Below are 115,343 nucleotides of genomic sequence, written 5' to 3' on the forward strand. Positions count from 1 at the left end.
ATCATCCGTATGCTCAACAGCGCTTTAAGCAAGCCAATGATAATTTAACCAAATTGTCAGAAATTCTTCAAAACGGAAATATTAAAGAATTTATCAACTTAGTAGAAAGTGAAGCTTTAACCTTGCATGCTATGATGCTTACAAGTAATCCATATTTTATATTAATGAAGCCAAACACTTTAGAAGTTATTAATAAAATTTGGGAATACAGAGAACAAAATGACAGTAATATTTGTTTTACATTAGACGCTGGTGCCAATGTACATGTTTTATATCCAAACATCGAAAAAACTGATATTGAAAACTTTATTAAAAACACATTAGCCAATTACTGCCAAAAAAATCAGTATATTTGTGATAATGTGGGCTTTGGAGCAAAGGCTCTTTAACTTAAATTCTCTGCCGTATGAAAACTTCAGCATTAATAATTACTGTATTTATTTGTTTTTTTTCTGCAGCAATAAATGCACAAGAAACAATTTGGTTTGATACCAATTGGCAAGAAACTACTAAAGAAAACCATGAATATTACCGACCTGCACCAAAAAAAATTAAAAATGGCTTTTGGTTAGTTGATTACCACAAAAATGGTAAAGTTCAAATGGAAGGTTTTAGCACTAAAAAAACTCCAAATCAAGAAGTTTTTGATGGTTTAGTGATGTATTATCATGCAAGCGGAAACATTTTTCACAAAGCCAACTATGTAAACGGAAAACTTGATGGTGTTCGTAAGGTATTTTACGAAACAGGAGAACTTAAAGAACAAGGAAAATATACCGACGGGCAAAGAAATGGCGTTTGGAAAACTTTTTATAAAAACGGAAAAATAGAAACCAAAGGAAAATATCGTAATAACGAAAAAGTAGGCGTTTGGAAAACTTTTTACAAAAACGTATACTAGTTTGTAAACTAGCGCTTTTACTTGTACTTTTGCTAAGTAATTAAATCAACTATGAAAGGACCTTTATTTTATGCTAAAATATTACTTTTTGGAGAATACGGAATTATAAAAGACTCCAAAGGTCTTGCTATTCCCTTTAATTCTTACAAAGGTGTTTTAAAATCAGCAACAAATTTAACCGGTGAAGCCGAAAAGTCAAACCATAATTTAACACGTTTTTACAATTACTTAAACGATTTAAACTCTGATTTAGTTTCTTTTGATTTAATTTCTTTTAAAAATGATATTGACAACGGTATGTACTTTGACTCGTCTATTCCGCAAGGATATGGAGTAGGAAGTTCAGGAGCTTTAGTTGCTTCTATTTACGACAAATACGCAACAAACAAAATTACCGTTTTAGAAAACTTAACCCGTGATAAATTATTAGTTTTAAAACAGATTTTTTCTTTCATGGAATCTTTTTTTCACGGTAAAAGTTCTGGATTAGACCCTTTAAACTCTTATCTAAGCTTACCAATCTTAATCAATTCAAAAGAACATATAGAACCAGCAGGTATTCCATCTCAAAAAGAAGGAAAAGGCGCAGTCTTTTTATTAGATTCTGAACAAATTGGAGAAACCGAACCAATGGTAAACATCTTTATGAATAAGATGAAAAATGAAGGGTTTCGTAAAATGATAAGCGAAGAATTTTCTTTACACACCGATGCTTGTATCGATAATTTTTTACACGGCGATATAAAATCATTATTTGGTAATGTAAAAAAATTATCAAAAGTTGTTTTAACCAACTTCAAACCAATGATTCCGAGTGCTTTTCACAAGATTTGGGAAAAAGGAATCCAAACAAATGAATACTACTTAAAACTTTGTGGCTCTGGAGGTGGAGGTTATATTTTAGGTTTTACTGAAGATTATGAAAAAGCCAAAACAAGTTTAAAAGATTATAAATTAGAACTAGTGTATAGATTTTAAAATGCAATTTAATGAGTAGTGCATTAAAATTAAATACATTAATTAAAAAGATATTTAGCCTCTTATCAGTTATTAGAGGATATAATATATTAGTATTAATAGCAGCCCAATATTTGGCTGCTATTTTTATTTTTTCTGAACAAAAATCGGTAAAACCTGTGCTTTTTGATTGGCATTTACTATACTTAGTAATTGCTACAGTTACCACGGTTGCTGCCGGATATATTATTAACAACTTTTATGATGAAAAGTCAGATAAAATAAACCGGCCTATAAAAACTGGAGTTGATGCTTACATTAAACAAGAAACAAAATTATCACTTTACTTCTTATTAAACTTTATTGGATTTGGTTTTGGCTGGCTAGTTTCTTTAAGAGCTGCTTTTTTCTTTGCCATCTATATTTTTGGTATATGGTTTTACTCTCATAAACTTAAAAAACACCCTCTTATAGGGTTAATTAGTGCTACAATCTTAACAATACTACCTTTTTTTGTAGTTTTTGTACATTATAAAAATTTCTCTGAAGTAATTTTTGTACACGCTATTTTTCTTTTTTTAATTATAATGATTCGTGAATTAATAAAAAAGCTAGAAAACATAAAAGGGGCAATCATAAATAATTATAGTACTTTCCCTGTAAAATACGGTGAAGAAATCACTAAAAAATTAATCATTTTATTAATGATTTTTACGCTGATTCCTGTCGGAATATTATTCAATTACCCAGCAATTGAGTATATGAAATATTATTTTTATTTAACTGCTATTGTATTATTCTTTATTGGTTTTTACACTTGGAAAGCAACAAAAACAAATCAATACCGCCTATTACATAACGTTTTAAAGATATTATTATTAATAGGAGTTTTTAGTTTGCTTTTTATTGATAAATCATTAATTTTAGACAAAGTCGTACATGTTTTAGATTAACACTCAAATATTTACTGTACATTTGCACCCTTTTTAAAACAAAATTATGAACTCAAAAAAATCGTCGAGAGGACGACAAGCTGACAGAAACAGCAATCCTCAAGAAAAAAAATCTTTTAAAACTGATAGAAGCAACAATTCTTCTGATAAAAAAAGATTTGTAACTAGCGCTTCTGACAACAGAAAACAGTTTAAAAAAGATTTTAAAAAATCACAAGCTAGTAAAACAACTCAAAAAAACACTGAAGATACTGGTATTCGTTTAAATAAATATATCTCAAATTCAGGAATTTGTTCTCGTAGAGAAGCAGATACTTATATTGAACACGGTAGTGTTTCTGTTAACGGAAAATTAATGACTCAAATGGGTTACAAAGTACAACCTACTGATGAAGTTCGTTTTGACGGAACCTTAATTTCAATAGAACAAAAACGTTATATTTTATTAAACAAACCTAAAAATTACATTACAACCATGGAGGATGACCGTGGACGTAAAACTGTAATGGAAATTATTGCTAACGCGACTAAAGAACGTATTTATCCTGTTGGAAGATTAGATAGAAATACCACTGGATTATTACTATTTACAAACGATGGTGAATTAGCTAAAAAATTAACACACCCAAAGCATAACGTACGTAAACTATACCATGCCTCATTAGATAAAAAATTAACCTTAGCTGATTTAGACAAATTACGAGGGGAAGTAATTATTGAAGGACGAAAAGTTTTTATTGATGCCGTTTCTTATGTAGAAGGCGAACGTAAAACCGAAGTTGGTATTGAAATACACTCTGGAAGAAATAGAATTGTACGTAAAATATTTGAAAACTTTGGATATACAGTTACAAAACTAGATCGTGTGGTTTTTGCTGGTATGACAAAAAAGAATTTACCTCGCGGTAGATGGCGTGAATTAACCAGTCAAGAAGTAAACACTTTACAAATGTTATAAAAAAAATCCCGAGTTTAAAACTCGGGATTTTTAATTTACTTATTTTTCTTTTTTATGATCTTCCTTTATTTCTTCACTCCTATACTTACAACAGGGGTGCAAATTATCATAAGCCTCTTTAGTTGCTTTTATTGCTTTAGTATCATGACCTACATTTGCTACATTCTGCTGAATGGTTTTAATGGTTGTTTTACGCTCATCAATAATTAACTTTAGCTCATGCGTTTTCACATTCCATTGCGCATACTTAACACCCTTACCATTTAAAGCAGCTTTTTCAATACGTCCTTTACACATCATACAAACACCGTCTACATCAATAGATACTTTGGCGTTTTTTTTCTTTTTTTGTGCTGATAAAGATACACTCATCAACAAAACTACTAGTACTAATACTGTTTTTTTCATCTTAATCTATTTTAAATCTTAAACCTGTATAAAAATTACTTCCAAATACTGGAGCATATATAATAGTGGTATCAAAGTTTGCACCAAAAGGATTGTCGCTTCCAAGTATCGGATTTTTTTGTTTATAATTTGTTATATTTTCTGCGCCGGCATATATCTCAAACTTTTTAGAAAACACTTTTGTTATTTGAGTGTTTAGTAAATTATAACTTTTTGAATATACTGGTAATTGGTATTCAACTGAGTTAAGTTGTGTATTAGGTAATCGCTGTTTACCAACCCAATTATAAGTTATATCAAATTTCCAATGCGCATCATTTTCATTTTTTTCAGTTTCGTACGATATATTTGCAAAAAAGCGATGTTTAGCTTGTAAAGCCTTATCTATGTTTCCTGTTTTATAATCCGTATTAACATCATAATACTTATAAGAAAAACGCGTATTAAAATATGGTATTATATTTTGATTTACCTCTACTTGAAAACTATTGGCAACACTATTTCCTTTTAAATTATAAAATGATATTTCTTGCGGATTTTCCCAGTCTACAACCACCTGATTTTCGAAATCTGTTCTGTAAAAGTCAAAAGTTATATCACCTTTCTTTCCAAACAACTTATAACCTTGCAAAAATGAAACTCCATAATTCCAAGCTGTTTCAGGATCTAATCCATATATATTACCCCCAGCTTTATCAATATTAATTTGCCTTGATGATGCAAAAAATTGTTGATTTTCTGCAAAAATATTCGCACTACGTTTTCCTCTTCCTATTGATGCTCTAAACACCCCTTTTTCCCAAGGCACATATCTAATATGTAAACGAGGTGTAATAAATGTTCCTAATAAATTATGTGTATCAACTCTTAAACCTGCTGTTACACTTATATTATCAGAATTATCATAGGCATATTCAAAAAATGCTCCTACTGAATTCTCTTTGCGATCGTAATTATTAATTGTATTAATTTTTACAAATTCATCATATTTATCGTAAGTAAAGCTAAGCCCTGTTTTAAATTTATTTCTGGTATCACCAATAATTGAATTAAAAGTAAAACTACTAAAAAAACTTTGATGCTTAATATTATAATCCCTTAAGCCAAAGTATGATTCTTGCTTATGATCACTATAAGCTGCTTGTAAACCCATACTTTGAAAAGGCAAATCAGGAAAAACATAACCTATTTTTGCTGAGGCATCAAATCGAGATGTATTTATTTCACTACCCCAAACAGTAGTTGACCCTTTATCTATATCTGGATTAAAATTAATTTGCCCTACTTGTTTTTGATCATCTAAATATCTAAAATTGATAAAACTTACCCAACCTTTTTCAGCATCAACATATTGCCAACGGTTCATTATATTTATTTGTTCCGCAAGCGGATTATCTAAAAAACCATCATTGTTTTTATCAAATTTTTCTCCTCTATAATTTCCATGAACATACAAACCTGTTTGCCATTTCTTGCTTATTTTTTTATTCAAATGAGTATTCAGCTCTAACCTACCTCCTGCTGAGCCATATACATTTGCAAAAAAACGATGATTTGTATACGGTTTTACCAACTCTGCATTTATTTGACCCGAAATACTTTCGTACCCATTTACAACACTACCTGCCCCTTTGGTTATCTGAATACTTTCTACCCAAGTACCAGGAGTAAATGAAAGCCCAAATACCTGAGAAGCTCCTCGTATAGATGGAATATTTTCTTGCGTAATTAACAAGTAAGGACTAGTTAAGCCTAACATTTGTATTTGCTTAGTACCTGTTAAAGCATCAGAAAAATTAACATCTATTGATGGATTTGTTTCAAAACTTTCAGCTAAATTACAACAGGCTGCTTTTAAAAGTTCTTCACTATTAATCATCATTACATTTTGTGCCTCTAAGTACGATTTTTGAGTGGCGCTTTTTTTAGCTTTTATGGTTACTTCTTTTAAAGTATTACTTTCTTTTAAAAAATGATGTATTGGTTTTAAATTATTTATTGTAATAGTATCTGTTTTAAAACCAACAAAACTAACTATTAGTTTTTTATATTCTGATTTATAAGGTATGGTAAACCATCCTTTTTCGTTTGTAGTTGTTCCTATGTTTGTGTTTAACCAGTAAACACTTGCTCCATAGATCCCTAAATTGTCTTTAGATCCGTTTTTGTCCATAACCATCCCTTTAAATTTTTCTTGAGAAAAGGATATAGTAGACATCAGTATAAACATACCGATTATATGTATTTTCATTATTTTTATATCATATTAAGTTTTACAATTCTTGTTATTTAATAGAATTGTAAAATCAAATGATAAATACTTCGTGAAGAACCTGAATATCAAAAACTAAATTAGGCGGAGAATAATATTGGTTAGTTAAAGATTGTTTATCTAAAGTTTGAAACAATAATTTAAATGAAGTACAAAAAGCTAAAATGAATTTAGCTTGATTGAAACTTATTTTTTCTGAAGAAGATTTCTGAATATCATCTTGTCCAATAATTTGATGAACCTCATCTTTACAACATTTTTTTTTCTTAGTTATAGTTGCACAATCGTCTTTTTGACCTTTATTACAAGAGTTTGCTTCACCTACATAAGAAATATCTACCAAAAAATCACCACAAAAATGCTTTTCTATCGTAAAAGAGAACGTAGAAAACAACACTAATAGCGCCAGTAATACGGTTGATATTTTAGTAAATACTTGTTTCATCGACTACAAAGATACAAAAAAATAAAAAATTGTTTTTTAAAACAATTGTTAAATCTATTTTTGCAAGTTCTTAATTCAATTTACGATTAAGTATATAAAACTCATTAACAATGAACTTACTAGAATTAAAAAAAAACATAAATAAAATATCAGAAAGTAATATTACTAAAGAAAATAAATTGCAACAAATTTGTGATTACTTAGCAGCTGAAATTTCATATTACGACTGGGTAGGGTTTTATTTTAAAAACGGAGATAAAGATGAATTAAAATTAGCGCAATTTAATGGAGAGCCTACAGATCACACAATTATTCCTTTCGGAAAAGGTATTTGTGGTCAAGTTGCTGTTAGTAATGAAAACTTTGTAGTACAAAATGTGCAAGAACAAGATAATTATATTTCTTGTGGATGGAAGGTTAAATCGGAAATTGTAATTCCTATTTTTATTAATAAAGAAAATGTTGGGCAAATAGACATTGACTCTCATACAGTTAATCCATTTACGGAAAATGATGAAGAATTATTAGAACATGTTTGTAAAAAAGTCGCTCTTTTTATATAATTACCCTATAAACACTTGACTATTAAGATTATTATATATATTTTCGTATTCTTAAATAACCCCACATAATCCCCTAAATTATGAGTACTAAAGAATATCCTTCTTACGCTGCATTAGGCAACACTAATGCTCGTACAAAATCTCAACAATCATTATTAGAAAAATTTACTTTATGGTTTCGCGATTTTTTAGAAAACGCTGAATAATATTTTTCTTTTTTAATGTAAAAAACACCATCAAATTTTTAAAAATTTTGATGGTGTTTTTATTTAGCAATAACCTAAAATAACTATTGTGTAAACTTTACTGTTTTAGTAGCTTTGCTAGCTTAACAACACAACAATAATGAGCAGTACAAAAACTATTAAATCAGCACTAATATCCGTATTTCACAAAGATGGATTGGAGCCAATTGTAAAAAAATTAAACGAATTAGGTGTTACAATATACTCAACTGGAGGTACTGAAACATTTATTAAAGAATTAGGTATCGATGTAGTTCCGGTAGAAGATGTAACTTCTTACCCATCAATTTTAGGAGGACGTGTAAAAACATTACACCCTAAAGTATTTGGAGGTATTTTAAACCGTCAAGATCATGATGGCGATGTTGCTGAAATGAAAGAATATAACATTCCGCAACTAGATTTAGTAATAGTAGATTTATACCCTTTTGAAAAAACAGTCGCATCTGGTGCTCCTGAACAAGATATTATTGAAAAAATTGATATTGGAGGAATTTCATTAATTCGAGCTGCGGCAAAAAACTTTAAAGACACTGTACTGGTTTCTTCTATGGATCAATATGCAGATTTCCTAACGCTTATTAGCAAAAATAACGGAACTACATCAATAAACGATAGAAAAAAATTAGCTGCAAAAGCTTTTAATATTTCTTCTCATTACGACACCGCTATTTTTAACTATTTTAATGAAGACGAAGTTGTTTATAAAGCAAGTGAATCGATTTCTAAAACCTTAAGATATGGGGAAAACCCACATCAAAAAGGATATTTCTTTGGAGATTTAGAAGCAATGTTTGATAAGCTACACGGAAAAGAATTAAGTTATAATAATCTTTTAGACGTAGATGCTGCTGTAAACTTGATGAATGAATTTACAGGAGAAGCACCAACATTTGCAATTTTAAAACACAATAACGCATGTGGTTTTGCGCAAAGAGAAACCATTTACCAAGCCTATACAGATGCTTTAGCTGGTGACCCTGTTTCTGCTTTTGGTGGTATTTTAATTTCAAACACAAAGATAGATAAAGCTACTGCTGAAGAAATTCATAAATTATTTTGTGAAGTTGTAATCGCCCCTTCATATGACGATGATGCTTTAAGCGTTTTAAAAGGTAAGAAAAATAGGGTTTTATTAATTCAAAAAGAAATTGAATTACCAAAACAAACTGTAAGAACTGCTTTAAATGGTGTTTTAATTCAAGATAAAGATTTTATTACAGATAAATTAAGTGATTTATCGTACCCTACAAATACTAAACCATCAGAAAGTGAGTTAAATGATTTGTTATTTGCCTCTAAATTATGTAAAAACACAAAATCGAATACAATTATTTTAGTAAAAAACAAACAATTATTAGCTGGTGGAACTGGGCAAACAAGTAGAGTTGACGCTTTAAAACAAGCCATTGAAAAAGCCAATAGTTTTAATTTTGATTTAAAAGGAGCGGTGATGGCTAGTGATGCATTTTTCCCTTTTCCTGATTGTGTAGAAATTGCAAATAACGCAGGTATACAAAGCGTAATTCAACCTGGTGGATCAATTAAAGATCAACTAAGTATAGATTACTGTAATAACAACAATGTTTCAATGGTTTTTACAGGAACCAGACATTTTAAACATTAATTAAAATCAATGTAAAATACCCACAGATTTTTATTAGATTTGTGAGAATACATTAAAAACAAGTAAAACAACGTACTTTATATGGGATTTTTCGATTTTATGACGGAAGATATTGCAGTCGATTTAGGTACTGCCAATACACTTATAATCCACAATGGTAAAGTTGTCATCGACAATCCCTCTATTGTAGCACGTAACAGATTGACTGGCAAAATTATTGCTACCGGCCATGAAGCTAACAGAATGCAAGGAAAAACGCATGAAAACATTAAAACTATCCGCCCGTTAAAAGATGGTGTTATTGCTGATTTCCAAGCATCTGAAGAGATGATTAAAGAGTTTGTTAAGCAAATTCCGGCCATAAAAAAGAAACTTTTCCCTCCTTCATTACGAATGGTTATCTGTATTCCTTCTGGCATTACTGAAGTAGAAAAACGAGCAGTTATCGACTCTGGTCGCCATATGAATGCGAAAGAGATTTATTTAATTTATGAACCTATGGCAGCCGCAATTGGTGTTGGTGTTGATATTATGGAACCTAAGGGTAACATGATTATTGATATAGGTGGTGGTACTACTGAAATTGCAGTAATTGCATTAGCTGGTATTGTTTGTGACCAATCAGTAAAAGTTGCTGGTGATTTATTTACAAGCGATATTATGTACTATATGCGCACCCAACATAACTTGTATGTTGGTGATACAACTGCCGAAAAAATAAAAATACAAATAGGTTCTGCTACGGAAGATCTAGAAAATCCTCCAGAAGATATGATGGTACAAGGGCGAGATTTACTAAGCGGTAAACCTAAACAAGTACAAGTATCGTATCGAGAAATTGCAAAAGCTCTAGACAAATCTATTTTACGTATTGAAGATGCAGTAATGGAAACCTTATCTAAAACACCACCAGAATTAGCTGCTGATATTTACAACACAGGTATCTATTTAGCTGGAGGTGGCTCTATGCTTAGAGGGCTAGACAAACGTTTGTCTAGAAAAACAGATTTACCTGTATATGTAGCCGAAGATCCTTTACGAGCAGTTGTAAGAGGTACCGGAATTGCATTAAAAAACCTTGAAAAATACAACTCTGTATTAATCAAATAAATTTTGAATGATTATTTATGCAACAGCTTATTTATTTCTTTCAGAGGTATAAAACCTTTTTGTTTTTTGTCTTTTTAGAAATTATTGCTGTTGCATTAATCTTTAATAACCACAGCTTTCATCGAAGTAAATTTATCAGCTCAACAAATTTCATAACAGGCAGTATTTATAAAAAATCAGCTAACCTTTCTGAATACATTAATTTAAAAAGTTATAACGAAAAACTAACTGAAGAAAACACCGAGCTAAAAAACAAAATAGCTTTACTTCATTCTCTTATTGACACCATAAACACACATAAAAACACAACTAATTCTCATCAAGAATTCTTATATATTAGTGGCAAAATAATAAACAACACTTACAATAACAACAATAATTTTATCACAATAAATAGAGGTGGTAGTCATGGAGTTTCTACTGAAATGGCAGTTATTAATAGTAATGGAATTATTGGAATTACCGATAATGTTGACAACAAGTTTTCTAGAATTCAATCTATCTTAAATGCTAAAAGTAGTATTAACGCAAGTTTTAAAGACAATAATTACTACGGTACTCTTAAGTGGAATGGAAAAAATCACAATATTGTTCAACTAACAGATATACCACGTCAAGCTATTTTTAAAATAGGAGACACTGTTGTTACAGGTGGTAAATCGACTATTTTCCCCGAAGGAATACCTATTGGGTTTGTTAGTAAAATACCTGAAGAGCTTTCTGCTTCAAATACTATCGACATTAAGCTATTTAATGATATGACCAACTTAAAACATATTTATATAATAACAAACCTTAATAAGGAAGAAATTAAAAGAGTAGAAGATAAGAATGAATAGAACAATTTACATCATATTTTTATTTGTATTTTTACTTTTACTACAAGTTATTGTACTAAATAATATTCTGTTTTTAGGTTATATAAACCCCTACCTATATATTGTTTTTGTTTTTTTATACCCTTTAAACACAAATAGATTTCCCTTTCTGAGCCTTTCTTTTATACTTGGTTTATGTGTAGATGCCTTTTCAGATTCAGGCGGAATACATGCATTTTCAATTTTATTTATCGCCTACATAAGACTCTTTTTTATAAAAACTATCTTTAAAAAAAATGAAGCTGATTATTTATTGTTTAACTTAAAACTAGAAACATTTGATAAAGTTTTTAATTACACTGTAATTTTAACACTAGTTCATCACTTCATATTGTTTAGTTTCATTAATTTTAGCTTTTACTCATTCTCAAAAGTACTTTTAACCACATTATACTCTAGTATATTCACATTGGTATTGTACTTTTTGGGAAGTTTTATTTTTAGAAAAAAACCAATCTAAAGCAAATTATTGCTTTTAAATTAGCAAAAAACAAATGAAACGAAGTTTCTTACTTGTATTTTTAATTAGCCTTGTTGCTATAATTTATATTGCTCGATTATTTCAACTACAAATTATTCGTGGGGCCAACTTAAACCCTATACAAAGTTCAGCTATTAAAATTGAATACGACTATCCTGAGCGTGGACATATTTACGATAGAAATGGGGAATTATTAGTAGCAAATCAACTATCGTATGATGTAATGGTAATTCCTAAAGATGTTAAATCATTAGATACTTTAGAGTTTTGCTCTCTTTTAAAAATAACCAAAGAAGATTTTAAAAAACGTTTTAAAAAAGCAGAAAAATTTGCCCGGTGGCTACCTTCAAAGTTCTTAAAACAATTAGCCAAAGAAGATTTTGCTTACTTACAAGAAAAATTGCCAAAATACAATGGTTTTTACATTCAAAAACGTATCATTAGAGACTATCCTATTAAAGCAGGTGCGAATATTTTAGGGTTCATCGCCGAAGTAAATGAAAAGAAAGCACGAACAAGTAATTACTACGAACAAGGTGAATTAATAGGTAAGTTAGGAGTTGAAAAACAATATGAAAAAATTCTTAGAGGAATAAAAGGAAAAAAACGTTTTAAAAGAAACAACCTAAATAAAATTACCGGCTCATATAAAAACGGTAAATATGATACCCTTGCCGTAACAGGTAAAGATTTAACGCTTACTATTGATAGTGAACTTCAAAAATATGGTGAATTATTAATGAAAGGAAAAAGAGGAGGAATTGTTGCTATTGAACCAAAAACTGGTGAAATTTTAGCTCTTGTAACTGCACCATCTTATGACCCAAATTTATTGGTTGGTCGTAAACGATCTCCTAATTCAGTCAAATTATTTAACGACACCATTAATATGCCAACATTTGATCGTGGCTTGCAAGCTATGTACCCTCCTGGCTCCCCTTTTAAAATTTTAAATGGCTTGATAGGTTTACAAGAAGAAGTTATAGATGAACAATTTGGTGTTTATTGCCATCATGGTTACAAATATGGAGCGCGTAAGAATGAATTCATGGGGTGTCATTGCGGTATTACAGGAAGACCTGTTCGTTTAAAAACAGCCATAGCAAAATCTTGTAATAGTTATTTTGCAACCACCTATAAAAAAATTATTGATAAAACTGACGACCCTAAAATTGGTATGAAAAACTGGAACAAACATGTTGAAAGTTTTGGACTTGGTAATTATTTAGGGTATGATTTACCTGCAGGAAGAAAAGGAATGGTACCTGATGCTGAATTTTATAATAAATGGTACAGAAACAGATGGAGATCTAGTTATACTATTTCAAATTCTATAGGGCAAGGAGAAATATTAACCACCCCAATGCAATTAGCTAATATGACAGCAGCCATTGCCAATAGAGGTTACTTTTACACCCCGCATATTGTAAAAAAAATAGATAACAAAACAATTGTTGACTCAACATATTCAACAAAAAGAAACACAACCATAAATCCTAAACACTTTCCAATAGCAATTGAAGCTATGCATGAAGTATTTACATACGGAACTGCCAAATGGCACCAGATAGAAGGAATTGATATTTGCGGAAAAACAGGAACTGCTGAAAATAAAATTAAAATCATTGATGGAGAAAAAGTACAAGCTCAAGATCATTCGATACTAATTGCTTTTGCTCCTAAAGATAATCCGAAAATAGCTATGGCCGTTTATATCGAAAATGGTGGTTATGGATCTACAATAGCAACACCTATAACAAGTCTTATGATTGAAAAATATATTAAAGGAACAATTACTAAAAAGTATGTTGAAGAACGTATGATAAATCTAAGTCTTCAAAAAGAATATGATAAATTAATTAAAAAGAAAGATACTCTTGCGCCAGGAAAGAAATAACATTTTTGAAGGCATCGATTGGTTACTTGTTTTATTATACATACTACTTGTAGGCTTTGGATGGATGAATATTTATGCTTCTTCATCAACAGATGAAACTAGGGCTGTTTTTGATTTTTCAACTAAATACGGGAAGCAACTAATATTTATTGCCTTAACCATTCCTCTTATTATTTTAATTCTTTTTTTTAACTCAAAATTTTACGAGCAATTTGCCAGTGTTTTATATATTATTTCTCTTGTTTTATTAGCCGGTGTATTAGTTTTTGGCCGCAAAATTAATGGAGCAACATCATGGTATAACTTTGGAGGCATTAGCCTTCAGCCTTCGGAATTTGCTAAAGTATTTACCGCTTTAGCATTAGCTAAATTAATGAGTGATCGGCAATACAACTTAAAGCTAATAAAAAACCAAATAAAAACATTTGTCGTAATGTTTTTACCCGCCTTTTTTATAGCTTTACAACCAGACATGGGTTCTGTTTTAATTTATTTTGCTTTCTTTTTTGTTTTAAATAGAGAGGGTTTAAGTCTAGGTTATCTTTTATTTGGGGCTAGTTCAATAATTTTATTTATACTAACCATATATTTTGGTGCAAAATGGATACTTATTAGCTGTTTATTTATTATAACACTTACAAGTATATATGGGCTGTACAAAAACAAACGTTTTCTTCGTTTTAATGCCTTAAAAATAATTGCTTTATATCTTTTTACAAGTATTTTTATTTTTGGAATTGGTTATACTTATGATAACATACTAGAACCACATCAAAAAGACCGATTTGATATCTTATTAGGAAAAACAACCGATCTTAAAAACAAAGGCTATAATACTTATCAGTCAGAATTAACAATTAGTTCAGGTGGTTTATTAGGAAAAGGGTTTTTACAAGGTGATAGAACGCAAGGGAAATTTGTACCCGAACAAGAGACAGACTACATTTACAGTACTGTTGGTGAAGAATGGGGTTTTTTAGGAAGCGCTACTGTAATTATCTTATTCACCCTACTGCTATACCGAATTATTTACTTATCTGAAAAGCAAACTAATAAATTTAGCAGGATATATGGCTACGGAATTGCCTCTATTATATTTTTTCATTTGGTGGTAAACGTCGGAATGGTAATTGGATTACTACCAACAATCGGAATCCCCTTACCTTTTTTCAGCTATGGTGGCTCTTCTTTATGGGGATTTACTGTACTCTTATTTATCTTCATTAGATTGGATGCTCATAAAAAATATGATTGGTAAAAAACCAGTGTTTTTTCTAAAACAACAAAGCTATATAAAGTAAACCCAACTGCTTTGTTTGTTTTACAACATCATAAAAAAGCAGAGCTAAACAACTTTCTATCTCTTCTCTAGACTTTTTTAAAGCTTTAATTTATTTGTTAAAATTTTGCACAAAAAAAAACGCTTCGATAAATATCAAAGCGTTTTTTTTTAACATATAATTTCTTATAAAGAAGCTACGTGTTTAGCTAATTTAGATTTTAAGTTAGCAGCCTTATTCTTATGAATAATATTGTTTTTTGCTAATTTATCCAACATTGAAACAACTGTAGAAAACATTCCTTCTGCTTCTTTTTTATCTTCAGTAGCTTTCAATCTTCTAACAGCATTACGAGTTGTTTTATGCTGATATTTATTTCTTAAACGCTTTGCGTCGTTACTTCTAATTCTTTTTATTGCTGACTTGTGATTTGCCATTATATAAATTCTTAATTGTTTATAAAAACTTTGTAGTCCGTACGGGAATCGAACCCGTGTTACCAGGATGAAAACCTGGCGTCCTAACCCCTAGACGAACGGACCAAAACAATCATTCTGATTGCGGGTGCAAATATACAATAATTTTTGATATTTGCAATAATTTTATTCTTTAATTAGTAGTTTTTTCAAACGTTTAAATTCTTTCAAACACTAATTACAACTTTGTAGTCCGTACGGGAATCGAACCCGTGTTACCAGGATGAAAACCTGGCGTCCTAACCCCTAGACGAACGGACCATAACAATCATTTTTCCTGATTGCGGGTGCAAATATATAAACACTTTTTTAATTGAACAAAGGTTTTTTTATTTTTTTACCTATTTTTTTTTACACACTATAAAAACTTTAAAAAAAAGCCACTATAATGCTTACTTGAAATCAACTATAAATGAATATTTCTCATTAAAAAACAACTACACACACACTTTAACCACTTAACTAAAAACCTCTTACTTAAGAAAAAAGTGAAATTATTTAATATTTAACTCTTTTTTACTACTACAAATTACAAACCCTGCAAAAGCAGGGTTTGTATAATAGTATTAATAAGCTTTTGCAAAGAGTACTTTTTTAGAAGAAGGTTTTCCTGTAAAAATACACTTTCCTTCCTCCTCTATAGCATCGTTAGGAATACACCTTATAGTTGCTTTGGTTAACTCTTTAATTTTATCTTCAGTTTCTATTGTTCCGTCCCAATGTGCGGAAACAAAACCTCCTTTATTTTCAATTACCTCTTTAAATTCGTCAAAAGTTGTAACTTCTGTAGTGTGCTCAGCTCTGTAATTTAAAGCTCTCTTAAATAAGTTATCTTGAATTTCTTCTAACAAATTAGCTGCAAAACTTACCACTTCGTCAATAGCTATGGTTTGTTTTTCAAAAGTATCACGACGAGCAACCTCAACTGTACCGTTTTCTAAATCACGTTTTCCTATTGCCATTCTTACTGGCACACCTTTTAGTTCATATTCTGCAAACTTAGCTCCTGGTCTAAATGTATCTCTATCATCAAATTTAACCGAAACACCTTTTTTACGTAACTCTTTAACAATTACATCAACCTTTTCAGAAATCGCATTTAATTGCTCTTCTCCTTTATATATAGGAACAATTACAACTTGAATTGGCGCTAATTTCGGAGGCAACACCAATCCTGCGTCATCTGAATGTGTCATTATTAAACCACCTATTAAACGTGTTGACACTCCCCATGAGGTAGCCCAAACATGTTCTTTTTTCCCTTCTTTAGAGGTGTATTTTACATCAAATGCTTTTGCAAAGTTTTGCCCTAAAAAGTGAGAAGTTCCTGCTTGCAGTGCTTTTCCGTCTTGCATTAATGCTTCAATAGTTAAAGTATCATCCGCTCCTGCAAATCGTTCGCTTTCAGATTTTGCTCCTTTTACTACGGGCATTGCCATAAAATTCTCAGCAAAAGTTGCATAAACTTCTTGCATTTGTTTTGCTTCTGAAATAGCTTCTGCTTTTGTTGCATGTGCGGTATGCCCTTCTTGCCATAAAAATTCAGCAGTTCTTAAAAATAAACGAGTACGCATTTCCCAACGAACAACGTTTGCCCATTGATTTATTAATAAAGGTAAATCACGATACGATTGTATCCATCCTTTATAGGTATTCCATATAATAGCTTCTGAAGTTGGCCTCACCACTAACTCTTCCTCTAACTTTGCTTCAGGATCTACGCGCAGTTTACCTTCATTATCAGGATCATTTTGTAAACGATAATGTGTTACAACTGCACATTCTTTAGCAAATCCTTCTGCATTTTTTTCTTCTGCTTCAAACAAACTTTTAGGTACAAATAACGGAAAATACGCATTTTGATGCCCAGTTTCCTTAAACATTCTATCTAATTCTGCTTGCATTTTTTCCCAAATAGCAAATCCGTAAGGTTTAATAACCATACATCCTCTTACCGCTGAGTTCTCAGCCAAATCAGCTTTTACAACTAATTCGTTGTACCATTTTGAGTAATCTTCGTCTCTTTTTGTTAAATGTTTGCTCATATTCAAAAGTTTGGCATAAATATTGTTATTTTTTATGCGTAAATTGTCTATGCAAAACTACATTAAAAAGGGTACAAGCCCAACAAAGAAATAATATTTTGCATTTCCATTTTCGAATTAGTTTTTTATAACCTAAAAATTTAAGCGATGAAGCTACATTACTCTAATACAAAGCTGTCTTTTTATATACTATCATTATTTATGGTAGCAACACTTGTTTCATGCGGAACAGTACAAACAGTTGCTGGTAGTGGTGATGGAATTTATGACGATGATAATTATGAAAGGCGAGAACAACCACAACGTAAAGTTGTTATTGCTGATGAAAATGAATATGATGACTATCAAGAAAACTACTTTACAAAAGAGGTTGAACGTTTAGGACTAATTAATGGTACCGATATTTTTACTGATATCGACAGTTATGCTTCTGAAAATAATGAATACGACACCGAAGAAGATTTTATTGAAGAAGAAACAACCTCAGGAACTATTAGCTATAACAATAATCAACCTTGGGGATACAACGATAATACCAATGACGTTGTTATTAATATAAATACTGCGCCTCAATGGGGCTATTATGATGACTGGAATTTTTATTATGGATATAGCTACCACAGACCTTGGTGGAGGTCTCGTTATAATAATTATTACTGGGGACACCATAATTACTGGAATCCTTACAACAGGTATTATTACAATACTGGATTTTATATAGGAATGGGTGGTTTTTACAACTCATATTATCACAGACCATATTACCGAAACAATTATAATCGCTACTACAGGCCTTATAGAGGTAGTAATTATTATAGAGGTTCCCGAACCGCTTATAGAAATAATCGTACTTCATCAAGAAGAACATATAGTAACAATAATAGAAAAGCTTCTTCATCAAGAAGATCTTCAGATTCATACAGACGAGGAAACAACAGTAGTGTTCGTTCCTCTAGAAGTACACGATCATCAAGAACTACAAGAGGAACCCGATCTACAAGTAACACGAATAACAGGTACACAAGAGGATACAACCCTAACGGAAACAGGAGTACAAGAAGTAGTGGAAATACTAATAGAAGTAACCGTAGCAGCACTACAAAAAACTACCGAACTCCTAAAAGTTCATCCTCAAAATCATCTAAAAGAAGTAATCGTTCAAAAAGCTATTCAACACCCAGCAGGAGTTCTCGTAGCCATTCAGCTTCATCAAGAAACAGTAACAGCAACAGAAGTTCTTCAAGCAGCCGAAGCTCAAGAAGTAGAAGTTCAAGAAGCAGTAGACGATAACCCAAGTAAACTTTCGAATAAGTTTTTAAATTAATTAACAAAAAAATGAAACAACTTTTAACTTTCGCGATATTATTCGCTAGTACATATACAGCCTTTTCTCAATCTCTAAACTACACAGATTTAGGTATTTTATTTTCTCAAAATGAAAACTACGGAACCGCGCGTTTTGAAGCAATGGGAGGTGCGTTTGGAGCCTTAGGTGGTGATGTATCTGCTACACTTATCAATCCTGCGGGTGGAGTTGTTTCAAAAAACAACCTATTTTCTATTACTATTGGTAACCGTAATACAGACCAAAATGTTAACTATTATGGTGATAATTTTAAAAACCAAGATGACTTTTTTAATCTAACACAGGCAGGAGCAATACTTTCATTTGATTCAGATTTTAGCTCAGATTGGAATCGTTTTGCGGTAAGTATTAATTATAGTATTAAAAAAGATTTTAACGGAGCATACTCCTTAAGTAATGGAGATTACCTAAAGTATTACGAACATGAAAATGACACAGGCACAAACAAAACACAGTTTTTAAACTCTATTAATCATGAATTTAACAACTCTTTTGAAGGAGAAACAGCTACTTATAACTTAGGATTTTCAGCTGTGCATCAAAACAGACTTTATGTAGGTGGTTCTTTAAATTTTCATGACATTAATTTTACACAAACTACACATTTAAAGGAAACAAATGAAGATAATAACGGAAACGCTTTAAACTCATATAACTTAACCAATACTCAAATGCAAGGAAATGGGTTTTCACTTAGTTTAGGTTTCATTTATAAACTTAACAATAACTTCCGTCTCGGACTAACTTACGAAACACCTACTTGGTACGAAGAGGTTATTGAGCAATACTATGACCGATTAACAATGAATGAAATTAGCAATTTAAACCTTGGTTCTTTTTATGATATTATTGATGATGGCCCTAACAGTTTTCGTTTTAAAACACCAGGTAGAATAACCGCAAGTGGTGCTTTTATCTTCGGAAAAAAAGGTTTATTGAGTGTAGATTACACTTACAAAGATTTTAAAAATATTAAATACAGAGAAAGTGACCCTACACTGGTAGAAGCTAATCAAAGTTTTTCGAACACCTTAAGAAGCACACATGCTTTAAATATTGGTACAGAATGGCGTTTTGACAGAATGAGTGTTAGAGGAGGATATCACTATGAGAAAAATCCTAACTTACCAAATGCTTTTGGAGGAAACACAAATAAAGATAACTTAAGAGGTTTTACACTAGGATTAGGATATAATTTAGGAAACACCAAATTTGATTTATCATATCGAAAATCTGAAAGTATGGATTTTTATACCTTAAATAACCCTGGCGATATTAAGATAGATAATAATACCTCTAGAGTTTCTGCAACAATTACATTCAATTTATAATCGTAACAGAAACAAACGTTATAAAAAAATCCTGCATTTGCGGGATTTTTTATGTACACATATCTCACTTTTTTACCGTAATTTTGCAGTTCATTTTACAACCTATGAGTACAATTAAAATAACCCTACAAGAAACCAATAACGAAACCATTCTTAAATTTGTGAGTAACACTATTTTAATAAATGGAGGTAGTTATGAATTTAATAATATAGACGAGGCTAAAAACTCACCTTTAGCACAACAACTTTTTTACCTTCCTTTTGTAAAAAAAATATTAATTACAGCAAATTTTGTTGCAATTCAACGTTACGACATTGTGCAATGGGAAGATGTTGAAGAAGAAGTTAGAGCGCAAATAGAAAACTATTTACAAGAAGGTAATACTCTTGTAAAAGAAGAAACTGTTAAAAAAGATGCTGTTGAAGTATATGCTGAAGTTACACCAAATCCGGCAGTAATGAAATTTGGTACAAACAAAGCACTTACACAAACCGATGTTGAGTTTAAAAACATTGAGGAAGCAAGCAAATCATCTCCTTTAGCAAAAGAATTATTCAGTTTTTCATTTGTAAAAGAAATTTTCATTTCTGAAAACTATGTATCGATTACCAAATATGACATGATAGAATGGAATGAAGTACACCAAGAAGTACGCACATTTATTAGAAACTATATTCAAGAAGGTAAAACGATTATACAGGAATTACCAAAACAACAAACAAAACAAAATGTTGAAATTCCGAAAGAAGATTTAACAGACACAGAAGCTAAAATAGTTGACATTTTAGATGAATACATTAAACCAGCCGTAGCTTCGGATGGAGGAAACATCGCTTTTCAATCATACGATCAAGAAACTAAAAGAGTTAGCGTAATATTACAAGGAGCTTGTAGTGGCTGTCCTTCATCAACGGTAACTTTAAAAAATGGTATTGAAACGATGTTAAAAGATATGTTACCAAATCAAATTAATGAAGTAGTTGCTATTAACGGATAATTTTAAAATTACATGTCAAAAACTATCAAGCCATACAAGGATTCTGAATTAGGTAAAAAAGAACAAGTAGCCAAAATGTTCGATAATATTTCTGAAGATTACGACGGATTAAACCGTGTTATCTCATTAGGAATTGATGTTAGTTGGCGAAAAAAAGTAGTGAAATTAGTTGGCGAAAATAACCCGCAACAAATTTTAGACATCGCTACCGGAACTGGTGATTTAGCTTTAATGATGGCTAAATTAAATCCTCAAAAAATTGTTGGATTAGACATTTCAGCTGGAATGCTAGAGGTAGGAAAACAAAAAATTTCAAAAGTAAATTTATCTGATAAAATTGAAATGATTGTTGGTGATAGTGAAAATATTCCTTTTAATGACAATACCTTTGATGCAATTACTGTTTCTTTTGGGGTTCGTAATTTTGAAAACCTAGACAAAGGATTAACAGAAATATTACGCGTTTTAAAACCCGGAGGTAAATTTGTGGTATTAGAAACTTCAAACCCTACAAAATTTCCTTTTAAACAAGGGTATAAATTTTACACTAATTTTATCTTACCGATTATTGGTAAAATATTTTCAAAAGACAAAGTTGCATACTCTTATTTATCAGAAAGTGCAAATTCTTTTCCTTTTGGTGAAGCCTTTAACAATATTTTACAAAAAAATGGGTTTAAGAGTGCAACGAATTTACCTGTAACTTTTGGAGTTGCATCAATTTACACCGCATTAAAATAATATGTTAAAAAAACTGTTACTTTTCGGATTTTTCGGATTTTTCACAATCAGCTTTCAAGCACAAAGAGAAAAAATATTAAACCTACCAAGTTTTGATAAACCAATATTTCATTACGGATTTTATTTAGGCTTAAATAATAACGGTTATAAAATAGCATACAAACCAAGTGCTTTTAATGATGCCGAAATAGATGTATCGTCATCAATAGGTTTCAATGTTGGTTTAATTGCTGATTTAAAACTACACGAGAATCTTAATTTACGTTTTGAACCTGGATTAATATCTAACACTAAAACTTTAACGTTTAAACATATTGCTGGTGCTGATAATGTAAAAACAAGAGAAGTAGGTGCCACATACTTACACCTACCTTTTATCTTAAAATTAAGCACTAATAGAATGAACAACTTAAGACCTTATGTATTAGGAGGAATATCATACGATTATAATTTTTCTAGTAATGAAGGCAACAGTAATGATAATTTTGCAGGTCAGTTTAGAACCACTTCTAGTAACTTTATGTACGAGGTTGGTATTGGTGTTGATTTTTACTTGAGTTATTTTAAGTTCTCACCTTCTATTAGAGGCATCTTTGCAATTAATAATGAAACAGTATATGACAATAAGTCTTCAAGTCAATGGACAGATCCTATTGACTTTTTAGGTACAAGAGGTGTTTTTCTTCACTTATCTTTCGAATAATAAAAAAAGCTACTTAAAACAGTAGCTTTTTTTATTATTCTATAACTACAACTGCACGTTTACAACTAAAAATAACTTCCGTTTCCGAAAGTCATTTATAATAATCTAAATAAAACAGAGTCCTCCAAATCTACCCTTCTTTAGTTAGAGAAACATTTTATTAGTATAAATCACGAATTGTAGTAAAAAAAATGACCATCTTTCGATGGTCATAAAGTAAAGAATACGTCTTTACTTATAAGATAGAAGTCCCCCGAAATCTATCATTTTTATAATTCTTTTTATCAATTACTGACAAATATAAAATAAAAAGTTTAAACTCTTTAATTTTCAATAACTATTTTACTGTCTACCACGTCTTTAATTGGCAACACTATCTTTCCATCAGCAGTGGTAATTACCATACAAATATTATCTACTGCTGTAACAACGCCTTTAATATCTCCTATAGTAACTTTTTTACCAATACTTACATTTTTTCTTGAATAGTATCCATAAAGCAATCTTGCTACAACTTCTTTTGCTCCTAAACCAAAGGCTAATGTGAAGGCTAAGAGCACAGATCCTATCAATAACGTTAAATTACTTTTTATTACTGATGTATCAACTCCTGCTTGATCTAACGCTGTTATTGACAAAAAAACTACAATTAAATAAAAAGCGATATTACCTACTAAATTTCCTCCAGAAATTTCCATAGACTTAAATAATGTTTGAATAGCTTTCTTTACCATGGTGCCTAAATAAGCTCCAGCTACAAAAATTCCTAATGCAGTTAATAATTTAGGTAAATAAGCAAAAAAACTTCTTATTCCTTCAGAAACAACTACAAGTCCAAATATATTTGAACCTGCCATTACAAATGTTAAAATTAAAAACCATTTCAAAACAGCTAATATTGCTGTTGTTAAAACAATATTTATTGTTGAGTTACCAAAAATTTCTGTTTTACTTAGCTTTTTAGACCATTCATCAATCTTTGTTTTACTTAAAGCTTTTTTAACTATAAATAAAAAAAACTTTATAATTAACCAAGCTAAAATTACAAAACCAATAAATCCAAAAACTGTTGGCAGTGAATCTATTATATCTTGAAAAATATTTTTAAAAGGTTTTAAAATATCTATTTGTAGTGCATTCATAATTACTATGATTGGTATTAATTTTATTAGTTATTCTGTCTCTTTCGATTTTTCTTTAATCGCACCACCACCTAATAAATCAGCAATTGTATTTGGGTATTTTACCACAAATAAATCAGCCATATCTATCGATAGCTTTATCATTGCCACATCGCCAAGCACTTTGCCTTTTAGTGCCTCGGGCAACTCTTCATTATGTAATATTTTCTTAAATGGATTTTCCATAATTATTACAGTGCGTTATATGCCTTTATAACTTTTTCTTTTGCTCTTTTTAAACGCATTTTTACTGCGCTATCTCCTAACTCTAGTGCTGCTGATATTTCTTTAATACTCATATCATCTTGATATTTCATTAATAAAATCATCTTTTCAGAAACAGCTATTTTTTCAAGAGCTTTTGCTAGTTTATCAGCCTTAAGTTCAAACAATGCAGCATCATTTATCTCATCCTCATTACTATCTTCTTTTATCTCATCGGTTACAACAGTTACTTTTTCTTTTTTCTTCTCTTTATTTCTTTGCACGTAATTTACGCAGAAATTATAGGTAAAAGAATACAACCAGGTAGAAAACTTAGACTTTCCTTTAAAAGTTCTTAATTTTACGAATAAACGAATAAACACATCATGCGTTAAATCTTGTGCTTCTTCTTTATTTTTAGAAAAACCATAACATTTATTATAAACAACACCCGCATACCGATCATACAAAACAGCAAATAAATGAGTATCATTTTTTTCTACTATTTTACTAACCAGTTCTTCGTCGCTTAGTTTTGTATTGTCAGGGCTTTTCAATAGCTAAGTTTGGTTTGTAATTAAATTTGACACTTATTTTCATTAATTGTCACTTATTTTTATGCACGAAAGTACAAAATTAACATTTCTTTAACGAGATAAAAATAAAAGTAAAAAAATTATCTTTTTTTTGTAACAAAAAAACAACATCATACGTATAAGTTAATGTAGACCGATTGATAAATTAAAATATTACTTAATTCGATGAGACAACTTAAAATTACCAAGCAGGTTACTAACAGAGAAACTGCTTCTTTAGACAAATATTTACAAGAAATAGGAAAAGTAGATTTAATTACTGCCGATGAAGAAGTAGAATTAGCACAAAGAATTAAAGCTGGTGACCAAAGAGCCTTAGAAAAATTAACTAAAGCCAATTTACGTTTCGTTGTCTCGGTAGCAAAGCAATATCAAAACCAAGGATTAACATTACCAGATTTAATTAACGAAGGTAATTTAGGTTTAATTAAAGCAGCAAAACGTTTTGATGAAACTCGTGGATTTAAATTTATCTCATACGCTGTATGGTGGATTCGTCAATCTATCTTACAAGCATTGGCAGAGCAATCACGTATTGTACGTTTACCTTTAAATAAGATTGGTTCTATCAACAAAATAAATAAAATGTATGCTTTCTTAGAGCAAGAAAATGAAAGACCTCCAAGTCCTGAAGAAATTGCTAAGAAATTAGACATGACTGTAAATGACGTAAAAGAGTCAATGAAAAACTCTGGTCGTCACGTATCAATGGATGCGCCTTTAATTGAAGGTGAAGATTCTAACTTATACGATGTATTAAACTCAGGAGAATCTCCAAATCCAGATAAAACATTATTACACGAATCTTTACGTATCGAAATTAACCGTGCACTAGAAACTTTAACACCTCGTGAAGCGGATGTTGTAAAATTATACTTCGGTTTAGGAGAGCACCAACCAATGACTTTAGAAGAAATCGGTGAAACGTTCGATTTAACTCGAGAGCGTGTACGTCAAATTAAAGAAAAAGCAATCAGAAGATTAAAGCACACTTCTAGATCTAAAATATTAATGACTTACTTAGGCTAGAAGTCGCAGACCCCTTTTGTCATCTTACTGATGTTACAAAACACACATATATAAACTCTCGAATTAATTTTTCGAGAGTTTTTTTATTTGAAGCCTTTTCCTGCTTTCACTACTCGCTTTTTTTTCATCCTTCAAAAAAGAGCTCACACAAACCGTTCTATCAGGGCTAAGCATATTTATGTATTTTATTACTTTACCATAGTTTCTTGCAAAGACGAATTAAGTATCTTTGCACAAATAACAACACAACAACAAACTAATGAGTAATTTAATTGCACCATCAATTTTAGCAGCAGATTTTGCTAACTTACAACAAGACATTGAAATGGTAAACAATAGTGATGCCGATTGGTTTCATATTGATATTATGGACGGTGTTTTTGTACCCAACATATCTTTTGGAATGCCTGTTTTAAAAGCAATTTCAAAACACGCCAACAAAACAATCGATGTACATTTAATGATTGTTGATCCTGACAGATATATTAAAACCTTTGCCGACTTAGGCGCAGACATTTTAACGGTACATTACGAAGCTTGTACACATTTACACAGAACAATACAAGCAATAAAAGCTGCAGGCATGAAAGCTGGAGTTGCCTTAAATCCGCATACACCAATTGCTGTTTTAGAAGATGTAATTGCTGATTTAGATTTGGTGTGTATCATGAGTGTAAACCCAGGTTTTGGTGGGCAATCATTCATTGAAAACACCTACAAAAAAGTAAGTCAATTAAAACATTTAATAGAATTTTCAAATTCTGATTGTCAAATAGAAATTGACGGTGGTGTTACCGACCAAAATGCCAATCAACTTATTGAAGCTGGTGCTGATGTACTTGTTGCCGGTAGTTATGTATTTAAAAGTGATAATCCAACAGAAACAATTAAAAATTTAAAAGAATTGGTTAATTAAAAATAAAGAAAAGAGGAGGTTTAAAAAACCTCCTCTTTTTAGTTTAAAATTGTTCTAATAAATAATTAATTAAATCGGTTGTAGTAACAATACCTACCAACTCATTATTATCAACAACAGGTAATGCATGAAATTCTTTTTTAGATAAAATTTCAGCAACCTCTTTTATTGTTGATGATGAATTTACTGTCACTAATGTTTTTGCCATTACCTGATCAATAGTAAACATATTATAAACCACTGTATCTACATCTTTTTCATCTTCATCAGCAGCATCCGCAAAACTAATTCTTAATAAGTCAGTATAACTTAACATTCCCTTTATTTCAGAACCACTTACAACAGGAATATGCCTTATCTTTTCTTTCTTAAATAACTTTTCTGCAAGCATTAAATCATCACTACTACTTAATGTTATTACGTTCTTACTCATAATTGCTGACACTGGTGTTCTTTTTTTCATCTTATTTTCAATTTATTGTTAATTACTACAACAAATTTCAGAAATAAAATCAATCAAAAATCTGATAAAAATCAGCAATATCTATTTTTGATTTTCGTAAATTATGCTTTCTAAATACTTATAAAATTGATTACTAAACTACAACAACATTATGGCTATTTATTTGAAGAAAATCTACTTCAAGAAATAGCAAACGTATCCATCTATAAAAAGTTTAAAGAAGATGATATTATTATTGATGTCAATAGTTACATGGTAGCTATACCACTAATAATTAGCGGAGCTATTAAAATTTTACGAGAAGACAAAGATGGCGATGAATTAGTGTTATATTATATCGAAAAAGGAGATACTTGCGCCATGACACTATCATGCTGTATGGGAGAAACTAAAAGTAAAATTAAAGCAGTTGCTGAAACAGATGTTACACTTTTAATGATTCCTAAAAACAAAATGTCTGAGTGGTTAAGTAAGTATAAAAGTTGGCAAGAATACATTTTAGCCAGCTACCATTCTAGACTTAACGAATTTATAGATGCTGTAGATTCTATTGCCTTTTTAAACATGAATGATCGTTTGTTAAAGTATTTAAAAGACAAAGCCATGGTTATAGGTAATGATGTTTTAAATGTTACTCATTTACAAATTGCAAATGACTTACACACTTCTAGAGTTGTTATTTCAAGGTTACTAAAGGCACTAGAAAAACAATCAAAAATTGAACTACGTAGAAATCAAATAAAAATATTAGAACTATAACTTAAATATTATTAATTATAAAAAAAGCAATAGATTGTACTTTCTATTGCTTTTTTTTGTGCTTAATTTTGTGACCGCGAAGGGATTCGAACCCCCAACCCTCAGAGCCGAAATCTGATATTCTATCCAGTTGAACTACGCAGCCATTATAATTTACATCAAATTCTTTTTAACTAGGGTAGAGATCGTTTTACCATCAGCTTGCCCTGCTAATTGTTTTGAAACAATTCCCATTACTTTACCCATATCTTTCATTCCTTCAGCACCAACTTTTACTATAACCTCGTTTACTACTTTTTCAATTTCAACTTCAGATAATGATTCTGGTAAAAATTGCTCTAGTACAGTTGCTTCTGCTAATTCTGGAGCTGCTAAATCCTCTCTTCCTTGTTCAGAAAAAACAGCAGCACTATCCTTACGTTGTTTTACTTGTTTTTGAATAATTTTTAGTTCTTCAGCTTCAGATATCTCACCTGCCCCAGTTTCAGTATTCGCTAACATAAAGGCCGATTTCAATGCTCTTAATGCAGTTAAAGCTACGGTATCTTTCGATTTCATAGCTTCTTTCATTTTATTCATTACTTCTTTTTGCAAACTCATAATAGTTTTTTAGGTTTAAAAAATTCCCGATTTACGGGAATTTAAAATATTTTATTTTATTCCATTAATCTACATTATCATGTAAAAACGAATTATTTGAACGCAAAAAATCGTTATTATCAGTATTTAACGCGGTATCTGACTTACTAATATTTGCTCCTGCATTAATATCAACCCCCTGTCTTTTATAAGCTGGTTGACGCTCAATTTCATCGATATTTTTATTTACCTGATCGCTAAACTTATGATTAAACCCTTTCATATTTTCACGTCTTTCTTGCGCTCTTTTTCTTAACTCAGAAATAGTAATATCTAACGGTGAAACTTCTTCACTTGTTGTTTCAATATTATTAATTTCTTCTTGAGTTTTAGTTTTTACCTCAAATTGCAACTCTTCTTCAATTTGTTCTTTTACAATTGGTGTAGAGCTTTTACCAATAGTTGGCTGTACATTAAAATCATCTAAAACATATCGCTTTTCTATTTGGTGTGCTTGTGGTTTTATTTCTTCGGCAATAACATTAATATTTTTTATGACATTTGTTATTGGAGGTTCAGGCTTTACTTCTTCATAAGAATTTACCGGTAAGTCAAATAATAAATCTTGTTGAAGCGGTTGTTGTTTCTCCTCTTTTTTAACATTATTCTGCTTAACAGCATTTGTGATAATAAAATCATCTTCAGAAATTGTTTCAATAGCAATTTCATCATATGTTACATCAATATTTTTTATTGCTGCGGTTGTTGGAGTTAAATTAAAGTTTGATTTTATAACTTCTTCCTCCTCCTCTAAAACATGAACAATTTTTGATGGTGTTTTTGTTGTAAGTGGTTGGTTTATTGCTGGTGCAGCCTGCACTTTTTGCTCACCAAAATCATAGGTTGCTTTTTGCTCATCTTCTAAGGTATGAACAATTTTTTTAACTTCTGTATTAATTATTGTTCCTTGCTGATCGGCCGTAAAACCTGTAGCTACAATAGTTACAACGATTCCATCTTCTAAAGCTTCATCTTCACCAACCCCCATGATAATATTTGCATCATAACCTGCTTCATCTTGAATATAGTCATTGATCTCTCCTATTTCATCTAAAGTAACTTCATTTGTACCAGAAACTATTAATAACAATACATTTTTAGCGCCAGTAATTTTATTATCATTTAACAATGGAGAATCTAATGCTTTTATAATTGCATTTTTAGCGCGATTATCTCCAGTTTCTTTAGCTGACCCCATAATAGCAGTTCCACTATTAGAAAGTACAGTTTTTGCATCGTGTAAATCGATGTTTTGTTTATAATGATGCGTTATTACTTCTGCAATACCTTTAGCTGCGGTAGCTAAAACTTCATCTGCCTTAGAAAAACCTGCTTTGAAACCTAAATTTCCGTAAACCTCTCTAAGTTTATTATTATTAATAATAATAAGTGAATCTACATTTTTACGTAATTCATCTATTCCTTTTTGAGCTTGTTGAGAGCGTCTTTTTCCTTCAAATTGAAATGGCATTGTAACGATACCTACCGTTAAAATATCCATGTCTTTTGCTATTTTGGCAATAATAGGTGCCGCACCAGTACCTGTACCACCCCCCATACCTGCGGTAATAAATACCATTTTAGTATGCGTGCTTAGCATTTGTTGAATTTCTTGAATACTTTCGGCTGCTGCTTGCGCACCAACATCCGGATTTGCACCAGCTCCTAACCCCGATGTTAAATGGGCTCCTAACTGAATTTTATTGGGAATGGGGCTACTCTCTAACGCTTGCGCATCGGTATTACAAATTACGAAATCGACCCCATGAATTTGTTTATTATACATGTGGTCTACCGCATTACTTCCTCCCCCACCAACTCCAATCACTTTAATAGCATTTGATTGTGTTTTTGGCATGTCGAATGAAATGTTATTGAATTCTGTGCTCATAATAACTTTTCTTTTTTAATTTTTTATTCACTTTACTCTCCTTTCTCAGGGGACAAAAAAGGATTAATTTTATTTAATATTCTTTATTCTGCGTTGTCTAAAAATTCTTTAAACTTTTCAGTAAACTTATCAAAGAAAGATTTCGATTTAACTTTTCTTTCCTTTATATTTTCTTCAATTTTTGGCGCATTAGCTTCTTCTTCATCGGCTATTTTTTCCTCAATTTCTTGTTGCTGCTCCAAAACATCATCTTCTATTTCACATACATCTTTTTCTAAACCTTCCATTAATAAACCAACAGCGGTTGCGTATGAAGGACTTGATAAAACATCATCTGAATCACCTGCTAAATGCTCATTAGGGTAACCTATACGCACATCCATACCTGTAATATATTCTACTAACTGACGTAAATGTTTTAATTCAGAGCCACCTCCGGTTAATACAATTCCGGCAATTAGTTTTCCTTTTTGAGTTTCATGTCCGTAATTTTTTATTTCTAAATATACATGCTCTATAATTTCTTGTACTCTAGCATGAATTATTTTTGATAAATTTTTAAGCGTAATTTCTTTAGGCTCTCTTCCTCTTAAACCAGGTATTGAAACTATTTCTGTTTCTTTATTTTCTCCTGGCCATGCTGATCCAAATTTCACCTTTAATAATTCGGCCTGTTTTTCAATTATTGAACAACCTTCTTTTATATCGTCAGTAATTACATTTCCGCCAAAGGGAATTACGGCTGTATGACGAATAATACCATCTTTAAAAATTGCTAAATCAGTAGTACCTCCACCAATATCAATCAAAGCAACTCCTGCTTCTTTTTCTTCTTGACTTAAAACTGCTGATGATGATGCTAATGGTTCTAATGTGATGTGTGATAAATTTAAGCCTGCACTTTTTACGCACCTACCAATATTTCTGATAGAAGAAACTTGCCCAACAACTACATGAAAATTAGCCTCTAATCGACCGCCGTACATTCCGATAGGTTCTTTAATATCTGACTGACTATCTACTTTAAAATCTTGCGGTAATACATGAATAATTTCCTCCCCTGGTAACATTACCAATTTGTGTACCTGCCCTACTAAACTTTCAATATCACTTTCATCAATTACTTCGTCTGACTTTGTACGAGTTATATAATCACTATGGTGTAAGCTTCTTATATGTTGCCCAGCAATACCTACAACAACACTCTCTATTGTTAACCCAGAAACACTTTGAGCTTCATCAACTGCTTGCTGTATCGACTGGATTGTTTGTGTAATATTACTTACCACTCCTCGTTTTACACCTAAACTTTTAGCTTTACCAATACCCAAAACTTCTAATTTGCCGTACTCATTTTTACGACCAATCATGGCAACAATTTTGGTAGTACCAATATCTAAACCAACTGAAATTTTATTATTCTCCATCTTGCTTTTGTTTTGTGCACACAACTTGGTTGTGGTATTTTACATTTATTGTCTTATAATTTTTAATTGTTTTATCAATCAATGCTTTGTTGTAAAAAGCTATTAACTTTTTAAATTTTACATTTACGTTTTTAAGTTTTCCGAAAATTATTTTATAATCTCCACTTCGAACCGTAAACATATATTCGTTTAAAGCATTTTTTTGGATTGCAATAATTTCTTTTTTTAAAAAATCATACGTTCCAATTATTTTTATTAGCCCTATTAATGCTGTTACATCACTGTTGTCATTTATACCAGAAACCAAAGGTACTCTTGCTGAAAAATTTTCTGACAATGGCATCTTAACACCGTACTTATCAACATAATAAGAATCTCCTTTATTAACAACACGAGCTATTGGGCTACGTTGTTTTATTAGTGTTTTTAAGACGCCATTAATTGTTAAAAAAACAGCTGCTTTTTCAACATAAGGGCTTGCAGAAACATTCGCTTCTAAAAGGTGTAAATCTACCACTCTTTTTGGTTGGTTTTTAACAAATTTTTTATTTTGTATTAACAATTTATCAACCATACTGTGTGTCAAAAAGTTATTATCACCTGCAGCAAACTCTACCACTGTTTTTTTCACTTTTTTCACCTCGTTTTTACCCTTTGTAAACCCGTATAGAAAGCCTAAAAACACCAACAGTAAGAGAAAAGATAAATATGTTGTTATTGTTTTCATATTTAATTTGCGTATTTTTTTTCCAGTTTGCTTTTTACTTCATCAACCAACAAACCAATATCGCCCGCACCTAACATTGTAATAATTTTTGCATCCGATTTTAGCACTTCTTCACCCAACTTATCTTTAACCACCAACTTTTTATTATTAATCGTTAATTTATTTAATAACCAAGAAGAAGTAACTCCTGTAATAGGTAACTCTCTTGCCGGGTAAATATCTAACAACAGTACTTCATCGAATTTAGAAAGTGCTACTGCAAAATCATTTATAAAATCTTTTGTTCTACTATACAAGTGTGGTTGAAAAACCGCTAACACCTTTTCATTCGGATACATTTCACGCACTGAATGCTCTACTGCGTTTATTTCTGTTGGATGATGCGCATAATCATCAATTAACACAATGTCTTCTCTTTTTATCTTATACGAAAACCTGCGCTGAACCCCTTTAAATGTTTTTAATTGCTCTTTTATTTTTATCAATGACAATCCATAAACATTTGCCATAGCTATTGCTGCCAAAGCATTCATCATATTGTGTTTCCCTGGCAAATGAAATTCAATATTTTTTATTACTGATGTTGGTGTTTGTACATCAAAAACATATTTACCTGTGCCTACTCTTACATTAAAAGCCTTATAATCTGCTGATTCATTTACCGCATACGTCAATCCTTTTAAAGGCAAACCTTTAGCAATAATTAAAGTATCAGAAACTTTATTTGCAAAATCTCTGAATGATTGCTGTAACATTTCATTTTCACCATAAATATCTAAATGATCTGCATCCATTGATGTAACACAGGCAATATTTGGCGATAATTTTAAAAACGATCTATCAAACTCATCTGCTTCAACCACTGATATTTTGTCCTCTCCTAAAATTAGGTTAGAATTATAATTTTCTGCAAATCCTCCTAAGAAAGAAGTTGCTTTTTCTGGTTGCATTATATGTCCTAAAATTGAAGACGTTGTTGTTTTACCATGTGTACCTGCAACGGCTAAACAAAAGGTGTTTTTAGTGATTTCTCCTAAAATCTCCGCTCTTTTTAAAACTTCAAATCCGTTATTTTTAAAGTAATTTAACTCTTGATGTTCTTTCGGAACTGCTGGTGTGTAAACAACCAACGTACTTTCCTTATCTAAACAAGGTAATGCTATATTTTTAACAGCATCATCGAAATGAATTTTAACCCCAATACGCTCTAATTTTTGAGTAATCGGACTCGGTGTTTTGTCATAACCAAACACTTGTTTTCCATTTACTGAAAAATAACGGGCTATAGCGCTCATTCCTATTCCTCCAATACCTATAAAATAAACGTTATGTATCGCTTTTAAATTCACTAAATAATTAATTTTTCTACCTCGTTAACTATATCAATCGTTGCATTAGGCAATGCTAATGCTTTAATATTTTTACTTAAACTCTGTTGCTTTTCTTGGTCATTTAACAACGCTTCTAGTATCGATGAAAAAGTAGTTAATTTACTTTCTTTTATCAAGATTGCACCACCTTTATCTGCAATTGACTTTGCATTTTTTGTTTGATGATCCTCAGCAACGTTAGGCGACGGAATAAAAATAGTTGGTTTACCTACTATACATAGTTCAGAAACCGAACTTGCACCAGCTCTTGAAATTATAAAATCTGCTGAAGCATATGCTAAATCCATACTATTTAAAAATTGATGCACTTGCACATTTTCTAATTCATTATATTTTTTATAATCTTCAAAATACAACTTACCGCACTGCCATATCAACTGAACATTTTGCTCTTTAAAAAATGTTAAATTTGACTCTATTAATTGATTTATTTTTCTTGCCCCTAAACTTCCTCCTAAAACTAAAATTGTTTTCTTAGCTGTATCTAAACCAAAAGCCTTTTGCCCTTCTTCAACTTTCGTATCAATACTAAGTAAATCTTGTCTAACAGGGTTTCCCGTTTTTATAATTTTCTCATTCGAAAAAAACCTTTCTAAACCATCATAAGCAACACATACTTTTATTGCTTTTTTACTCAACAATTTATTTGTTATTCCTGGAAATGAATTTTGCTCTTGCACCAAAGTCGGAACTCCCTTACTTCCCGCAACCATTAATGTTGGACCACTTGCAAAACCACCTGTACCGATTGCTACATCAGGTTTAAATTTTCTAATAATTTTGTACGCTTTCCATAAACTACTTAATAATTTTATTGGAAAAAGTAAATTTTCAACAGTTAATTTTCGTTGAATTCCTGAAATCCATAATCCTTTAATTGCATATCCCGCTTGCGGAACTTTTTCCATTTCCATTTTATCTTCTGCACCTACAAACAAAATATTAGCCGCTGGATAACGAGATTTTATTTCGTTTGCAATTGCTATTGCTGGATAGATATGCCCTCCAGTTCCACCACCGCTTATTATAACATTAATCGATTGTTTCATGTAAAATATCTAAAGGATTATCATCTAAAATTGTTTCTTCTGTTTCATTTTTTGACGCACTCACACTTAATATCATTCCCAGCGCAAAACATGTCATCCAAATAGAAGTACCTCCACTACTGATTAACGGCAATGTTTGTCCCGTTACCGGTAATATATTTACAGCTACCGCCATGTTAATCATCGCTTGAAAAACAATTGGTATTCCTACCCCCAACACCATTAATGTACCGAAAATAGTAGTTGCTTTTTTTGCTGTAATTAAAATTCTGAAAAGCAACATAAAATAAATAAACACTACAATTACTGCACCTACTAACCCATATTCTTCAATAATAATTGCATATATAAAATCGGAAGAGGATTGTGGTAAAAAGTTCTTTTGCACACTTTTACCTGGCCCTTTACCTACTAATCCGCCAGTAGCAATTGCTATTTTAGCTTTTTCTACTTGATAATTTTCTTTTCCATCAGATTTTGAAAACCCTTCAATCCTACTTTGCCATGTACTTACACGATTGGGCATTGCATCAGGAAATGCTTTTGCTACCAGAATAAAAAACAACAAAGAAAAAAGCCCCATTGCTAAAATATACCCTATATATTTTAATGGATACCCCCCAATAAAGGTTAATAATAAAATCATTGAAAAAATAATAGCGGTCGTTGAAAAGTTTGCTGGCAAGACTAAAACCAATACAAAAGCTATTGGCAACCATAGTTGATACAAACTTTCTTTAAAAGTTATTATTTTTTCTTTGTTTTGCGCCAGATACCTTGATACATATACCATTAACACTAATCCTGCCAAAGTAGAGGTTTGAAAACCAATACCTACAAACGGTATATGAATCCACCTACTTGCATTGGCACCACCAATAGTGGTTCCTTGCGACAATGTGAATATCAACAATAACACAACAACAGGTAACATTAAAGCAGAGCCTCCACTAAAATAGCGGTACGGAATTTTATGCACACCATAAATTACTGCAAAACCAGTAATTAGCAATACAATATGCTTTACCAAATGCCCAAATGTAGAACCGTTACCAACCACATAAACTAGGTTGGTACTTGCACTATATATTGGCATAAATGAGAAAATTGCTAACACTGCTGCAATTGCCCAAATAGCTCTATCTCCTTTAATATGTTGAAAGATGGTTTTCATCATCAATCAGAATGGTTTTATAAATTTTTAATAGCTTCTTTAAACTTCCTACCTCTATCTTCATAACTTTCAAATAGATCAAAACTAGCGCATGCTGGCGACAACAAAACAACATCTCCTTTAGCTGCTATTTTATTAGCCACCTTAACAGCTTCTTCAGCTCCTGCAGTTTCAACCAAAACATCTACTACATTACCAAATGTGGCTATAATTTTTTGGTTATCCAACCCTAAACAAACGATTGCTTTTACTTTTTCTCTTACCAATGGTAAAAGATCTGTATAATCATTTCCTTTATCAACACCTCCTACAATCCACACTGTTGGTACATCCATACACTCTAAAGCATAAAATACTGCATTAATATTTGTAGCCTTACTATCATTTATATATTGCACTCCGTTAACTCTTTGTACGTTTTCTAAACGATGCTCAACACCTTCAAAATCTAACAAACTTTCTGCAATTGTTTCTTTTCTTGCCTGTAACAGCGTTGCTGCCATTGATGCTGCCATTGCATTTTTAGTGTTATGTTTTCCTTTTAATCCTAATTCAGAAACATTCATTAATACCTCTTCTCTTGTTAATTTCATTATTATTTTATCTTGTCTTAAAAAAACTCCGTATGCTAATTCTCTTTCAATTGAAAACGGAACTTTTTGTGCGTTAGTTTTATTTTTACTCAACCAGCCTTGTATTGCTTCATCATCTGCATCGTATATTAAAAAATCATTTACTGTTTGATTTTTAGTTATTCGAAATTTTGAAGCTATATACTTGTCATAATTATAATCATATCGATCTAAATGATCTGGCGATATATTGGTTATAATTGCTATATGTGGTTTAAAATCTATAATTCCATCTAATTGAAAACTACTTAATTCTAATACATATTCTTCATAATTTTGCTCAGCAATCAATTGCGCAAAACTATCTCCTATATTTCCACCAACACCAACATTAAAACCTGCTTTTTTAAGCACGTGACCTGTTAGCATTGTTGTGGTTGTTTTTCCGTTTGAACCTGTAATTCCGATTATATTTGCCTTGGTAAATGCCACCGCAAACTCGATTTCAGAAATTACCTGTATCTTTTGTAACCGTAATTTTTGAATTAGGTTTACCGTATCTGGAATACCTGGGCTCTTCATCACCACATCAGCATTAAAAATTTTATTTTCGGTATGCTGATTTTCTTCAAAATCAATTGCATGCTGTAAAAGAACTTTTTTATATCTTTTTGCAATACTTCCTTTGTCAGACACAAAAACATCAAAACCCTTTTGTTTTGCTAAAATTGCAGTACCCACTCCGCTTTCTCCACCACCAAGAACCACTAACCTTTTCATTTTATCGTAATTTCAAGGTTACAATTGTTAATACGGCTAATAAGATTCCAACAATCCAAAAACGGGTAACTATTTTACTTTCATGATAATTTAGTTTCTGATAATGATGATGTAAAGGAGCCATTTTAAAAATTCTTTTTCCTTCGCCAAAGCGTTTTTTTGTGTATTTAAAATAGAACACTTGAAGGATTACTGATAAATTTTCAATTACAAAAACCCCTGCTAAAATTGGCAACAGTAATTCTTTACGAATAGCAATTGCAATAACTGCAATAATTCCACCAATAGTTAAACTACCCGTATCTCCCATAAAAACCTGAGCAGGGAATGTATTGTACCACAAAAACCCTATTAAAGCTCCCGCAAAAGCGAAAATAAACACTGTCATTTCACCAGAATTAGGGATGTACATTACATCCAAATAATCTGCGAAAATGATATTTCCTGATACCCAAGCAAATATTGCTAGTGCGATAACCATAATTGCAGAGGTACCTGCCGCTAAACCATCAATACCATCTGTTAAATTTGCCCCATTTGATATTCCGGTAACAATAAAAACAACAACGAATATGAAAATAATCCATCCATATTTTTCATAACCATCACCTAAAAAGCTAAATGCTTTGGCATAATCTAATTCGTTATTTTTTAAAAAAGGTACTGTCGTTTTAGTTGATTTGTGAGCTTCGCCAAACACTTTTACTTTTCCGTTTACTTGTGTTATTTGTTGCGTTGCTGGCAACTGTTCTTTAATTGTTACATCTGGATGAAAATACAACATAGACCCTACGATTACTCCTAACCCAACTTGCCCTAAAACTTTAAATTTACCTTTTAAACCTGCTTTATCTTTTTTAAAGACTTTTATATAATCATCAGTAAACCCTATTAATCCCATCCATACTGTAGTAATTAATAAAATAACGATATAAATGTTTTCTAATTTCGCCAACAAAAGTACCGGTACCAGGGTTGCTAATATTATAATTACACCTCCCATTGTAGGAGTTCCTGCTTTTTGTACTTGCCCTATTAAACCTAAATCTCTTACCGTTTCGCCAATTTGTTGTTTCCTTAAAAAGTTAATAATCTTTTTTCCGAATATGGTTGAAATCAATAATGAAAGAATAAATGCAATTGCTGCTCTAAATGTAATAAACTGAAACACACTTGCTCCTGTAAGATTAAATTCACTTTCTAAATATTGAAATATATAATACAGCATTTTATGAGTTTTTTAATTGTTTGAAACAGTTTACCACTTCTTCTAAATCATCAAAATGATGTTTTACACCATTTATTTCTTGATAATTTTCATGTCCTTTTCCCGCTATCAAGATAATATCTCCTGTTATCGCCATTTTACAGGCTGTTTTTATAGCCTGCTTTCTATTTAAAATAGCTATTGTTTTTTTATAATTTTCGGCCGACACACCAACTTCCATCTCATCAATAATTAACTGCGCATCTTCAGTTCTTGGATTATCTGAAGTGAAAATTGCCTGATTACTTAATTGCGCAGCAATCATTGCCATTCTTGGACGTTTTGTTTTATCTCTATCGCCACCACACCCTACAACGGTAATTACATTTTCATTACCTGTACGAATATCATTTATGGTTTGCAGCACGTTTTTAAGTGCATCAGGAGTATGAGCGTAATCTACAACTGCAGTTACACCATCTTCTGAAACAGTATATTGAAAACGACCATCCACACTCTCTAACTCACTTATAAGTCGTAAGGTTTCTAATTTTTCTAAGCCTAATAAATTTGCTACACCGTAAATAGCTAACAAATTAGACGCATTAAATTCACCTATCAATTTTGTCCAAACCTCAACGCCATTTATTGTTAACAAACTTCCTGAAAAACGTTTTTCTAAAACTTTTGCTTTATAGTCACCTACTGTTTTTAACGCAAATGTTTGCTTATTAGCTTTGGTATTCTGCAACATTATTTGTCCGTTTTTATCATCTAAATTCACCAACGCAAAAGCTGATTTTGGCAACGAATCAAAAAACGATTTTTTTACATCTCTATATTCTGCAAACGACTTATGATAATCTAAATGATCGTGTGATAGATTTGTAAAAACTCCGCCAACAAAGTGCAACCCTTCGGTACGCTTTTGATGGATTCCATGAGAACTAACCTCCATAAAACAATACTCAATACCTGCATCAACCATTAATGATAAATACTTATTGATTGCTAAAGAATTTGGAGTCGTATGTGTTGCTGCATGAACATTATCACCAACCATTATCTTAACGGTTGACAACAAACCAACTTTGTATCCTGCTTTTTTAAATAATTGATACAAAAGAGTTGTAATTGTTGTTTTTCCGTTTGTTCCGGTAACACCTACTAACTGTAATTTTGTTGCTGGATTTTCATAATAATTAGCCGCCATAACTGCTAACGCCTCATTAGAATCCTTTACTTGAACATAAGTAATTCCTACTTTTTTATTTTCAGGAATATTTTCACAAACAACTACAGTAGCTCCTAAACTCAATGCTTTTTCTATAAACTGATGCCCATCAACCGTAACTCCTTTTTGCGCGACAAACAAGTCGTTACTCTGAACCAACCTGCTATCAAACTGAATATTACAAATATCCACATCAGTGTTTCCGTAAATTGCGTTTACAGCTACCTTATATAATATGTTTTTTAAATTTTTCAATTATGCCATTTTTAAATAAACTACTGTCCCTTTCTTCATCTTCATCCCTTTATCTACTGACTGCTCAATTACTTTTCCCATTCCAGAAAATCGAACTTTTAACCCCATGTTTTCTAACAAAGCCACGGCATCCATACCACTCATACCAACTACTCTAGGCATAATTGTTTTATATTTTCTTAACTTACTATAATAATCTTGATAACTCTTATCAATACTCTTTGAAGTTATTTTATCTGACACCAACTGATTATTTACCGGAGTTGTTGTGTAAATTTTCTGAGCAATATCTTTAAATATTGGCGCTGCTGCAATTGCACCGTAATACCCTTTTTCTTTCTTAGGACTATGCACAACCACAATGCATGAATATTTAGGATTATCCGCAGGAAAAAAACCTGCAAAAGAGGCTACATATTTTTTATTTGAATAATGACCATACACCGTTTTACCATTTTTATCCTTATGCTTAGGGATCCATTTTTTGGCAGTTCCTGTTTTTCCAGCCATTGAAAAATTTGAAGAATACACATTTTTTGCAGTTCCATTTTGCACTGTATTCTCCATCACTTTTCGCACTTTATTTATAGTTGTTTGAGATGCTATTTTATCCTTTAACACCACCGTTCCGAAACGCTCTTCAACTTTTCCACCAACCCTTAACTCTTTAACAAAATAAGGTTTCACTAATTTTCCATTATTAGCAACCGCATTGTAAAAAGCTAGTGTTTGCAACGGAGTTAAATGAATACCATACCCCCACGCCATCCATTCTAATGAAATTGGACTCCAACTTTTTTCTGAAGGATTTGGAATATACGGTTTCCCTTCTCCTTTTATTTTTACCCCTGTTAACTCATCCAACCCAAATGATTTAATTCGTTTAATAAATTTCTTTGGATTTTTATCATAGTGCTTTTGAATTGTTTTTACAATTCCAACATTTGACGAAACTTCAAAAACTCGTGCTAAAGATATTTTACCATGACCACCTACCTTACTATCCTCTATCTTTCTATTGTTTATAAATATTTTCCCTTTTTCACAATCAACAACATCAGACGTGTCCGCAACTTTATCTTCTAAAGCAGCCATTAAACTTGCCAACTTAAAAGTAGACCCTGGTTCGTGACTTTCCCAGACCGCATAATTCCTTTTTTCGTAATATTTCCCTTTTGATGTTCTTCCTAAATTAGCAATCGCTTTCACCTCACCTGTTTCAACCTCCATCACAACTGCACAACCATGATCAGCCTCTAAATACTCTAATCTACTCAACAAAGCATGATGCGTAATATCCTGAATATTTACATCAATAGTTGTTATAACATCGCTACCATCAATTGGCTCTTTTTCATTCACATCATTAATTGGTCGCCACTGCCCTTTTGCAATTTTTTGTTTTAATCGCCAACCGTTTTCACCCTCCATATACTCAGCAAATGCACCTTCAATACCTGCACCTCCTTTTTTATTATCATACCCAATAGTTCTTGCAGCTATCTTACCTATAGGATGCACTCGAACGGTACTTTGCTCTGCTATAAACCCACCTCGATATATCCCTTCTTTAAAAATCGGAAACTCGCGCATTTTCATACAATCGTTATACCCTACATTACGAGCAATTAACAAATAACGATTTTTTTGTTTTTTTGCTTGCCTTATCTTTTTTTGATAATAATTTGCTGATTTCCCTAACATATTAGACAACGCTTCAGAAAGCGCTCTAATATTTTTTTCAAAAACTTCTGACTGAACCACCATTACATCCATACGAATGGTGTATTTAGACATTGAAGTAGCTAACAAATTACCATCTGCAGCGTACACATTACCTCGATTAGCAAAAATCGTGTCATTTTTTACCGTTTTTTCCTGAGATAACTTTCGATACTTATCACCGTCAACATACTGAAGATTAAAAACCCTAAAAATAATAACCACAAAGAAAAGCGTCATTAAAACCACAACTACATAGAGCTTGCTTAATATACTTTTCTTTATTACCATTTTTATCTATTCTTTTTTAATTGTTATTTTTATTTTTTGAGGTGGTTTTTCAGCAGGAAACAAACCTTTTACTTTTACTTTTTTTCTAATAGTACTTTCCAACCTCATTTTTGTTAACGTAGTACTCGTATCAAAATCCTCTGCCCGCAAAGCTCTTTTTTGACTATTTAGAGCTGCTATTTTCACAACCTTTGCATCTAACCTATGCGAACTCGAAATCATAATTAGCAACAATACAACCACGAAAATTAATATCCGCCAATTATTAAAAGAGCTATCATCTGTTAAAAACCGCCCCTTTAAAATATCGTAAATTCCTTTTTTAACCTTCGACATTATTTTAATGTTGCTATTCGCAATTTTGCACTCCGCGCCCTATTATTCGTTTTAACTTCTTCTTGCGTAGGGATAATCATTTTTCCTATTTTTTTTAACGGAACACTGATATTTCCATAAAAATCCTTTTCTGGCTCACCACTAAACAAGCCTGTTCTAATAAAACGTTTCACCAATCGATCTTCTAAAGAATGATACGAAATAACACTTAACCTACCCTCACCACTCAACAAACCAGGCATTTGCTCTAAAAACTCCTTTAACACCTCCAACTCCTGATTCACCTCAATTCTTACTGCTTGAAATATTTGCGCTAATATTTTGTGCTCTTTTGCCTGCGGAAGAAACTGCCTTAACACCTCTTTCAACTGAAAACTCGTCTCTATCTGCTCAACCTCTCTAGCTTCGACTATTTTTTTTGACAACGCTCGTGCATTTCGCAATTCCCCATACAAAAACAATACATCCGCTAATTTTTCTTCACTATATTTATTGATAATTTTTTTTGCCGACAAATCAGACTTCTGATCCATTCGCATATCTAAATCAGCATCAAAACGAGTAGAAAACCCTCTTTCAGCCTCATCAAACTGATGCGAAGACACTCCTAAATCAGCCAAAACCCCATCTACCTTTCTCACACCATAAAAACGCAAAAACCTTGTAATGAATCGAAAATTCTCACCAATCAACACAAAGCGATCATCGTCTATTTTATTTTGTTGCGCATCAGGATCCTGATCAAAAGCAAATAACCTTCCTTTCTCACCCAACCTACTCAATATCTCTCTCGAATGACCACCGCCACCAAAAGTTACATCAACATACACACCATCTTCTTTAATATTGAGCGCATCTACACTTTCTTTTAACAAAACAGGACTATGATAACTCATCTATATCTGTATTACCCATCACCTCTTCTGCCAAATCAGCAAAATCAACAACAGTATCATCAATTACTTTTTCATACTTCTCTTTATCCCAAATTTCAATAATCGCCCCCACAGATGAAAACACCACGTGCTTTTCAATACCCGCAAACTGACACAAATCTTTTGGAATTAAAACCCTACCTGACGCATCTACATCAACCATTTTTACACCCGCAGTAAACCGCCTAATAAAATCATTATTCTTTTTTACAAACCGATTTAACTTATTAACCTTAGCCATCATCAAGTTCCACTCCTGCATCGGATACAACTCTAAACACGGATGAAAAACAGAACGCTTAACAACAAAACCATCTTGCAATACTGACGACAACTGCTTCTTAAAGACAGATGACATCATCACCCTCCCTTTAGCATCTGCCTTACACTCGTATGTTCCAATTAAATTTATCACGTTAAACACTCGTAGTTTGCATCAAAAATAAAAAATATTTACCACATTTTACCACATTTTACCACATTGTTGATAAGTTTTAAAATTATAGCTAAAAAACTGATAACAAGTATATTTAACAACGACAACAGTGCACGAATAATAAAAATGACCATTTAACAAAAAAAGGCTACATTTGTCGTTACGTCAAATCCCATACATTAATGACTAATTTTTTAAAGAAAGAAGGCAATTTTACATATGCAGAGGCAGGAGAAGGAAGAGCATTAATCGTGTTACACGGTTTAATGGGTGCTCTTAGTAATTTTGATGAAACTTTTAAACATTTCTCAAAAAAAGGTTACCACGTTTTAATTCCTGAACTACCTTTATACACACTCCCTTTACTAAAAACAAATGTTAAAAATTTAGCAAGTTTTTTACATGATTTTATTGCATACAAAGAACTAAAAGACGTAGTTCTTTTAGGAAATTCTTTAGGTGGACATATCGCATTATATTACACAAAACACTACCCCGAAGATGTAGGCGCTTTGGTTTTAACAGGAAGCTCAGGGTTGTATGAAAAATCAATGGGCGATAGTTACCCTAAAAGAGGTAATTACGAATACATTGAAACAAAAGCACAAGAGGTGTTTTACGACCCTAAAATTGCAACAAAAGAACTTGTCGATGATATTTACAGCATTGTAAATGACAGAGTTAAAGCATTAAAAACCTTATCAATTGCAAAAAGTGCTATACGCCACAACATGGCTAACGACCTACCAAATATGCACCAACCAACATGTCTTATTTGGGGAAAACAAGATGGTGTAACACCTCCTGAGGTAGCTGATGATTTTCACAAACTATTACCCGACTCTGACTTATTTTGGATCGATAAATGTGGACATGCCGCTATGATGGAAACACCCGAAGAATTTAATACAATTTTAGAAAACTGGTTTTCTAAACGAAATATATAACAGCACAAATAGCTTAATATCTTATTTATGAAAATAAAATCTGCTGATTTTGTGATGAGTAACAGTAATGTTACGAAAGCACCTAAAGACAGGATCCCTGAATATGCTTTTATAGGTCGCTCTAATGTAGGTAAATCTTCGCTAATCAATATGCTGATGGCACGTAAAGATTTAGCAAAGATTTCTGGAAAACCCGGTAAAACACAACTTATTAATCACTTTAAAATAAATGAAGAGTGGTTTTTGGTAGATTTACCTGGATATGGTTACGCACAAGTTTCAAAAAAGAAAAGAACCATTTTTCAGTTTTTTATCGAGAATTATTTCAAAGAACGCGAACAATTGGTATGTACTTTTGTTTTGATTGACTCTCGTCATGATCCTCAAAAAATAGACCTAGAATTTATGCAGTTTTTAGGCGAAAATCAAATTCCTTTTTGTATTGTTTTTACCAAAGCAGACAAGCTAGGAAGCTCTAAATTAAATAAACAAATTACTTCTTACAAAAAGAAATTATTACAACATTGGGAAACACTTCCAATGTCATTTATCACCTCTTCCTCTAATGGATTAGGACGTGATGAATTTTTAAATTTTATTGATGGAGTAAATCAAGATGTAGCTAAAGATTTTGAATAATTTTTCGATATAACTCGAAAATATTTTACAGTATGTATTCTACCAAAAAAAACTTACAAGTTTTACATGAAGACAACCATATAATTGTTGTTAACAAAAGAGCAGGTGATATTGTTCAAGGTGATAAAACTGGAGACAAACCACTCTCTGATGTTGTTAAAGAATACATTAAAGAAAAATACAATAAACCTGGAGCTGTTTATTTAGGCACTGTTCACCGCTTAGACAGACCAACTTCGGGCATAGTAATTTACGCACGTACTTCAAAAGCCTTAGAGCGCTTAAACAAAATGCTTCGTGAAAAAACAATTAAAAAAACATATTGGGCTGTTGTAAAAAACCCACCAAAAAAAACTTCAGATACTTTAATTAATTTCTTAAAAAAGAATCCGAAAAACAATAAATCAACCGCCTACTCAAAAGAAATTGATGGCAGCAAAAAAGCCATTCTCCATTATCAAGTTCTTAAAAAACTAGACAATTATTCTTTATTAGAAATCGACTTAGAAACCGGGCGCCATCACCAAATTCGAGTGCAATTATCAAACATTGGAGCAACTATAAAAGGGGATTTAAAATATGGTGCAAAAAGAAGCAACAAAGATGGCAGTATTCACTTACATGCTCGTAAAATAGAATTTACCCATCCTGTGAGCAAAGAATTGATAAAAATAAATGCTCCGACTCCAAAAGAATCCATTTGGGACGCTTGTTTATAACATTACAACTACGTTAAAAAATTCAGTTAATTTTGTATCTTTAGGGAAATTTAAAGCATGAATATTCCTGAACTATTACAAGCTCAAAAAAACTTTTTCGCCAACCAACAAACCAAAGATATTTCTTTTAGAAAAAACGCTTTAAAAAAACTTCAAAAAGAACTTATAAAAAGAGAAAACGATATCATAAAGGCATTGCATAATGATTTTAAAAAATCAGAATATGAAGCCGTAATGACAGAAACCTCAATTGTACTAGCCGAATTAAAAATGGTTATAAAAAACATACACGCTTGGGCTAAACCTAAACGTGTTTTACCATCTCTTTTAAACTTTCCATCCACAGCCAAAATACACAAAGAACCCTACGGAAACACTTTAATTATTGCTCCTTGGAACTATCCGTATCAATTGGCATTTGCGCCACTTATAGGAGCCATAGCTGCTGGAAATACAGCAACACTAAAACCCTCTGAATTAACACCACATACCAGTAAAATAACTAGAGAAATTGTAGCAACTGTTTTTGACAAAAACCACGTTTCAGTAATAGAAGGAGGTGTTTCAGTTTCTCAAGAATTATTAGCACAACGCTGGGATTATATTTTTTTTACAGGAAGTGTACCTGTAGGTAAAATTGTTGCCAAAGCTGCTGCTGAACATTTAACCCCAGTTACTTTAGAATTAGGTGGAAAAAGCCCTTGCATTATTGATGAAACAGCCAATATAAAACTCACTGCTAAACGATTAGTTTGGGGAAAATTTATCAATGGTGGACAAACCTGTATCGCTCCAGATTATTTATTAATTCATAAATCAGTAAAAGAAAAATTCATCACCTATTTTAAAGATGAAATTAAAAATGCATACGGTGAAAACCCTAAAAAATCAGAAGATTATCCACGTATTGTTAATACAAAAAATTTTGACAGACTCGCTTTAATGCTTGAAAATGAAAATTGTATTATTGGCGGACAAACTGATAGAACAGAAGATTACATTGCGCCAACTTTAATTGATGAACCTAGTTTAGATAGCCAAGTAATGAAAGGGGAAATTTTTGGCCCAATTTTACCGATAATTTCTTACGAAAACGAAGCCGATTTTGATGCTGTAATCCAGAAATACGACAAACCTTTAGCACTGTATGTTTTTACTACTCGAAATCATTTTGCAAAAAAAATGATTACTAAATACTCTTTTGGAGGCGGAACAATTAATGACACCACTGTTCATTTTGCAAATCACAGACTACCATTTGGTGGAGTTGGTGAAAGCGGTATTGGAAGTTATCATGGAAAACAAACTTTTGATGTGTTTTCTCACAAAAAAGGAGTAGTTACAAGGGGTAATTGGCTTGACATCCCTACAAGATACGCTCCGTATACAGGAAAATTAAAACAGTTAAAAATTTTAATGAAAATTTCTTAAAACATATCTATCAGATTTAACAATTAGCACAAAAATATTTCAATGAGCAAAAAAACTGTATCAGAAGCAATAAATTACCGTAGATCCGTAAGGGTTTATGATGCTGAAAAACCTATTAAAGCATCTATCGTAAAAAAATGTTTACAACAAGCAAGTTTAGCTCCTACTAGCAGTAATATGCAATTATGGGAGTTTCAACACATTACCGACAAAGAAATCATTAATAAAATTGCACCACTTTGTTTTAATCAAAACGCAGCAAAAACCGCACAACAACTAGTTGTTTTTGTTACTAGAAAAGATTTATGGCGAAAAAGAGCAAAAGCAAATTTATCAAATATCGATACTAATTTTGGCAAGGGTAATCCGAAAAACAAACAAAGTAGTAGAGAAAAATTTGCTCGTAATTATTATGAAAAGATTATACCTTTTGCTTATTTTGACCTTTTCAAAATCGTTGGTTTTTTTAAATATTTATTAATTTTAATTACAGGAATATTTAAACCTATTTACAGGGAAGTTCGTAACAGCGACATGCGAATTGTAGCTCATAAAACCTGCGGACTTGCAGCGCAAACTTTTATGCTGTCGATGGCTGCCGAAGGGTATGATACTTGCCCTATGGAAGGCTCTGACACTTGGCGTGTAAAACGCTTATTAAACATACCGAGAAATGCAGAAATAAACATGATTGTTAGTTGCGGAATTAGAAAACCAGAAGGTGTTTATGGCGAGCGTTTTAGAGTTCCTTTTGATGAAATTTATAAAGAAGTGTAAAAGCATGACACGTAAAAAAACTACGTTTATTTTTACTGGAATTACAATCATCTTAATTAGCATTCTTATACTTTCTTTTAATCTACTGACAAAATTTAATCATTTAAATCAGAATAAAACTGAAGAAATTATAGAAAAGCATCAAGAATGGATGCAACAAATAATTACGAGTACAGATACTATTTCTATTTTATCAAAACAACAAATAGATTCTATAAACAACATTAATGCAAAACAAGATAGTTTACTTAAAAAAGAGCAACTTAACAGCTTACCTAAAACTAAATAATAACATTTTACAAATCTTAATAACTTAAATCCTCAAATTAAATGATAATTTGAGGATTTTTAAAATTATTTTTTAGGTAAAAACACTAATTTGTTTTTACTTACTTTATTAATATCTTCCTCTTTTAACTTCATTTTCACAAACTTCCCATCTACATACTTTTGCGCCTGATCTTTATAATGTTCACTAAAAACATTACCCGATTGCCCTGTTGGTAAAATAGCAATACTATTTTCTAAATCAGAAAAATCTATAATTCTACGAGTTGACGGACCTGCAGTAATTTTGTAAACACCCGTACTATCAATATTATAAATTTGATTGTTAATCACTTGATCTCCACCACGAGTTCTAAAAGGCCCTACATTAAAAAGACTTCGTAAAACACCACCCGCTTTCCCTATCGGATGCTCATATTCAACAGAAGCAACGCGGTTCCACTTCCAATCTTCTACATTTTCACCTAATTGATATTTTAACGAAGAAAATGCCTTTTTAAACGATTTGGTAATAATATCTTCTTTTGTTTCAATTTTTTCAGATGTTGTTACGTCATCCCACCAAACAGATTTTTCTCTTTTTGCTTGAACAGGTAAAACCTTTTCTATTAACGGTGTATTTTCAAGTTGAGCATATCCTTTACCCATTTCATCTTTAAAAGTATTTTTTTGAAACTCATAAATAACTCGATTATAAATTACAGGACCAACCTCGTCTTTTCCATAAAATCCACTCCAGTTTTTAAGAATTGTTACGGCTTTTTTATCACTTACAGAAAAAGTAGAAAAATCTAAGGATTTTAGTAAATCCTTCACCACTCTAGGTGCTGTTGGCGATGTTACATCATAAATCATTGTAGCAACATCTTCTTTTGTCCAATCATTTTTTGGAGTTAATAAATCTACAATTCTTTTGGCTCTATCTTCTGATAAATAATATCCCGGATATAAAACACCCGCAATAGAATCTGGCTGATTATTTGCGGAATACACATAATTCAAACTAGGGTTAATAGCTTGTGGGTTATCTTCAAAATCAAGCCATTCTTTAATTTCATCCTTACCAGAAGCCCCGTTTAAAATTAGCTTTGTATTTAAGTCATCTCGGTATTTGTACAGTTTTCCTGAAGCAAACCAAGCAATATTATTTTTTGCATCACCATACATTATGTTTAAACCTGGGGCATGTAACTTACTTGCTCCATTTTTAAAATCTGACAGTGATTTTGCGTGCGACATTTGATAAGAAACATCTAATAACTGATTGTTCAACTTGGTGTAAATCCATTGCATAGCAATAGGTCGTTCATCATCAATAAAATCAATCAACCCATTCATTACAGGACCATGTTTACTAACTTTTATTTGATAAGTAGTATCCGCTGCATTTTTTATCTTAATTGTTTTATCAATTAATTTATATTTTTGATACCCTGCTGGTGTTTTATACTCAAGCGGATTGTTTGGGTTGTTTTGTTCGTAATAAAAATCAACATCATCGTTTTCAAACATTGTTAATCCGTAAGCATATTCTTTATTATGTCCTAACAACGGAAACGGAGTTAACGCTAAATTAAATCCGTAAATTTCGTAATTTGGTGTTTTTATGTGTGATTGATACCAAACGGAAGGTTGCGAAAACCCAATATGCGGATCGTTTGCAAAAATTACTTTTCCGTTTTTTGTTTTTTCTGGACCTAACACCCAAGAATTACTCCCTATAAAAGGTGAAATTGGTAATTTATCTAACAACGTGTTCATTGCCTGTGCAAAATTTGCTTTTACCTCAGGGTTTTTCTCATTTTTAATTAAGGTCAGATTTTCAAAGTTAGCACCATTTAACTCGTTAAAATAAGCATCGCCTAGTTTTTCTTTTACTTCGGTTAACATCGGATCCGTTTTATGCGCCACAGCAAAACTAAATGCCATATATCCAAACACATTATATACATCTTTTATCGTATATTTTTCTTTATCAAGCCCAACCAAATAAAATTCTAGCGGCGTAGCTCCTTCATCAATAAATTGATTAATTCCACTTAAATATGCCTGTGTTAGTTTATATGCTTCCGTATTTTTATCTAAATTTTGAATCGTTTTCTCAGCAGCCTCCTCAATACCTAACCCAGAGAAAAATTTATCTGTACGCACCAAATCCTTACCGAAAACCTCCGCTAATCTTCCTGCTGAAATTCTACGAATCAATTCCATTTGCCACAACCTATCTTGCGCATGTACATACCCCAAAGCTATATATGCATCTTGCTGATTTTTTGCTTTTATGTGCGGCACACCTACATCATCATACTGCACAGTAACTTTATCTGAAATATTAGCTAACTGCAATTCACCACTATAAGTAGGATGTAATGTTTTAATAAAAATCCAGCCACTTATTATTAGCAATGCAACAATAATAAAAGTTATTTTAAGTATTTTTTTTAGCAATTTCATTTAAGTTTGATTTTTTTCAAAGATAGCCGAAATATAATTTAAATTTCTCCTATAGCCACCAGAAAGTAAAACGATTAACTTCTAATAAAATATTCTTTTGACAAACAAAACATTAATCGTAATATTGCAATATAATAATAAAACAACTAGAAATGTCAATAACACCACCAACATTATTTAAACCGATAAAAAAGTTTATTAACGAATTAGACACGCTAACGATTACCAATGACCGAAAAGCTGTTTTACAACCGTTAACTGATTATATTCAGTCTAAAATAGATAATAATCAAAAAATACGATTAAACTTTATTTGCACGCATAACTCTCGCAGAAGTCACTTATCGCAAGTTTGGGCACAAGTAATGGCTAATTATTTTAGTATTAAAAACGTTGTTTGTTATTCGGGCGGAACAGAAGCTACTGCCTTGTTTCCGTTGGTAGCCGAAACACTTAAAAACTCAGGATTTGAAATTAACACGCTTTCAAAAAACAACAATCCTGTTTATAGTATTAAATACAGCGAAAACGAACACCCTATTATTGGTTTTTCTAAAAAATTAGATAGTGATTTTAATCCAAAATCAGCGTTTGCTGCTATCATGACCTGCTCACAAGCAGATGGTGGCTGCCCTTTTATTGCTGGTGCCGAAAAACGAATTCCAATAACTTTTGAAGATCCGAAAGCATTTGACAACACCCCACTTCAAGCAGAGAAATACCTAGAAAGAAGTATCCAAATTGCTACAGAAATGCAGTATGTTTTTTCGCAGATAAAATTATAAAATCACAAAATTTTCATTTTTGTATTTTTAATAAAAATTCGCTTTTAAAAAGCTATAAGTATCATTTTTTGTTACCTAGCTATATAGTATCTTTACAGTCATGTTTTTATTAAAACATAATCGTACAACATTTGTTGGTAAATTGTAGTTTCTTACCACAATACTATATATCTAAACCAATAAATAAGAATAACTTAATCGTTAAAATATAATTTTAGAGATGAAAAAAATTCAGATGGTAGACCTACAAGGTCAATATGCAAAAATAAAACCTCAAGTAAATAAAGCTTTCGAAAACGTTTTAGATACAGCTTATTATATTGGTGGACCAGAAGTTAAAGGTTTTGGAAGCGATTTAGAAAACTATTTAGATGTAAAACATGTAATTCCGTGTGCAAACGGGACAGATGCTTTACAGATAGCTATGATGGGGCTAGGTTTGGAGCAAGGTGACGAAGTAATCACTGTCGATTTTACGTTTGCTGCCACTGTTGAAGTTATTGCGCTATTAAAATTAACCCCTGTTTTGGTTGATGTTGAGCCAGACACATTTAATATTGATATTGAAGCTTTAAAAAAGGCGATTACTCCAAAAACAAAAGCCATTGTTCCTGTACATTTATTTGGTCAATGTGCCAATATGGAAGCCGTAATGGAAATTGCTAAAGAACATAACCTTTTTGTTATTGAAGATAATGCACAAGCAATTGGTGCTGATTACACTTTTTCTGATGGAACAAAAAAGAAGTCAGGAACTATTGGAAACGTAGGAACAACCTCTTTTTTCCCTTCTAAAAACTTAGGATGCTATGGTGATGGTGGCGCTATTTTTACCAATGATGATGATTTAGCACATACTATTAGAGGAATTGTAAACCACGGAATGTATAAACGTTACTACCATGATGTAGTTGGAGTAAACTCTCGTTTAGATAGTTTACAAGCTGCTGTTTTACAAATAAAATTACCTTTATTAGATGGTTTTTGTGATGCTCGTAGAAAAGCTGCGATGTATTATACCGAAGCTTTTGCTACTAATTCAAATATTATTACACCAGCAATTAGTGTTTTTTCAACCCATGTTTTTCATCAATATACGCTAAAAATCACCAATGGAAAACGAGATGCATTACATCAACACTTATTAGATAATAACATTCCGAACGCTATTTATTATCCAGTGCCATTACATGCCCAAAAAGCATATCAAGATGAGCGTTATAATGAAGCCGATTTTAAAGTTACTAATCAATTAATTGATGAAGTAATTTCGTTACCAATGCATACCGAATTAGACGAAGAACAATTGGCTTTTATCACCAAAACTATTTTAGATTTTGTTTAAAATAAACCAACGATGCTTCAAAAAATAAAAACACTTAAAATAATTCACTTGGCTTTAGTTGGCGGAGTAACATTAGCTTACTTCTTAATAGGAGATTTTGAAAATATTTTAAATTTACAAATTGACAACGCTTCTCTTATTTACTCTTTTATCCCGGCGCTTGCTTATGTGCTGAGTAATTTTGTTTTTAGAAATGCTTTAAACAAAATAACCAAAGATTCAACTAATGATGAAAAGTTTGCCATATATCAAACGGCGTCAATTATTAAGTGGGCAATACTAGAAGGAGCTTGTTTTTTGATTCTTTTGTTAAAACCTGATTTTATTCTATTTGGAGTAATTCTTTTATTTTACCTGATTCTTTTAGCACCTAAAGAAGATAAAATTTTTCAACTTTTAAAAATTAAAAATTCCAACCTTTAAAAATTATGAAAAAGATACTAGTTACTGGCGGACTTGGTTTTATAGGCTCGCATACTGTAGTTGAACTACAAAACAAAGGTTTTGAAGTTATTATTATTGATGACCTATCCAACTCAAAAATTGATGTTTTAGATAAAATTACAGCTATCACAGGAATTAAACCAGCTTTTCATCAAATTGATTTACGTAATAAACAAGATGTTAAAAACTTTTTTGATGCAAACATTATTGATGGAATCATTCATTTTGCAGCCTTTAAAGCTGTGGGAGAAAGCGTTGATAATCCGTTAGATTATTACGAAAACAATATTGGTAGTTTAGTCTATTTATTACAAGAAATAAGAAACCGAAAATTAAATAATTTTATCTTTAGCTCATCATGCACAGTATATGGGCAAGCAGATGAATTACCAATTACAGAAAATGCTCCAACAAAACCAGCAGAGTCTCCTTATGGAAACACCAAACAAATTGGTGAAGAAATTATAAAAGAAAGTTGTAATGCTCATAATTTTAACGCAATAGCATTACGTTATTTTAACCCTGTAGGAGCACACGATAGTATTAAAATTGGCGAACTACCATTGGGAGTTCCGCAAAATTTAATTCCGTTTGTAACCCAAACAGCAGCAGGAATTAGAAAGGAGTTATCTGTTTTTGGTGATGATTATCCAACACCAGATGGAACCGCGATTAGAGATTATATTCATGTAGTAGATTTAGCCAAAGCACATATTGCTGCTTTAAGCAGATTATTAAACAAGAAAAACAATGCAAATTTTGAGTTTTTTAATGTTGGTACAGGTACAGGAAGTTCTGTTTTAGAGGTAATTAAATCTTTTGAAAAAGTAACAGGCAAAAAATTAAATTATAAAATTGTTGGTAGACGCGCAGGAGATATAACATCTGCTTATGCTGATACTACTATTGCCAACAAAGAATTAAACTGGAAAACAGAAAAAACCTTAGACGAAGCTTTGTTATCATCATGGCAATGGCAAGAAAATCAACACTAAAATTATTTTATGATAAAAATCCCGCTAAAATGTTTAGCGGGATTTTTTATACTTTTCAACAACTGTAAATTAAGCCTCAATACTAGCTCCGCTAGCTGCAACACTTCGATCTATTTTACGCATTAGACCTTGTAACACTTTACCAGGACCTACCTCTACAAATTCAGTTCCTCCATCTGCAATCATTGCTTGTACACATTGCGTCCATTTTACAGGAGCTGTTAATTGTGCAATTAAATTTTCTTTAATTTCTGCTGGATTCGTAACCGCCTTTGCTACTACGTTTTGATATACCGGACAAGTTGGCTCACTAAAAGTAGTTTCCTCTATTGCTTTAGCTAATTCTTCACGAGCTGGCTCCATCATTGGCGAATGAAAAGCTCCTCCAACTGGTAAAACTAAAGCTCTTCTTGCTCCTTTTTCAGTTAAAACCTCACAAGCCTTTTCTATCGCTTCAACTTCTCCTGAAATCACTAATTGACCTGGGCAATTGTAATTAGCTGCAACCACTACACCTTCTATTTCAGCACAAGTATCTTCCACTATTTTATCTTCTAACCCTAAAACCGCAGCCATTGTAGAAGGTGCAATTTCACATGCTTTTTGCATTGCCAAAGCTCTTTTTGAAACCAATGTTAATCCATCTTCAAAAGATAAAACTCCATTTGCCACTAAAGCCGATAACTCGCCTAAAGAATGACCTGCTACCATTTCTGGTTTAAAATCATCTCCTAAAACTTTTGCTAAAATTACTGAATGTAAAAATATTGCTGGTTGTGTAACTTTTGTTTGTTTTAAGGCTTCAGGAGTTCCTTCAAACATTACATCTGTAATGCTAAAACCTAATATATCGTTAGCTTTTTCAAAAAGTTCTTGAGCTAATGGTGATTTTTCATATAAATCTAATCCCATTCCTGTAAACTGTGCTCCTTGACCTGGAAAAATATATGCTTTCATCTTTTTTATGTTGTTTGTTTAATGCTGCAAACATACACATTTTTAAAATCATTATTAATTAGTAATTTCGTTGTATGACTCAACAATTAAAAAATCAAGCGCAACTTATTTATTTAGTGTTAGCTGCTTTATTTATTGCTTCATTAGTAACCTCTAATTTAATTTTTCAGAAATTTTTTTATTGGGAACCTTTTGGTTTATACCGTTTTGAAATTTCAGTGGGTATTTTACCCTATCCGTTAACTTTTTTAATTACTGATATTTTATCTGAAATTTACGGAAAGAAAAAAGCCAACCAAGTAGTTATTGCTGGAATTTTTGCCTCGTTTTTTTCAATGTTAATTATTTTAATGGCTGATTATGTTCCGGCAATAAACAACTCACCTGTAAATAACAACATATTTTCTACCGTTTTTGGGTTATCTCCTTTGGCTGTGTTAGCCTCAATGTTAGCCTATTTATTTGCACAATTTATTGATATTAGAATTTTTCATTTTTGGAAAAAGTTAACCAATGGAAAACACTTATGGCTTCGTAATAATTTTTCTACTTTTTTTTCTCAATTTATAGATACTTTTACTGTTTTATTTCTCTTATCTTCTTTTAAAATATTACCATGGAGTATTTTCACAAACTTGTTAATTAGTGGTTTTTTATTTAAAATTATTGTGGCTGCTATAGATACTCCTGTTTTATACTTGATTGTTTTTTGGTTTCGAAAAAAATTCAACTTAAAAGTTGGTCAAGAAATAACTACTTTTGATACTTAAATAAAACTATGTCTGCTAAATTTTTCTATCATTTTTTTAAAAATCAATTTTCTGTAACTGAACAAACAGCTACGTACCTTAATTTAACTGCCAATTTATTTGTAATTGCGACTTTAGGGTATATTTTTTTTAAAACGTTTCGTTATTTCGGAGGTCATTTTGTTACTAAAATTGCTGCAAAAACAAAAACCAATTTTGACGATTTACTAATTAAAAATCGCGTGTTTTTAAACATTTCAAGAATTTTTGTTTTTGTTATTCTTTACGGGTTGTTATCATCTATATTAATTGATTTTCCTCAGTTTTTAAAATATGCTGATCGTATAATTAACATCGCTATTTTATTTTCAACTATTTGGTTTATTAAAAGTGTTTTATCAACGATTAAAGATTTTTTACAAAATTTCACAGCCTTTAAAGACAAACCTTTAGAGAGTTATGTTCAAATTTTTATGATACTACTTTGGATTATTAGTATTATCATTTCTTTTTCAATTATTACAGGAAAACCTCTGATGCGTTTTTTAACAACTTTAGGAGCTTTTTCGGCAGTTTTATTACTTATTTTTAAAGATACTATTTTAGGTTTTGTTGCCAGCATTCAAATATCTGTAAATGATACTGTTCGTTTAAATGATTGGATTACCATGAAAAAATACAATGCTGACGGAAATGTAATTGCTATTAATTTAGCATCGGTAATTGTAAAAAACTTTGATAACACGGTAACTAGCATCCCTACCTATTCTTTAATTTCTGATTCGTTTAAAAATTGGAGAGCCATGGATAATTCAGGCGGAAGAAGAATGAAACGTGCTATTTTAATTAAAATAAACTCTATTCATTTTTTAACTGATGAAGATGTTGAACATTATAAAAAAATAGCATTACTTACTGATTATGTTACTACGGCTTATAATGATGTAAAAAAACATAACGCAGCACATAATGTTGACAAATCTCTATTAATTAACGGTAGAAATTTGACGAATTTCGGAATGTTTAGAAAATATGTAGATGAATACCTAAAACAGCACCCGCAAATAAATCAAGAATTATTATATATGTCGCGTCAACTGCAACCTACTGCCAACGGAATTCCGTTAGAAATATATGCCTTTAGCAAAAATAAATCGTGGTTGGCTTATGAAAGAGATATGGCTAATATTTTTGATCATATTTTAGCTAGCATAAAATACTTTAACTTAGAGGTTTTTGAAAACCCAACAGGTACAGATATTTTAACTATTAAAAAGTAAGCTTTGGTAACTAAAAAACCTACTTCATTATGGCAATTAGCTATTCAGAAATTTAAGCGAAGTAAAACAGGAATGCTTAGTTTTTTGTTTATCGTTTTTTGTGGATTAATTGCTGTTTTTTGTTATACAATTGCCCCTGACAATAGTAATGCTGCCAATCAAATGCATTTAGAAATTCACTCTAAATCACCAGGCTTTTCTGTAATGATGCTAAGTATTCCTTCTCAATCTAAGAAAGAACAATCTTGGTTTTCTGTCTTTATGAACGGAAAGCAAAATTCACCTACAGAAATCCCTATAAAATCATACAAACTAATTAACAATCAATTAGAAATTTTAAAGTATTCAGATGGTTTAGCTAAAAACTATCCTTTAGCATTATTTAATGATCAACCAAAAAAACACATTCAACAAAAAACGTTCTGGTTTGGAACCGATAAATATGGTCGTGATTTATTAAGTAGATTATTAATTGGTGCTAGAATTTCTTTTTTTATCGGATTCATAGCAGTTTTCATCTCACTTTTAATAGGAATTCCTATTGGAGCTTTGGCAGGGTACTTTGGTGGTAAAATGGATACTTTTATAATGTGGATTATTAACATTACCTGGTCTATACCTACCTTATTATTAGTAATCGCAATAACTTTAGCATTAGGAAAAGGTTTTTGGCAAGTATTTATAGCTGTTGGATTAACAATGTGGGTGGAAGTTGCTCGTGTGGTAAGAGGACAAGTAATTACTACAAAGCAACAACAATATGTTGAAGCTGCAAAAGCCTTAGGTTTTTCTGACTTTAGAATTATCTTTAAACATATACTACCAAATATTTTAGCACCAATAATTGTAATATCTGCAGCAAATTTTGCCGCAGCAATTTTAATTGAAAGTGGTTTAAGTTTTTTAGGGATTGGCGCACAACCTCCTACTCCATCATGGGGAGCTATGATTAAAAATCATTATAATTATATCATCTTAGGAAAACCTTTTTTAGCAATTATTCCTGGGCTTGCAATTATGAGTTTAGTAATGGCATTTATGCTTATAGGAAATACACTTCGTGATGCTTTAGATGTGAAAAATTAATGTGATTTTACGCTAGAAATTGACAAAACACCCGCGTTAGGGATTGTAGCATTTGTTTAAGCTCTTTTGTGAGGCACGAACAAAAAGCGAGTGCGAAAAGCCCGACCCTTCTGGTAACGCCCAAAGAATGAAAGTTTGTATCTTCGCTTTTCAAAAAAATAAAGATAGAAATGAGTTTTAGTGTAGATTTTAAAACAAGATGGTCAGATTTTGATGCCAATATACATATGCGACACACGGCATACAATGATTATGCTGCCGAAGTGAGATTACGTTTTTTTAAGGAGCATGATATTACGATTCAAGACTTTACTAAAGAAAAAACCGGTCCTATATTATTTGAAGAGAATACCAAATTTTTACGAGAAATTCATATGGGAACCGATATCTCAGTAAATTTAAAAATAATTGGGTTATCAAGTAAAGGGGAGCGTTGGAAAATTCAGCACGAAGTTTTTAACGAAACAGGAAAATTATCAGCAATAATTACCGTGTACGGAGCTTGGTTAGATTTGGTAAAAAGAAAATTAACGGTTCCGCCAACCAAGTTTCAAACAATTTTTGATCAGGTTGAAAAAACGGATGACTTTAAGGAAATTTTACTAAAAAGTTAATGAGTAACGCTAAAAAAATACAAATAGTTATTGCTGCTATTGTTTTACTTGTTAGTTACTGGATTAAAAAAGGTGAAAACAATTCTGACTTTTCTTCTGAAAAAACCGTTGAAAATATTGGAGATTTTAATTATTTACCTACCTCAACAACTGGAGTTATTGTAAAACATGATGGATATCAATTATCTTATAGCGAACAACATGAGCAAGCAGAATGGGTTGCGTATTCGTTAAATAAAAGTGATATTATTTATAACAACTTTAAACGTCCTTATTTTATTAACGATCCGAAGGTAAAAACAAAATCTGCTAATTGGCGGAGTTATAAAAAATCTGGTTATGATAAAGGGCATTTGTGTCCTGCTGCAGATAGGCGTTATTCTAAAGCAGCACATGACGAAACTTTTTACACTTCTAATATTTCGCCTCAAAAACACGATTTTAACACTGGTATTTGGAACAGATTAGAGCAAAAAACACGGTACTGGGCTAAAAAGAATCAACATTTGTACGTTATAACCGGTGGTATTTTAAAACCTGGTTTAAAAACTATTGGAAAATATAAAGTAAGTGTTCCTACCGAATTTTATAAGATACTATTAGATTATTCACAGCCAGAAATAAAAGCTATTGCGTTTTTATTTCCTCATAAAGAAAGCGACAAACCTTTATATAATTTTGTGGTTTCTATTGATAAATTAGAAGAAAAAACTGGTATTGATTTTTTCCCAGAATTGCCAGATGCTATTGAAACTAGGCTAGAAGCTAGTAGTAATTATAAAAATTGGAGTTTTAGATAAAAAAAACTTTATAAACAATAAAAAAGCTTCTCGTAAATGAGAAGCTTTTTAACGCTGTACGGGCAGGGAGACTCGAACTCCCACACCTTGCGGCACTAGATCCTAAGTCTAGCGTGTCTACCAATTCCACCACGCCCGCATACTTATTGAATTGTGGCTGCAAATATAAACAATACTTACAAACTACAAAGCACAAGCACAAAATTTTTATTATTTTTGATACCTATTAAATAACAACCCATGAAAGACATTAAAAAATATATTGATCAGCACAAGGATAGATTTATAACCGAATTAATCGATTTATTAAAAATTCCTTCTGTTAGTGCCGATCCAGCTTTTAGCAAAGATGTATTAAACACTGCCGATGCTGTTAAAAATAGCTTAGAAAAAGCAGGGTGCGACAAAGTAGAAATTTGTGAAACGCCTGGTTATCCGATTGTTTATGGAGAAAAAATTATCGACCCTAATTTGCCTACGGTTTTAGTGTATGGTCATTACGATGTGCAACCTGCGGATCCGATTGAATTATGGGATTCACCCGCTTTTGAACCTGTAATTAAAAAAACAGACATTCATCCTGAAGGTGCAATTTTTGCCCGCGGAGCTTGTGATGATAAAGGACAAATGTACATGCACGTAAAAGCTATGGAATACATGACAAGTACAGGAAACTTACCTTGTAATGTAAAATTTATGATTGAAGGTGAAGAGGAAGTTGGTTCAGAAAGTTTAGCTTGGTTTGTACCAAGAAATAAAGAAAAATTAGCCAACGATGTAATTTTAATTTCTGATACAGGAATGATTGCAAACGATATTCCATCAATCACAACAGGTTTACGTGGTTTAAGTTATGTTGAAGTTGAAGTTACAGGACCAAATAGAGATTTACACTCAGGTTTATATGGTGGAGCAGTTGCAAATCCAATCAATATTTTAACAAAAATGATTGCTTCATTACACGATGAAAACAATCACATTACCATTCCTGGTTTTTATGATGATGTAGAAGAATTATCTCTTGAAGAACGTGCAGAAATGGCAAAAGCACCTTTTTCGTTAGATGAATATAAAGATGCTTTAAAAATTGACGATGTACACGGTGAAGCTGGTTACACAACCAACGAACGCAATTCTATTCGTCCTACTTTAGATGTAAACGGAATTTGGGGAGGATATACTGGTGAAGGTGCAAAAACAGTTATTGCAAGTAAAGCCTACGCTAAAATATCAATGCGTTTAGTACCAGGACAAGAATGGAGAGCGATTACCGAATTGTTTAAAAAACATTTTGAAAGCATTGCTCCAAAGTCTGTATCCGTAAAAGTTACACCGCATCATGGAGGACAAGGGTATGTAACTCCGATAGATAATATTGCGTATCAAGCAGCCAGTAAAGCCTATCAAGAAACTTTTAACAAAACGCCAATTCCCCAACGTAGTGGAGGTAGTATTCCTATTGTTGCTTTATTTGAGCAAGAGTTAAAAAGCAAAACTATTTTAATGGGATTCGGATTAAATTCTGATGCTATTCACTCACCAAACGAACATTTTGGGGTTTGGAATTACTTGAAAGGAATTGAAACAATTCCTCATTTTTATAAATATTTTACTGAATTATCTAAATAATTTCGTTATACCTTAAAAAAAGTATTGAAATCAATCTCAAAAGCTATTTTTTTTGTTAAAAGCCTCTTAATTGAGGCTTTTTTTGTAACATTTTTATAAAAATATCGTTCTTATAGCATATACTTATTTTTATGTTAAAACAATTTTTTCTTATTTGTTCGGGAGTAGATTTACAATTAATTAAAGATTGCGCTAACGGAGAGCAAAACAAATATGCAGGTATTGGTGCAACTGTATTTTTTACAGCCTTGATGGCTACAATTGCGTGTAGCTATGCGCTATTTATAATTTTTGACAACTTATATTCAGCTATCTTTTTTGGTTTTATTTGGGGTTTGCTAATCTTTAATTTAGATCGTTTTATTGTTTCAACTATCAAAAAAAGAGATTCAAAACGTCAAGAAATAACACAGGTAATTCCGCGTTTACTTTTAGCATTTATTATTGCCGTGGTAATTTCAAAGCCGCTAGAATTAAAGATTTTTGAAAAAGAAATTAATCAGGTTTTGTTAACTGAGAAAAATAAAATGACTTTAGCAAATAAAACCCAAATTGCACAACAATTTACACCCCAAATAAACAGTCTTAATTCTGAAATTAACGTTTTAAAAAATGAAATTCTTACAAAAGAAACCGAAACCAATGCACTATACGAAACTTATATTGCAGAAGCTGAAGGCACAAAAGGAACGAAACGCTTAGGAAAAGGGCCTGTTTATAAAGAAAAACGAACAAAACACGACGCCTCTTTAACTGAACTACAATTATTAAAAGAGAACAATAAACAACAAATTAAAGCGAAAGAATTAGCGATTGTAAACTTACAAGAAAAACAACTGTTAACTGAAGAAAAAACACAACCCATAATTTCTAATTTCGATGGATTAATGGCGCGTATTGAGGCATTAAACACATTGCCTTGGCTACCTTCATTCTTTATTTTTTTATTGTTTTTAGCGATTGAAACGGCACCTATTTTTTCGAAACTTATCAGCCCTAAAGGAGAATATGATTTTAAACTCGAAAATGAAGAATCAAAAGTTAAAACATGGATTGAACAACAAGTACAACAACGAGAAGCCGTTTTAAAAACTGACATTGACATCAATAACAAAGTATATTCTGATCTTAAAACCGAAGAAGAATTATATAATTATAAGCAAAAAATGGCACGTAACCTCATGAAGCTCCAAGCGGATACTTTTTATAAAAACCAGCAAGAAATCATGTAATTTTTTTTTATATTCGAATCAAAAAAATAATATTGCATGAATCGAATATCCAAAGCTATCTTTTTGATGGCTATTTTGCTATGTGTAAAAACAATAGCCCTAGCCCAAGAAGCCAATATTTTATCTTCTCTGACTATTCCTGAAATACTAAAAGCAGATGCAAATGCTGTTATTAGGCTTCAAAAAACAACGATAACAGTTACTTCTGCAACCCAATTAATTGTTAAAGAAAAACGAATTGTTACCGTTTTAAATAAATTAGGAAAAACACATGTAGATGCCTACAAACACTATGATGAGGATACTAAAATCACTAAATTATCTGCAATTATATATGACGCCTTAGGTAAAAAAAAGAAAAAATACTCTAAAGGTGATTTTACAGATGTATCTGCTGTTGATGGCGGAACTTTATATTCAGACTCTAGAGTTAAAGTCTTAGAGTATACACCTACATCTTATCCTTATACGATTGTTATAGAATCTGAATATAAAAACTCATCAACAGGATTCATCCCTAAGTGGTTCCCTTTAGAAAATTATTATCTATCAGTAGAAAAAAGTATCTACGAACTGTACAATCCTCAGAATATACCTTTTAGAAAAAAAGAAAAGAACTTTAAAGGATTTGCTATTGAAAAATCTTCAAATGAGAATAGTTTAAGCTATTCTTTAACAAATCAAAAAGCAATTAAATACGAAAAAAATACAGTTAATTTTGAAGACTTTTCACCAAACTTCTCAATATCATTAGATCAATTTAGTTTAAAAGGCGTCAAGGGAAATGCTAAAAACTGGAAAGAATTTGGATTTTGGATGTATGACAAACTAATTCTTGATAAAAATAAATTATCTCCTAATACGGTTGCTAAAATTAAAAACTTGGTTAAAAATGCAAGTACTTCAATCGAAAAAGCTAAGATAATTTATGAGTATGTTCAGAATAAAACCCGCTACATTAGTGTTCAGGTAGGCATAGGTGGATGGGAACCTATAACCGCAAACAAAGTTGATGACGTTGGGTATGGAGATTGTAAAGGTCTTACAAATTACACAAAAGCTCTTTTAGATGCTGTTGGAGTTAAATCATATCACACAATTGTATATGCTGGTAACAACAAAAATATTGATAATGATTTCACTGCTCTTCAAGGTAATCATATGATTTTAAACCTTCCTAACGAAGGAGATGACATTTGGTTGGAATGTACTAGTCAAACAATTCCTTTTGGATTTTTAGGAGATTTTACTGATGATAGAGATGTTTTAGTTATTACACCTGAGGGTGGAATTATTAAAAGAACTACTTCATATATCAATGATAAAAACTTACAATTAAACAACGCAATTATCACTCTTTTAACTAATGGTGACATGAGCGCAACTATTGAGAAAAAATCATACGGAACACAATATGGTGATAGATACCATATTAAAAACTACACTAAAAAAGAACTCAATAAGTATTACAAATCGCGTGTTTGGGATTACAATAACAACTTAGAAATTGAAAACGTAGTACTTGAAAACAATAAAGAAAAAGTTGAATTTACTGAAAAAATAAATGCAAATATTAAAAATTTTGCAACAGTTAAAGATAATAGTTATTTATTTAAGCTGAATGTTTTTAATAGAATTACAAGCATACCTAAAAGATATAGGAATAGAAAAAGAGTTTTAGAAATTGATAGAGGCTTTACTGACAAAGATAGTTTTACTTTTAAAATACCTGAAGGATATTCAATTTTAAACTTACCGTTAAATAAACATATTTCAAATAAGTTTGGAACTTATAAAATAGCTTTTGAAAAAATTAATGAAACTTCTTTTAAATACAACAGAGAGTTCTCTTTAAAAAAAGGAATACATCCAAAAGAAGAATATAAAGCCTACAGAAAATTCAGAAAAACGGTTGCTAAATATGATAACTTAAGAACAGAACTTACTAAACAATAATTACTATGAAAAAAACACTCTTACTTTTTACACTATTAATCTCATTGACAATCAATTCTCAAAAAATAAAATTCGGAAAAGTTTCAAAAACTGAACTTGAAGAAAAACTTCACCCTTTAGATTCTACTGCAGATGCGATATATCTTTTAAAAGAAAAAAAAATTGAATACGAATTTAGCCCTACTAAAGGCTGGACCACAAAAACTTACGTACGAGAAACAATTAAAATATTAAATAAGAATGGTTACAAATTTTCTAAAAAAGAAATAAAACTATTAAAAAACAATAACACTAAAGAGAATATTTCTTCATTAAAAGCATACACTTTTAATCTTAATGAAAATAAAATAGAAAGAACAAAACTGACAAAAAAAGATATATTTAAAGAACAAAAAAATAAATATTTAGAATTGGTTAAATTTACAATGCCTAACGTAAAGCCTTTTTGTATAATTGACTTAAGTTATACCATAACCTCTCCATTTACCTCTAGTATTAGTGAAATTTATTTACAAAACAATATACCTATAAAAAAACTCGATGTTATTGTTAAAATTCCAGAATATTTCGTAACAAAAAAACATATTAAAGGATTCCTACATTTTAACATCAAAGAAAGTATTGAAAATAAAACGATACCTTACAAATATGACAAAATGGTTAACCAACAAGGAGGGTATGTAAAAACTAAGTTTGAAGGTAATTTAGAATTTAAAAATTATCTATACATCATTCAAGAAGAAAATGTACCAAGGCTAAAAAGCAAAGAGGTTTTTTCTTCTAATATTCACAACTATAGAGCTGCTATAAAGTTTGAAACAAGTGTTTTAAAATTCCCAAACTCAGTCCCTAAATACCTCTCTACTAATTGGAAAAACATATCTAAAACGATATATGAGTCTCCATATTTTGGTCGAGAACTAGAAAAAAACAATTACTACAAAGATGATTTAAAATCAATTATAGGTGATAGTAAAAATAATTTCGAAAAGGCTTTATCTATTTTTCAGTTTTTGAAATTTAAAGTAAAATGGAATAGATACTACTCTAAGTACACCGATAAAGGTGTAAAAAAAGCATATAAAGAAGGTACTGGAAATTCTGCAGAAATAAATCTTATGCTTACATCAATGCTACGATTTGCTGGTTTAGACGCTAACCCTGTCTTGATAAGCACAAAAAACAGCGGAGTACCTCTTTTCCCTACTGTACTAGGATTTAATTATGTTATTTCAAAAGTTAATTTTTCTAATGGAAAATATATTTTATTAGATGCTACTGACCCTTATTCTGCTCCTAATGTAATTCCACAAAGAGCATTAAATTGGTATGGAAGAGAAATTCTTACCAATGGAGACTCAAGAAAAGTAGAACTAACCCCTACAAAGCACTCCAAAGAAAATAATATTTTATATGTAAAAATAGATGCTGATTTAGGTGAAGTTACAGGAATGTATCGAAAATCATTGTCAGGTCATGCGGCTATGTTTTACAGACAATTAAACAACATCAAAAAAGAAGATGAAATTATTACATCAATAGAAGAAAAACTTAGTATTGAAGTTAATGACTTTAAAATTTTAAATAAAGAAAACACTACAAAATCAATTACACAAACCTTAAAATTTACAAGTGAAGATTTAATTGAAAAGGTTAATGAAAAATTATATTTTTCGCCTTTATTATTTTTAGCAACTTCGGAAAACCCATTTAAGACTAATGAAAGAAACTATCCTATTGATTATATCATTCCTTGGCAAGATAAATTTACAGTTTCTATAACGGTGCCTGAAGGTTATATCGTTGAATCTTTTCCTAAAGAGAGTGCTATTGCTTTACCTGATAATCTAGGGGTCTTTAAATATCTCGTTACAGTTCAAGGAAATAAAATAAAATTATCGTCAATATTACAATTTAATACACAAATTATTAATCAACAATACTATGGTATAGTTAAAAATTTTTATAAAAAACTAGTTGAAAAACAAACCGAAAATATAGTTTTAATTAAAAAATAAAATATTATTGATATAATAATTATTCTAACAAAAATCAAAAGAGCAACCGTTTAATTGGTTGCTCTTTTATAATATAATAGCATTAGAATTTTTGACCTTACCTATAGTAAACGTACTGTAAGTACTTCCAATGTGTTTTAATACAGTTAATTTATTTACCATAAAATCACGGTATTCATCCATATCTTTTACGTAAATTTTTAAAATATAATCGTAATCACCACTGACATGAAAGCATTCGGTTACTTCTTCTAATTTTGTAATTTCTTTTTCAAAAACTACAATATTTTCTTTAGTATGTTTTTCTAACTTTAAATGACAAAAAACTAAAAAAGATTTTTCAATTTTATTCTTGTCAAGTAGTGCCACATATTGGGTTATTACACCTTCTCTTTCAAGCTTTTTAATTCGCTCATAAACAGCAGTTACCGATAAATTTAACTGTAAAGACAATTGTTTTGTGGTTTGCTTACTATCTTTTTGAAGTAAGCTCAATAATTTTTTATCTATTCCATCTAATTTCATCTGAAAATTTTAAGTGTTTTTATACTTTAAAAAGCAAAAAATAAACTTTTAAAACTACTAATACTAAAATTTAAAGAAAAATAATCTATAATTAACCTTATGCATTGATTTACAATCAAAAAAACATGTGTTTTACAGCAATAAAAACAACTAAAAAATTACATTATGAGTTTCAAACCTGCTGATAATATTCAAGACCTACAATATTTTGGAGAATATGGAGGTATAAATCCTTCTATTTCTGATTCTTCTACCTACACTTTTTTAAAAGCAAAAACAATGTTCGATACTTTTGAAGGAAATACCGATGGTTGTTATTTATACTCCCGTCACACATCACCTTCAAATTTATATTTAAGTGAAGCTTTAGCAGCTATGGAAGGTGCAGAATCTGCCAATGTTGCTGGGTCTGGAATGGGAGCAATTACAGCTACCATTTTACAAATTTGTGGGGCTAATGATCATGTTGTTTCAAGTAGAACTATTTATGGAGGAACCTATGCTTTTTTAAAAAACTTTACTCCCAGATTAGGAATAAAAACATCATTTGTTAATATTACAGATTTAGCAATTGTAGAAGCTGCCATTACCGAAAACACAAAAATGATTTATTGCGAATCGGTAAGTAATCCGCTATTAGAAATAGCCGATATTAAAGGCTTATCCGCTTTAGCAAAAAAGTACAACTTACAATTAGTCATTGACAACACCTTTTCTCCGTTATCAATTTCACCTGCGCAATTAGGTGCCGATGTGGTAATACATAGTTTAACAAAATTCATCAATGGCTCTTCTGATACTATGGGAGGTGTTGTTTGTGCATCCGCAGATTTTATCAATTCGCAAAAAAGTGTAATTGATGGCGCAAGTATGTTATTAGGTTCTTCAATGGATTCTTTGCGATCTTCATCAATTTTAAAAAATATGAGAACGTTGCACATCAGAATAAAACAACACAGTAAAAATGCTGCTTTTTTAGCTGAAAAATTTGAAGCTGACGGATTAAAAACCGTATATCCTGGATTAAAATCGCATCCTTCACATAAAATTTTTAAATCGATGATGAATGATGAATACGGTTTTGGTGGTATGTTAACTATTGATGCTGGTTCGTTAGATAAAGCAAATGCCTTAATGGAATTAATGCAAGAAAAAAATGTTGGCTACTTAGCGGTTAGTTTAGGGTTTTATAAAACATTATTTTCAGCTCCTGGAACTTCAACGTCATCTGAAATTCCAGAAGATGAACAGAAAGAAATGGGTTTATCTGATGGTTTAATTCGGTTTTCTATCGGATTGGATAATGATATTGAGCGCACCTATCAAATCATTAAAAATTGTATGTTAAAAACAGCTATTTTATAAATAAATTATGAACGAAGTAATCGCTTTTGGAATTTTATCTTTTACATCTTTTTTTACATTGATAAATCCTTTTGGAACCATGCCGATTTTTATGACGATGACTGCCGATTTAGATCAAAATCATAGAACAAAAACTGCAAAAAAAGCATCGATAGTTAGTTTCATTACTATTTTGATTTTTGCTTTTTCTGGTCAATTGTTATTTAATTTTTTTGGAATATCAGTAAATAGTTTTAGAATTGTAGGTGGTGTAATTTTCTTTTTAATGGGGATGGATATGCTACATGCTAGATTAGGAAAAGTAAAATTGAAAGACCCTGAAATAAAAAACTATGTAAATGACATCTCTGTAACACCACTAGCAATTCCTATGATTTGTGGTCCTGGAGCTTTAACAAACGCAATTGTTATGATGGAAGATGCTGATTCTATGGAGAAAAAAATAGCGTTAATTTTTACTGCTTTCTTAGTAATTTTACTAACTTATATAATACTTTATAGCTCTTCAAAAATCATAAAAGTTATTGGCCAAACTGGTATTAATGTTATGATGCGTTTGATGGGACTTATTGTTATGGTTATTGCTGTAGAGTTTTTCTTTAGCGGATTAAAACCAATATTATTAGACATTTTCAGCACAAACTAACCTCTTAAAAAGAGAGTTATACCAAATCATAACTCTCTTTTTTATTGAAATTTGCTTACTATTTACTCCGAATACCCATCTCCAAATCGGTATCCTAACACAATACCGTGAGTTGTATGAATTGGCGCATTTCCTGATGCCATGTTATAATTATACATCACCCTAAGTTTTTTAAGTGCATAAACTCCTAATAATAAATTTAGGGAGCCATTGGTTCTATACCCCGCACCAAATTCTATCTTATTTTTAAGATTTACTGCTACATTAACATCTGCTTGTAATGGCACTCCTCCTTCTTTTTTCAATAAAAAACTAGGTTTAATCATTGTCTCCCTAAAAATATTTGTAAAAATTCGGTATCCCCCATAAATATAAAAAGGTGTTGATAAATCTAAATTATCCTCAGACGCTAATTCAACACCTAACACATTTGGCATAGAAGCACCAACAAATAACTCTTTATAATTAAACATAAAACCAACACCTACAGTAGGAATTATTGTATTTATATTTCGTTGAAATTTAGGATCATCAATAATTCCTAAATCTAACAAATTATCATTGTAAAACTGTGCTCCTGCTGTTATTCCAAAAGAAAGAACTGTTGGATAATAATGTTGCCAATGTGGTCGATCATCCTGACTATCAAAAAAAAGTTTATATGAATAAGCTGCAAAAGCTGTTGTTGTTTTTGATACCCCTATTTCATCATGAATAACACCTGCTCCAAGACCTATTTGTCCTTCTTTTAAAGAGGTGTTAAAACTAAAAGTTGTACTTTTTGGTGCTCCATCTAATTCATTAGAAAAACCTGCACTCGAAAACACCAATTCAGTGTCTTTTTCAAAACCTGCATATGCTGAGTTTAAAATAAAAACATTGTAATTGTACTCAGAAAAAGTTGGTGTTTGCTGCGCCAAACATACATGAAACATCCCAAAAAGTAATCCAATAAATATTGGTTTAAATACTGCCTGCATAATTATTTTTATCGTTTTAAGATTAAAAATCCTTTTAATTTTTTAAAGTTATGTGTCCCTGTAATTTGAATATTGAAAAAATAAGTTCCTGAAGGCAAAGTTCCTGCTCCTAAAACTTTTTTCTTATTAGCCTCTCCTCTAAATACTCTTAGATTGTTATCATATCCTTTAATTTCGAATACCATATCTCCCCAACGGTTGTATATACTCACAACATTCTTAGGATATTGCTCTATTCCCTTGATTTCCCAATATTCATTAATCCCGTCACCATCTGGTGAAAAACCATATTTTATATCATCTCTTTTCTCCGTTGTAAAACTTGTTTCTACACAACCTGTTGCATCGCCTGCGGAATTGTAAGCTACTATTGTTACGTAATAAATAGTGTTTGATAAGAAATCTATAGATGGATTGTAAGTTAATACATTACCTACATCTTCGTTATTTACAACATCCGTTGCGCCTGAACTAAGACCAATACTAACTTTATAACCTGTTGCCGTGGCTATTGATGACCAACTTAAATTTGTACTTACTGATACATCTGTTGTTCCGTTTGATGGTGTGGTTAACTCCGTACACGATGGTATTACAACTACCGTTTCTGTTGTAAAACTTGTTTCTGAACAACCTGTTGCATTGCCTGCTGAATTGTAAGCGGTGATTGTTACATAATACGTCGTGTTGGATAAGAAATCTGTCGATGGATTGTAACTTAAAACATTACCTACATCTTCGTCATTTACAACATCCGTTGCACCCGAACTCGTTCCGACACTAACTTTATAACCTGTTGCCGTGGCTATTGATGACCAACTTAAATTTGTACTTACTGATACATCTGTTGTTCCGTTTGATGGTGTGGTTAACTCCGTACACGATGGTATTACAACTACTGTTTCTGTTGTAAAACTTGTTTCTGAACAACCTGTTGCATCGCCTGCCGTGTTATAAGCCGTTATTGTTACGTAATAAGTAGTGTTTGATAAGAAATCTGTTGTTGGATTGTAAGTTAAAACATTACCTACATCTTCGTTATTTACAACATCCGATGCTCCTGAACTTGTACCAATGCTAACTTTATAGCCTGTTGCCGTTGCTATTGATGACCAACTTAAATTTGTACTTACCGATACATCTGTTGTTCCATCCGAAGGATTGTTTAATATCGTACATGATGGTATTACAACTACCGTTTCTGTTGTAAAACTTGTTTCTGAACAACCTGTTGCATCGCCTGCGGAATTGTAAGCTACTATTGTTACATAATAAGTAGTATTTGATAAGAAATCTATCGATGGATTGTAAGTTAAGACATTACCTACATCTTCGTTATTTACAACATCCGATGCACCTGAATTACTACCAATGCTAACTTTATAGCCTGTTGCCGTTGCTATTGATGACCAACTTAAATTTGTACTTACTGATACATCTGTAGCGCTGTTTGATGGTGTGGTTAACTCCGTACACGATGGTATTACAACTACTGTTTCTGTTGTAAAACTTGTTTCACTACATCCTGTTGCATCGCCTGCCGTGTTATAAGCCGTTATTGTTACATAATAAGTAGTGTTTGATAAGAAATCTATCGTTGGATTGTAACTTAAAACATTACCTACATCTTCCTTATTTACAACATCCGTTGCACCCGAACTTGTACCAATGCTAACTTTATAGCCTGTTGCCGTTGTTATTGATGACCAACTTAAATTTGTACTTACAGATACATCTGTAGCACCGTTTGATGGTGTGGTTAACTCCGTACACGATGGCATTACAACTACTGTTTCTGTTGTAAAACTTGTTTCTGAACAACCTGTTGCATCGCCTGCGGAATTGTAAGCGGTGATTGTTACATAATAAGTAGTATTTGATGAGAAATCTGTCGATGGATTGTAACTTAAAACATTACCTACATCTTCGTCATTTACAACATCCGTTGCACCCGAACTACTACCAATACTAACTTTATAACCTGTTGCCGTGGCTATTGATGACCAACTTAAATTTGTACTTACCGATACATCTGTTGTTCCGTTTGATGGTGTGGTTAACTCCGTACATGATGGTATTACAACTACTGTTTCTGTTGTAAAACTTGTTTCTGAACAACCTGTTGCATCGCCTGCGGAATTGTAAGCTACTATTGTTACATAATAAGTAGTGTTTGATAAGAAATCTATCGATGGATTGTAAGTCAACACATTGCCTACATCTTCGTTATTTACAACATCCGTTGCACCCGAACTACTACCAATACTAACTTTATAACCTGTTGCCGTGGCTATTGATGACCAACTTAAATTTGTACTTACCGATACATCTGTTGTTCCATCCGAAGGATTGTTTAATATCGTACATGATGGCACTACAACTACCGTTTCTGTTGTAAAACTTGTTTCACTACATCCTGTTGCATTGCCTGCCGTGTTATAAGCCGTTATTGTTACATAATAAGTAGTGTTGGATAAGAAATCTATCGTTGGATTGTAACTTAAAACATTACCTACATCTTCCTTATTTACAACATCCGTTGCACCCGAACTTGTACCAATGCTAACTTTATAGCCTGTTGCCGTTGTTATTGATGACCAACTTAAATTTGTACTTACTGATACATCTGTTGTTCCGTTTGATGGTGTGGTTAACTCCGTACACGATGGTATTACAACTACTGTTTCTGTTGTAAAACTTGTTTCTGAACAACCTGTTGCATCGCCTGCCGTGTTATAAGCCGTTATTGTTACGTAATAAGTAGTGTTGGATAAGAAATCTGTTGTTGGATTGTAAGTTAAAACATTACCAACATCTTCGTTATTTACAACATCCGATGCTCCTGAACTTGTACCAATGCTAACTTTATAGCCTGTTGCCGTTGCTATTGATGACCAACTTAAATTTGTACTTACTGATACATCTATTGTTCCGTTTGATGGTGTGGTTAACTCCGTACACGATGGTATTACAACTACTGTTTCTGTTGTAAAGCTTGTTTCTACACAACCTGTTGCATCGCCTGCGGAATTGTAAGCTACTATTGTTACGTAATAAATAGTGTTTGATAAGAAATCTGTCGTTGGATTGTAAGTCAATACATTACCTACATCTTCATTATTGACAACATCCGTTGCACCTGAACTTGTACCAATACTAACTTTATAGCCTGTTGCCGTGGCTATTGATGACCAACTTAAATTTGTACTTACTGATACATCTGTTGTTCCGTTTGATGGTGTGGTTAACTCCGTACATGATGGTATTACAACTACTGTTTCTGTTGTAAAACTTGTTTCTGAACAACCTGTTGCATCGCCTGCCGTGTTATAAGCCGTTATTGTTACGTAATAAGTAGTGTTTGATAAGAAATCTGTTGTTGGATTGTAAGTCAACACATTACCAACATCTTCGTTATTTACAACATCCGATGCTCCTGAACTTGTACCAATGCTAACTTTATAGCCTGTTGCCGTTGCTATTGATGACCAACTTAAATTTGTACTTACCGATACATCTGTTGTTCCATCAGAAGGATTGTTTAATATCGTACATGATGGCGCTACAACTACCGTTTCTGTTGTAAAACTTGTTTCACTACATCCTGTTGCATCGCCTGCCGTGTTATAAGCCGTTATTGTTACATAATAAGTAGTGTTTGATAAGAAATCTATCGATGGATTGTAAGTTAACACATTACCTACATCTTCATTATTTACAACATCCGTTGCTCCTGAACTAGTACCAATACTAACTTTATAGCCTGTTGCCGTTGCTATTGATGACCAACTTAAATTTGTACTTACTGATACATCTGTAGAGCTGTTTGATGGTGTGGTTAACTCCGTACACGATGGTATTACAACTACTGTTTCTGTTGTAAAACTTGTTTCTAAACAACCTGTTGCATCGCCTGCGGAATTGTAAGCTACTATTGTTACGTAATAAGTTGTGTTCGATAAGAAATCTGTCGTTGGATTGTAAGTTAATACATTACCTACATCTTCGTTATTTACAACATCCGTTGCACCCGAGCTAGTACCAATACTAACTTTATAACCTGTTGCCGTGGCTATTGATGACCAACTTAAATTACTATCTACAGATATATTTGTTGTTCCGTTTGATGGTGTGGTTAACTCCGTACATTCAGGAACAATATTACACAACTTACCCCCATCAGTAATTACCCAACCATCTGTACCTATCAATGTAGTTCTTGCTGTTTCACTTATACAATATGTACTATTTCCTCCATCAAAAACAACATTCGATTGTAATATTTGTGCATTCCAACCATTTAATAAGGCGTCGTAATTTGCAGTTGAAAGTTTAGCATCTTTAAACATGTTTTCCATTGTAATGACATTAGAGACATTCCATCCACTAATATCCTGATCAAACAATGTTGCACCTCTAAACATTTGTTGCATATCCGTTACGGCCCCCACATCCCAACTACTCAAATCTTGATTAAATGCTGTTACTAACCTAAACATTGCCTCCATATTAGTAACGTTAGAAACATTCCAACTACTCAAATTTTGGTTAAACAAAGGCGCTTGAGAAAACATCACTCGCATACTTGACACTTTAGAAACATTCCAGCTACCAATATTTTGATTAAATGCTGTTGCGCCCCAAAACATCCCTTCCATATTAGTAACATTAGACACGTTCCAACTACCGATATCTTGATTAAATGCTGTTGCTGATGCAAACATCCAATACATATCAGTTACATTAGACACATCCCAAGTGCTGATATTTTGATTGAATGCTGTAGCTGATGCGAATACTGCTCGCATATTAGTAATGGTACTAACATCCCAACCACTGATATCTTGATTTAAACTACTAGCTCCAAAAAACATACCATTCATATCAGTTGCGTTCGTTAAATCTGGTTTATCTATAGCATTAACTTCTAAATTTTTACATCCTTTAAATGCTGCTTCCATTGAAGCCCATTGATTATCTCCCCATTGATCAACTGAAAGTATTTTTTCTTTATCGTCTGTATTATTAAAATAAATACGTGGAAAAGTTCCTTTAATTCGTATAGTATAAGTTCCAGCAATTAAAAAATCGTGGGTAACTGACCCCGTAACTCCAAGTTCGTCAAAAATTCCATCATTATCCCAATCTACATCGTAATTGTAGGTAGTGCTACCATGTGTTGGAATTGTTATTGAAGTTGCTGAGGAAGCTCCTGGGTTATCCGTTTTCCAGATAGTTACAAAATCGGTTGTATTTAATGTACAGGCTAATCCGCCATCAGTAATCGTCCAATTATCTGTATTAATTATATTATCTCTTGCTGTTTCTCCCGAACAATACGTACTATTTCCTCCGTGAAAAATAACATTTGGCTGTAATGTTTGTGCATTCCATCCGTTTAATAAGGCATCGTAGTTTGTGGTTGAAAGTTTTGCATCTTTAAACATATCTACCATATTGGTAACGTTGGCTACATTCCACCCTCCTATGTTTTGATCAAATGACGATGCTCTCCAAAACATATAACTCATATTAGTTACTTTTGAAACATCCCAACTACCTAAATTTTGATTAAATAACACCGCTGCCCAGAACATATAATTCATATCAGTTACTTTACTTACATTCCAACTACTGATATCTTGATTAAATAATAAAGTTACTGCAAACATACCTTTCATATTTATTACATTGGACACGTCCCAACTACCAATATCTTGATTAAATACCTTTGCTGATGAAAACATCCAGACCATATCGGTTACGTTAGAAACATCCCAGCTACCAATAGGTTGATCAAATGCTGTTGCTCCTGAAAACATCCAGTTCATATTGGTTACCTTAGAAACATTCCAACTACCAATAGGTTGATTAAATGCTGTTGCTTTTGAAAAAATTGACCTCATATTTACTACACTACTCACATCCCAACCTGAAATATCTTGATTAAAAAAAATATTTTTATCAAACATAAAGCTCATATCTTCAACCTTTGATACATTCCATGTACTGATATTTTTATTGAAAATTGAAGAGTTGAACATCGACCTCATTGTTAAAACATTAGCAACATTCCAAGAACTAATGTCTTGGTTAAAATTACTTGCATAAGAAAACATAGATTGCATAGATTCTACCTTACCTACATTCCATGAACCAATATTTTGATTAAATGCTGTTGCTGATGAAAACATCGACCACATATTTGTTACATTACTCACATCCCATCCACTAAGGTCTTGATTAAATATAGTTGCCTTTCTAAACAAATTTCCCATATCAGTAATAGTACTCACATCCCAGTTGTTAATATTTTGATTAAGACTACTTGCTCCTTCAAACATTCTATTCATACTTGTCGCCATCGATAAATTTGGTGCATCAGCTGCATTAACTTCTAAATTTTTACATCCATAGAAAGCTTTTTCCATTGAAATCCATTGATTATCTCCCCATTGATCAACTGAAAGTATTTTTTCTTTATCTCTATTGTCATTAAAATGAATACGCGGAAAAGCTCCTCTAATTCGTATGGTATAAGTTCCAGCTGTTAAAAAATCGTGGATAACAGAACCTGTAATACCCAATTCATCAAAAGTTCCATCATTATCCCAATCTACATCATAATTGTAGGTCGTACCACCATGCGTTGGAATTGTAATTGAAGTTGCTGATGATGTTCCTGGGTTATCCGTTTTCCAGGTAGTTACAAAATCAGTTGTATTTAATGTACAAGCTAATCCCGCATCGGTAATTGTCCAATTATCTGTACTAGTGATATTATTTCTTGCTGTTTCTCCCGAACAATACGTACTATTTCCTCCGTGAAAAATAACATTTGGCTGTAATGTTTGTGCATTCCATCCGTTTAATAAAGCATCGTAGTTTGTGGTTGAAAGTTTAGCATCCCTAAACATATTTCCCATATCGGTAACATTGGCTACATTCCACCCTCCTATGTTTTGATCAAATGCTGCTGCTTGCCAAAACATATAATTCATACTTTCTACTTTTGAGACATCCCAACTACCAATATCTTGATTAAATGAAAGAGCCTTTATAAACATACTAGTCATATTAGTTACATTAGACACGTTCCAACTACCAATATTTTGATTAAAAGCTAGAGCTTCATTAAACATATGATTCATAGTCACTACCTTAGATAGATTCCAATTACCAATATCTTGATTAAAATTCTTTGCCCCTGAAAACAAGAACCCCATGTCAGTCACATTGCTTACTTGCCATGAACTAATATCTTGATTAAACACTTTTGCGTCTCTAAACATACTATTCATATTCGTTACCGCATTAACATTCCAAGTACCTATATCTTGATTAAAAAAAGCATTCTTAGAAAACATCAAACGCATACTTTTAACCTTCGAAACATTCCATGTACTTATGTTTTCATTGAATATTGAAGATTCGAACATAGATTCCATAGTTATTACATTAGAAACATCCCAACTACTAATGTTTTGATTGAAAGACATTGACTTCCAAAACATTCTACTCATATTGGTAACTTTACTAACATCCCAACTACTAATATCCTGATTAAAAGCATCTGTAGAAGCAAACATCCATTGCATCCATTTTACCTTAGCTACATTCCATGAACTAATATCTTGATTAAATGCTTTTGCTGATGAAAACATCCAGCCCATACTGGTTACGTTAGAAACATCCCAGCTACTAATATCTTGATTAAATGAACTAGCAATGGCAAATAACGAGGTCATGTTTTCGATATTAGAAACATCCCAGCTACTAATATCTTGGTTAAACTTACTAGCGCCCCAAAACATTTCTCTCATATTTACCATCTTCGATAAATCGGGAGAATCGGGTGCATTTACTTCTAAATTTTTACACCCTTTAAATGCTGCTTCCATAGAAGTCCATTGGTTATTACCCCATTGATCAACCGATAGTATTTTTTCTTTATCTCCTGCATTAATAAAATAAATACGCGGAAAAGTTCCTTTAATTCGTATAGTATAAGTTCCTGTAGTCAAAAAATCGTGCGTAGCAGAACCTGTTACTCCAAACTCATCAAAAACTCCATCATTATCCCAATCTACATCATAATTATAAGTCATACCACCATGTGTTGGAATTGTAATTGAAGTTGCTGATGATGTTCCAGGGTTATCCGTTTTCCAGGTAGTTACAAAATCGGTTGTATTTAATGTACAGGCTAATCCGCCATCAGTAATCGTCCAATTATCTGTATTAATTATATTATCTCTTGCTGATTGCGCTGTACAATAGGTACTATTCCCGCCACTAAAAACAACATTTGGTTGTAATACTTGCGCATTCCACCCGTTTAATAAGGCATCGTAGTTTGTGGTTGATAGTTTTGCATCTTTAAACATATCTACCATATTACTCACATTAGAAACATTCCAACTACCAATATCTTGATCAAACGTCATCGCTCCTTTAAACATTTCTTTCATCTTAGTAACACTAGAAACATCCCAATTACCAATAGGCTGATTAAATGAGTTAGCAAACATGAACATTCCTTCCATAGTAGCAACACTAGAAACATTCCAATTACTTATATCATGATTAAAGAGTCCTACTCCAATAAACATTCTATACATATCTGTTACCTTAGAAACATCCCAACTACCAATATCTTGATTAAAAGCAAACGAATGATAAAACATTCCTCTCATATTAGTTACATTAGAAACATTCCAGCTACCAATATCTTTATTAAATACAGAAGCATACATAAATACTCTTTCCATATTAGTAACGTTAGAAACATTCCAATTACCAATGTCTTGATTAAAAGAATTTGCTTTATAAAATAAGTAATCCATGTGAGAAACCATAGAAACATTCCATCCACCAATTGGCTGGTTAAAAACATTAGCTTCGTAGAACATCTTTGACATATATTTTACTAATGAAACATCCCAATTCGTAATATTTCCATTAAAAGAGAGCGCACTTTGAAAAACTGATGTCATATCCTTTACATTACTGACATTCCAACCATTTAAATCTTGATTAAAACTAGTAGCGCTATGAAACATGCTCTTTAAGTTTGCAACTGAAGAAACATCCCACAGACCGATATCTTGATTAAAGGCCGTAGCATAGGCAAACATACCATCCATTCTATATCCTTTAGAAACATTCCAACCATTTAAATCTTGATTAAAACTACTAGCTCTATAAAATACATGGCTAAAATTTACTATTGAAGAAACATCCCACAAACCGATATCTTGATTGAAGGTTGTTGCTCCTGAAAACATCCAGCTCATATTGGTTACCTTAGAAACATTCCAACTACCAATAGGCTGATTAAATGCTGTTGCTCCTGAAAACATTGACCTCATATTTACTACACTACTCACATCCCAACCTGAAATATCTTGATTAAATATAGTTGCTGATGAAAACAAGTTACTCATATCTGTTATCGTACTCACATCCCAATTACTAATATCTTGATTAAAACTTTCTGTTCCTGCAAGCATCCGGTGCATACTTATTGCCATAGATAAATTGGGGGCATCTGTTGCGTTTAATTCTAAGTTTTTACATCCATAAAAAGCTACCGCCATTGAAGACCATTGGTTATTACCCCATTGATCAACCGATACTATTTTATCTTTATCACCTGTATTGTTAAAACGAATCTGCGGAAAAGTTCCTCTAATTCGTATGGTATAAGTTCCAGCAGTTAAAAAATCGTGGGTAACTGATCCTGTAATTCCTAACTCATCAAAAGTTCCATCATTATCCCAATCTACATCATAATTATACACGCCACCTGTTGTTGGAATCGTAATTGAAGTTGCTGATGATGTTCCTGGGTTATCCGTTTTCCAAGTAGTTACAAAGTCGGTTGTATTTAATGTACAGGCTAATCCGCCATCAGTAATTGTCCAATTATTTGTACTTATAATATTGTCTTTTGCTGGTTTAGCTGAACAATAAGTACTACCTCCTCCACTAAAAACAACATTTGATTGTAATGTTTGTGCATTCCATCCGTTTAATAAGGCATCGTAGTTTGTGGGTGATAGTTCCATGTAGTGAAACATGCGATTCATGTTTGTTACATTCGTTACGTTCCACCCCCCTAAGTTTTGATCAAATACAATAGCTTTTTCAAACATGCTTTCCATGTTAGTAACAGATGCTACACTCCAACCACTTATATCCTGATTAAATAAATCGGTATACCTAAACATACCTTCCATAGTGGCTACCGAACTTACATCCCAACCACTAATGTTTTGATTAAAAATGGTTGCTTCTCTAAACATATTTTCCATAGAAGTAACTGAAGCTACATTCCAATTTGTGATATCAACGTTAAATGAAGTTGCTTTATAAAACATTCTTGGCATTTGTGTTACTTTACTAACATCCCAATTTGAAATATTTCCATTAAATGCTGTTGCATTCCAAAATACTCCCATCATATTGGTTACGTTACTAACATTCCAATTACTTAAATCTTGATTAAATGAAGTTGCGCTATGAAACATATTTGCTATGTTTACTACTGATGAAGTATCCCATAAACCAATAGGTTGATTAAAAGCTGTTACTCCATCAAACATACTATTCATGTTGATTACCTTACTTACATCCCAACCACTAATATCAGAATTAAAGTCTTTTGCCCAAGCTAACATTACCCCCATATTGGTAACATTACTTACATTCCATCCAGAAATATCTTGATTAAAAGCTTTTGCCCCCCAAAACATAGAATTCATATCTGTTACTGAGCTTACATCCCATAAACCTACATCTTGATTGAAATCTTTGTTTTGAAAAAACATAGATTTCATTGATTTCACCTTTGCTGTATTCCAATTACCTATAGGTTGATTATAAGAACAATAAGAAAACATGTATCCCATATTTGTAACATTACTAACATCCCAAGTATTAATATCTCCGCTAAATGCTTCAGAGAAATAAAACATCCAACTCAAGTTGGTTACCTTACTCGTATTCCATGATGAAATATCTTGATTAAAGGCTTTTGATGATGAAAACATTGACCTCATATCTGTTACGCTTCCAACATTCCAAACCCCAATAGGTTGATTAAAAACTGCTGTAGATGAAAACATGCCTGACATATTGGTAACATTACCAACATTCCAACCAGAAATATCTTGATTAAAGGCTTTTGATGACGAAAACATTGATCTCATATCTACCACATTACTCACATCCCAACTAGAGAGGTCTTGATTAAAAATTGTAGTTGATGAAAACAAACCACTCATGTCTGTTATTGTACTAACATCCCAACTATTAAGGCTCTGATTAAGGCTTGCTGCTCCAGAAAACATATATTTCATACTTGTTGCCATAGACAAATCTGGTACATCAGCTGCATTTACCTCTAAATTTTTACATCCATAAAAAGCCTTTTCCATAGAAGTCCACTTTCCATCTCCCCATTGTTCTACCGAAAGTATTTTTTCTTTATCTCCTGTATTGTTAAAATAAATACGCGGAAAAGTTCCTCTAATTCGTACGGTATAAGTTCCTGCAGTTAAAAAATCGTGGGTAGCTGATCCTGTAATTCCTAAGTCGTCAAAAACCCCATCATTATCCCAATCTACATCGTAATTATACCCACCACTTATTGTAGGAATTGTAATTGAGGTTGCTGATGAAGTTCCTGGATTATCTGTTTTCCAAGTAGTAATAAAGTTTTGAGCAGAAATCGTGTAGATAAAAAAGCACAGAATAATGGTAACTATAGCTTTCATGTAATAATGTTGTCTTTTATATTATTTATAGTTGTGTAGTTATGCAACTACTTATTTTATTAGCTAATCTTAAATTATTTAATAAAATAATATTAACACATAACATTACTGTTATATGTTTTACAACAAAATTATAGATATAGACTGTTTTAAATATCCCTTGTTAAGGGTAAAATTACTACCCCTGAAAACAGGGGTAAACAAGTATTAAAATTGTAAAAATAACTGCGTAGCCTAAAGAGTAAAACTATCTAAAAATTGGATGTGGCAAAGATGAATAAAAACACAGCTAAGTCTAATTATTAAAAGTTATTGTACCTAGTTTTTTCCCTTTATTATATAGTTTAAAGGTCATCTACCCTAAAAAATATAAAGAATCTAAAACAGTAAGTAAAATCTCTATAAAATGCCATGGTGTCAATTTCATTTCCATATATACAGTCACCAATAAGCACGTCAAAATCAGGTATTGTTTCCCTATTTCACCAAATAACAATGCTTTATTTCCTATCTTTTTTACCAAGTACTATTTCGCCACAAGCAGTAACTAAAACAATTTGTATTAATGAATACATAGTTAACAAAAGTACTAAATGGTTTCTACTTGTATAATTCTTCACAAAATCGTAACATTACAAACCGAAAAATACTACACAATGCAAGACGATAAAAACTTATCTGAAATTACTATAGAAGACCAAAAAATTATTGACAATAAAGAACTAAGTATATGGGAAGCACTAATTCCTGTAATTCTTTTAATGGGGTTATTGGCTTATAATATATTTTATGCAGATGGAGCTTGGTTAGGTGATTACTCTAATCAATATATTTTATTAATGGGTGGTTTTATTGCTGCCATAGTTGGGTTTTTAAACAAAGTATCGATAAAAACAATGTTTTCTGAAGTTTTAGAAAACTGGAAAAGTGTTTTTGTACCTATTATGATTTTATTTTTAGTAGGTGCCTTAGCTGGAACTTGGCTAGTAAGTGGCATTATACCTGCCATGGTGTATTACGGGTTGCAAGTATTGAGTCCTGCTATATTTTTACCAGCATCTGTAATAATTGCTGCAATTATATCAATTGCCACAGGAAGTTCTTGGACCACTTCAGCAACCGTAGGTATCGCTTTGGTAGGAATTGGTAGTGCATTAGGAATTCCGACAGGAATGATTGCCGGAGCTGTAATTTCTGGAGCTTATTTTGGTGATAAAATGTCACCTTTATCAGATACTACAAATTTAGCCCCAGCAATGGCTGGCACCGATTTATTTACACACATAAAATATATGGCGTATACCACAGTGCCAACAATTGTAATTACACTTATTGTTTTTAGCGTTTTAAGTGCTACAATTGATACTACTGGTAGCGCAGATATCAGTAATTTATTAACTAGTATTCAAAACACATTTCATATTTCACCTATATTATTTATAGTTCCTACAGTTGTTATTGCAATGATATTATTAAAAACAAAACCTTTAATTGCTTTAGGAACTGGTGTGATACTTGCTGCAATCTTCGCCTTAATTTTTCAAGGAGATGTATTAGATACACTTACGGAATCTAAATTTCAATCTGTTTTAAATGCAATTTTAACTGATACGCAAGTACAAACTGATGATGAAAAATTAACAGAATTATTTAGTTCTGGCGGAATTATAGGAATGCTTTGGACAATCTTATTAATTATCTGTGCTATGGTTTTTGGAGGAATTATGGATGCTATTGGTGCTTTAGCAAAACTTACAAAAGCTTTATTAACCATTGCTTCTTCTGTTTTCGGATTATTTGCAAGTACTGTTATTAGTTGTTTAGGATTAAACATTATTGCTTCTGACCAATATTTAGCTTTAGTAATTCCTGGAAAAATGTTTAAAAAAGCATACGAAGATAAAGGGCTAGCTCCAGAAAATTTAAGTAGAACGCTAGAAGATTCAGGAACCGTAACTTCAGTATTAATTCCTTGGAATACCTGTGGAGCCTATCAATCAGGTGTATTAGGTGTTGGTGTTGGCGAATACGCTTTATATGCAATGTTTAACTGGATGAGTCCGTTTATGACTTTGTTATTTGCTGCTTTTAGAATTAAAATTAGAGAAATCGCTAAAAAATAATAACAAGCCTCACTTTAATAGTGAGGCTTTTTTTATGATACAAAAAGCCACCATAAAAGACACGAATTTATTAACCAATATTGCTTTGCTTTCTAAAGCACATTGGGGCTATTCTGACGAGTTAATAGAAAGTTGGCGAAGTGATTTAACTGTTACTCCTAAAATGATTAAAAGTCTATTTGCTTATAAATTCATTCAAAACAATAAGATTACAGGATTTTATATTCTAAATCAACCAATAGTTAATAATATTGAACTAGAGATGTTATTTGTATTTCCTGAATTTATAGGAAAAGGGATTGGTAAAAAATTATTATTACACGCTTTTACAAAGGCTCTTAACTTAAATGCGAATGAACTGACCTTGTTAGCCGACCCAAATGCAGTGGCCTTCTACGAAAGTCAAGGTTTTATAATAATTGATAAAAAAGAGAGTATTATTCCGAATCGGTTTTTACCAATAATGCAAAAAGATTTAACAGTATAGACAATACTAAAAGAACCCAAGGTGATCCGTGTAATAAAACATCAAACCAATCTTTAAACCGCATTGCTTGTTCACCTAAAAAAGCATTACCTCCTAAAATCCATTTTAATTTTCCAACAATGTGTGGTGGATTAAAAGGAGCTAATCCTAAAGTTAAACTTGTTATTAAAAATAGTTTCCAGTTGTTTTTTAATTGCCTCTTCATAGTCATTGATCAATTATAACTTACCTGCCATATTATGACTAAATAAACCAGTTCCAGACAACACCAAAACGAATTACAAAATCTCTATATGGATGGCTTGGTGCCGATAAATAGTTTTTCTTTAAAAAGAAAGAACTCACATTATCGGCTTTAAAATAAATACGTGTTCTTCGTACTCGACCATTAAAAAATAAATCAACGGTTGGGTAACCTATTTCTGTATCATTTTGCAGCCTAAACTCTGCTAATAAAGGGTTGTAAGCATTTGCTTTGTATTTAGAAAAATAGTTGAATGTAGCTCCTATTTGTACAAACAATGGGTTTCCTTTAAACCAATCATCAGAATAATACAGTGTATTTCTTGTTACAAATTCAGGAACTCTAAATACACTATTACCACTAGCTACTTTTTGATACATTAAGGTATTATCAAGCGCAAATTTTCCAAAAACAAATTCCTTCGATACTTTTGCTTTTAAATAATCAACACTACCTAAAAACTGTTGCGGCTTACTATTTTCATCAAAATACGTGTAGTTGTCAATACTTGTAATATCAACACTCGCATTTGCCCACTTAGACTCAATAACACCTCCCATAGTTTTAGTTCCTACAGATGCAAAGTCGTTTTCCCAGTTATATTTATTATAACTACTTTGATGCAATAAAAAATTAAAATTTGGTAACTTATTGCTAATTTCTAATCGTCCTTTTACCGTAAATAAACTATCCTTTTTATAAAAGGCTTCTGCTTTTAAATTATTTCCTGAAAGGCGCCCGCTACCAGGTGTTAAATTACCAGATGCGTTTACATAAAAATTATTGATTTTACCGTTCCAATCTGCTCCAAATGAAACTCCATCTCCTTTCAGTTTATTTTTAGTAATACCTACTAGGTTGTTTTGCAAATTTTCGTATCCATATTTATAAGTACTATACCCTGTTTTTACTCTAAATTTACCAAGAATATATTTTGAATTAAAATCTAAAAAAAACTCATTATTATATACCAAAAAATTAGCCCTGTCATTTATGGCTCCTGTTATGGTTGCATCTCCAAAAATTAAAGGAGTTGCTGCTGATTGATTAAAACGGTAGTATTTAGAATTTCTTGTAAAAGAATGTCCTACTTTTAAGTTTGAAAAATCTTTTTGATGCAAACTATCTTTTGCAGATATTATTTTAAAAGTATGCTCAAAATATAAGCGTTTTCCCTCTAAGGTACTTTCTGTATCATTTAAATTTATATCTAACCTACCTCTACTATTAAAGTTAGGGTCTTCATTAAGAAATGCAGTTAAAGAAGCATCTGTTAACCCTCCATTTTCTTGATTTAAAAAATCTTGATTTACCGCATGACCTCTAATAAAATATTGCCCTTTTGGACTCTCATATTTAAAACTCAACCTAAAATTACCTGTACTCGCCAATGATCGTCGATAAGTACCTAATGATCTAAGTCCTTTATACGAAACCCCTACATTAAAACGTTTTGAAAAATTCGTTGTAAATAAAATATCTAAAACCTGCCCTTGCTCTAAACCTGTTCTATATAAAACCTCTGTTGTGGGCGTAGGCACATGGTAGTAATCTACATCTTCAATTTCAAAAAAACCAAATTGTTTAGCTCGAAAACCAATATCAGGAAATTGAGAAATATTGTTAAAATTATACCCTAAATTATTAAACGTTTGCCCTTGGTTATGAAAAGGTAATAATTCGAAATTATCCTTTCTTAAAAAATTAAATTTATAATGTTTTTTTAATGTAAGTGTCGTGTCAATAATCGTCGTGTCATTTTTAAATGAAATTATTTTATAGTCCGTATACTTCGTTTTTCCACTAAGTTTTACATTAATTTCATTGTTAGATACAGAATCTAAATTTTGATTTAACCCATTATTAAATCCACCTAAACCATTATCTAATTGCCTAATTTGAGCAAAGAGCAGCTGTACACTTATCAAACAAAAAAACACTAAAAAACTTTTCTTCATAGCTACAAAAGTAAAATAATTAAACGAAACCGATACGACCAAAACGGTATAAACCTATGTTAAAGTATATTACTTTATGTATTCTCTTTTTTTGTAAAACATTATTTTAATTTATTTGAAAGCCGTTAATTTGCAGCATGTTAAAATTAAACTATAGCGGGCATTTACTAGAAGCCGGAACCGATGAAGCTGGCAGAGGTTGTTTATCAGGTCCTGTGGTTGCAGCTGCTGTTATTTTGCCTAAAAACTTTAAACATGAGTTGTTAAATGATTCTAAACAACTATCAGAAAAAAAACGTCAAGAATTACGTCCTTATATAGAAAAGCATGCACTTGCTTATGCCATTGCTTTTATAGATCATAAAGAAGTAGATGAAATAAACGTTTTACAAGCCTCAATAACTGGTATGCAACGCGCTATCGCACAACTCTCACCTCAACCAGAGTTTATTATTGTTGATGGCAACAAGTTTAAACCATACAAAGAAACTCCGCATCAAACTATTGTAAAAGGTGATGCTAAATTTATGAGTATTGCCGCTGCCTCTGTTTTAGCAAAAACATATAGAGATGATTATATGGAAAAATTGCATCAAGAATTTCCACAATATAATTGGCAAAAAAACAAAGGATACCCAACCAAAGAACATCGAAATGCAATTCGTCAATTTGGTATAACACCTTATCATCGTACCACTTTTAAATTACTTCCAGAACAGTTTAAATTAAAACTTTAGTTTTTCTATTTTTGTCTTCCAATATTTTAGAAGATGATTAAAAGAACGCGTGCCGAAATTAGCAAATGTATTATTCATAAAGTTGCTAATAAATACAACAGTGGTCAAAATGCATTATCAGAAAGTTTAGTTCGTTTCGATGAAGAAAGTTACGAACTACTAATGCCTTTTTTATTAAAAAACTTTGGTACAGTAACACAAAGTTATCGTTTTAACCACCATGCCGACGTTCGTTTAAACGAAATTAACAAATATACTTCTGATATTTTTGAAGATGATAGTAATGAAGTTTTCATTGAACATTCTAAAAATATTGTAAATCATTTATACGAACAATCAAACTCTGCCAATATAAAAACCGGTGATGTAATTGTTGCCTATTTTGAAGGCATCGAATATAAAGACATTTTAACAGAAGCTATTGGGGTTTTTAAGATTGAAAGTAAAGTTGATTTTTTTCAAACTTATTTAGATGATGATGATAGTTTTGATGTAGTAGTTCAAAAAGGAATCTCTACAAAAAAATTAGACAAAGGTTGTTTAATTATAAATTCTTCGGATGCTGAAGGAACCGTAATTTTATCGGTAGATAACAACCAATACGATGCTCAATATTGGATTAAGAATTTTTTAAACGCTAAATTTGCTGACGATCGTAATTTACATACACAAAACTATTTAGAAATGTGTAAAGATTTTTCGGAAGAAATTATTAAACCTGAATTTGGTAAACAAGAACAAAGTAATTTTTTAGCAAATACTGTAGATTACTTTAAAGAAAATGAAAGTGTAGATTATCACGGTTTTAAAGAAGAAGTTTTTGAAAATGAAAAACACCAAGGAATGTTTGAAGATTACAAAAAACATTTTGAAGGTTTAAATGATGTTTTAATTCGTAATAATTTTGAAGTTTCAGATGCGGTTTTAAAAAAGGAAAAAAGTAAGTTTAAAACTGAAATTAAACTCGACACTAACATCCAAATTAAAATTGATGTAGATGCGCCTGATGCTTCTTCTGAATACCTAGAACAAGGTTATGATGAGGATAAAAAAATGAAATATTATAAAGTATTTTACAATACTGAAAAATAAGAATTAAAAAAAGGAACGTTTTAAAACGTTCCTTTTTTTAATTCTTATTTTTTAACGTCATTCTGAACTTGTTTCAGAATCTCATCGTTAAATTCCTACTCCTTCTCTGCCATTTTCTTAACATAATCGGTAATGATTACAATTTGCGTAGGCCCAACTTTACCTTCAATGTATTTAGCATTTTCATGATCTAAAGAAATTCTACGAACCGCAGTACCCTGTTTTGCAACCATACTAGAGCCTTTTACTTTTAAATCTTTAATTAATACTACAGAATCGCCAGCCTGTAAAATAGCTCCATTAGCATCTCTATGAATTATTTTTTCACTTTCATCTAAATGATCTCCGCTTTCTTTTGCAAAACGTAAATCATCATCTTCCAAATACAACATATCTAATAAATCTTGTGGCCAACCTTCTTTGCGAAGTCTAGATAACATTCTCCACGCTACAACTTTTACAGCTCTAAACTCACTCCACATACTATCATTTAAACAACGCCAGTGATTTGCGTCCGTTTTATCAGCATCCTCAATCTGTTCAATACAAGTAGCACAAGCTAATAAACTTCCATCTACTCCACCGACTGACATTGGAGGAACTTCATAAATTGATAAATCATTTTTTGAAGCACATAACTCACACTGGTTGCCACTTCTATCTTGTAACTCTTGTAATAAACTCATTTTTTATACTATAAATTAAGGGCTGTAAAAGTACATTTTTATTTTATCTTTATGGGATGATTTTAGAAAGCGAACGATTAATTATAAAAGAAGCTAAAGTGAATGAGGCTTCTTTCTATTTTCAACTATTTAACGATCCTGATTGGATTGAATTCATAGGTGATAAAAAATTGAAATCTGTTGAAGAAACTCGTATTTATTTAAAAGATATTCTATTTAAAAATTCAAAACTAGGTGGATTAGGTTTTTTTACCGTAACCTTAAAAGAAAACAACAAACCCATTGGAACTTCAACTGCTTTACAAAGAGATAAGTTAGATTTTATTGATATTGGTTATGGATTTCTACCTGAAGGAAGAGGTAAAGGTTATGCTACTGAAGCCACTAAACTAATCATTGAATATGTTCGGACTAAATTTAAGCAAAAAAAAGTATTAGCTTTTACAATGCCCAAAAACCAGGCTTCTCAGAAACTCTTAAAAAAAATAGGTTTTAAATTTATTGGTATGCAACAAGTTTTTGAAAATGAAGACGATTATGTGTTTGAATATCTTTTTTAACCCCACCATAATGATGTTACTAAAACAAAAAAACGAAAGATAAAATCTTTCGTTTTTTAGAATGTATTTAAAAAGAATTAATCTTCAAAATATAATTCAATTAACCCTTCTGGTGTTTCAACTTCAATAGTTTTATTATCGCGATCTACTTTTTTTATAAAGTCATCAATCATCGGTATAAAAATTTCAGTTCCCTCATTTTCAATTTCAAAAAGAGGTTGCGCCGCCTTATCATTGATATAAACTAATTTACCGACTTTACCGAACTTTTTATCAACAATAGTAAAACCTATAACTTCGTGATAATAAAATTTATTTCCTGATAATTTTGGCAATAAATTTAAAGGTAAATAAATTCCTGCGCGCATTATTGCGTCGGCATCTGCCTCAGAATCTACATCTTCAAACTTTACGCGAAACATAGTGTTTTTACTTAACGAAGATTTTTCAATAAAAAAAGGAACCAGATTATTGCCTAAATCGACAAAAACTGATTCCAAATTTTCGTAAAGATCGGGTTCATCGGTATCTAATTTAATAACTACCTCACCCTTAAAACTATGTTTTTTAACGATTTTGCCAAGATAAAAGCATTCTTCTTTTTGCAACATCGTAATACAGTTTTTATTCTTCGCTATCTGCTCCACCTTCAGCAGCTACCTCTTCTGTATCTGCAACAACAGGCTCAGGAGTATTAGCAGCAATACGCGCTTCGTTTACGGCTTTTTCAGCATCTAAAGCTTTTGCTTTTGCATCTGCTTCAGCTTTTGCTAAACCATCTACTTTACCAGCAACTTTACCAGTTTTTTCTTCTAACCAAGCAGCAAATTTAGCGTCTGCTTGCTCTTCAGTTAAAGCACCTTTCTTTACTCCACCAGCTAAATGGTTTTTTAGTAAAGCACCTTTGTAAGATAAAATGTTTCTAGCAGTGTCAGTTGGCTGAGCACCTTTTTGTAACCATTCTACAGCTGTATCAACATCTAAGTCGATAGTTGCAGGGTTAGTGTTTGGATTGTAAGTTCCGATTTTTTCTAAGAAACGACCGTCTCTTTTTGATCTTGAATCAGCTGCTACTACCCAGTAAAAAGGTTTTCCTTTTTTACCGTGTCTTTGTAATCTAATTTTTACAGGCATAATTTTAATTTTTAAGGTACGCGACCTTGATTATTAACAAATCTTATCATCTCGTGATAAGTGGGCGCAAATTTATAGTTTTTTTCTTTATAAAGAAAACAAAACTAACTTTATTGCAATAAAAAAGAGCCTGAAAAACAAGCTCTTAAGAAAAATTAAATAAGTATTAATTATAATACTCTAACGTCTACTGCGTTTAATCCTTTTTTTCCTTCTTTAAGATCAAATTCTACTGTATCTCCTTCTCTAATCTCATCGATTAAACCTGATACGTGTACAAAGTGCTCTGTGTTTGATCCTGTTTCTGTAATAAATCCAAATCCTTTAGATTCATTGAAGAACTTTACTGTTCCTTCTTTCATTGTAATAAAAATTATAATTTAATAAAGTGCAAAGATACTTTTATTTATTGACTCTCTATTAGTTTTTATTGCAATTATTTAAAACTTAACACCTACATAACAATAAGTTAGCTTTTATATATTTAAAAACATTCTCTCAACACTTTAAACCTTCGTTAATAACTTATAAAACAAACACCGTAAATTCTTTGTATTTTTACACTGTATTTTACCTAAACACTTCAATAATTAAACATTCTCGATGTATTTAATTTTCGATACCGAAACTACTGGATTACCTAAAAGCTGGAACGCACCTATTACCGACACCAACAATTGGCCAAGAGCTATACAGATAGCATGGCAATTACATGACGAATTGGGTAATTTAGTTGAACATAATGATTTTTTAATTCAGCCAAATGGATTTAACATTCCGTATGATGCAGAAAGAATCCATGGTATCTCTACCGATTTAGCACAAGAACAAGGTATTCAGCTTTCCGAAGGGTTAGCTTTATTTAACGATGCTTTACAAAAAGCAAAATTTGTGGTAGGTCAAAATGTAGGTTTCGATGTAAATATTATGGGATGTGAATTTCATCGTTTAGGTATTGAAAACAACTTAACCCAACTACCTGTTTTAGATACTTGTACCGAACAAACCGCCAGTATGTGCCAAATACCTGGAGGTCGTGGAGGAAAATTTAAACTACCAACATTAACTGAATTACATCAACATTTGTTTGGCTCAGGTTTTGGTGAAGCACATAATGCAACAGCCGATGTGGAAGCAACAACACGTTGTTTTTTAGAATTAATAAGGCTTGAGCAGTTTACAAAACAACAACTTCAATGTGAAGACGACTTTTTTAATCGATTTAAAGAAGTTAATCCTAATACAATTCAAGTAATTGGGTTAAATCATTTAAACCTTAAAAAGGAAAGTGACAAAATTCGTGTTCGAATTGAAAAATCTAAAGGAGCTAAAGCAACTATAAATACTAATGAAGCTTTAGCTGAATTAAAAGATATTCAGTTTGCACATCTTCATAACCACACACAATACTCGGTCTTACAATCTACCATTCAAATTGGTAATATTGTAAAAGCTGCGGCAAATGACAACATGTCTGCCGTTGCAATGACCGACACAGGTAATATGATGGCTGCTTTCCATTTTGTAGAAGCCGTTTTTAAACATAATAAATCAGTAACTGCTGCAAATAAAGAAGCTGTTGAAAATGGAAATCAAGTAACACAACAAACTTTAAAACCAATTGTAGGTTGCGAATTTAATATCTGTACCGATCACACAAATAAAAGTCAAAAAGACAACGGATACCAAGTTGTTTTACTAGCAAAAAACAAAAAAGGATATCACAATTTAGCAAAAATGTCATCCATCGCTTTTGTTGATGGATTTTACTACATTCCAAGAATTGACAAAAAAGTAATTGAACAATACAAGGAAGATATTATTGTACTTACAGGAAACCTTTATGGTGAAGTGCCTAGTAAAATATTAAATGTTGGTGAGGCGCAGGCAGAAGAAGCTTTACTTTGGTGGAAAGAACAATTTGGTGATGATTTGTATATCGAATTAATGCGCCACAATCAACAAGATGAAAAGGTTGTAAATGAAACACTTTTAAAGTTTTCAAAAAAACATAACATAAAAACAGTTGCTTCAAACAACACTTTTTATTTAGATAAAGAAGATGCCAATGCTCATGATATTTTATTGTGTGTAAAAGATGGTGAAAAACAAGCAACACCAAAAGGAAGAGGAAGAGGTTACCGTTATGGTTTACCAAACGATGAATATTACTTCAAGTCATCCGAAGAAATGAAGGCTTTGTTTGCTGATCTTCCTGAGGCAATCATCAACATTCAAGAAATTGTTGATAAAATTGAACCCTATACACTTGCTCGTGATGTTTTATTACCCGCTTTTGATATTCCTGAAGAGTTTAAAGATGTAAAAGATGAAGAAGATGGTGGAAAAAGAGGTGAAAATAATTTTTTACGCCATTTAACCTATGTAGGTGCAAAAAAGCGATACGGTGAAATTACAGAAAGTATTCGCGAACGTTTAGACTTTGAGTTAGAAGTAATTGAAAAAACAGGGTATCCTGGTTATTTTTTAATTGTTGAAGATTTTATCCGCGAAGCAAGAAACATGGACGTTTCGGTAGGGCCTGGTCGTGGATCTGCTGCCGGATCTGTGGTTGCTTACTGTTTATGGATTACCAATATTGACCCGATTAAGTATGATTTACTTTTTGAGCGTTTCTTAAACCCTGAACGTGTATCGATGCCCGATATTGATATTGATTTTGATGATGAAGGTCGTGGTCGGGTAATGGATTACGTAATTGAAAAATACGGTGCAAATCAAGTTGCGCAAATTATTACCTACGGTACCATGGCAGCAAAATCTTCTATTAGAGATACTGCTCGTGTACTTGATTTACCGTTGTTTGAAGCCGACAGAATTGCCAAGTTGATTCCTGGGATGAAACTGAAGAAAATATTTTCATTGGATGAAAAAACGCTAAAAGAAAAACTTAGAGCTGAAGAAATTGAATTGGTTAACGAGCTAAAGCGCTTGTCTGACGGTTCCGATTTAATGGCAGAAACCATTAACAAAGCACGTGTTTTAGAAGGTTCGGTACGTAATACTGGTATTCATGCTTGTGGTGTAATTATTACACCTGACGATATTACCAAGTTTGTTCCTGTTGCCTTGGCTAAGGATTCTGACATGTACGTAACTCAGTTCGACAACTCGGTTGTTGAAGATGCTGGCTTACTAAAAATGGATTTTTTAGGATTAAAAACGCTAACCTTAATAAAAGATACCGTTAAAATTGTAAAAGCACGACATGACGTTTTGCTAGATCCTGAAAATTTTCCGCTAGATGATATAAAAACATACGAACTATTCCAAAGAGGAGAAACGGTTGGTATTTTTCAATACGAATCTCCCGGTATGCAAAAACATATGCGATCTTTAAAACCTACCGTTTTTGAAGATTTAATTGCCATGAATGCTTTGTATCGTCCAGGACCAATGGAATATATTCCTTCTTTTATCCGAAGAAAACATGGAGATGAAGAAATTGAATACGATTTACCTGCCATGGAAGAGTACCTTGCTGAAACCTATGGAATTACCGTATACCAAGAGCAAGTAATGTTATTATCGCAAAAACTAGCTGATTTTACCAAAGGTGAAGCCGATGTTTTACGTAAAGCAATGGGTAAAAAGCAAATTGCGGTACTCGACAAAATGAAACCTAAGTTTGTAGAACAAGCTATGGCTAACGGCCATGATGCTAAAAAACTTGAGAAAATTTGGACTGACTGGGAAGCTTTTGCATCGTATGCCTTTAACAAATCGCACTCTACCTGTTATGCTTGGATTGCTTATCAAACAGCGTATTTAAAAGCACATTACCCTGCTGAATATATGGCTGCTGTACTTTCAAACAACATGAACGATATTAAATCGGTTTCTTTTTTTATGGAAGAATGTAAACGAGCCGGAATTACCGTTTTAGGACCCGATGTAAATGAATCTTTTTCTAAATTTTCAGTAAATAAAGAAGGTGCTATCCGTTTTGGTATGGCAGCCATTAAAGGTGTTGGTTCCTCAGCTGTAAATGCGATTATTAATGAACGTCAAGAAAACGGTCACTTCTCTTCTGTTTTTGACATTGCCAAACGTGTTGATTTAAGAGTTGCTAACAAAAAAGCTTTTGAAGGATTAATTTTAGCTGGTGGGTTTGATTCTTTTACAAACACACACAGAGCACAATATTTTATTGAAGACGAAAAAGGACAAAAATTTATAGAAAAAGCACTCCGCTTTGGTAATAAATATCAAGAAAACAAAAACTCTTCTCAAGTTTCATTATTTGGTGGAGGATCAGATGAGGAAATGCCTGAACCTATTATTCCTATTTGTGATACTTGGGGAACTATGGAATTACTTGGAAAAGAAAAAGAAGTAGTTGGTATTTATATTTCTGCCCATCCGTTAGATGATTTTAAAAACGAATTAAAATTTACCAACGCTAGTCTTTCTTATTATAACGATTTACCAAAATACGAAGGAATGGCAATGTCATTTGGAGGGATTGTTACCGATGTACAACATCGAGTTTCAAAAGCAGGAAAAGGATGGGCTACTTTTTTTATTGAAGATTATAGCGAAAATTTTGAGTTTAGAATTTTTGGTGAAGAATACTTAAGGTTTAAACACTTTTTAGTTCCTAATTCTTTTTTGTTTGTAAAAACAATGATAAAACCAGGTTGGACAAACAAAGAAGGTATAAAAGGAGAACCTAGAATTAGCTTTACTGATTTTTTATTACTGCACGATATTATGGAAAAAATGTGTAAGAAAATCACTATAAAAATGCCTTTGCAAGAAGTAAATGAAAACAAAATTAAAGATTTGCAACACCTATTTGTAACCAATAGCGGAACGCATAATTTACACTTTACCATTTGGGAAGCCAATGAAAAAATAGAACTGAATTTACCAAGTAGAAACACAAAAATTAAAATTTCAAACGAATTTTTAAAACTGTTAGATGAGCAACATATTAATTATAAATTGAATTAAAATGCTTCCTAAACATCATAATAGTGATTCTATATTAATAAACGCTGTTGATGAAGAATTATACACAAACTTAATTCTTCAACTAAATAAAGATTTTAGCTTAGCTAATTTAACAATTAATTTAACCAAAAATAGCACTCATTTTGCATTAAAAGAAGCATTAAAAAAAGTGCTAAAACATTTAATTCTTACAGATTTAAACAGCTATAAAAACCTTTTATATATTGTTGACGTTCCTGAAGTAATGGTTTATAAAAAAGGGTTGTCCGATATTGATATCTATATCGAAAACATAGTCTTTTTAATATTAAAAAGAGTCTGGATAAAAGTATGGTATCAAGCTAATTACTCAACCTAACTGTTATACAAAATTATTATATTTGTTTAAAAAACATGAAAAACTCATTTCTACTTTTATTATTAGTTTTAATTTCATCCAGTTGTGCAACAACAAAAACAACAAAGTATATTGCTGGTAAATATTATGAAGAAATAAAATCTTCAAAACCAATACACATACCTAAGCCTCAAAAAATACCTACCGCTTCTAATAAACTACCATACCCTTTTATACATATAAATGGTTTTGTAAATTATAAAATACAAAAATCTAAATACGTTAAAAACAATAGTGGCAATCTTATAAATGAGCTTAATTTTTACGCTACACACTCCTCTTTTTACACAAGAAAAGTAATGTACGACACCTTTAACAACTGGGATAAAAACTTATTTATAAGCAATCAAAGAGTACCTATGCTTATTTGGGAAAAAGTAAAATTATTACCCAATAGAGATGAAAATTTTTACGTTGTTGCTGGAGGTTATGAGGACACAAACTCTAAAAAAAACACCATTTACTCATCTATTTCTATTTTAGATAGTAAAGGAAACGACTGCTTAACAAACAAAACACCAATACTTAAAAAAGAGATAATACAATTTTTTAGTAACGGAATTAAAAACCTAAACACTGACCAAGAGTTTTACGCTAAGTTTTGGGGACTAATAAATAAAAAAACAACTAACTAGTCAACTCCCTAAACAAACTTTCTAGATTCTTATTTTCAGCATTTAAACCAAGAATCTTCAATCCGTTTTCTTGAGCAAAATCAAAAATTACTGGGCGCATATCTTTTGTTGTTTCAAAAGTAAGTGTCCAGTTATTTTCTATGGTATTTTTGTAAGATGTTAAATTTGGTAATCGTTTTATAAACTGTTCTTCTAATTTATAATCAAACGTAACTTTTAATACTTGTTCGTTACTTGTTTTAAGTTCCGAAATTGGTTTATCAATCACCAATTCACCTTTATTTATAATTATTACGCGATCACACATTGCTTCTACTTCTTGCATAATATGTGTAGATAATAAAACCGTTTTATCTTTACCTAATTCTTTTATCAACTCACGAATTTCAACTAACTGATTCGGGTCTAAACCAGTAGTTGGCTCATCTAAAATCAACACTGCTGGATTGTGTAAAATTGCTGCTGCCAACCCAACTCGTTGGCGATATCCTTTTGATAATTGATTAATTTTTTTGTGCGCCTCAACTGATAATCCAACCTGTTGAATAACCGTTTCTATTTTATTTTTTTTAACTTGATGTAAGGATACTTGAAACTGTAAATATTCACGCACATACATATCTAAATACAACGGATTGTGCTCGGGTAAATATCCAATGCTTTTTTGCGCGTCAATAGGGTTTATAATAACATCAATTCCGTTTACTAAAACAGTTCCTTCGGTTGGCCGAATAAAACCAGTTAAAATTTTCATTGTGGTAGATTTCCCTGCGCCATTTGGACCTAAAAACCCAATAATTTCGCTTTTTTTTGCTTCAAAAGAAATACCTTTAACTACTTTTTGGTTTCCGTATGTTTTAGAAATATCGGTAAGTTGTATTGACATATTTTTATCAAGTAAAATTCTAAAATAAAATTCAGAATAACATTTTTATGAGGTCTCGACTACGCTCGTTCTGATATTAAAAAAACGAACAATTGTTTATCTTTTTATGTATGAAACAAAACTATAATCGTATTTATTCTTTTCGTCTGCTTTAAAGTCTTCTCTTGCTACTTCTTTCCAAATATCAGTATCTATTTCTGGAAAAAAAACATCAGCTTCAAAACTGTGATGTACTATAGTGATATCTAATCTATCTGCTAAATTTTTAGCTAAAACCTCTTTATAAATTTGAGCGCCACCAATTATAAAAGCGCTTTTTTCATCAACTAAATCAATAGCTTCCTCAACAGAATTAGCAATTAAACACCCTTCTTTAACATATTCGTTATTTCTAGTTATTATTACTGATGTTCTGTTTGGTAAAGGTTTTCCAATACTTTCAAAAGTATTGCGTCCCATTAAAATATGATGCCCTGAAGTTACTTTCTTAAATCGTTTTAAATCGGCAGGAAGGTGCCAAATTAAATCGTTATCTTTTCCTAAAGCATTATTGTTTGCAATTGCAGCGATTAATGTAATCATAAATTATAGTTACCGAGCAATTATATACTTTTTGCCCATTCTTTTATATAACTTGTTAAGTCTCTTTTTTGGGTAATTGATTCTTCTAAAACATCTATTTGAATATTATCTACAAGTGTTTTAATAGCATTTAAAACTTCTTCATCGTTAATATCAGCAATTTTATCGTAAAGGGAATCTTTTAAAACATCAACATTTGTGGTCATTTAATATATTTTTTTAGTTCCTCTGACAAAGTTACTAAACAAACTAGTAAAAATAAAGTTAAATTATACTGCTACAACCCCTTTTATATGCGGATGCGGGTTGTAGTTTATTAATTCAAAATCTTCAAAAGTAAAATCTTCAATATTTTTTATGGCTGGGTTAATTTTTATTGATGGTAATGATCTTGTTTCTCTAGATAATTGCAGTTCTAATTGTACTACATGATTGTTATAAATATGAGCATCTCCAAAAGTGTGAATAAATTCGCCTGCCTCATAACCACAAACTTGTGCTATCATCATTGTAAATAATGCGTATGATGCAATATTAAATGGTACTCCTAAAAAAATATCTGCGCTACGTTGGTATAATTGACAAGACAATTTTCCGTCGGCTACATAAAACTGAAAAAAAGCATGACATGGCGGCAATGCTGCTTTATTATTGGCTACATTTTCAGAAAATGATTTTGAAGTATCTGGCATTACTGAAGGATTCCAAGCAGAAACTAACATTCTACGGCTGTTCGGATTTTTCTTTAAAGTAGCTATTACTTCTTTTAACTGATCAACCTCATCGCTATTCCAATTACGCCATTGATGCCCATAAACAGGTCCTAAATCACCATTTTCATCTGCCCAAGAATTCCATATTTTCACACCATTTTCTTGTAAATACTTAATATTTGTATCACCTTTTATAAACCAAAGCAATTCGTATATAATCGATTTTAAGTGTAACTTTTTAGTTGTCACCATCGGAAAACCTTTACTTAAATCAAATCGCATTTGATGCCCAAAAACACTTTTTGTTCCTGTTCCTGTTCTATCACCTTTCTCGTTTCCGTTTTCTAAAACGTGTTTTACTAAGTCTAAATATTGCTTCATCTTTTTACTTGTGATTTTTGTAAAAATAAAAAAGCTTCAACGTTTAATGCTGAAGCTTTTAAAAATTATATTAATAAGTTATTAACTATTTTAGTTGTCAGTAGCGACTCGCTACCCGATAATCATACCTGCAATTGTTGCTGACATTAAAGAAGCAATTGTTCCTCCAATTAAAGCTTTCATTCCAAATTCTGATAGTGTTTTTCGTTGTCCAGGTGCTAATGAACCAATACCGCCAATTTGAATACCTATGGATGCAAAATTTGCAAAACCACATAACATATAAGTTGCCATAATTATCGATTTATTATAGGTTAAATGCGTTGCACTTGCTATGTTTTTAAGTTCTGCTAATTGAATATATCCTACAAATTCACTTGCTGCCAATTTAATTCCTAATAACTGCCCCATCAAAGCCATATCTTCACTTGCAACACCTATTAACCACATTAACGGAGCAAAAATATAGCCTAAAATAAACTCTAATGACAAGCCTTTGTATGGTGTATTATTAGAAATAATTTCATTTAATGATGTGAAATTCCATCCAAAATACTCAATACCATTAAAACCAGCAGCTCCTCCTAGTATACCATTAATCATTGCAATAAACGCTACAAAAACTAACAACATCGCCCCAACATTCATTGCTAATTGCAAACCCTCTGTTGTTCCATTTGCAATAGCATCTAAAATATTGGCCCCTATCTTATCTGAAGAAACCTTTACATCTGTATTTACCTCTTCAGTTTGTGGGTATAATATTTTAGAAATTACAATTGCTCCTGGCGCTGCCATCACTGAGGCTGCCAATAAGTGCTTTGCATAAAACAATTTCATTATTTCATCATCCCCTCCTAAAAAACCGATGTAAGCTGCTAGAACTGCTCCTGCAACTGTAGCCATTCCACCAATCATTACCAATAAAATTTCCGACTTATTCATTTTTTCTAAATACGCCTTAATCAGTAATGGGGCTTCTGTTTGTCCTAAAAAAATATTTCCTGCAACTGATAAACTTTCTGCTCCCGAAATTTTCAAAATTTTACTTAATGATAAAGCCATTACTTTTACTAACTTCTGTATCCATCCTAAATAAAACAACACTGAAGTTAATGCTGAGAAAAATATAATTGTTGGTAATATTTGGAAAGCAAAAATAAACCCAAAGGTATCCATATCTGAAATCAAACCTTGAAATAAAAATTCACTTCCTGCTTGTGTAAAATCTAAAATCTTAACAAATCCTTTTCCAATAAATTCGAAAATTGCTTGTACAAAAGGTACTTTTAAAACACCTATTGCAATGATTAATTGAAAAGCCAATCCTAATCCTACAGTTTTCCAGTCAATTCCTCTTCTATTAGCACTAAATAAAAAGGCAATAATTAATAACGAAAGCATTCCTAAAACACCACGCCATAAGCTCTGCATTGAAAACCCTTTACTTGGCACAATTTGATTAACAGTTGTTTTTACGTCTTTAATTGGTTTAACAGGCACAACACTTTCTATATCTGAAGTAAATTTATACACTACATTTTTTTCTGATAATGTTAAAGTATTGTCCGTTAGTTCAACCACATTATAATAACGAACCGTATCTTTAGGTTGTTTATGGTTAAAAATCAGTAGGTTATTTTGATATATGTAGTTCCCTGCAGTTTGCAAACTATCTTTAGCTTGTAAAGAATAACTAAAGTTTCCTTTAGCCAAACTTAAAACGTCTGATGGGTTTATAACAACTACCGAGTTACCATCAGTGGTAATCGATGAAAAATTCCACTTTTTTTCTATGCTTTGCCCATAAATTATCATGGATGCACAAAGCATTATGAAAGTAAATAATTTCTTCATTTTATTATATTTTATTAAGATCGTTTGCTTATTTCATCACGAATTTCGGCTGCTAATTCGTAATCTTCATTAGCTACGGCTTCATTCAGTTTTTCATGTAACTCTTCTAACTGTAAATGGCTATAACCTTGAGTTTGGTCAAGCTCATCTTCTAAAGAAAATTCTATATCATCTGACTCTAAATCTTCTTCAATAATTAACTCTTCATCCATTTTCAAATAGATACCAGCTTTATCTAAAATATTTTCATACGTATAGATTGGTGCCTGAAAACGAACTGCTAAAGCAATTGCATCCGAGGTACGAGTATCAATAACCTCTTCAATGCCTTCCCTTTCACAAATTAAACTAGAGAAAAAAACGCCATCAACCAATTTATGAATAATTACCTGACTTACTTTTATTGAAAATTTATCTGAAAATGTTTTAAACAAATCGTGCGTAAGTGGTCTTGGCGGACGAATTTCTTTTTCTAAAGCAATTGCTATTGATTGTGCTTCAAAAGCTCCAATAATAATTGGGAGTGTTCTTGTACCCTCCATTTCACTTAACACTAATGCATAAGCGCCACTTTGAGTTTGGCTATACGAAATCCCCTTAATAGTTAGTTTAATTAAACTCATGTAATCATTATAAATAACAAAAAGGCTGTCTAATTTTAGGCGCTACGCTTCAAATTTTAGACAGCCATTTTAAGTGGGCACAATTTACTAAAAATTATGAGTTGATCTCTAATTTAAAGAAAAAAGAAAATCCCCAATAATTTTATGCTTGTTTAAAAGCTTTTAATTTTTCTATTAATTGAGGTACAACTTCAAAAGCATCACCTACAATACCATAGTCAGCTGCTTTAAAGAAAGGCGCCTCTGGATCAGTATTAATAACTACTTTTACTTTTGATGCGTTGATACCTGCTAAGTGCTGAATTGCACCTGAAATACCAATAGCAATATATAAGTTTGAAGCCACTGGTTTACCTGTTTGTCCCACGTGTTCGTTATGTGGTCGCCAACCTAAATCAGATACTGGTTTAGAACAAGCTGTTGCAGCTCCTAAAACACCTGCCAACTCTTCAATCATTCCCCAGTTTTCAGGTCCTTTCATTCCTCTACCTGCTGAAACTACAATATCTGCATCTGCAATAGTAACTGTTCCACTAGCCTTATTAATACTTTCAGACTTTACGCCTAATTCTGGTAAAGTAGCTTCAAAGCTTTCAGTTGATCCAGCTACTGCATTTTCATGTGACCCGTATGAGTTTTTAGCTACACCAACCACCTTAACTTCTGTAGATATTTCAGTGTTATTAAATCCTTTATTAGAAAAAGCTTTTCTTTTTACAACAAATGGACTTGTACTACTTGGCAAAGCAACAACATTAGACGCATAACCAGCTTCTAAACCTACTGCTACTAATGGAGCTACTGTAAAACCATCGATACTTGAATCAATGATTACTGTTTTAGCTGATTTTACTTCAGCTACTTGTTTTATTATTGAAGCGTATGCTTTTGCATTAAAAGATGTTAAATCATTTTTTACTTCTATTACGTTTTCAGCTCCAAAAGCATATAATTCAGAAGCATCTCCTCCGTTGATAGTTAACACCACCATATTGCTTCCTAATTGTTCTGCTACTTTTTTTCCGTATGAAACTACTTCAAAAGCAGTTTTTTTAAATTTTCCTTCCGATGCATCGGCAAAAACTAATACAGACATATTTTTATGTTTTTTATATTATTATAAGAAAACTAATATCTCTCATAACAACGGGGTTTTAAATCTTACTTTTAAATTGCTTTTGCTTCGTTGTGTAATAAATCGATTAAAGCATCAACATTATCAACTAACTTAACAGCTCCTTTTTCATCAGGTTTCTCAAAATTCTGAGTTGATGTACTAGCAGCAACACCTGTTGGTTCAACTACCGCTAATGGTTTTTTACGAGCCATCATAATTCCACGCATATTTGGAATACGTAAATCTTTTTCTTCTACCATTCCTTTTTGTCCTGCAATTACCATTGGTAAAACTGAAGAAACTTTTTCTTCACCTCCATCAATTTCTCTATCTAGAGTTACATTTGTTCCATCAACCTCAACACTAACACAAGCATTCACGAAGTTAAAATCTACTAAAGAAGCTAACATCCCTGGTACCATTTGCCCATTGTAATCAGCTGACTCTTTTCCTGCAAGAACTAAATCATACCCTCCGTTTTTAACAACTTCAGCCAATTCTTTAGCTACCATAAAACCATCTGTAGGTTCTGCATTTACACGAATTGCATCATCTGCTCCAATAGCTAGTGCTTTACGCAAGGTAGGTTCAGTTGAAGCACTTCCAACATTTACAACAGTTACACTAGCACCTTGCTTTTCTTTAAACCACATAGCACGCGTTAAACTAAACTCATCATAAGGGTTTATAACATATTGAACTCCATTAGTATCAAACTTTGTATCATTATCGGTAAAGTTGATTTTCGAAGTAGTATCAGGTACATGACTGATACAAACTAATATTTTCATATATCGTTGTTTTTAAGAAACTTAATTTTTTGAGCTACGAAGTTACGTTTTTTTTTTAATTTACTATGCATGCATAATAAATTTTTAATTTTCGTTCATAATTTAACAAGCAACCCCTTGTAAACACAACTAACAATTTGTTTAAGTTAAAAAACACTTTGCTAATTGTATTTTTATTATTTTTGCAATCTTGATAAACAACGACTATTATAACGTATGAAAACAATACAATTTAGAGAAGCTATTTGTGAAGCCATGAGTGAAGAAATGCGTAGAGATGAAAGCATTTATTTAATGGGTGAAGAAGTAGCTGAATATAATGGAGCTTACAAAGCTTCAAAAGGGATGCTAGATGAGTTTGGTGAAAAAAGGGTTATTGATACACCTATTGCTGAATTAGGCTTTGGGGGTATTGCAGTTGGTTCTGCAATGAATGGAAATCGCCCTATTGTTGAATATATGACATTTAACTTCTCTTTAGTTGGTATCGATCAAATAATCAATAACGCTGCAAAAATTCGTCAAATGAGTGGTGGTCAATTTAACTGCCCTATTGTTTTTCGTGGCCCTACAGCTTCTGCTGGCCAATTAGCAGCAACACACTCACAAGCTTTTGAAAGCTGGTTTGCTAATTGCCCTGGATTAAAAGTTATTGTTCCTTCAAATCCTTATGATGCAAAAGGATTATTAAAAGCAGCTATTCGTGATGATGATCCTGTAATTTTTATGGAATCTGAACAGATGTATGGTGACAAGATGGAAGTTCCAGAAGGTGAATACATTATCCCTATCGGTGTTGCAGATATTAAAAGAACAGGTACCGATGTAACAGTAGTTTCTTTTGGTAAAATTATTAAAGAAGCTTATAAAGCTGCTGATGAATTAGCTAAAGAAGGAATTTCAATAGAAATAATTGACTTACGTACCGTACGTCCAATGGACCATAACGCTATATTAGAATCTGTAAAGAAAACAAACAGATTAGTAATTTTGGAAGAAGCATGGCCTTTTGGTAGTGTATCATCAGAAATTACTTTTAGAATACAAGATGAAGCATTTGATTACTTAGATGCCCCTATAAAAAGAATTACAACAGCTGACACTCCAGCACCATATTCACCAGTTTTACTAGAAGAATGGTTACCAAATGCAAATGATGTTGTTAAAGCAGTAAAAGATGTTTTATACCTTACTAAATAATAAGGAAACCAATAAAGAAACAAAAAACCTTTTGATAAATATCAAAAGGTTTTTGTAGTCATAAAAAAAATGAAAAACACGCTATTACTATTATCACTACTCATTACCAGCACAATACACGCTCAACTAACCTTAAAAGGTAAAGTTGTTGATGAGTTTAACAACCCAATGCCATTTGTAAATGTTTTTTTAAAAAACACCACTCATGGAACCACTACTAATGACGATGGTACCTTTTTTTTAAAAACAAAAAAATACAGAGGGACTTTAGAAATTTCATTTGTAGGCTTTCAAACACAAACATTAAAAGTTAGTCAAAAAACTAAATTTTTAAATATTGCTCTTAAAGAAGGCACCAACGAATTAGAAGAGGTAATTATTGTTTCTAAACCAAAAAAAAGGTTAAAGAAAAAAGAAAATCCAGCCTATCGAATTTTAAAAGAAATTTGGAAAAGAAAGAGAAAAAATGGTCTCGATTTAGTAAATAATTATCAGTACAAAAAACATACAGCAATAGAAATAGGTTTAAATAACCTAGATACCGTCTTTTTAAAAAGAATTTTTAAAAAAGAGTATAAAAAAACTATCGATAGAGTAAAATATGATAGTGACGGAATTAATTATTACATCCCTATTTATTTAAGCGAACAAATTGCAAACATATACGGTGACAATAAAAACAATAATATCAGAGAAGATATTGAAGCTGAAAAAGCTGATGGTTTAGGCGCGCAGGGGTTTGTTTTTAACAGAATGTCCAATACTTTTCAAAATATAGATGTCTTTAAAAACAACATAACTTTATTAACAAAATCTTTTGTAAGTCCATTATCTACAGATGGATTTTCTACCTATGATTATGTTCTTTATGATAGCATTGTTAAAAACAACAAAAAATTATATAATATATATTTCTTTCCCATCAGAGATGGTGACTTAGCTTTTCAGGGGAATTTTTGGGTAGCAGACAAAAATTTCTCTATTAAGAAACTAAAAATGAAAGTTCATAAAAGCATCAATTTAAACTTTGTAAGAGGACTATCCTTTGAAAAAGAGTTTGAGGTAAAGGATGACAGCATATACATACCTACTAAAAATGCATACGAAGGTGATTTTACTTTTATTGATAAAAACGAAAGCAACAGAGGTTTAACCATCAAAAAAACAACAACTTTTGATAATTATATTTTAGACAAACCGTTACCTACTAATTTTTATACAGAGAAGGTTGTTAAAATAAGACCTAATCAGTATCAGAAAGACACTTCTTATTGGAAAACAAAAGAAAACGAGGAAACTAACTTAACGTATAATTTAATTCAAGAAGTAAAAGAGAAAAAACAAATTAAAAACATTACAGGTTTAATAAATACTGTTGCTAGCGGATTCGTAAACACAAGAATGGGATTGCAATTTGGACCTATATGGACCGCTTTTGCTAGTAATCAAGTAGAAGGGTTTAGAACAAAAATAGGATTTAGAACCTTTAAAACAAAAGATGACCGCTTACGTGTAGGAGGACATTTAGCATACGGATTTAAAGACAAAAAGATAAAATATGGTATACAAGGTCGCTACCTTTTATCATACAAACCAAGAATTTCTGTTGGACTAGCCTATCAAAAAGACATTGAACAATTAGGTAGTGTATTATTAAACACAACAGAATTATTAGGAACGGCATTCGGTACAACAGCACTATTTTCAAGAGGAGACAACTTCTTTTTATCTGAAGTAGAAAAAATAGCCACAAATTTCGATTATCAAATCAAAAAAAACCTACACATAGGGTTTAATTTTTCACACTCAAAAATACAATCTGCCTCACCTAAAGATTTTTCAATGGATTATCTAGGTCAAAATGGTAATATCCAATCACAAATAACGGATGTAGCGTCTGATATTTATGTTTCGTATACCCCAGGTCGTTTTGTATATGGCTTAGGTGTTGACAGACGTTTTGGTCGAAACATATTCCCTTCCTTAGTTTTAAATTATCGAAAAGGTTACAAAGGTGTTTTTAACGGAACACATACTTATGATAAATTGCAATTTAAATACAACCACCCAATCCTTTTAAGTAAACTTGGTGTTTTAGACGCAACTATCGAAGCTGGAAAAACATTTGGAACAGTACCAATTGCTTTATTAAGTGTAGTTCCCGCAAATCAAACATTCTCATTAGTAAAAGATACATTTGCTTTATTAAATTATTATGATTTTGTAACTGACAGCTATTTAGCAGGTCATTTTGAGCATCATTTTAATGGATTTATTTTAAACAGAGTTCCATTAATAAAAAAACTAAAACTACGTAGTTTGGTTTCTTTTAGAGCTGCTTATGGAACTGTTTCTAACAATAACTTAGCCATTAACAGATCAAACATAAACTATAATTCGCCAAACAAAGTGTACTATGAATACAGTGTTGGGCTTGAAAATATTGGTTATGGTAACTTGCGTTTTTTACGTATTGATGCTATTTGGAGAAGCAATTACACACCTCCTGCTGGTTCATTAATTACTCCTACACCAAAATTTGCAATTCGTATAGGAATTAAACCTGGCTTATAATCATTGATTTAACCATAAAATAACAATCATTTTATAGCTAAAAACATTAATAAATCACTATTTTTGCAAACCGATTTTTAGAAACGAAGAAAAGAAAAATATATGACTTCAAAAGAAAAAAAAACAGTAGATGTTTTAATTGAAATACCAAAAGGAAGTAGAAATAAATACGAATACGATTTTGACTTAGGAAAAATTCGTTTTGACAGAATGCTATTTTCATCAATGATGTACCCTGGAGATTATGGTTTTATTCCTGAAACTTTGGCTCTAGACGGTGACCCATTAGATGTATTAGTTTTAGGAGCTGAACCAACTTTTCCTATGTGTATTATGGAAGTAAAGCCAATCGGTGTTTTTCATATGGCAGATGAAAAAGGTCCAGATGAAAAAATAATTTGTGTCCCTACTACTGATCCTATTTGGAATAGCTACAATGATTTATCTGACTTAAATCCACACCGTATAAAAGAAATTACGCATTTTTTTCAAGTATATAAAGACTTAGAAAAAAAGAAAGTTGATATTGGAGATTGGGGTGATGCTAATGAAGCTTATGACATACTAGATAAATGCATCGAGCGATACGAAAACAGCGAACACAAAACAAATGGAAACTTTACAATTTAAACTGTAAAATTCACTCATAATTTATAAAAACCTCTCAGAACATTCTGAGAGGTTTTTTTGTTTAGTTACTGATTTTCTTATATTTACATACACTTATTACTAATTTAACAACTAAAACATGAAACAAAATATTATGTATCTGCCAATAATTTTGGCTATTTTAGGGCTTATTTTTATGTATGTAAAAATGATTTGGGTAAAAAAACAAGATGCTGGAAACGATAAAATGAAATCAATTTCAAAAAGCATTAAACAAGGTGCTCTTGCTTTTTTAGCTGCAGAATATCGGCTTTTATTAATTTTTGTTATCATTGCTTCACTAGCCTTATTCGGAATCTCGTTACTAGTTGCAACTACAAGTATTATGATTGTTCCTGCATTTATTATCGGAGCAATTTTCTCTGCCTTAGCAGGAAATATTGGTATGCGAATAGCAACCGACGCTAATGCACGAACAGCCGAAGCTGCTAAAACAAGCTTACCACAAGCTTTAAAAGTGTCCTTTGGTGGCGGAACAGTGATGGGACTTGGTGTTGCTGGGTTAGCCGTTTTAGGACTAAATTTATTTTTCTTAATATTTGTAAGTCAATTCATTACCGATGGAGGAAACTTTTATAATGAAATGACTATTGTATTAGAAGCCTTAGCAGGGTTTTCATTAGGAGCAGAATCTATCGCTTTATTTGCAAGAGTTGGTGGAGGTATTTACACCAAAGCCGCAGATGTTGGTGCTGACTTAGTTGGTAAAATAGAAGCAGGTATTCCTGAAGATGATCCTCGTAATCCCGCCACAATCGCAGATAATGTAGGAGATAATGTAGGAGATGTTGCTGGTATGGGAGCCGATTTGTTTGGTTCGTATGTTGCTACTGTTTTAGCAGCCATGGTTTTAGGTAATTATGTTATTAGAGACATGTCGTTAACATCAACTTATACTGACGGTTTTAATAACATGGGGCCGGTTTTATTACCGCTAGTAATTGCTGGTACAGGTATTATCGCCTCAATAGTTGGAACTTTTTTAGTAAGCATAAAAGACAACAATGCAAGAGAAAGTCAGGTACAAAAAGCTTTAGACACAGGTAACTGGACTTCAATTATATTAACCTTAATTGCAAGTTTCTTTTTAATAAAATGGATGCTACCACAAACTATGAAAATGAGTTTTTTTGGCGAAGGAATTAAAGATATTTCTTCAATCAATGTTTTTTGGGCTGCTTGTATTGGCTTAGCAGTTGGCGCATTAATATCAATGGTAACGGCATACTACACAAGCTTAGGTAAAAAACCAGTAATGGATATTGTTCAGAACAGTGCTACAGGAGCCGGAACCAATATTATTGCAGGACTAGCTGTTGGTATGAAATCAACTTTTTTATCAGTAATTTTATTTGCAGCCGCAATTTATAGCTCTTATTACTTTGCAGGGTTTTACGGAGTTGCTTTAGCAGCCTCAGCAATGATGGCCACCACAGCAATGCAACTAGCAATTGATGCCTTTGGTCCAATTGCCGATAATGCAGGTGGTGTTGCAGAAATGAGTGAATTAGAAGATCATGTTCGCGAACGTACAGATATTTTAGATTCTGTTGGTAACACAACCGCTGCCGTTGGTAAAGGTTTTGCTATTGCATCCGCGGCCTTAACAGCCTTAGCTTTATTTGCCGCTTACGTAACTTTTACAGGAATAGACGGAATTAATATTTTTAAAGCCGACGTTTTAGCAATGTTATTTATAGGAGGAATGATTCCTGTTATATTTTCAGCTTTAGCAATGCAATCGGTAGGAAAAGCAGCCATGGAAATGGTACACGAAGTTCGCCGTCAGTTTAGAGAAATTCCGGGAATTATGGAAGGAATCGGAACGCCAGAATACGCTAAATGTGTTGATATTTCAACCAAAGCAGCCTTAAAAGAAATGATTTTACCAGGTTTAATCACTATCATATCACCTATTTTAATCGGATTGGTTTTTGGTGCAGAACCTTTAGGCGGTTATATGGCAGGTGTATGTGTATCTGGTGTAATGTGGGCTATTTTTCAAAATAATGCTGGTGGCGCTTGGGATAATGCCAAGAAATCGTTTGAAGCAGGTGTTGAGATTAATGGTGAAATGACTTATAAAGGTTCAGATGCTCATAAAGCTGCCGTAACTGGCGATACTGTTGGTGACCCCTTTAAAGACACCTCTGGCCCATCAATGAATATTTTAATAAAACTTACCTGTTTAATTGGTTTAGTAATTGCGCCAATTTTAGGAAACCATACAGCAACAATCAATAATTACAGTGAAAACGTTTGGGGTACAAAAACCGGAAACAATATTAAAATTGAAGTTACAGACGCTACTTTTGCCGATGATAAAGAAAAAACGACAGTTATAAAAAAACAGCTTAAAAAAAATATTTTAGATGATAGCACAGCTAAAGCCATCATTACAACAACATCTACTGAAAACGAAAAAGAAGTTAACAAAGAAAAAACAAAATAACTTTGCTGTATATTTTACATAAACCCGATAGCTAAATTCTATCGGGTTTCTTATTTTTGTAGCATGTCTATTAGAACCACACAAACTTTTACTATTGATTTTCCCTCGGATTTTAAACAACGTTTATTCCGTTGGTCGCAACAGTTTGAAACTATTGTTTGGTTAGATTCAAACAATTACGAACAGCAATATAGTTCATTTGATGGTTGCTTGGCTGTTGATGAATTTACATCAATAAAAACCGATTCTCAAAATGCTTTTGAGAAACTAAAAGAATATCAATCATATACCAAAGATTATATTTTTGGTTATATTTCTTATGATGTAAAAAACGACGTAGAAAAACTTACATCCACTAATTTTGACGGATTAGGTTTCGATGATCTCTTTTTTTTTCAACCTCAAAAATTAATATTTATTAAAGGAAATACTGTTGAATTTCACTATTTAAAAATGATTGATGATGAAATTGAAGAAGATTTTGAAGAAATTTCATCTTATAATTTTCAACCAAAATTAAAATCTAAAAACACAAACGACCTTAAAATAAAGCTTCGAATTCATAAAGATGAATATCATCAAAGAGTAAACAGTGTTTTAAACCATATTCAACAAGGAAACATTTACGAAGCTAATTTTTGTCAAGAATTTTATGCCGAAAACGCTACTATAAATCCGTTTGAAATTTACGAACATTTAAACGAAATTTCTGAACCTCCGTTTGCTACATTTTTAAAGTTAGAGCATCAATATTTATTATCAGCAACTCCAGAAAGGTATTTAAAAAAAGAAAACACCAAAATAATTTCACAGCCTATAAAAGGGACTGCCAAAAGGTTAATCAATAAAATTGATGATAAAAAAACTGCTTTTGATTTGGCTCGCGACGAAAAAGAACGCTCAGAAAATATTATGATTGTTGATTTGATTCGTAATGATTTATCAAAAACAGCAAAAAAAGGAAGTGTACAAGTTGAGCAACTTTGTAAAGTATATTCGTTTAAACAAGTACATCAAATGATTTCAACTATTGTTTCAGAAGTAGAAACAACCACACATCCTGTTGATGTTATTAAAGACACTTTTCCGATGGGAAGTATGACAGGAGCTCCAAAAGTATCAGCAATGAAAATTATTGAAGAGTTAGAAGAAACCAAACGTGGGTTGTATTCTGGAACCGTTGGTTATTTTACACCAAATGGCGATTTTGACTTCAATGTTATCATCCGAAGTATTCTATATAACGCTGAAAAAAAATACGTTTCCTATTCGGTTGGCGGAGCAATTACAGCAAAATCTATTCCCGAAAAAGAATACGAAGAATGCTTATTAAAAGCAAAAGCAATGAAATATGTTTTACTAAACTCAAAGTAGTTTTAGTTATATTTACTAAATTATGATAATAGACCAAGAAGAAAAATTTAAGCACGTATTTTCTAAAATAGAAGGAACCATAAATGAACAAAGTTTTTTTAATGCTTTTTTAGATTTATACCCAGAAGCGTGGAAACAACATAAAATTACGTTTTCTAAATTTAAGAGAAGTAAACAATTTGGCCGCACAATTCCGTTACCAAAACCAGAAGTTTCTTTACGAAAAGAAATAAGACAATGGTTACAAAAACAATAAATTATGACACATCAAGAGTTTAATTTCAATTACCATAACACCATTTTTTTTGGGCAATTTTGGCAACCAGAAACCGTGAAAGCTGTTGTGATTATTATTCATGGTATGGGCGAACATTCTGGTAGATACCAACATGTTGCTAAAAAACTAACTGACAATAATTTCGGAGTTATTGCTTTTGATCATTTCGGGCACGGAAAAACCGAAGGAAAAAGAGGTCACAATCCAGGGTTTGATGCTGTTTTAGAAAGCATCTCAAAATTAACTAGCAAGGCAATCAGTGTTTTTGGCAACAAACCAATGTTTTTATATGGGCATTCAATGGGCGGTAATGCTGTAATAAATTATACATTACGTAAAAATCATAATTTTGCAGGAACCATTGCTACAAGTCCAATGTTAAAGTTAGCCTTTGATCCGCCAGCATGGAAATTATCTTTAGGTAAGCTTATGCAAAAAATTGCACCATCTATTACTTTAGGTAATGAACTTGATGCAAACGATATATCTCGCGACAAAGAAGAAGTTAAAAAATATATTAATGACTCTTTAGTACACGATAAAATTAGTCCAAATTTTTCATTATCTTTTATCGATGCTGGCGAATGGGCTATCAAAAATGCTAATACCTTAAAAACACCGATGTATATGTTACACGGTACCGGCGATAAAATTATTGATTATAAAGGCACAGAATCTTTTGCAAACGCATCAAACAAAGTTAGTTTAAAGCTTTATGAAAATGGTTATCATGAATTACAAAATGATTTGTGTAAAGATGAAATGTTGCAAGATGTAGTTAACTGGCTAAATAATCAGTTATAATTTTTTTTACATAAAAATGTTAGAAACTTTTGAAAATCATATTAATAAAAAATTTCCTTTTTTTAAAGAGAAGAAACTCTTAATTGCTATTTCTGGTGGTATTGACAGTGTTGTTTTAACACATTTATTACAACAACTTAATTATACAATTCATCTTGCACATTGTAATTTTCAATTAAGAGGAAAACAAAGTGATTTAGATGAAAATTTTATAAAACAACTAGGAAAACAATTAAACATTGATGTTTTTTCAACACGTTTTGAAACAACTGATTACTCAAAAAAAAACAAATTATCAACCCAAATAGCTGCACGACAGTTACGCTACGATTGGTTTAATAAATTAGTTACAGAACATAATTTTGATTATATTTTAACTGCGCATCATGCTGATGATAATTTAGAAACTTTTTTAATAAACCTAACTAGAGGTACAGGACTAGATGGTTTAACAGGTATTCCTGAAGTAAACAGAAACATTGTTCGCCCATTTTTACCTTTTTCTAGAAAAGAAATTCATCAATATGCTTTAAACAACGATATAAAATGGAGAGAGGATGCCAGCAACTCAGAAACCAAATATTTACGAAATAAAATCAGGCATCAAATCCTTCCTGTTCTTAAAGAAATAAATCCAAACATATTAAAAACACACGCTAAAACTACTTCTTTTTTAAAACAATCTCAACAAATTGTCATCGACAAAACCAACGATATTTCTAAAAAAGTACTATCCGAACAAGGCGAGCTATTAAAAATTAATATAACAGAATTATTAAAGCTACCAAATCCTAAACCATACTTATATCAACTATTAAAAGAATATAATTTTACCGAATGGGATGATGTTTATCATTTAATCCATGCGCAATCAGGTAAGAAAATAGTAACAAAATCACATACTTTATTAAAAGACAGAGATTTTTTATTACTTTTGCCCACTAACAAGCATAAAAAAACTGACAATCAGGTAGTTACTATAAATAAAGGCAAAAATCAAATAACCAATCCAATTCATTTATTATTTGAAAACGCTCTTGACAAAACAATTATTGATATAAATAGTATTTTTGTTGATAAAAATTTGTTAAATTACCCCCTCATCGTTAGAAAATGGAAAACTGGTGATTATTTTTACCCTACAGGAATGCAAGGAAAGAAAAAAATTAGCAAGTATTTTAAAGATGAAAAAATGTCAATTTTTGACAAAAAAAACACATGGTTGCTTTGTTCAAATGATAATAAAATTATTTGGATTGTTGGTAAACGACAAGACAGACGTTTTTTAAACTCAGACAAAACAACAAAATTATTAAGAATAACTAATTATAAACAACCCCTTATAAACTAACTCGAATGAAAAAATTATTTACTCTTTTTTTATTGTTTATCGGTTTAACGGTATTTTCACAATCGGATGACAATCCTATTGTAGTTACACCGACCGTTGAAAAAGTTTCAGATACTGAATATGACTTAATTTTCGACATTGAAATTGCCGAAGACTGGCATTTATATTCGCAATACAACCCTGAAGATGCTTCTTTACCTATGACTATTTCTCCTGCAGAAGGTGAAACTGGGTATACTCTTAACGGAAAAGCTGAAGAAAGTGAAACAGAAACAGAATTTAGCGAAATTTGGGGTAAAGATGAAATTTTCTTTGTAGAAGAAGGTAAGTTAGTACAACGTATAACAGTATCAGACGCTAGCTTAACTCAAA

At 31.7% G+C, this 115,343-nt stretch carries 101 protein-coding genes and 4 tRNA genes (2 of these 105 cut by a window edge); 59 read left to right on the top strand and 46 right to left on the bottom strand.

The genetic code is table 11. The features are described from left to right. The 5 genes in view from BA195_RS00255 to BA195_RS00275 are tightly spaced (at most 51 nt apart) and all read left to right on the top strand, a layout consistent with a single transcriptional unit that may run on beyond the window. Positions 1-389, top strand: the 3' end of a protein-coding gene (locus BA195_RS00255) for a diphosphomevalonate decarboxylase (protein ID WP_068701257.1). Its footprint begins 691 nt before the window's first position; the window shows 389 of its 1,080 coding nt (coding positions 692-1,080); its start codon lies beyond the left edge, outside the window; the stop codon is at positions 387-389. A 17-nt stretch (positions 390-406) separates the two neighbouring features. Then, complete coding sequence (locus BA195_RS00260) at positions 407-901, top strand: toxin-antitoxin system YwqK family antitoxin (RefSeq protein WP_068701259.1); 495 nt, start codon at positions 407-409, stop codon at positions 899-901. A gap of 51 nt (positions 902-952) precedes the next feature. Beyond that, positions 953-1,879, top strand: coding sequence for a mevalonate kinase family protein (locus tag BA195_RS00265; protein WP_068701262.1), 927 nt, complete (start codon positions 953-955; stop codon positions 1,877-1,879). 11 nt (positions 1,880-1,890) lie between these two features. Continuing rightward, a complete protein-coding gene (locus BA195_RS00270) occupies positions 1,891-2,811 on the top strand; it encodes a geranylgeranylglycerol-phosphate geranylgeranyltransferase (protein ID WP_068701264.1) in 921 nt (306 codons plus the stop codon). A 46-nt stretch (positions 2,812-2,857) separates the two neighbouring features. After that, complete coding sequence (locus BA195_RS00275) at positions 2,858-3,769, top strand: pseudouridine synthase (RefSeq protein WP_141677631.1); 912 nt, start codon at positions 2,858-2,860, stop codon at positions 3,767-3,769. 39 nt (positions 3,770-3,808) lie between these two features. Here BA195_RS00275 and BA195_RS00280 read toward each other — a convergent pair whose 3' ends face one another. Genes BA195_RS00280 through BA195_RS00290 form a run of 3 tightly spaced genes read right to left on the bottom strand, consistent with a single transcriptional unit; the run spans position 3,809 to position 6,894 of the window. Then, a complete protein-coding gene (locus BA195_RS00280) occupies positions 3,809-4,177 on the bottom strand; it encodes a heavy-metal-associated domain-containing protein (protein ID WP_068701268.1) in 369 nt (122 codons plus the stop codon). Position 4,178: 1 nt separating this feature from the next. Further along, positions 4,179-6,428, bottom strand: coding sequence for a TonB-dependent receptor (locus BA195_RS00285; protein WP_068701270.1), 2,250 nt, complete (start codon positions 6,426-6,428; stop codon positions 4,179-4,181). A 55-nt stretch (positions 6,429-6,483) separates the two neighbouring features. Then, complete coding sequence (locus BA195_RS00290; RefSeq protein ID WP_068701272.1) at positions 6,484-6,894, bottom strand: HYC_CC_PP family protein; 411 nt, start codon at positions 6,892-6,894, stop codon at positions 6,484-6,486. Positions 6,895-7,004: 110 nt separating this feature from the next. Here BA195_RS00290 and BA195_RS00295 point away from each other — a divergent pair, with 110 nt between their 5' ends. The 8 genes from BA195_RS00295 (at position 7,005) to rodA (ending at position 14,953) form a co-directional block, all read left to right on the top strand. Next, entirely contained in the window at positions 7,005-7,457 is a 453-nt protein-coding gene (locus tag BA195_RS00295; protein ID WP_068701274.1) for a GAF domain-containing protein, read from the top strand. A gap of 80 nt (positions 7,458-7,537) precedes the next feature. Next, positions 7,538-7,663 carry a hypothetical protein gene (locus BA195_RS14570; protein ID WP_262509353.1) on the top strand — a complete coding sequence of 42 codons (126 nt, stop codon included), beginning with the start codon at positions 7,538-7,540 and terminating at the stop codon, positions 7,661-7,663. A 139-nt stretch (positions 7,664-7,802) separates the two neighbouring features. After that, positions 7,803-9,329, top strand: a complete 1,527-nt coding sequence (gene purH / locus BA195_RS00300) for a bifunctional phosphoribosylaminoimidazolecarboxamide formyltransferase/IMP cyclohydrolase (protein WP_068701275.1) — start codon at positions 7,803-7,805, stop codon at positions 9,327-9,329. 81 nt (positions 9,330-9,410) lie between these two features. Next, complete coding sequence (locus BA195_RS00305; RefSeq protein WP_068701278.1) at positions 9,411-10,439, top strand: rod shape-determining protein; 1,029 nt, start codon at positions 9,411-9,413, stop codon at positions 10,437-10,439. A 17-nt stretch (positions 10,440-10,456) separates the two neighbouring features. After that, positions 10,457-11,278: a rod shape-determining protein MreC gene (gene mreC / locus BA195_RS00310; RefSeq protein WP_068701280.1), complete on the top strand. Its 822-nt coding sequence runs from the start codon at positions 10,457-10,459 to the stop codon at positions 11,276-11,278. Continuing rightward, positions 11,271-11,777 carry a rod shape-determining protein MreD gene (mreD, locus tag BA195_RS14135; RefSeq protein ID WP_084442982.1) on the top strand — a complete coding sequence of 169 codons (507 nt, stop codon included), beginning with the start codon at positions 11,271-11,273 and terminating at the stop codon, positions 11,775-11,777. Before mreC ends, mreD begins: the two co-directional genes overlap by 8 nt. A gap of 34 nt (positions 11,778-11,811) precedes the next feature. Next, a complete protein-coding gene (mrdA, locus tag BA195_RS00315; protein ID WP_068701282.1) occupies positions 11,812-13,695 on the top strand; it encodes a penicillin-binding protein 2 in 1,884 nt (627 codons plus the stop codon). Continuing rightward, entirely contained in the window at positions 13,676-14,953 is a 1,278-nt protein-coding gene (rodA, locus tag BA195_RS00320; RefSeq protein WP_068701284.1) for a rod shape-determining protein RodA, read from the top strand. The genes mrdA and rodA overlap by 20 nt, the downstream gene beginning before the upstream one ends. A gap of 207 nt (positions 14,954-15,160) precedes the next feature. Here the strand turns inward: rodA and rpsT are convergent, their stop codons facing one another. The 4 genes from rpsT to proS all read right to left on the bottom strand — a co-directional run bounded on the left by rpsT (position 15,161) and on the right by proS (position 17,496). Next, complete coding sequence (rpsT, locus tag BA195_RS00325; protein WP_068701287.1) at positions 15,161-15,412, bottom strand: 30S ribosomal protein S20; 252 nt, start codon at positions 15,410-15,412, stop codon at positions 15,161-15,163. A gap of 33 nt (positions 15,413-15,445) precedes the next feature. Then, a tRNA-Glu gene (locus BA195_RS00330) sits at positions 15,446-15,517 on the bottom strand. A gap of 123 nt (positions 15,518-15,640) precedes the next feature. Then, positions 15,641-15,712: transfer RNA gene (locus tag BA195_RS00335), tRNA-Glu, on the bottom strand. A 305-nt stretch (positions 15,713-16,017) separates the two neighbouring features. Continuing rightward, positions 16,018-17,496 carry a proline--tRNA ligase gene (gene proS / locus BA195_RS00340; protein WP_068701289.1) on the bottom strand — a complete coding sequence of 493 codons (1,479 nt, stop codon included), beginning with the start codon at positions 17,494-17,496 and terminating at the stop codon, positions 16,018-16,020. Positions 17,497-17,643: 147 nt separating this feature from the next. On the opposite strand from proS, the gene BA195_RS14235 reads away from it, so the two are divergent. The 5 genes from BA195_RS14235 to porT all read left to right on the top strand — a co-directional run bounded on the left by BA195_RS14235 (position 17,644) and on the right by porT (position 22,635). Beyond that, the gene (locus BA195_RS14235; RefSeq protein WP_141677632.1) at positions 17,644-18,786 is read left to right on the top strand and encodes a DUF3300 domain-containing protein; all 1,143 of its coding nucleotides are present in this window, start codon (positions 17,644-17,646) and stop codon (positions 18,784-18,786) included. Positions 18,787-18,831: 45 nt separating this feature from the next. Next, a complete protein-coding gene (locus BA195_RS00350; protein WP_068701293.1) occupies positions 18,832-20,193 on the top strand; it encodes an OmpP1/FadL family transporter in 1,362 nt (453 codons plus the stop codon). A gap of 104 nt (positions 20,194-20,297) precedes the next feature. Continuing rightward, the gene (locus BA195_RS00355; RefSeq protein ID WP_068701296.1) at positions 20,298-21,191 is read left to right on the top strand and encodes a NifU family protein; all 894 of its coding nucleotides are present in this window, start codon (positions 20,298-20,300) and stop codon (positions 21,189-21,191) included. A gap of 12 nt (positions 21,192-21,203) precedes the next feature. Beyond that, positions 21,204-21,932 (top strand): bifunctional demethylmenaquinone methyltransferase/2-methoxy-6-polyprenyl-1,4-benzoquinol methylase UbiE, encoded by a 729-nt coding sequence (gene ubiE, locus BA195_RS00360; protein ID WP_068701298.1) that lies wholly within the window; start codon positions 21,204-21,206, stop codon positions 21,930-21,932. 1 nt (position 21,933) lies between these two features. Then, the gene (porT, locus tag BA195_RS00365; RefSeq protein WP_068701300.1) at positions 21,934-22,635 is read left to right on the top strand and encodes a type IX secretion/gliding motility protein PorT/SprT; all 702 of its coding nucleotides are present in this window, start codon (positions 21,934-21,936) and stop codon (positions 22,633-22,635) included. 323 nt (positions 22,636-22,958) lie between these two features. Here the strand turns inward: porT and BA195_RS00370 are convergent, their stop codons facing one another. The 3 genes from BA195_RS00370 to BA195_RS00380 are packed head-to-tail and all read right to left on the bottom strand — an operon-like array spanning position 22,959 to position 24,577. Beyond that, complete coding sequence (locus BA195_RS00370; protein WP_068701301.1) at positions 22,959-23,777, bottom strand: mechanosensitive ion channel family protein; 819 nt, start codon at positions 23,775-23,777, stop codon at positions 22,959-22,961. A gap of 30 nt (positions 23,778-23,807) precedes the next feature. Next, positions 23,808-24,002: a hypothetical protein gene (locus tag BA195_RS00375; protein WP_068701303.1), complete on the bottom strand. Its 195-nt coding sequence runs from the start codon at positions 24,000-24,002 to the stop codon at positions 23,808-23,810. Positions 24,003-24,007: 5 nt separating this feature from the next. Beyond that, on the bottom strand, positions 24,008-24,577 hold the full coding sequence (locus BA195_RS00380) for an RNA polymerase sigma factor (RefSeq protein WP_068701305.1): 570 nt from the start codon (positions 24,575-24,577) through the stop codon (positions 24,008-24,010). 204 nt (positions 24,578-24,781) lie between these two features. Here BA195_RS00380 and BA195_RS00385 point away from each other — a divergent pair, with 204 nt between their 5' ends. After that, a complete protein-coding gene (locus BA195_RS00385) occupies positions 24,782-25,645 on the top strand; it encodes a sigma-70 family RNA polymerase sigma factor (protein ID WP_028890199.1) in 864 nt (287 codons plus the stop codon). 259 nt (positions 25,646-25,904) lie between these two features. Further along, positions 25,905-26,561, top strand: coding sequence for a ribulose-phosphate 3-epimerase (gene rpe / locus BA195_RS00390; RefSeq protein WP_068701307.1), 657 nt, complete (start codon positions 25,905-25,907; stop codon positions 26,559-26,561). Between the two features lie 43 nt (positions 26,562-26,604). On the opposite strand, the gene BA195_RS00395 is transcribed toward rpe, so the two are convergent. Then, a complete protein-coding gene (locus tag BA195_RS00395; protein ID WP_068701309.1) occupies positions 26,605-27,024 on the bottom strand; it encodes a CBS domain-containing protein in 420 nt (139 codons plus the stop codon). Between the two features lie 126 nt (positions 27,025-27,150). Here BA195_RS00395 and BA195_RS00400 point away from each other — a divergent pair, with 126 nt between their 5' ends. Then, positions 27,151-27,783 (top strand): Crp/Fnr family transcriptional regulator, encoded by a 633-nt coding sequence (locus BA195_RS00400; RefSeq protein ID WP_068701311.1) that lies wholly within the window; start codon positions 27,151-27,153, stop codon positions 27,781-27,783. Positions 27,784-27,854: 71 nt separating this feature from the next. On the opposite strand, the gene BA195_RS00405 is transcribed toward BA195_RS00400, so the two are convergent. The 15 genes from BA195_RS00405 to BA195_RS00475 form a co-directional block, all read right to left on the bottom strand. Continuing rightward, a tRNA-Arg gene (locus tag BA195_RS00405) sits at positions 27,855-27,928 on the bottom strand. Between the two features lie 8 nt (positions 27,929-27,936). Next, positions 27,937-28,383: a GatB/YqeY domain-containing protein gene (locus BA195_RS00410; RefSeq protein ID WP_068701313.1), complete on the bottom strand. Its 447-nt coding sequence runs from the start codon at positions 28,381-28,383 to the stop codon at positions 27,937-27,939. A 64-nt stretch (positions 28,384-28,447) separates the two neighbouring features. Beyond that, positions 28,448-30,313 (bottom strand): cell division protein FtsZ, encoded by a 1,866-nt coding sequence (ftsZ, locus tag BA195_RS00415; RefSeq protein ID WP_068701315.1) that lies wholly within the window; start codon positions 30,311-30,313, stop codon positions 28,448-28,450. Positions 30,314-30,396: 83 nt separating this feature from the next. Next, positions 30,397-31,740 (bottom strand): cell division protein FtsA, encoded by a 1,344-nt coding sequence (gene ftsA / locus BA195_RS00420; RefSeq protein WP_068701317.1) that lies wholly within the window; start codon positions 31,738-31,740, stop codon positions 30,397-30,399. Continuing rightward, on the bottom strand, positions 31,730-32,467 hold the full coding sequence (locus BA195_RS00425) for a cell division protein FtsQ/DivIB (protein ID WP_068701319.1): 738 nt from the start codon (positions 32,465-32,467) through the stop codon (positions 31,730-31,732). Before BA195_RS00425 ends, ftsA begins: the two co-directional genes overlap by 11 nt. 2 nt (positions 32,468-32,469) lie before the next feature. Further along, a complete protein-coding gene (gene murC, locus BA195_RS00430; RefSeq protein ID WP_068701321.1) occupies positions 32,470-33,816 on the bottom strand; it encodes a UDP-N-acetylmuramate--L-alanine ligase in 1,347 nt (448 codons plus the stop codon). Next, positions 33,816-34,907 (bottom strand): undecaprenyldiphospho-muramoylpentapeptide beta-N-acetylglucosaminyltransferase, encoded by a 1,092-nt coding sequence (murG, locus tag BA195_RS00435; RefSeq protein ID WP_068701323.1) that lies wholly within the window; start codon positions 34,905-34,907, stop codon positions 33,816-33,818. Before murG ends, murC begins: the two co-directional genes overlap by 1 nt. Further along, entirely contained in the window at positions 34,891-36,081 is a 1,191-nt protein-coding gene (locus BA195_RS00440; RefSeq protein WP_068701325.1) for an FtsW/RodA/SpoVE family cell cycle protein, read from the bottom strand. The genes murG and BA195_RS00440 overlap by 17 nt, the downstream gene beginning before the upstream one ends. Before the next feature lie 17 nt (positions 36,082-36,098). Further along, positions 36,099-37,433: a UDP-N-acetylmuramoyl-L-alanine--D-glutamate ligase gene (gene murD, locus BA195_RS00445; RefSeq protein WP_068701327.1), complete on the bottom strand. Its 1,335-nt coding sequence runs from the start codon at positions 37,431-37,433 to the stop codon at positions 36,099-36,101. A 1-nt stretch (position 37,434) separates the two neighbouring features. Then, positions 37,435-38,661, bottom strand: a complete 1,227-nt coding sequence (gene mraY, locus BA195_RS00450) for a phospho-N-acetylmuramoyl-pentapeptide-transferase (RefSeq protein WP_068701329.1) — start codon at positions 38,659-38,661, stop codon at positions 37,435-37,437. A gap of 1 nt (position 38,662) precedes the next feature. Then, a complete protein-coding gene (locus BA195_RS00455) occupies positions 38,663-40,129 on the bottom strand; it encodes a UDP-N-acetylmuramoyl-L-alanyl-D-glutamate--2,6-diaminopimelate ligase (RefSeq protein ID WP_068701331.1) in 1,467 nt (488 codons plus the stop codon). Next, a complete protein-coding gene (locus BA195_RS00460; RefSeq protein ID WP_245662303.1) occupies positions 40,130-42,142 on the bottom strand; it encodes a penicillin-binding protein in 2,013 nt (670 codons plus the stop codon). It lies immediately after the preceding gene. A 6-nt stretch (positions 42,143-42,148) separates the two neighbouring features. After that, the gene (locus BA195_RS00465; protein WP_068701335.1) at positions 42,149-42,478 is read right to left on the bottom strand and encodes an FtsL-like putative cell division protein; all 330 of its coding nucleotides are present in this window, start codon (positions 42,476-42,478) and stop codon (positions 42,149-42,151) included. Then, positions 42,478-43,374 (bottom strand): 16S rRNA (cytosine(1402)-N(4))-methyltransferase RsmH, encoded by an 897-nt coding sequence (gene rsmH, locus BA195_RS00470; RefSeq protein WP_068701337.1) that lies wholly within the window; start codon positions 43,372-43,374, stop codon positions 42,478-42,480. The genes BA195_RS00465 and rsmH overlap by 1 nt, the downstream gene beginning before the upstream one ends. Continuing rightward, positions 43,361-43,828 carry a division/cell wall cluster transcriptional repressor MraZ gene (locus BA195_RS00475; RefSeq protein ID WP_068701339.1) on the bottom strand — a complete coding sequence of 156 codons (468 nt, stop codon included), beginning with the start codon at positions 43,826-43,828 and terminating at the stop codon, positions 43,361-43,363. The genes rsmH and BA195_RS00475 overlap by 14 nt, the downstream gene beginning before the upstream one ends. Before the next feature lie 203 nt (positions 43,829-44,031). Here BA195_RS00475 and BA195_RS00480 point away from each other — a divergent pair, with 203 nt between their 5' ends. The 6 genes from BA195_RS00480 to BA195_RS00505 are packed head-to-tail and all read left to right on the top strand — an operon-like array spanning position 44,032 to position 48,651. Beyond that, positions 44,032-44,796, top strand: a complete 765-nt coding sequence (locus tag BA195_RS00480) for an alpha/beta fold hydrolase (protein ID WP_068701341.1) — start codon at positions 44,032-44,034, stop codon at positions 44,794-44,796. A gap of 27 nt (positions 44,797-44,823) precedes the next feature. Beyond that, positions 44,824-45,435, top strand: a complete 612-nt coding sequence (yihA, locus tag BA195_RS00485) for a ribosome biogenesis GTP-binding protein YihA/YsxC (RefSeq protein WP_068701343.1) — start codon at positions 44,824-44,826, stop codon at positions 45,433-45,435. A 32-nt stretch (positions 45,436-45,467) separates the two neighbouring features. Then, positions 45,468-46,154, top strand: a complete 687-nt coding sequence (locus tag BA195_RS00490; RefSeq protein WP_068701345.1) for an RluA family pseudouridine synthase — start codon at positions 45,468-45,470, stop codon at positions 46,152-46,154. Positions 46,155-46,211: 57 nt separating this feature from the next. Further along, positions 46,212-47,585, top strand: a complete 1,374-nt coding sequence (locus BA195_RS00495; RefSeq protein WP_068701347.1) for an aldehyde dehydrogenase — start codon at positions 46,212-46,214, stop codon at positions 47,583-47,585. A 42-nt stretch (positions 47,586-47,627) separates the two neighbouring features. After that, entirely contained in the window at positions 47,628-48,362 is a 735-nt protein-coding gene (locus BA195_RS00500; protein ID WP_068701349.1) for a nitroreductase family protein, read from the top strand. Positions 48,363-48,366: 4 nt separating this feature from the next. Continuing rightward, positions 48,367-48,651, top strand: coding sequence for a hypothetical protein (locus tag BA195_RS00505; RefSeq protein WP_141677633.1), 285 nt, complete (start codon positions 48,367-48,369; stop codon positions 48,649-48,651). 65 nt (positions 48,652-48,716) lie between these two features. Here the strand turns inward: BA195_RS00505 and BA195_RS00510 are convergent, their stop codons facing one another. Beyond that, positions 48,717-51,104, bottom strand: coding sequence for a penicillin acylase family protein (locus tag BA195_RS00510; protein WP_068701353.1), 2,388 nt, complete (start codon positions 51,102-51,104; stop codon positions 48,717-48,719). A 152-nt stretch (positions 51,105-51,256) separates the two neighbouring features. On the opposite strand from BA195_RS00510, the gene BA195_RS00515 reads away from it, so the two are divergent. From BA195_RS00515 to galE, 4 genes are all read left to right on the top strand, one after another. Beyond that, the gene (locus BA195_RS00515) at positions 51,257-51,889 is read left to right on the top strand and encodes an arsenate-mycothiol transferase ArsC (RefSeq protein WP_068701355.1); all 633 of its coding nucleotides are present in this window, start codon (positions 51,257-51,259) and stop codon (positions 51,887-51,889) included. A 220-nt stretch (positions 51,890-52,109) separates the two neighbouring features. After that, entirely contained in the window at positions 52,110-53,234 is a 1,125-nt protein-coding gene (locus BA195_RS00520; RefSeq protein WP_068701357.1) for a DegT/DnrJ/EryC1/StrS family aminotransferase, read from the top strand. A gap of 12 nt (positions 53,235-53,246) precedes the next feature. After that, a complete protein-coding gene (locus tag BA195_RS00525) occupies positions 53,247-53,657 on the top strand; it encodes a hypothetical protein (RefSeq protein ID WP_068701359.1) in 411 nt (136 codons plus the stop codon). Between the two features lie 5 nt (positions 53,658-53,662). Beyond that, on the top strand, positions 53,663-54,673 hold the full coding sequence (gene galE, locus BA195_RS00530) for a UDP-glucose 4-epimerase GalE (RefSeq protein ID WP_068701360.1): 1,011 nt from the start codon (positions 53,663-53,665) through the stop codon (positions 54,671-54,673). 69 nt (positions 54,674-54,742) lie between these two features. Here galE and fabD read toward each other — a convergent pair whose 3' ends face one another. Then, the gene (fabD, locus tag BA195_RS00535; RefSeq protein ID WP_068701362.1) at positions 54,743-55,630 is read right to left on the bottom strand and encodes an ACP S-malonyltransferase; all 888 of its coding nucleotides are present in this window, start codon (positions 55,628-55,630) and stop codon (positions 54,743-54,745) included. 74 nt (positions 55,631-55,704) lie between these two features. Here fabD and BA195_RS00540 point away from each other — a divergent pair, with 74 nt between their 5' ends. The 5 genes from BA195_RS00540 to BA195_RS00560 all read left to right on the top strand — a co-directional run bounded on the left by BA195_RS00540 (position 55,705) and on the right by BA195_RS00560 (position 60,159). Further along, on the top strand, positions 55,705-56,400 hold the full coding sequence (locus BA195_RS00540) for a queuosine precursor transporter (RefSeq protein ID WP_068701364.1): 696 nt from the start codon (positions 55,705-55,707) through the stop codon (positions 56,398-56,400). A gap of 8 nt (positions 56,401-56,408) precedes the next feature. Further along, a complete protein-coding gene (locus BA195_RS00545; RefSeq protein ID WP_068701366.1) occupies positions 56,409-57,659 on the top strand; it encodes a mechanosensitive ion channel family protein in 1,251 nt (416 codons plus the stop codon). Positions 57,660-57,662: 3 nt separating this feature from the next. Then, on the top strand, positions 57,663-58,745 hold the full coding sequence (locus BA195_RS00550) for an ABC transporter permease (protein ID WP_068701368.1): 1,083 nt from the start codon (positions 57,663-57,665) through the stop codon (positions 58,743-58,745). A gap of 170 nt (positions 58,746-58,915) precedes the next feature. After that, positions 58,916-59,359, top strand: coding sequence for an acyl-CoA thioesterase (locus BA195_RS00555; protein WP_068701370.1), 444 nt, complete (start codon positions 58,916-58,918; stop codon positions 59,357-59,359). Beyond that, positions 59,359-60,159: a DNA/RNA non-specific endonuclease gene (locus tag BA195_RS00560; RefSeq protein ID WP_068701372.1), complete on the top strand. Its 801-nt coding sequence runs from the start codon at positions 59,359-59,361 to the stop codon at positions 60,157-60,159. The genes BA195_RS00555 and BA195_RS00560 overlap by 1 nt, the downstream gene beginning before the upstream one ends. A 57-nt stretch (positions 60,160-60,216) precedes the next feature. On the opposite strand, the gene BA195_RS00565 is transcribed toward BA195_RS00560, so the two are convergent. Next, a tRNA-Leu gene (locus BA195_RS00565) sits at positions 60,217-60,298 on the bottom strand. Positions 60,299-60,399: 101 nt separating this feature from the next. Here BA195_RS00565 and BA195_RS00570 point away from each other — a divergent pair. The 4 genes from BA195_RS00570 (at position 60,400) to BA195_RS00585 (ending at position 66,994) form a co-directional block, all read left to right on the top strand. Next, the gene (locus BA195_RS00570) at positions 60,400-61,788 is read left to right on the top strand and encodes a dipeptidase (RefSeq protein WP_068701375.1); all 1,389 of its coding nucleotides are present in this window, start codon (positions 60,400-60,402) and stop codon (positions 61,786-61,788) included. Between the two features lie 131 nt (positions 61,789-61,919). Beyond that, positions 61,920-63,020, top strand: a complete 1,101-nt coding sequence (locus tag BA195_RS00575; protein ID WP_068701377.1) for a DUF4407 domain-containing protein — start codon at positions 61,920-61,922, stop codon at positions 63,018-63,020. 36 nt (positions 63,021-63,056) lie between these two features. Then, positions 63,057-64,976: a DUF3857 domain-containing protein gene (locus BA195_RS00580; protein WP_084442983.1), complete on the top strand. Its 1,920-nt coding sequence runs from the start codon at positions 63,057-63,059 to the stop codon at positions 64,974-64,976. Between the two features lie 5 nt (positions 64,977-64,981). Continuing rightward, positions 64,982-66,994 (top strand): transglutaminase domain-containing protein, encoded by a 2,013-nt coding sequence (locus BA195_RS00585; protein WP_068701381.1) that lies wholly within the window; start codon positions 64,982-64,984, stop codon positions 66,992-66,994. Positions 66,995-67,060: 66 nt separating this feature from the next. On the opposite strand, the gene BA195_RS00590 is transcribed toward BA195_RS00585, so the two are convergent. Beyond that, positions 67,061-67,519 (bottom strand): Lrp/AsnC family transcriptional regulator, encoded by a 459-nt coding sequence (locus BA195_RS00590; RefSeq protein ID WP_068701383.1) that lies wholly within the window; start codon positions 67,517-67,519, stop codon positions 67,061-67,063. A 165-nt stretch (positions 67,520-67,684) separates the two neighbouring features. Between BA195_RS00590 and BA195_RS00595 the strand changes: the two genes are divergently transcribed. Then, positions 67,685-68,884, top strand: a complete 1,200-nt coding sequence (locus BA195_RS00595) for an aminotransferase class I/II-fold pyridoxal phosphate-dependent enzyme (RefSeq protein WP_068701385.1) — start codon at positions 67,685-67,687, stop codon at positions 68,882-68,884. Between the two features lie 7 nt (positions 68,885-68,891). Then, positions 68,892-69,530 carry a MarC family protein gene (locus tag BA195_RS00600; protein WP_068701386.1) on the top strand — a complete coding sequence of 213 codons (639 nt, stop codon included), beginning with the start codon at positions 68,892-68,894 and terminating at the stop codon, positions 69,528-69,530. Between the two features lie 62 nt (positions 69,531-69,592). Here the strand turns inward: BA195_RS00600 and BA195_RS00605 are convergent, their stop codons facing one another. Together BA195_RS00605 and BA195_RS00610 are read right to left on the bottom strand one after the other, a co-directional pair. Continuing rightward, positions 69,593-70,510: a PorP/SprF family type IX secretion system membrane protein gene (locus BA195_RS00605; RefSeq protein WP_068701388.1), complete on the bottom strand. Its 918-nt coding sequence runs from the start codon at positions 70,508-70,510 to the stop codon at positions 69,593-69,595. A gap of 8 nt (positions 70,511-70,518) precedes the next feature. Beyond that, positions 70,519-82,290: a BspA family leucine-rich repeat surface protein gene (locus BA195_RS00610; protein ID WP_068701390.1), complete on the bottom strand. Its 11,772-nt coding sequence runs from the start codon at positions 82,288-82,290 to the stop codon at positions 70,519-70,521. A gap of 656 nt (positions 82,291-82,946) precedes the next feature. On the opposite strand from BA195_RS00610, the gene nhaC reads away from it, so the two are divergent. Beyond that, entirely contained in the window at positions 82,947-84,413 is a 1,467-nt protein-coding gene (gene nhaC / locus BA195_RS00615) for a Na+/H+ antiporter NhaC (RefSeq protein ID WP_068703849.1), read from the top strand. A 34-nt stretch (positions 84,414-84,447) separates the two neighbouring features. Further along, complete coding sequence (locus BA195_RS00620; RefSeq protein ID WP_068703854.1) at positions 84,448-84,900, top strand: GNAT family N-acetyltransferase; 453 nt, start codon at positions 84,448-84,450, stop codon at positions 84,898-84,900. On the opposite strand, the gene BA195_RS00625 is transcribed toward BA195_RS00620, so the two are convergent. Together BA195_RS00625 and BA195_RS00630 are read right to left on the bottom strand one after the other, a co-directional pair. Beyond that, positions 84,851-85,105, bottom strand: a complete 255-nt coding sequence (locus BA195_RS00625; RefSeq protein ID WP_068703853.1) for a hypothetical protein — start codon at positions 85,103-85,105, stop codon at positions 84,851-84,853. The two genes, BA195_RS00620 and BA195_RS00625, sit on opposite strands and share 50 nt — an antisense overlap. A gap of 38 nt (positions 85,106-85,143) precedes the next feature. Further along, the gene (locus BA195_RS00630) at positions 85,144-87,102 is read right to left on the bottom strand and encodes a putative porin (protein ID WP_068701392.1); all 1,959 of its coding nucleotides are present in this window, start codon (positions 87,100-87,102) and stop codon (positions 85,144-85,146) included. A gap of 137 nt (positions 87,103-87,239) precedes the next feature. Here BA195_RS00630 and BA195_RS00635 point away from each other — a divergent pair, with 137 nt between their 5' ends. Further along, positions 87,240-87,839: a ribonuclease HII gene (locus BA195_RS00635; RefSeq protein ID WP_068701394.1), complete on the top strand. Its 600-nt coding sequence runs from the start codon at positions 87,240-87,242 to the stop codon at positions 87,837-87,839. 33 nt (positions 87,840-87,872) lie between these two features. Then, positions 87,873-88,931, top strand: a complete 1,059-nt coding sequence (locus tag BA195_RS00640; protein ID WP_068701396.1) for a nucleoid-associated protein — start codon at positions 87,873-87,875, stop codon at positions 88,929-88,931. Positions 88,932-89,026: 95 nt separating this feature from the next. Here BA195_RS00640 and BA195_RS00645 read toward each other — a convergent pair whose 3' ends face one another. Further along, positions 89,027-89,617 carry a PhnA domain-containing protein gene (locus BA195_RS00645; protein ID WP_068701398.1) on the bottom strand — a complete coding sequence of 197 codons (591 nt, stop codon included), beginning with the start codon at positions 89,615-89,617 and terminating at the stop codon, positions 89,027-89,029. Positions 89,618-89,673: 56 nt separating this feature from the next. Between BA195_RS00645 and BA195_RS00650 the strand changes: the two genes are divergently transcribed. Continuing rightward, the gene (locus BA195_RS00650; protein ID WP_068701400.1) at positions 89,674-90,177 is read left to right on the top strand and encodes a GNAT family N-acetyltransferase; all 504 of its coding nucleotides are present in this window, start codon (positions 89,674-89,676) and stop codon (positions 90,175-90,177) included. A gap of 77 nt (positions 90,178-90,254) precedes the next feature. On the opposite strand, the gene rimM is transcribed toward BA195_RS00650, so the two are convergent. From rimM to BA195_RS00665, 3 genes are all read right to left on the bottom strand, one after another. Next, positions 90,255-90,785, bottom strand: coding sequence for a ribosome maturation factor RimM (gene rimM, locus BA195_RS00655; protein WP_068703857.1), 531 nt, complete (start codon positions 90,783-90,785; stop codon positions 90,255-90,257). Positions 90,786-90,801: 16 nt separating this feature from the next. After that, on the bottom strand, positions 90,802-91,311 hold the full coding sequence (locus tag BA195_RS00660) for a 30S ribosomal protein S16 (RefSeq protein WP_068701402.1): 510 nt from the start codon (positions 91,309-91,311) through the stop codon (positions 90,802-90,804). Between the two features lie 170 nt (positions 91,312-91,481). Beyond that, positions 91,482-91,673, bottom strand: coding sequence for a cold-shock protein (locus tag BA195_RS00665; RefSeq protein WP_068701405.1), 192 nt, complete (start codon positions 91,671-91,673; stop codon positions 91,482-91,484). Positions 91,674-91,914: 241 nt separating this feature from the next. Here BA195_RS00665 and dnaE point away from each other — a divergent pair, with 241 nt between their 5' ends. Genes dnaE through BA195_RS00680 form a run of 3 tightly spaced genes read left to right on the top strand, consistent with a single transcriptional unit; the run spans position 91,915 to position 97,320 of the window. Then, on the top strand, positions 91,915-96,288 hold the full coding sequence (dnaE, locus tag BA195_RS00670) for a DNA polymerase III subunit alpha (RefSeq protein ID WP_068701407.1): 4,374 nt from the start codon (positions 91,915-91,917) through the stop codon (positions 96,286-96,288). A 1-nt stretch (position 96,289) separates the two neighbouring features. Continuing rightward, positions 96,290-96,646 carry a hypothetical protein gene (locus tag BA195_RS00675; protein ID WP_068701409.1) on the top strand — a complete coding sequence of 119 codons (357 nt, stop codon included), beginning with the start codon at positions 96,290-96,292 and terminating at the stop codon, positions 96,644-96,646. 35 nt (positions 96,647-96,681) lie between these two features. Further along, positions 96,682-97,320: a hypothetical protein gene (locus tag BA195_RS00680; protein WP_068701411.1), complete on the top strand. Its 639-nt coding sequence runs from the start codon at positions 96,682-96,684 to the stop codon at positions 97,318-97,320. Here the strand turns inward: BA195_RS00680 and gldA are convergent. From gldA to BA195_RS00720, 8 genes are all read right to left on the bottom strand, one after another. Next, on the bottom strand, positions 97,313-98,206 hold the full coding sequence (gene gldA, locus BA195_RS00685; protein ID WP_068701413.1) for a gliding motility-associated ABC transporter ATP-binding subunit GldA: 894 nt from the start codon (positions 98,204-98,206) through the stop codon (positions 97,313-97,315). The genes BA195_RS00680 and gldA overlap by 8 nt on opposite strands. Positions 98,207-98,302: 96 nt before the next feature. Continuing rightward, on the bottom strand, positions 98,303-98,788 hold the full coding sequence (locus BA195_RS00690) for a dihydrofolate reductase (protein ID WP_068701415.1): 486 nt from the start codon (positions 98,786-98,788) through the stop codon (positions 98,303-98,305). Positions 98,789-98,808: 20 nt separating this feature from the next. Continuing rightward, on the bottom strand, positions 98,809-98,994 hold the full coding sequence (locus BA195_RS00695; RefSeq protein ID WP_068701417.1) for a hypothetical protein: 186 nt from the start codon (positions 98,992-98,994) through the stop codon (positions 98,809-98,811). A gap of 63 nt (positions 98,995-99,057) precedes the next feature. Beyond that, on the bottom strand, positions 99,058-99,882 hold the full coding sequence (locus tag BA195_RS00700; protein WP_068701419.1) for a thymidylate synthase: 825 nt from the start codon (positions 99,880-99,882) through the stop codon (positions 99,058-99,060). Positions 99,883-99,993: 111 nt separating this feature from the next. After that, positions 99,994-101,739 (bottom strand): nucleoside transporter C-terminal domain-containing protein, encoded by a 1,746-nt coding sequence (locus tag BA195_RS00705; protein ID WP_068701421.1) that lies wholly within the window; start codon positions 101,737-101,739, stop codon positions 99,994-99,996. A 14-nt stretch (positions 101,740-101,753) separates the two neighbouring features. Continuing rightward, the gene (locus BA195_RS00710; RefSeq protein ID WP_068701423.1) at positions 101,754-102,362 is read right to left on the bottom strand and encodes a bifunctional nuclease family protein; all 609 of its coding nucleotides are present in this window, start codon (positions 102,360-102,362) and stop codon (positions 101,754-101,756) included. A 142-nt stretch (positions 102,363-102,504) separates the two neighbouring features. Continuing rightward, positions 102,505-103,458, bottom strand: coding sequence for an electron transfer flavoprotein subunit alpha/FixB family protein (locus BA195_RS00715; RefSeq protein ID WP_068701425.1), 954 nt, complete (start codon positions 103,456-103,458; stop codon positions 102,505-102,507). A gap of 71 nt (positions 103,459-103,529) precedes the next feature. Next, on the bottom strand, positions 103,530-104,270 hold the full coding sequence (locus BA195_RS00720) for an electron transfer flavoprotein subunit beta/FixA family protein (protein WP_068701427.1): 741 nt from the start codon (positions 104,268-104,270) through the stop codon (positions 103,530-103,532). A gap of 216 nt (positions 104,271-104,486) precedes the next feature. Between BA195_RS00720 and BA195_RS00725 the strand changes: the two genes are divergently transcribed. The 9 genes from BA195_RS00725 to BA195_RS00765 all read left to right on the top strand — a co-directional run. Beyond that, positions 104,487-105,470 carry a pyruvate dehydrogenase complex E1 component subunit beta gene (locus BA195_RS00725; RefSeq protein ID WP_068701429.1) on the top strand — a complete coding sequence of 328 codons (984 nt, stop codon included), beginning with the start codon at positions 104,487-104,489 and terminating at the stop codon, positions 105,468-105,470. 69 nt (positions 105,471-105,539) lie between these two features. Then, entirely contained in the window at positions 105,540-108,044 is a 2,505-nt protein-coding gene (locus tag BA195_RS00730; protein ID WP_084442985.1) for a DUF5686 and carboxypeptidase-like regulatory domain-containing protein, read from the top strand. 102 nt (positions 108,045-108,146) lie between these two features. Next, positions 108,147-108,674 carry an inorganic diphosphatase gene (locus tag BA195_RS00735; protein WP_068701433.1) on the top strand — a complete coding sequence of 176 codons (528 nt, stop codon included), beginning with the start codon at positions 108,147-108,149 and terminating at the stop codon, positions 108,672-108,674. 118 nt (positions 108,675-108,792) lie between these two features. After that, positions 108,793-111,165 carry a sodium-translocating pyrophosphatase gene (locus tag BA195_RS00740; protein ID WP_068701435.1) on the top strand — a complete coding sequence of 791 codons (2,373 nt, stop codon included), beginning with the start codon at positions 108,793-108,795 and terminating at the stop codon, positions 111,163-111,165. Positions 111,166-111,228: 63 nt separating this feature from the next. After that, complete coding sequence (locus tag BA195_RS00745; protein ID WP_068701437.1) at positions 111,229-112,539, top strand: anthranilate synthase component I family protein; 1,311 nt, start codon at positions 111,229-111,231, stop codon at positions 112,537-112,539. A 22-nt stretch (positions 112,540-112,561) separates the two neighbouring features. Next, positions 112,562-112,795: a hypothetical protein gene (locus tag BA195_RS00750; RefSeq protein WP_068701439.1), complete on the top strand. Its 234-nt coding sequence runs from the start codon at positions 112,562-112,564 to the stop codon at positions 112,793-112,795. Between the two features lie 3 nt (positions 112,796-112,798). Next, on the top strand, positions 112,799-113,620 hold the full coding sequence (locus tag BA195_RS00755) for an alpha/beta hydrolase (protein ID WP_068701440.1): 822 nt from the start codon (positions 112,799-112,801) through the stop codon (positions 113,618-113,620). Positions 113,621-113,636: 16 nt separating this feature from the next. Further along, a complete protein-coding gene (tilS, locus tag BA195_RS00760; protein ID WP_068701443.1) occupies positions 113,637-114,971 on the top strand; it encodes a tRNA lysidine(34) synthetase TilS in 1,335 nt (444 codons plus the stop codon). A 5-nt stretch (positions 114,972-114,976) separates the two neighbouring features. Beyond that, positions 114,977-115,343, top strand: the 5' end (the start) of a protein-coding gene (locus tag BA195_RS00765; RefSeq protein ID WP_068701445.1) for a protein-disulfide reductase DsbD family protein. Its footprint extends 1,598 nt past the window's final position; only the first 367 of its 1,965 coding nucleotides appear in the window; the start codon lies at positions 114,977-114,979; the stop codon falls past the right edge of the window.

Origin of the sequence: Tenacibaculum soleae (genome assembly GCF_001693415.1) — a bacterium.
In the GTDB taxonomy this organism is placed as follows: Bacteria; Bacteroidota; Bacteroidia; order Flavobacteriales; family Flavobacteriaceae; genus Polaribacter; species Polaribacter soleae.

Coding starts and splice junctions, on each gene's coding strand:
- BA195_RS00260 (WP_068701259.1), top strand. CDS start 407: ATGAAAACTTCAGCATTAATAATTACTGTATTTATTTGTTTTTTTTCT.
- BA195_RS00265 (WP_068701262.1), top strand. CDS start 953: ATGAAAGGACCTTTATTTTATGCTAAAATATTACTTTTTGGAGAATAC.
- BA195_RS00270 (WP_068701264.1), top strand. CDS start 1,891: ATGAGTAGTGCATTAAAATTAAATACATTAATTAAAAAGATATTTAGC.
- BA195_RS00275 (WP_141677631.1), top strand. CDS start 2,858: ATGAACTCAAAAAAATCGTCGAGAGGACGACAAGCTGACAGAAACAGC.
- BA195_RS00280 (WP_068701268.1), bottom strand. CDS start 4,177: ATGAAAAAAACAGTATTAGTACTAGTAGTTTTGTTGATGAGTGTATCT.
- BA195_RS00285 (WP_068701270.1), bottom strand. CDS start 6,428: ATGAAAATACATATAATCGGTATGTTTATACTGATGTCTACTATATCC.
- BA195_RS00290 (WP_068701272.1), bottom strand. CDS start 6,894: ATGAAACAAGTATTTACTAAAATATCAACCGTATTACTGGCGCTATTA.
- BA195_RS00295 (WP_068701274.1), top strand. CDS start 7,005: ATGAACTTACTAGAATTAAAAAAAAACATAAATAAAATATCAGAAAGT.
- BA195_RS14570 (WP_262509353.1), top strand. CDS start 7,538: ATGAGTACTAAAGAATATCCTTCTTACGCTGCATTAGGCAACACTAAT.
- purH (WP_068701275.1), top strand. CDS start 7,803: ATGAGCAGTACAAAAACTATTAAATCAGCACTAATATCCGTATTTCAC.
- BA195_RS00305 (WP_068701278.1), top strand. CDS start 9,411: ATGGGATTTTTCGATTTTATGACGGAAGATATTGCAGTCGATTTAGGT.
- mreC (WP_068701280.1), top strand. CDS start 10,457: ATGCAACAGCTTATTTATTTCTTTCAGAGGTATAAAACCTTTTTGTTT.
- mreD (WP_084442982.1), top strand. CDS start 11,271: ATGAATAGAACAATTTACATCATATTTTTATTTGTATTTTTACTTTTA.
- mrdA (WP_068701282.1), top strand. CDS start 11,812: ATGAAACGAAGTTTCTTACTTGTATTTTTAATTAGCCTTGTTGCTATA.
- rpsT (WP_068701287.1), bottom strand. CDS start 15,412: ATGGCAAATCACAAGTCAGCAATAAAAAGAATTAGAAGTAACGACGCA.
- proS (WP_068701289.1), bottom strand. CDS start 17,496: ATGAGCAAACATTTAACAAAAAGAGACGAAGATTACTCAAAATGGTAC.
- BA195_RS14235 (WP_141677632.1), top strand. CDS start 17,644: ATGAAGCTACATTACTCTAATACAAAGCTGTCTTTTTATATACTATCA.
- BA195_RS00350 (WP_068701293.1), top strand. CDS start 18,832: ATGAAACAACTTTTAACTTTCGCGATATTATTCGCTAGTACATATACA.
- BA195_RS00355 (WP_068701296.1), top strand. CDS start 20,298: ATGAGTACAATTAAAATAACCCTACAAGAAACCAATAACGAAACCATT.
- ubiE (WP_068701298.1), top strand. CDS start 21,204: ATGTCAAAAACTATCAAGCCATACAAGGATTCTGAATTAGGTAAAAAA.
- porT (WP_068701300.1), top strand. CDS start 21,934: ATGTTAAAAAAACTGTTACTTTTCGGATTTTTCGGATTTTTCACAATC.
- BA195_RS00370 (WP_068701301.1), bottom strand. CDS start 23,777: ATGAATGCACTACAAATAGATATTTTAAAACCTTTTAAAAATATTTTT.
- BA195_RS00375 (WP_068701303.1), bottom strand. CDS start 24,002: ATGGAAAATCCATTTAAGAAAATATTACATAATGAAGAGTTGCCCGAG.
- BA195_RS00385 (WP_028890199.1), top strand. CDS start 24,782: ATGAGACAACTTAAAATTACCAAGCAGGTTACTAACAGAGAAACTGCT.
- rpe (WP_068701307.1), top strand. CDS start 25,905: ATGAGTAATTTAATTGCACCATCAATTTTAGCAGCAGATTTTGCTAAC.
- BA195_RS00395 (WP_068701309.1), bottom strand. CDS start 27,024: ATGAAAAAAAGAACACCAGTGTCAGCAATTATGAGTAAGAACGTAATA.
- BA195_RS00410 (WP_068701313.1), bottom strand. CDS start 28,383: ATGAGTTTGCAAAAAGAAGTAATGAATAAAATGAAAGAAGCTATGAAA.
- ftsZ (WP_068701315.1), bottom strand. CDS start 30,313: ATGAGCACAGAATTCAATAACATTTCATTCGACATGCCAAAAACACAA.
- ftsA (WP_068701317.1), bottom strand. CDS start 31,740: ATGGAGAATAATAAAATTTCAGTTGGTTTAGATATTGGTACTACCAAA.
- BA195_RS00425 (WP_068701319.1), bottom strand. CDS start 32,467: ATGAAAACAATAACAACATATTTATCTTTTCTCTTACTGTTGGTGTTT.
- murG (WP_068701323.1), bottom strand. CDS start 34,907: ATGAAACAATCGATTAATGTTATAATAAGCGGTGGTGGAACTGGAGGG.
- BA195_RS00440 (WP_068701325.1), bottom strand. CDS start 36,081: ATGAAAACCATCTTTCAACATATTAAAGGAGATAGAGCTATTTGGGCA.
- murD (WP_068701327.1), bottom strand. CDS start 37,433: ATGAAAAGGTTAGTGGTTCTTGGTGGTGGAGAAAGCGGAGTGGGTACT.
- mraY (WP_068701329.1), bottom strand. CDS start 38,661: ATGCTGTATTATATATTTCAATATTTAGAAAGTGAATTTAATCTTACA.
- BA195_RS00460 (WP_245662303.1), bottom strand. CDS start 42,142: ATGGTAATAAAGAAAAGTATATTAAGCAAGCTCTATGTAGTTGTGGTT.
- BA195_RS00465 (WP_068701335.1), bottom strand. CDS start 42,478: ATGTCGAAGGTTAAAAAAGGAATTTACGATATTTTAAAGGGGCGGTTT.
- rsmH (WP_068701337.1), bottom strand. CDS start 43,374: ATGAGTTATCATAGTCCTGTTTTGTTAAAAGAAAGTGTAGATGCGCTC.
- BA195_RS00480 (WP_068701341.1), top strand. CDS start 44,032: ATGACTAATTTTTTAAAGAAAGAAGGCAATTTTACATATGCAGAGGCA.
- yihA (WP_068701343.1), top strand. CDS start 44,824: ATGAAAATAAAATCTGCTGATTTTGTGATGAGTAACAGTAATGTTACG.
- BA195_RS00490 (WP_068701345.1), top strand. CDS start 45,468: ATGTATTCTACCAAAAAAAACTTACAAGTTTTACATGAAGACAACCAT.
- BA195_RS00495 (WP_068701347.1), top strand. CDS start 46,212: ATGAATATTCCTGAACTATTACAAGCTCAAAAAAACTTTTTCGCCAAC.
- BA195_RS00500 (WP_068701349.1), top strand. CDS start 47,628: ATGAGCAAAAAAACTGTATCAGAAGCAATAAATTACCGTAGATCCGTA.
- BA195_RS00505 (WP_141677633.1), top strand. CDS start 48,367: ATGACACGTAAAAAAACTACGTTTATTTTTACTGGAATTACAATCATC.
- BA195_RS00510 (WP_068701353.1), bottom strand. CDS start 51,104: ATGAAATTGCTAAAAAAAATACTTAAAATAACTTTTATTATTGTTGCA.
- BA195_RS00515 (WP_068701355.1), top strand. CDS start 51,257: ATGTCAATAACACCACCAACATTATTTAAACCGATAAAAAAGTTTATT.
- BA195_RS00520 (WP_068701357.1), top strand. CDS start 52,110: ATGAAAAAAATTCAGATGGTAGACCTACAAGGTCAATATGCAAAAATA.
- BA195_RS00525 (WP_068701359.1), top strand. CDS start 53,247: ATGCTTCAAAAAATAAAAACACTTAAAATAATTCACTTGGCTTTAGTT.
- galE (WP_068701360.1), top strand. CDS start 53,663: ATGAAAAAGATACTAGTTACTGGCGGACTTGGTTTTATAGGCTCGCAT.
- fabD (WP_068701362.1), bottom strand. CDS start 55,630: ATGAAAGCATATATTTTTCCAGGTCAAGGAGCACAGTTTACAGGAATG.
- BA195_RS00540 (WP_068701364.1), top strand. CDS start 55,705: ATGACTCAACAATTAAAAAATCAAGCGCAACTTATTTATTTAGTGTTA.
- BA195_RS00545 (WP_068701366.1), top strand. CDS start 56,409: ATGTCTGCTAAATTTTTCTATCATTTTTTTAAAAATCAATTTTCTGTA.
- BA195_RS00555 (WP_068701370.1), top strand. CDS start 58,916: ATGAGTTTTAGTGTAGATTTTAAAACAAGATGGTCAGATTTTGATGCC.
- BA195_RS00560 (WP_068701372.1), top strand. CDS start 59,359: ATGAGTAACGCTAAAAAAATACAAATAGTTATTGCTGCTATTGTTTTA.
- BA195_RS00570 (WP_068701375.1), top strand. CDS start 60,400: ATGAAAGACATTAAAAAATATATTGATCAGCACAAGGATAGATTTATA.
- BA195_RS00575 (WP_068701377.1), top strand. CDS start 61,920: ATGTTAAAACAATTTTTTCTTATTTGTTCGGGAGTAGATTTACAATTA.
- BA195_RS00580 (WP_084442983.1), top strand. CDS start 63,057: ATGAATCGAATATCCAAAGCTATCTTTTTGATGGCTATTTTGCTATGT.
- BA195_RS00585 (WP_068701381.1), top strand. CDS start 64,982: ATGAAAAAAACACTCTTACTTTTTACACTATTAATCTCATTGACAATC.
- BA195_RS00590 (WP_068701383.1), bottom strand. CDS start 67,519: ATGAAATTAGATGGAATAGATAAAAAATTATTGAGCTTACTTCAAAAA.
- BA195_RS00595 (WP_068701385.1), top strand. CDS start 67,685: ATGAGTTTCAAACCTGCTGATAATATTCAAGACCTACAATATTTTGGA.
- BA195_RS00600 (WP_068701386.1), top strand. CDS start 68,892: ATGAACGAAGTAATCGCTTTTGGAATTTTATCTTTTACATCTTTTTTT.
- BA195_RS00605 (WP_068701388.1), bottom strand. CDS start 70,510: ATGCAGGCAGTATTTAAACCAATATTTATTGGATTACTTTTTGGGATG.
- BA195_RS00610 (WP_068701390.1), bottom strand. CDS start 82,290: ATGAAAGCTATAGTTACCATTATTCTGTGCTTTTTTATCTACACGATT.
- nhaC (WP_068703849.1), top strand. CDS start 82,947: ATGCAAGACGATAAAAACTTATCTGAAATTACTATAGAAGACCAAAAA.
- BA195_RS00620 (WP_068703854.1), top strand. CDS start 84,448: ATGATACAAAAAGCCACCATAAAAGACACGAATTTATTAACCAATATT.
- BA195_RS00625 (WP_068703853.1), bottom strand. CDS start 85,105: ATGAAGAGGCAATTAAAAAACAACTGGAAACTATTTTTAATAACAAGT.
- BA195_RS00630 (WP_068701392.1), bottom strand. CDS start 87,102: ATGAAGAAAAGTTTTTTAGTGTTTTTTTGTTTGATAAGTGTACAGCTG.
- BA195_RS00635 (WP_068701394.1), top strand. CDS start 87,240: ATGTTAAAATTAAACTATAGCGGGCATTTACTAGAAGCCGGAACCGAT.
- BA195_RS00640 (WP_068701396.1), top strand. CDS start 87,873: ATGATTAAAAGAACGCGTGCCGAAATTAGCAAATGTATTATTCATAAA.
- BA195_RS00645 (WP_068701398.1), bottom strand. CDS start 89,617: ATGAGTTTATTACAAGAGTTACAAGATAGAAGTGGCAACCAGTGTGAG.
- BA195_RS00650 (WP_068701400.1), top strand. CDS start 89,674: ATGATTTTAGAAAGCGAACGATTAATTATAAAAGAAGCTAAAGTGAAT.
- BA195_RS00660 (WP_068701402.1), bottom strand. CDS start 91,311: ATGCCTGTAAAAATTAGATTACAAAGACACGGTAAAAAAGGAAAACCT.
- BA195_RS00665 (WP_068701405.1), bottom strand. CDS start 91,673: ATGAAAGAAGGAACAGTAAAGTTCTTCAATGAATCTAAAGGATTTGGA.
- dnaE (WP_068701407.1), top strand. CDS start 91,915: ATGTATTTAATTTTCGATACCGAAACTACTGGATTACCTAAAAGCTGG.
- BA195_RS00675 (WP_068701409.1), top strand. CDS start 96,290: ATGCTTCCTAAACATCATAATAGTGATTCTATATTAATAAACGCTGTT.
- BA195_RS00680 (WP_068701411.1), top strand. CDS start 96,682: ATGAAAAACTCATTTCTACTTTTATTATTAGTTTTAATTTCATCCAGT.
- gldA (WP_068701413.1), bottom strand. CDS start 98,206: ATGTCAATACAACTTACCGATATTTCTAAAACATACGGAAACCAAAAA.
- BA195_RS00690 (WP_068701415.1), bottom strand. CDS start 98,788: ATGATTACATTAATCGCTGCAATTGCAAACAATAATGCTTTAGGAAAA.
- BA195_RS00695 (WP_068701417.1), bottom strand. CDS start 98,994: ATGACCACAAATGTTGATGTTTTAAAAGATTCCCTTTACGATAAAATT.
- BA195_RS00700 (WP_068701419.1), bottom strand. CDS start 99,882: ATGAAGCAATATTTAGACTTAGTAAAACACGTTTTAGAAAACGGAAAC.
- BA195_RS00705 (WP_068701421.1), bottom strand. CDS start 101,739: ATGAAGAAATTATTTACTTTCATAATGCTTTGTGCATCCATGATAATT.
- BA195_RS00710 (WP_068701423.1), bottom strand. CDS start 102,362: ATGAGTTTAATTAAACTAACTATTAAGGGGATTTCGTATAGCCAAACT.
- BA195_RS00715 (WP_068701425.1), bottom strand. CDS start 103,458: ATGTCTGTATTAGTTTTTGCCGATGCATCGGAAGGAAAATTTAAAAAA.
- BA195_RS00720 (WP_068701427.1), bottom strand. CDS start 104,270: ATGAAAATATTAGTTTGTATCAGTCATGTACCTGATACTACTTCGAAA.
- BA195_RS00725 (WP_068701429.1), top strand. CDS start 104,487: ATGAAAACAATACAATTTAGAGAAGCTATTTGTGAAGCCATGAGTGAA.
- BA195_RS00730 (WP_084442985.1), top strand. CDS start 105,540: ATGAAAAACACGCTATTACTATTATCACTACTCATTACCAGCACAATA.
- BA195_RS00735 (WP_068701433.1), top strand. CDS start 108,147: ATGACTTCAAAAGAAAAAAAAACAGTAGATGTTTTAATTGAAATACCA.
- BA195_RS00740 (WP_068701435.1), top strand. CDS start 108,793: ATGAAACAAAATATTATGTATCTGCCAATAATTTTGGCTATTTTAGGG.
- BA195_RS00745 (WP_068701437.1), top strand. CDS start 111,229: ATGTCTATTAGAACCACACAAACTTTTACTATTGATTTTCCCTCGGAT.
- BA195_RS00750 (WP_068701439.1), top strand. CDS start 112,562: ATGATAATAGACCAAGAAGAAAAATTTAAGCACGTATTTTCTAAAATA.
- BA195_RS00755 (WP_068701440.1), top strand. CDS start 112,799: ATGACACATCAAGAGTTTAATTTCAATTACCATAACACCATTTTTTTT.
- tilS (WP_068701443.1), top strand. CDS start 113,637: ATGTTAGAAACTTTTGAAAATCATATTAATAAAAAATTTCCTTTTTTT.